This window comes from Roseovarius tolerans (genome assembly GCF_028885395.1).
Classification (GTDB): domain Bacteria; phylum Pseudomonadota; class Alphaproteobacteria; order Rhodobacterales; family Rhodobacteraceae; genus Roseovarius; species Roseovarius tolerans.
In genome coordinates this window covers 2,081,042-2,193,115 of the sequence record NZ_CP118494.1, presented here as the reverse complement: position 1 = coordinate 2,193,115, position 112,074 = coordinate 2,081,042, and the positions used below count along the sequence as shown (strand labels likewise).

Below are 112,074 nucleotides of genomic sequence, written 5' to 3'. Positions count from 1 at the left end.
CTGTTCTCCGACATAGGCGATGCTGTCGTATTTCAGCGGGTTGCCTTGGCCGTCCTTCAGCCCGTCACGCGGCAGCACCATGACCGCGCCATTCATGCCATGGGTCACGTGATAGGGGATCATCGCACCGCCGGGGGCGCAGTGATAGGTAAAGCAGCCCGGCTTGGTCGCCTTCCAGCGCAGCACGCATTCCTCGCCGGGATAGACATGGGTCAGGCCACCGCCGCCCAGGGCCCCCGTGGAGGCGTGAAAGTCGATATTGTGCTCCATCATGCTGTCGGCGGGGTTGCGCAGGGTCAGTTCCACCATGTCGCCCTCGTGGCAGATGATCAGCGGGCCGGGGACCGAGCCGTTATAGGTCAGCGCCCAGACCGAGGCACCGGTGTCCTCGTCCACCACCATCAGCCGTTCGGTGGTTTCCATGGTGATCTCGATGATCTTGGGGCCGCCGGTTGCGACCTGCTCGTGTGCGGGCGCAAAGGGCGGTGCGACCAGTTCCTGCCGCACGCGGGTATAGCCAGAAAGATCGGCCGGTTTGGCGGTGGTTTCGGCAACCTGTTTGGCGGCGGCTTTGTGCAGATGTGTGGATGCCGCGTTGGCCTTGGTCATTCGGGGCGCGCGCGAGGCGGCCATCGCACCTGCGCCTGCCATTGCCGCCGCACCGGCGAGCATGGAGCCGCGCAGCACGTTGCGGCGGCTGGTTGAAACGAGTCCGGGGTTGATGAATTTGGTCATGATATCCTCCATGACAATTGTGGTGGCGGGCGTCATGCCCGCGCACCGGGAAAGGGATCAGAGATTGCCGAGTTGCGCCTCGAAACGTTCCTTGGCCTTGCGGGGCACGCGACCCTCGAGGAAGGTATCCGGCACCTCGACGTCGCCCACGGCGATGGTCATCACCATGCCCATGGCAAAGTGCGGCTTGCAGATGACGCCGTAGACGCCTTCGACATCGAGCGTGACGTCGAATTCCTCGTTGATCTTGCCTGCAAAGCCTTCGGCCCCGTCGGGCAGCATGCCCTTGTTGATTTCGGCGTTGTGGCCCCTATCGGTAGCGACGAAGCGGATGGTGTCGCCGGGGGCTGCCTGAACAAAGGCGGGCTCGAACACCATGCGGTCACCGTCGGCGCCCTTGTTCAGCATCTTGACCTCGAAGGTCTCGGCGAAGGCCGCGGAGCCCATCAGGGCCGCGAGGGCGAGACCGGTTGTCAGCGTGCGGATCATGTCGTTGTTCCTTTCATGTCGCGTTATTGCTTGACCCTGAGAATAGTGATTCCCGCAGGCGCGATATTGCTCTGGCGCAAACTTCGGGACGATTGATCGGGTGGGAACGCGGCATCCGGTTGTGGCGTTGCCTGCGGTTCTGTGCGATGACGCGCGCCATGACCGAGCAACCCACCCGCAAGACCCTGCCACGGCTCGATGAGAGCCTGCTGACGCATCTGCCGCCGTTCTCCCGGCTGGAGAAGCGGCAGATTCGCACGATCCTGGATCAGGCGAGTTCGCGGCGGTATGAGGCCGGGGTCGCGGTGTTCAACGAGGGCGATTCCGCCGAGCGGTTCTACATGCTGCTCGATGGCTATGTGCGGGTGGTGCGCATCACGCCGACCGGCGAGCAGGTGACGGCGCTGCATATTCCGGCGGGGCAGCTTCTGGGCATCGCCAAGGCCATCGGGCGCGAGACCTATCCGGCGACGGCGATGACGGCGACGGAATCCATCGTGCTCAGCTGGCCGACCAGCCTGTGGGATACGTTCGTGGCCGAGTATGACGGCTTTGCCACCGAGACCTACAAGACCCTCGGGCACCGGGTGGGGGAAATGAACACCCGCATCGTCGAACTGGCGACGCAGCAGGTCGAGCAGCGGGTGGCCAATGCGATCCTGCGGCTGATCAATCAGACCGGGCGCAAGGTTGAGGGCGGCATCGAGATCGACTTTCCGATCACCCGGCAGGATCTCTCGGAACTGACCGCCACCACGCTGCACACGGTCAGCCGGTTGCTGAGTGGGTGGGAAAAGCGCGGGCTGGTGGAAAGCAAACGCAAGCGCATCAAGGTCTGTGACCCGCACGCGCTGGTGGTGCTGAGCCAGGGGTGAGGGGGGTGGTGTTGGGGTGTCGTTGTCGGGGGATTGGTGGAGGTGGGGCGTTTGCGGGACGCAAGCTGACCTTGGCTCCGGTGCTCGCAATAACCGCTCTCAGTCCAGAACGGACCCAAGACCTCACGCTTTAACTTGCGATAGCTGACGTTCACCGAGGTGCTCGCGAACTGGGAAGGCGCGGGACTTTGCGGGTCCTCGCGCTGATTCAAAGAGCAGCCGCTTCCGGCCCAAAGCCAAACTTGGCCGTTCCGCCAATCGCTGCGGCGCAGCTTCCCGGAAGCTGCCGTTCGACCCATTGCGCAGCATTTTCAACGGTCGCAAAGGGTCGCAGACATAGGTGATGATAGCAAGAAAGAACAGAACGCCTTGATCGAAAGGCTCATTCAAGGTACAAAACTGGTGTGACCTCGTGGGGAAAATCGGAAAATATTAGGAGTAAGTTAGTAACTCCCAAGCACCATGTTGAAACGCGAGAAACAGGGTGAGGATCTTCTCATCCGGTTTGTCGCGCGACACCCCTCCGATAATGAAGTGCAGGGTGCCTGCCGTCAGAGCCGGGCGATGATCTGAGATGGTGACAGGGTCAGGGTTTCCAGAATATTGAGCCCGTGTTTTCTGGCCGTTGAGATGACGGACCTGATGTCGGCGAATACCTGTGCACCCTCGAGTGTGCGGAAGGTGCCCGAGATTTTCATGCGCAGCTTCATCATGCGCAGGTCCTGTTCGGCCTGATTGTTGGTGAAGGGGACTGCGAAGTCGGCGATGAACCGCAAGACGTCATCGCGGTAGTCACGCAGACGGACGAGCAGGTTGTGGCCTGGTCGCCTGGCTTTTCGGCCGCGGGTGCCGGGGCTTCTGGCCAGCGGGGGCTGACATTCGTGGAAAGCGAGCCCCTTGGCGAGGATCGCCATGTATCTGGTGACGATACCCTGGCGAACCGGTTCCGGGAGTTCGGTCTCGCCTCGGTTCTGCGCCTCGCACCTGAGCTGATTGGCGCGGTTGAGCACCGCGCTCATCTCTGTCGCCCACGGCTCCTTGTCGATCTCTTCGATGGCCCTGAGTTCGCGCAAGTGATGCGCCCCGCAGAGGGCGTGGGCGTCCACCCCGCTCATATGGGCGTAGTAGGGTTTCCAGTGATCATGAACGATCGTCCCGCCGTTCAGGAAGGTTGGAACAGCACCGCGCTTGGCGCTGATGCGGTAATGCGTGAAGGCGGGATCGCAGATCGAGTGCAGCCAGTGCAGCTTGCCGGCGACCCGAAGTCCGGTCTCGTCCAGATGCCGAACGTCGCCTTCAGTGAGCCGGGCAAGAATGTGCTCGACCACGCCACCCAAGGTATGCGCCGCGCTGTTCACCCAGTTGGTCACGCTGGCCGCGCACAGGCTGGTGGCCCCAAACAGGTCGCGCAGGAGTTGGCAGACCCGATCCTCGGGTATCAGCTGCCCAACATTGCAATAGACCGCCGCCGCCCGCATGCGCGTGCCGTATTGCACATGAGCGTTCACGCCATCGGGAAAGCCAGCTGTCGTCATGGCTCGACAATGGCCGCAACAATAAACCGCCGCCTGATGCTCGGTGACCTCCAGTCGCGGCGCGGGCAAGTCGAACACCTGACGCCGCTCCATCCCCTTCGCCATCTCCGCCGTCAGGGCGCGTTGACACGCGCTGCAATGCGCCGCCTCATGCCGTTCCACGAAGTCGGGCGTTGGCGTCTGGCGCAGGGTGTTGCCCCGGTGGCCAACCTGGCCGCCGCTTTTCTTGCCGGACTTGCCACGCAGGCTGCGCGGTGCTGGCTTCTTCAGGCCATCACTCGAAGGGGGCTTGCTGCTATTGTTGCTGTTCTTGGCCAACTGCCGGCGCAGATCCGCATTCTCTTCCGCCATGGTCGCCAACGCGGCTTCAAGCTCAGCGATCCTGCGCAGAGCCGTGGCGAGGAGTTGTTCAAGGGTGGTAACCTGATCCATTCCACCACTGATTCAGAGAAATCAAAACGGCGCCACGGAATTCAGACCGGAACGAAAACTTCATGCGCCCAATGGCAATTTGGACTCACCCCAAAACTGACAACAACCTCCCACCTCAGGGGGGGTGCTTGGGAGTTACGTAAGTTAAATGATTAAGCACCTAAGCGTTGCTGCTTTTTGCGTTGTGGCCCTGGCTAGCGGTGCGAGCGCCGCAACTGTTGGCATTACAGAAGGAACGCGCGACACCGTTGATGGGACGTCCAAAATAGCAGGCCCGGATTCCAGCCCTTTGCCCGGCGGCGCATATGATCTCGATGCTTTGGGTAGCCTAGGAACCGATGACTTCGAGATCTACGGGCGAATTGTAGACTCGATTGATAATTTCGCATTTGGTTTCACAGCGACGTCGACTTTCAACATATCTTGGATTTTTGGCGGGTATACGACCAACAATGGTGCCAACCTCGTAACCGACTCTGGATTCGTGAAAGAAGGCGGAGCTGATAAGACTGCGACCTTTAGTCTTTTGAAAGACCTCGGTGGCGGCACCTTTAGCGCAGTCGGCGGCCCCATTGATTATGAAACCAACGTGACATCAGGCACCGCTTTGATATTCTCTGCCGGGCCAGGTGATTACGTGTTTCAGATCGACGGTTCAGGTCCCAACGCTTCAGGTTCGGGCGTAGGGCTTTATGACGTTCGTGTTTCTGCGGTGCCACTGCCTGCCGCAGGCTGGCTGCTGATTGCTGGCGTTGGAGGTTTGGCCGCAATGCGCCGTACAAAGAAAAAGTGAAATAGAAGAAGTATGAAGCACTTTTTCGGGGCCCTTCGGGGCCCTTTTCACTTTCGGCTACATGAAATTTGGTTTGAGCGATAGCATTCAATAAATATAACGAGGGCATGGCCTTAGGGCATCTTGGCAACGGGCGATGCCTTCATAGGCCCGGTCTTACCCCGGGTCCGCCGCCTGCATCAGTTCGGCGAGGAATGCCTCCTCGTCGAGATCGTATTCCGTGCAGGCGTCCATCACCGTGTGAAACGGGCTGACGAGGCATCCGACGCAGAGCATCCGGTGCCGGACGAAGACCGGGACGGTCTGGGGCCATCGTGTCATCAGATCCGCCAGTGGCAGATCGGGATCATCTGGTCGGGGGTGCCGCATCGTGCGCTCCTTTCACCGACCAGCCTAGCCGCGCAATCGCGCCAAACGTTGCGCTGGCACAAACTCCGTTGCCGGGCGCCCGCCTAGAACAGGTCATCCCGAATTCCAAGGAGGCCTGAACATGGCTGAAATCTTAACGAAATCGCGGGCGCGCAACATCTTCTACGGGGGCTCGATCTTCTTTGTCGTGATCTTCGTGGCGATGACCGTCCATAGCCACAAATACGTGGTTGAAACCTCGACGGCGGGCATGGCGCTCAGCGAAGAGGTGATCCACGGCAAGCATGTCTGGGAAGAGCATTCCTGCATCAACTGCCACAGCCTGCACGGGGAAGGTGCGTATTTCGCGCCCGAAGTGGGCAATGTGATGACCCGCTGGGGCGTGCAGGACAGCCCCGAGGGCTCCTTCGAGATGCTCAAAGGCTGGATGGAAAGCCAGCCGAGCGGCATCGAAGGCCGCCGCCAGATGCCGAATTTCAACCTCAGTGACGAAGATATCCGCGGCCTCGCGGAGTTTCTGCGCTGGGCCGATCAAACCGACACGCAGGGCTGGCCGCCCAATGATGCCGGGTAAGGAGTGAACCCCATGAAATACCAATCACAAAAAGTCGCGCTCTACTATTTCGTCGCGGCGATGGCCCTCTTCGGCATTCAGGTGCTGGGCGGGCTGCTGGCGGGCTGGGTCTATGTCTCGCCCAACTTTCTGGCAGAGATCCTGCCGTTCAACATCATCCGCATGATCCACACCAACGCCCTTATCGTCTGGCTGTTGCTGGGCTTTTTCGGGGCCGCCTATTTCCTGATCCCCGAGGAATCGGAGCGTGAAATCTGGTCGCCGAAGCTGGCCTATATCCAGCTTATCATTCTCGTTGTGGGCACGTTGGGGGCCGTGGGCTCGTACCTCGTGGGTATCCATGGCGGGCGCGAGTTTCTCGAACAGCCCTTGTGGGTCAAGTTCGGCATCCTCGTCGCGGCGCTGATCTTTCTGCTCAACATCTCGATGACGGTGCTGGCGGGCAAGAAGACGGCAATCACGAACGTGCTGCTGATGGGGTTGTGGCTGTTGTCGCTGCTCTGGGTCTTTGCCTTCATCAACCCCGACAACCTCAGCCTCGACAAGATGTACTGGTGGTTCGTGGTCCATCTCTGGGTCGAGGCGACCTGGGAGCTGGTGATGGCCGCGATCCTCGCCTTCCTGCTGCTCAAACTGACCGGGGTGGACCGCGAAGTCGTGGAGAAATGGCTCTATGTCATCGTCGCCACGGCGCTTTTCTCGGGCATCCTTGGCACCGGGCACCACTTCTACTGGATCGGCCTGCCGGGTTACTGGCAATGGGTTGGCTCGATCTTCTCGACCTTCGAGGTGATCCCGTTCTTCCTGATGATGTCGTTTGCCTTCGTCATGGTGTGGAAGGGGCGCAAGAACCATCCCAACAAGGCCGCGCTCTTGTGGTCGCTCGGGTCGAGCACGGTGGCATTCTTCGGGGCTGGTGTCTGGGGTTTTCTGCACACGTTGCACGGGGTGAACTTCTACAGCCACGGCACGCAGATCACCGCCGCCCACGGCCACCTTGCGTTTTACGGGGCCTATGTGGCGCTGAACCTCGCGATCTTCACCTATGCGATGCCGATGCTGCGCGAACGCGCGCCCTATAACCAGGTGCTGAACATGGCATCGTTCTGGCTGATGACCGGCGGCATGGCCTTCATGACCTTCGTGCTGACCTTCGCGGGCACCATCCAGACGCATATGCAGCGCGTGGTGGGCGACTATTACATGCAGGTGCAGGACAGTCTGTCGGTGTTCTACCTGATGCGGTTCGGTGCCGGTGCGGCTGTGGTGATCGGGGCCTTGCTGTTCCTCTATTCCATGCTGGTCGTGCGCAAATCCGAGGTGATCGCGCCCGGCCCTGCCAACCCTGTTCCGGGAGAATGAGCCATGAACATGGTCTACAAACCAACCCTGCCGTTCTATCAGGCAACCGGCCGCGAATGCGATCTCTTCGAGACGGCCCATGACAACGGTTTGCCCCTTCTTCTGAAGGGGCCGACCGGCTGCGGCAAGACCCGCTTTGTCGAGCATATGGCGGCCCGGCTGGGCAAGCCGCTCTATACGGTGGCCTGCCATGACGACCTTTCGGCCTCGGACCTGATCGGGCGCTACCTGCTCAAGGGTGGCGAGACGGTCTGGGTCGACGGGCCCCTGACCCGCGCGGTGCGCGAGGGCGGTATCTGCTATCTCGACGAGGTGGTCGAGGCACGCAAGGACGTGACGGTCGTGCTGCACCCGCTGACCGATACGCGCCGCACGCTGATGATCGACCGCACAGGCGAAGAGCTGGTGGCGCCGTCGGGCTTCATGCTGGTGGCCAGCTACAACCCTGGCTACCAGAACGTGCTCAAGCGGCTGAAGCCATCGACGCGGCAACGCTTCCTCTCGATCTCGTTCGACTTTCCGGGGGCGGAGACAGAGATCGCGGTGGTTTCGAGCGAAAGCCGTCTGGAGCCTGGGCGCGTCGCACCGCTGGTGCGGCTGGCCGGGCATATCCGGAACCTCTCGGGCATGGATCTTGAGGAAGGTGTGTCAACGCGCCTGTTGATCTATGCCGCCACGCTGATGGCGGGGGGCATGGGCGTCGATCAGGCGCTGGAGGCGGCGGTCATCGAGCCGCTGAGTGATGAGCCCGATGTGCAGCAGGCGCTGCGCGATCTGGTCGCCACGATCTACGGGTGAGCGCCATGCATCTTCTCGATCTCATGGAGCCCGAAGAGACGGTCGGCAATCTCTGGCATGACATGGCCAGCGGGATCGGGGCGGATATCGGTCATCCCGAGGCAGGTGTCGCTCTCGCCTCGGTCCGGCCCAGCCTTGCGGTGCTGTTTCGCGGTCTGGGCGGCGCACCCGGCGTGGAACTGAGCGAGGCGGCGGCGACGCTGATGCGCCATCGCCGCCCGCTGCGCCGCAAGCTGGGGGCGGAGCGCGACCGTGAGTGGGTCGCCGGGTTCGACGGTGAGCGGCTTACGCTGCCGCCGGTCATCGCGGCCTTTCCCGACCCGGCACTGAACCGGGCCGCGTATTTCTGGCTGACGGCGCTGGCGGCGGTTTGCGATCTGAACGGGATCGACCTGACCGGTGAAGGCCTGGCCCGCGATTGCGCGCAGGTGCGCGCCAATGCGGCGGCGGCGGATGCGGCCTATGCCGCCTGTCCCGGCCTGCGTCAGGCCCATGACCGGATGGCGCGGCTCTGCATGGCGGCGCGACCAGACGTTTTGCGACCGGCGCAGGAGGCGATCATCGAAACCGCCATTCGCAACCAGCTTTGCGGGGCCTCACCCGAGGTGACCGCGCACCCGGTGCCGGGGCGCTACATGCCCTTCGCACCGGTGCCGATCTGGCTGCGCTTTGCCAATGCGTCTTCTGGCGAGGCCGCGACGGATCAGGCGGCAGACCCTGCCGCACCGCCGCCCGCTGCCGCGCAGACCAGCCGAAAGCTGGGACGGCGCAAGGATCAGGACCAGCAGAACCGCAAGGACAGCTTTATCATTCACCGGTTCGAGTCGATCCTGTCATGGGTCGAGTCGATGAACATCAACCGCAGCGTCGATGACGACGATGACGAGAATGCCCAGAAGGCGGCGGATGATCAGGATGAAATCACCCTGTCGAAACAGGATCGCAAGGCCGCGACACGGCTGCGCCTGCATCTTGATCTTTCGCCCGCCGATGCCGATCACGAGGCGCTGGCGGGTACGCATAAATACCCCGAGTGGAACCACCGGTCGCGCAGCTACATGGCCGATCATTGCCGGGTTCTGGATGCGCCGGTGGCGGCGTCCGACACGCCTTTCGTGCCGAACGCGCGACGGATGCGCGAGGTGCGCCGCCAGTTCGAGGCGCTGCGCCCGCGCCGTATCCTGCAACCACGCCAGATCGACGGTGCCGAACTCGATCTTGACGCGCTGCTGACCTCGCGGGCCGATCTGATGGCGACCGGGCGCGGCTCTGACCGGATATGGCAATCGGCACGACAGACTGAGCGTGATTTGTCGGTGGCATTTCTGATCGACACGTCGCGCTCGACCGAGGCCGCGATCGGCGACACCTCGGTGATCGAGGTGGCGCGCGAGGCGATGGCGGCACTGGCTGCGGGCATCAACGCGGCGGGCGACCGGTTGGGCATCTGGGGGTTTTCCTCGCTGCGCCGCGACCGGCTGTTCCTGAGCCGCTGCAAGGCCTTCGAGGATGACATGTCACCCGCGATCACGGCCAATATAGGCGCGCTGAAGCCGGGGCATTACACGCGTCTCGGCACCGCCATCCGCCATGTCAGTGCGCAACTGGCCAAAGAGCCGAGCGCGCGCAAGCTGCTGATCGTGCTGACCGACGGCAAGCCTAACGATCTTGACCATTACGAGGGCCAGCACGGCATCGAGGACAGTCACATGGCGGTCCGCGAGGCCCGCATGGCGGGCCAAAGCCTGCATGGCATCATCATTGACGAGGACGGGCAGGACTGGTTCGCCCGCATCTTTGGGCGCGGCGGCTTTACCTTGCTGCCTGACCCCGTGCGCCTGACCCGCGCGCTTCCCGATATCTATCGCACGCTGACACAGGAGAATTGACATGCGCAGTTTGACAGTTTTGATCGCGACCCTTATCGCGGCACCGGCCTTTGCCAAGGGCTTTGACCGGCCAATCCCACAGGCTCAATCTGCCACGGCGGAATTGTGGTATGCGCTGGCCTGCCTTGCGCTCATCGCATCCATGATCGCCGTGCAGCGACTGGTCTCTCGCCGATGACACGCCAAGGCTGGTCCACCCAACAGATCGCGCTCGCCCTCTATCCCTTTGGCGCAGGGGCGGCGGCGGTCAACGTGTTCTTCGCCTCGCTGATCTTCAGCTGGATCGGCGGGCCCGTGGCCTCGACCGCTTGGTCGATCGGCCTCGGCTGCGTGATAGGTGCCCCCGCAACCTGGTATTTCGCCCGCCATATCCGGGAGCTGATGGACCGCGCCGATGCGCGCCCCGGCGCGGCGCGACCCTGATGATCTGCAGATGCCAATGGGGCATATGAGTGCGCACTTTGCAATTTCACCAGTCGAACCACTACTCATAAATAACGGATATTACATAACTTTATCAGGTGCTCTAAATTGAGCACACCATGAGCATGCACGTTGGGACGATATGCGTGCGCACCCAAAGATCAAGAAGTGAAAAGAAAAGGCCCGCCTAAGCGAGCCTTTGGCTTCAGATGATTTCTAAGAAGTCAGCGCGTCCGTTCTAGAATATCCATGAGCTTGTCTTGCTCAAAGTTACCGGCCGCGGTGTTGCATGGAGTCGCAGGCAAAAAAACTCGGCGATTGTCCCTGATCCGTCAACAGTTTCGCCTCCTTGGCTGGATAGTTTGGTGAGCGTCCCGCAAGGCTTGAGAAAAGGCGCTTGAATATGTCTGAAATGCGACAAAAATATGTATCACCTGTATGCACGACGACTTTCATCGTGTAAGTGTTAGGAGGAATGTAGATTGGAAGCCTAGGTAGGAATAACATGATGAAGTTTATGAGGAATAGTTTTAGCAGTCCCGGTGCCCGCGCACTTTGCTTCACCCTCTGTGCTCTCGCTCCGGCGGCGCACGCCTCGTCTGTCACGACGTATGCCGATCTGGCAACTTTCACGAGCGCCACCGGTTGGTCTGCCCCCACTGAGTGGTCCGTTTTAAATGTTAGTGCATGGTCGGCCTTTGGTCTATCGGAACGATGCTTTCGGGCGCTGGTGGGCGGTATCCCAGAGCGCTGTGCGGTCTGACTGTGTTGTAGTGGCGGCGCCACTTCTCGATCAGAATCTGGGCCTCGCGTAGCGAGTAGAAGACCTCACCGTTCAGAAGCTCATCCCGGAACCTGGCATTGAAGCTTTCGCAGTAGCCGTTCTCCCACGGAGATCCTGGCGCAATAAAGGCCGTCTTGGCGCCCACCGCGCCGATCCAAGCGCGTACCTTTTTGGCGATAAATTCCGCGCCATTGTCGGATCTTATGTATTCCGGCGGACCGCGCAGGATGAACAGGTCGGTCAAGGCGTCGACCACATCGACGGAATTGAGTTTGCGTTTGACGCGGATCACCAGGGCCTCCTTCGTGAACTCATCGATGATATTGAGCGTGCGATATACCCGTCCGTCGTGGGTCCGATCCTGGACGAAGTCGTAGGACCAGACATGGTTTGGGCGCTCAGGTCGGAGCCGGATGCATGAGCCATCGTTCAGCCAGAGCCGCCCCTTCTTTGGTTGTTTTTGCGGGACTTTCAGCCCTTCCTGCCGCCAAATGCGTTCGACGCGCTTGTGATTTACATGCCAGCCGCTGTTGTTCAGCATCCCGGTAATCATGCGATATCCATAGCGCCCAAACTCTCGCGTCAACTCAATGATGTCCTCAGTCAGCCGTTCTTCGTCCGGCAAACCGCAAGGAACCTTGCGTTGTGTCGAACGATACTGTCCGAGTGTACGGCAGGCCCGGCGCTCAGATACGCCAAGGGTCTGCTGCACATGATCAATGCACTGACGGCGACGGGAAGGGCTTAAAAGTTTCCCCGTGCAGCCTCGGCCAGGATCATCTTATCCAGCGTCAGATCTGAAACCGCACGCCTGAGCCGGGTATTCTCGGTCTCCAACTGCTTCAAACGTTTGAGCTGATCCCGGCTCATGCCACCATATTCTTTGCGCCATCGATAATAGGTCTGCTGCGTCACGCCAATCTGGCGCACGGCATCGGCAATCGAGCTGCCTTGCCCCTGCAACACTTCAACCTGCCGCAGCTTCAGCACGATCTCTTCGGGTTTGTCTCTCTTTCCAGCCATCTCTGCTCCTCCTGAAATGGGATAATACTATCCCAGTTGGTGGACCACTTCAGTGGGGGCACTCCATTTGCCCGCCGCACAATTATGATCAAGTTAATTTGGTTATTCTGCAGACAAACGTTTTCACCACACGCGAAAAATGTGGCTTAACCTTGTGAACTCAACCTTAAACAACCATTTCAAACCAACGGGGTTAGCTAAAATATGGGTTCAGATATGCTCGAGACGCTTGGTACGTTAGTTGCCAACCCAATCTTGGACTTGACGTTGAAAATCGTGGGTGTTGCTGGCCTTATCGTCGCTGTCCTCGCGTGGAAAGCAGCTACGGCTTCGGTAAAGGCGACCAAAGCAGCAAATATCACCAGCCTCAAAATGAAAGCGGTGGATAGTACGGCTGCCGCGGAGCGCAGCTTCGTATCGCTTCAATCCAATTATCAGTCAGTTAGCGCAGCGTGGCAGGAACATATCAACCAGCACCATGCTCCAATGTATAGTTTCAGAAACAAACCTGACGAACTCGAAAGAAACGCTCAGGTTGAGCGTGAGGGTGCAAACTTGATGCAAAAGTTGGAGCAAAACTTAGATTGCTTAGATCAGGACGGACTTGAGCGGTTCATAAAAGAGGCGCAGCGTACCGCTATAGATATTGAAAGACTTTCTTTTCGCTTGGAAAGGCCACAGAGTCTTCGCCACTAGCGGCCCAAAGGAGACATTAAGTTCTTGAACAGTCGCCGCGGCGCAGCCTCCACATATCGGACCTCCGTCGCCACCACCGCATCCGGACCACCAAGATTGCTACATTGCGTGAACAGAATTGATCCAAAGTTTGTGTACTCTATGGTCGTCGAGATTTGGCGAGTTGCGGCCTTATCGGTGGCCAATCGCCACTGGTCATTCAAAAACAATTGAGTAGTTTGATTGAGCTGTCATGGACAGCGGTCGCGTGCTGGAAAGATTGCTTGGGATAAACGACTATGACGATCTCTACTGTCTGGCGTCGCAATTTTGCTGGGGTTGACGAAATAGTCTTTGTTTCGGACAGTCGGCTTTCTGCAGGCTATCGCTGGGATTGTGCTCAGAAGATTTTCCCCATTGAGGGGCCAAATTTCTGCATCTCGTTTGCCGGGCATGCTGATTTTGCCTTCCCATGTGCGTATTCCACGGGTATGTGGCCATCGAATCCATGAACATGTGGCCACGGATTCCACGAGCATGTGGCCACCGGTTCCACGGCATGTGGCCACCCCTTTGAGATAGACCTGCGGGGCGATCTGACCCTGCCTATTCTGCGGCCCATTGAGGAAGCAGGAGGGCGAGATGGAAAGGTTGCCAATGCGCAAGATCAAGGATGTTCTACGACTGCGCGCGTCGGGGTATTCGACGCGCAGGATTTCGGAAAGTCTGAGGCTGGGGCGGACGTCGACGCGGAATTATCTTCAGCGCGCCTCTGCGGCGGGGCTGTCGTGGCCGGATGTTCAGGATATCGATGAGGTCGCTCTCGAGCGACAGCTTTTTCGACAGGTGGCCGGCGCGGAGGACCCTCTGTTCGTGGAACCGGACTGGGCAGAGGTCAATCGTGAGTTGAAGCGCTCCGGTGTGACCCTGCGCCTGCTTTGGGAGGAATATCGCGCGCGTCACCCTGATGACGGCTATGGATATTCCGCCTGGTGCCAGCATTACCGCGCGTGGGCAAAGCGGCTGTCCCCCTCGATGCGCCAGCGCCATGTCGCGGGCGAGAAGCTGTTCGTCGATTATTCCGGCGTGCGCATGGAAGTGACGGATCCCGCCACGGGCGCGCGCCACCCCGTCGAGCTGTTTGTCGCGGTGTTGGGCGCGTCGAATTACACTTATGCCGAGGCCAGCCGGAGCCAGACATTGCCGGACTGGATCGGCGCGCATGTCCGCGCGTTCGAGTTCTTCGGCGGCGCGCCGGCCTTGATCGTGTCGGACAATCTCAAATCTGCCGTGGTCCGGGCATGTTTCCATGAGCCGGGTGTCAATCGCAGCTACACCGATCTTGCGCGCCATTATCATACGGCCATCCTCCCGGCCCGTCCTTACAAACCACAGGATAAATCGAAAGCGGAAGGCGGGGTGCTTCTGGTTCAGCGCTGGATCGTTGCGCGGTTGCGCAATCGGGTCTTTTTCTCGCTGGAGGAGTTGAACGCGGCCATCCGCGAAGAACTCGTGCGCCTGAATGCCCGTGTCAGCCGTCACCTTGGTGCGTCGCGCCTGGAGCTTTTTGAACGGCTGGACAAACCCGCCCTGATCCCGCTGCCCCCGACACGCCATGCCCATGCCGATTGGAAGAATGTCACCGTCGGAGCCGATTACCACATCCGCATCGATGACCATTACTACTCGGTCCCCTACGACCTTGCGCGGGCGGCTCTTTGGGTGCGGATCACGGCCAGCACCATCGAGGCGTTTCAGGGCGGCAAACGTGTTGCCAGCCACATACGCGCGGGTCCCGAGGATGGGCGCGAGACGACGGTAACGGCGCACATGCCCGCCAAGCACCGCCATTATGCCGGTATGACCGCTTCGACAGTTCAGGCCGAGGCCCAAAAGGTCGGTCCGAACGTGGTCACGCTCGTCGAGGTCATCCTGCGCAACAAGCCAAGACCGGAACAGGGCATCCGCGCCTGTGTCGGCATTCTCAAGCTGAAGCGCGGCTCTGGTCCGGAAAGACTGGACACGGCCTGCGCACGCGCGCTGGCGCTCAACGCCTGCTCGCTCAAATCCGTCACCTCCATCCTGCAGAACCGCCTGGAGGACCAGCCCATCGAGGTCGCGCCAGACGCGCCCACGATCGCCCACGCCAATCTGCGTGGTGCGAAATATTTCCACTGAGCCAAAGGAGACACCGAATGCTCACACATCCCACCCACGAGGCGCTGCGCGCGCTCAAACTTGACGGCATGGCCGAGGTCTTCGCAGACCTTCTGGCACGCGAGGGCAGCCGGCAAATGGATCCGGTCGAATGGATCGGCCTGATGCTCGACCGCGAAAGCGCAACGCGTGACAGCCGGCGCTTTCAGACGCGTCTGCGGGCCGCGAAACTGCGCGAGAGCGGCGCCTGCATGGAAGACGTCGACTATCGCACCGCGCGCCAGCTGGACCGCGCGCTGTTCCGAAGCCTCCAGGATGGTGCCTGGATCACCAGACACCGCAGCATCCTGATCACCGGGCCATGCGGGGTCGGGAAGTCCTGGTTGGCCTGCGCCCTTGGTCATGAAGCCTGTCGGCAGGGCAAGACCACCCTCTACTTCCGCATGCCGCGCCTGTTCGGCGAATTGGCTGCCGCGCGCGGCGATGGCAGCTTCGAGCGGATCTTCCGCAAGATCGTGCGCGCCGATGTCCTGATCCTCGATGATTGGGGCCCGGAACAGATGACCGCCGGTCAGCGGCGCGACATGATGGAGATCGTGGATGATCGTCATGGCCGCAAGGCAACGGTCGTCACCAGTCAACTTCCGGTGGAAAAGTGGTATGACATCATCGGCGATCCGACCTTCGCGGATGCGATCCTCGACAGGCTTGTGCATCACGCTCACCGGATCGAACTCGATGGCCCCTCGATGCGAAAAAACCCGCCGCCCGACCCCGTGGTCGAAACCGACGAGGCCACACAATGACAACCATGTCCCGCTCAGGCTTTGCCCACAGGGCCCACCCACGCGCCCGTCGCCGCCAGCTATATGATAAGCGCTGCGCCGGGCGCGCGGGTCCCCCCATGGACAAACCCAGCCCAACCGTCGGCATTGACCCAGACGTGAAAATCACGTCATGAAGAAACTGCCTCGCAGATCACCTCACGGGTGTGGCCACATGTCATGGAATGACTGGCCACATGCGCGTGGAACAGGTGGCCACATGTCGTGGAATACGCACCCATGCATTTTTCAGTTTCAATGCATGGTCAAGAACTATCCTAGGTTCTCAACTGGCGCAGCTCCCATTTCGGTCGCCGCAAAGGACTTTTTAGCGATCGTTAATCAACTTCATGGATTGGTGGACGATCGCAAACTCGCACAGTTTCATCAAACAGAATTCTTGCTTGCTGGCTATGACTTTGCGACTGGTGAAATGTACGGAAAGTCGATTCGATATGACGAAGAATCGAACTTATACAAGCGCTTCGATCTTGGTGGGATCAAGAGCGGGCAAGTCCAGTCGACGGTTGGGTTCGCCGGTGACTGCTACCATGACTTCTTTGAAGGCCTAGGAAAAAAGATCGCCCTTCAGAAAACCGAGTTGAATTACCAACCCCTAGAGACGCTTAACGAAATAATCTCTAGGCAAGCCATAGGCTCCACTATCGGTGGAAATCCGCAAATTGTTAAGGTTTATCGGCACCGCAACTTTCTACCATACGCGGTCCGTCAAAACGGAAAGGCCGATGTGACTCTCTTTGGGAGGCCATTGCTAGAATACGAGAGAACTCTGTACCCGATAGTTACCTTGGACAGAGTCAACAAAGAAGATTTTGTGCACTACCCAATGGGCGCAAGCCCACGCAAGCATACTAAGCCTAATGATTTCTCTGAATGATGGATCGTCACATTATGCGCTCTGACCATCGTCTCCCGTAGCTATCAATAGCTATACGCCGAGATTTTCCTGTTGGGCGAGCAGAACTGATAGATGCGTCTTGGTAGGCCTCCTAATCTGGCCAAAGCTGCAATTGGACGCAAATCACGCAGGCACCACCCAAGTCACCGGAGCAGACTTTGCCAAGCTATGCAGGATGACCTTGAGTCGCTCGTTGCTTCCCACTCAACTGGTCTCTCAATGGTATGCAACAGAATGGGTTTATGAATTTTTTACATTGCTCTGCCGCTCGCTAACTTCCCTCAGCCATTTCTCTAGAGCATCCAATTCGCCCTCGATAGCCTCTGGTGTAGGTGCCTTTGGGTTGAGGGCATCGGAAGCCTTATGAAGCAGCTCGGAACATTGCCCGTAATGCTTGCGCATTGTTTTGGCATCTGTCTCGGTGATCGCTGAAAGTTTGGCGAAGCCTTTGGTATTCACCTTACTGGCAAAGGTACGGAGCACTGGAGAGATCGCGTCTTCTACGGCGGATTCCCAAGTCTGCCGAAGACTGTCTATCAAGCCTCTAGCGTTAATGAGCCAGTCCGTGCTGTCAGGATCGCGGTCGTAAAGATTGCGAATGTTGGTGAGATGCTTGCGCATCTGGGCAAGTCTGGTCGTAGCATCTTGAGCCTTGTCAGGAGCCTCGTTACGGCAATGGCCGGGGACGCTCTGCTTCTTCTGGATATGGCGCAGGGCGATGTTGGTCTTCAAGGCAGGATCATCGACCTGCGCGCAAGCGTTTCGCAGAAGAAACAAGAACGGAAGATCATGTGTGAAAACGATGACCTGACGCTTGCGTCCCTCTTCGGCCAGTCGCTTGGCAATCGCCTCGCGGTGCATGTGGTCGAGAGAAGACACCGGATCATCGAAAATGATGCCCGAGTCGCTGTTATTGGTCGCCAATTCCGCCATGAAACCGGCAAGTGCGACACACCGATACTCGCCCTCACTAAGGATGTCGCCCGCATTACGTGAGGTGCTTTGCATGAGGCTAACTTTGAAACGCGAGACACCGGCTTGCGACCCGGCCTGCGTCAGTTCGATAGCGAGGCCGGAGAGGTTAAGGTGACCGATCTCGCGCGCGAAGGTGCCGCGCAGCCTTTCGGTAATCAGAGCCTCAGAGAGCGTCGTGTTCTTGGACGTTATTGTGTTGGGGCGCGTGTCCTTAAGAGCCTTCTCGATAGAGGCGATGCTCTTGCGCCGTCCGATCTCCGCAATCACGTCGTCTTTGATCCCTGATAGCCATTGCCGGTCCTGTAACTCGGCCAGCTCGGCTTTCAACGCTTTGCGCTCATCACTGTTGTCGTCAGAGAGTAGCGCTGCAGCTCGCGTTTCGAGACCGGCTATGGCGTCTTCTAGGCTTTGAGCGATTAAAGGCGGCTGTCGGTTCGGCACTTCACTGTTCTCCCGCAGGAGTGCCCGCAGCCGTAATCTTGCGGCGATTAGATACTGCCTTGTCGCTTCGGACAGGGTTTGATTACCGAGTTCATCGGCGATGAATGAAAGTACCTTTCTAACTCCAGAATGCGGAATCCTTGCGCCGCGTATTGTATCGCGTTTGGCCGAAAGCGCTTCACGGGCAGAAGCGGCATCTTGCTGGGTGCGATCTTGAACGAAGTCCTCGAACCTGCGTAAGCGGGCAGCGGCGTCAGTATCAAGTTCCTGCTGACATAGAACGCAGCGCGAGTCTTGGTTGGTCGCCGGATAGGCCTTGTCGGTGTAAGCAATGTCGGTTGAATAGGCGCGTGCAGCTTCCCAGAGGCTGAGCCAGACCTCCGAACCTACCCCGTCCAGCGGCTCTTCTTTGAAAAGTTTCTGGGAGGCAAGCTGTGCCGCAGACTCTTTGGTTTTGAGATCAGCTGCGAGACGGGCAAGTTCGGCGGCGCTTGAAGCAGCAATTGCGTTGTGCAGTGAATTGACGTCAGCGAGTATGTTCTCCAGTCGTGCCTTTTCAGCGCGAAGCCGTCTTGCAGTTGCTTTAGGGTCCTGCGCAAAGTCGGCAGCCAGCTCGGCTAGACGCTTGTTTTCATCAGTGCTGAAGGTGGCGAGGTCGCGAACCGTTTCGGGCTTGGTATCTTTTCCGAGCGCAATGATGAGCTTGCCAACCAAGGTGTCGGGCGAACAATTCGGAGACTTGATGCTCTCCGCTGTCTGGGACTTGAGCGTTGAAATCTCAGCGTCGAGGTTGTCCTTGACGGCCTTGCAAGCATTCACAAGTCGCTCAAGGAGTTTCATCGGATACGGTGTGTAGGCCAAATCATTCGTTTCTTCGACATGAACATTGGCCGTGCGAGAGTCGAAGACACTCACCTCGGAGAGCAGGTCATCCGCCTTCTCGCCATTCTTCCATTGCGTCTTCTGCGATTGAGCGCCCGCGTGATATTCGATCTCAGCAATTTGCGGGCCAGGCTGTGTTTCATAGATGTTGTTCAGGATCGGTTCGTCTTTGCCGCGCGCGACACGCGCACGGCAGGCCTGTTTCAGAATGCGAACATAGCCGGATTTCCCGGCACCGTTGTCACCGTAAACAATGGTGACACCCTTCGGGATGAAGTTGAGGGTTTGCCCCTCGGCCAGCGCATTGACGTTCTGAACGTCGCGAATGTTGCGAAGCGCAACAGTGGGCGCTCCGGCGCGTTGCGCTCCGATATGCTTGGCCTCAAGGGGCTCGTTTGATTTAGTGCTGTCTTTGCAGAGTGCGGTCAGTTCGCCGATATCCGCCGCAGTCAGCTCGCCAGTGGCCACCAACCGCCGCAACGCATCCCGATGCCAGACAGCTCGATCTTTCGACCAAGATACTATTTCCCTGAGTGCATCGGCTTCGGTTTTGATGCTGTTCGTGCCAGCTGGCATGGCTGTCCCTAAGTATCTCGATGCGAAAATTCTTCCGCGTATCAACAGTTTCGCCCGAATCTCGCTAGGCGATCAAGCGCGAATAGCCGCTTTTTACCATTGTTCCGAAGTCGCCGCGCGCTTGAAGCGAAAGACCGCTTCCCGCCCAATACGCTAGAAAATCATCCAACGGCCTCGCCTAGTGCTTCATATCTGCAACAGCGTTTTCCTTTGATTTGGTGCTTCCGTATTGCTTCCGGCAACTTGATGTGGCGAAGCTGTGCAGCAGAGAGTTTTTATAAGTCATTGTTATATATCATAAAAATGGCGATCCCGCGAGGACTCGAACCCCGAACCTGCTGATTAGAAGTCAGCTGCTCTATCCAGTTGAGCTACGGGACCGCTGATGCGGCTCTTAGCGCGGGTGCGGTTCAAGATCAAAGCCTAATCTTGTGCGAACGGGTCCTCGGGATACACCACGCCCGCAAGGTAGAGCCCGTGTGGCGGGGCGACCGGGCCGCAGGCGGCGCGGTCGCGCGCGGCGAGGGCTGCGCGCACCTGATCGGGGTGCCATGCGCCTGCGCCGACGCGTTCCAGCGTGCCGATGAAGCTGCGCACCTGATTGTGCAGGAAGGACCGCGCGGCGAGGCGGAAATGCACCTCGCGCCCGGTGGGCGTGGCGATCTCTTCGATCTCCAGACGGTCGAGGGTCTTCACCGGGCTCGCCGCCTGGCAGATGGTGGAGCGGAAGGTGGTGAAATCGTGATGGCCCACGAGATGCGCCGCGCCCGCGCGCATCGCGTCGAGATCCAGATCACGCCGCACGTGCCAGACCCGGCCCGCCTCGATCGTGAGCGGCGCGCGCCGGGTGCTGACCCGAAAGAGATAGCGCCGCCCGGTGGCCGAGAACCGCGCGTGCCAGTCGTCGGCCACGCGCGCGCAGGCAGTGATCGCGACCGGCGCGGGCTTGAGGTGATAGTTCAGCGCCTCGGACAGGCGAAACGGCGACCAGTCCCGGGCCATATCGCAATGGGCGACCTGCGCCAGCGCATGCACGCCTGCATCGGTGCGCCCGGCGGCGGCGATGGTATGTGGCCCCGGTTCCAGCCGTGCCAGCGCCGCCTCGATCGCGCCCTGCACCGAAGGCTGATCGGTCTGCCGCTGCCAACCGACAAAGGGCGCGCCGTGATATTCGACCTGAAGGGCATAGCGGGGCATGGACATATCGCCTGGTTGCAGTGTGGTCCGGCCCTTTTGTCGCGGATCGGGGACAGGGGGCAAGCCCATTTCACCGCGCGCCTTTTCCTCGGTCCCGGCGCGGTGTAAGCCTGCCCGCGAACAGATCCCGGAGCGCGCGCATGGCCATCCCCTTTCCCGACACGACCCTTCTGCTGCAAATGCTGGCGATGCTGCTGGTGATCGGCGCTTTCGCCGGGGTTCTGGCGGGGTTGTTGGGCGTGGGTGGTGGTATCGTGCTGGTGCCGTCGTTTTTCTATGCGTTCCAGACGCTTGGCTATGACGGGCCGCAGCTGATGCAGATCTGCCTTGCCACCTCTTTGGCGACGATTATCGTCACTTCGGTGCGCTCGGTGCTGAGCCACAACAAGAAGGGCGCGGTTGATTGGGCGATCCTGCGGGGCTGGGCGCCGGGGATTGCGGTGGGGGCGGTGCTGGGCGTGCTGGTGGCGGCGAGCCTGCGCTCGACCACGTTGCAGGGGCTGTTTGGCGGGATCGGCGTGATGATCGGGCTTTACCTGGGCTTTGGTCGGTCGCATTGGCGGCTTGCCGAGGCGATGCCGGTGGGGGGTACCCGTGCCGCGCTCTCGCCCGTGCTGGGGTTCCTGTCGGTGCTGATGGGGATTGGTGGCGGCAGTTTCGGTGTGCCGCTGATGAGCCTTTACGGCGTGCCGATTCACCGCGCAGTCGCCACGGCGGCGGGGTTCGGCGTGACCATCGCGGCCCCTTCGGTGGCGGGATTCCTGTTTCTCGAGATCGCCGCCGAGAACCGCCCGCCGTTCACCATCGGGGCGGTCAATCTGGTGGCTTTTGCGGTGGTCATCGCGATGACGCTGGTCACAGCACCCTGGGGCGTGCGGCTGGCGCATGCGATGGACCCCAAGCCGCTCAAGCGGGTGTTTGCGGTCTTTCTCACGCTGGTGGCGCTCAACATGCTGCGCAAGTCCCTGGGATGGTAGAGGCGCTGCGCGACAAGGGCTGGGCCTGTTTCGCGCCGGAGCCTGCGGTGCGGGACTGGGCGGCGCATGCACATCTCGTGGCCCTTGCGCGCATCGCCGACCCGCAGGAACGCGCAGAGTGGCTGCAATGCGAGGGGACGTGGTTCGTGGGGGTGGATACGCTGCCCAATGATCCCGAGGGCCGACTGGACGCAGGCGAGCCGCTGACCGGTGTGGCGTTTGAGGCGGCCTCCACGCTCTATGGCGGGCTGCCGCTGCACCGGGGGCAGGTCTCGGTTGTCTATCCGGGTTATCCCCGGCCCCGCGCGGGCGAGGGCGAGGCGGCGTTCCGCTACCGGCAGAGACGCGATGCGGCGCATGTCGATGGGCTCTTGGCGGTGGGCGAGACGCGTCGCCGCATGCTGCGTGAACGCCATGCCTATATCCTCGGGCTGCCACTGAGCGAGGCGGGGCCTGGGGCCAGCCCGCTGGTCGTCTGGGAGGGCAGTCATCACCTCATGCGCCGCGCCTTTGAGGCGGCGCTTGGCGGGGTGGCGCCGCAGCATTGGGGGGAGGTTGACCTGACCGAGATTTACCAGGCGGCCCGTCGCGAGGCGTTCGAGACCTGTCGCCGCGTGCCGCTCCATGCGCCCCCGGGTGGGGCCTATCTGGTGCACCGCCTCGCCTTGCACGGCGTGGCCCCGTGGGAGCCGGGGGCCGAAGCCCCTGAGGAGGGTCGGATGGTGGCCTATTTCCGCCCGCAATTCGAGGACTGGTCCGATGATGCGTGGTTGCGGCTGCCTTGAGGTGTGGTGGAGGATGGTTTGGCGTTGAGCGGCGGTCTTCGACCGCGTATCGCGCAGGGTGCTTCAATCAGAAGTACGCGTCAGGCCATGCTCACCGTCTTGCCACATCCGCCCAGACCGGCAGGTGATCTGATGCCACGCGCGCGGGGCGCGTGCGGTGGACGCCTGTGGCCAGAGCCTCCAGATCGGGGCTGAGCGCCAGCCGGTCGAGCCGCGCCACCGGGCGCGGGGCCGGAAAGCTGGGGCCGGTGGCCACGAAGCCGACCCCTTTCGCGGCGGCATCGAGCGCCGCCCCGCCGCGCCAGTCGTTGAAATCGCCCGCCAGCACCGTGGGGCAGGGTGCCAGCCGCGCCAATGCCCGCATGATCGCGGCCACCTGCAACAGCCGGTGGCGCCGCACCAGTCCCAGATGCAGCCCGACCACGCGCAGCGGCCCCCGATCCGTCTCCAGATCGGCGCGCACCGCGCCGCGTGGCTCCAGCCCCGGCAACTCGATATGCTGGGTCTCGACCACCCGCAGCCCTGGCCGCAGCAACATCGCGTTGCCATGCCAACCGAGCGAGCCGCCGGGCTGGCCGAACTCCACCACATGCCAGCCCTCGGCCTCGGCCATCTCGTGGGGCAGGGCGGCCATGCGGGGCGCAAGGCGCTTGTCGGCCTCCTGCAAGACGACCACCTGCGCGGCGAGATCGGCGATCACGTTGAGGATGCGGTCCGGCCTGCGGCGCAGGTCGAGCCCGACACATTTCTGAAGGTTATAACTTGCAATCCGGATCATCGACGCCCTCATTATGCCCTGATAGCATCGAAGAATGACAGGAGGCAGCATGTTTTCCGGCCAGACCCTGCTGACCCGGCTGATCTGGATGGCGCTCGGGCTGATCGCGCTCGATGCGCTGGTCACGCGGGAATGGTCGCTGGCCTTCATCGCGCTGGCCACGCTGGCGCTGTCGATGGCCCCCGTGGTGGTGGCGAGATGGGCCGAGATCGACGTGCCGCCCAGTTTCCTGACCGCCATCGTGATATTTGTCGGGGCCACGCTTTTCGCCGGGGAAGTGCTCGATTTCTACGAGCGGTTCTGGTGGTGGGATATCGCGATGCATGCAGGCTCGGCCATCGGGTTCGGGCTGATCGGCTTTGTTCTGGTCTTCATGATGTTTCAGGGCGACCGCTACGCCGCGCCGCCCTGGGCGGTGGCGTTCTTTGCCTTTTGTTTCGGGCTGTCCATCGGCACGCTGTGGGAGATCTTCGAATTCGCCATGGATCAGAGTTTCGGCATGAACATGCAGAAATCCGGGCTGATGGACACGATGGGCGACCTGATCATCGACATGATCGGGGCGGGATTGGGGGCCGCGTCGGGCTTTGCCTATCTCAAGGGGCGCGCCTATGGCGGATTCACCGGCGTGATCGACGAATTCATCCGCCGCAATCCGCGCCTCTTCCGGCGGTTGCGCGACAAGTGATCAGGTGCCGCAGAACGTGGCGTGGACCACCTCTGCAGGGTCGGGGGGGCGCGTGAGATCTGCGGCGTCGGGCTGATCTTCAAATGGGTTTGCCAGCACCGACAAGAGCCGCTCGAAAGGCGCGTAATCGCCCGAGACCGCCGCGTCGATCATCTGCTCCACCCGATGGTTGCGCGGGATGACGGAGGGGTTGGCGGCGCGCATCACCGTCTCGGGGTCGTGTTCCCGTGCGATTCGCGCGTGCCAGGCTTCGGCCCATGTGTCGAAGGCGTCGCGATCAAGGAACTGATCGCGCGCGGTGCCGTCGAGAAGACCCCGGAACGTATTGGTGAAATCGGCGCGCCCTTCGGCCATGCGCGTCAGCAGGTCGGCGATAAGGGCGGCGTCCTCGGTGCTGGCATTCTCGATCCCGATTTTGCGGCCAAAGCTGCGCCGCCACTCGGTTTCGATCCGGTCGGGCATGGCATGGACAAGGGCGGTGAATTCCTCGATCGCGGCATCTTGGTCGGGCATCAAGGGCACGAGGGCGGTCGCAAACTGCGCCATGTTCCAGACGATCACATGCGGCTGGTTGTCATAGGCGTAACGCCCATGCGCGTCGATGGAACTGAATACCTGTTGCGGGTGATAGGTGTCCATAAAGGCGCAGGGGCCGTAGTCGATCGTCTCTCCGGAAATCGCGGTGTTGTCGGTGTTCATCACGCCGTGGATGAAGCCCACCGACAGCCAGCCCGCCACCAGCTTGGCCTGCCGCCGGATCACCTCGGCCAGCAGGTGGGCGGGGCCCTCGATCTGCGGGTAATGGCGGGTGACGGTGTAGTCATAGAGCGCGCGCAGCCCTTCGATATCGCGGCGCGCGGCGAAATACTGGAACGTGCCGACGCGCAGATGGCTGGCGGCGACGCGGGTCAGCACCGCGCCGGGCATGCCGCCGGTCTCGCGGTAGACCGGCTCTCCGGTCTCGACGGCGGCGAGGGCGCGGGTGGTGGGCAGGCCGAGGGCGTGCATCGCCTCGGACACCACGTATTCGCGCAGCACCGGCCCGAGCCAGGCGCGCCCGTCGCCCATCCGGCTGTAGGGCGTGGGGCCAGAGCCCTTGAGCTGAATGTCGCGGCGGTGGCCTGCACGGTCCACCACCTCGCCCAGCAGGAGCGCGCGACCGTCGCCCAGTTGCGGTGAGAACCCGCCGAACTGATGGCCCGCATAGACCTGCGCCAGCGGGTCCGAGCCGGGTGGCACTGCGTTGCCCGCGAAGACCTGTGCCAGCGTGGCCTCATCGGCCACGTCGATGCCCAGATCACCGGCAAGCGCTGCATTGAAGCGGATCAGGCGCGGTGCGCGCACGGGCACCGCCGTCTGCCGGGTGTAGAACCGCGCGGGCAGGGCGGCATAGCTGTTATCGAAAGGTATCTGCAGCGTCATACTGTCATACATAGTTGCGTCTGCGCCAAACGCAAACGTCGACGTGACCGGTTTTACAAGCGGCCGGGCCCCGCCGATGCGGAGCCCGGTCGTTTTTTAAACTTGTGCACCCATGGGCAGGCTGCGCCGCCGCGTGCCGGTGGCGGCGAAGAGCGCATTGGCAAGCGCAGGTGCCACCGGTGGCACGCCCGGCTCTCCGACGCCGGTGGCGTGGACCGAGAACGGATGTTCGACGATATGGGTGACGACGTTGCGCGGGTAGTTGTCAGAGCGCACCACGTCGTAATCGTAGAAATTCGACTGCACCACCGCGCCGTTTTCATAGGTGATGCGCGAATGCAGCGCCAGCGTCATGCCCATCACCGCAGCCCCCTGCATCTGGCTTTCGATACGCTCGGGATTGGCGGCAAAGCCGCAGTCGATCGCAAGGTGCATCTCGGGGACGGTGATGCGGCCGTCGACCAGTTTTACCCGTGCCGCACAGCCGACATAGGAGACGAAGCTGCGATGCACCGCGAGGCCGATGCCTTCGCCCTCGGGCAGGTCCTGACCATAGCCGATTCCGTCTGCCGCGCGGTTGAGAACCTCGGCCAGTCGCCCGGTTTCGATGGGGAACTCCTGCATCGGCTCGCCATAGTTCCAGAAGTCTTCCGGCAGGCCGTCGGCCTTGGGGTCCATTACGCGCGGTGCGCCGATCAGGTCCAGCCACATCTGCCGCTGATCTCTGCCCAGCTCATGCGCCAACTCGCCCACGAAAGAGCCCACGGCCCAGGCATGCGGCACGTTCGAGACAGAGCGGAACCAGCCGATCCGCGTATGCGCCATGGCCTTGCCGCTTTCACAGCGGATATTGGCGATGTCAAACGGCAGGTCGGTCATTCCCATGCCCTGTTCGAGCGGCATCGGCAGGCCGTCGTCGGGGGCAAAGGTGCTCTTGATCGACGGGGCGACCGAGCGGTGCCGCCAGCCGGTCACCTGACCCGCGTCATCGAGCGCCACCTCGATCCGTTCGGCGGAGGTGGTGTGGTAGAACGAGTGGCGCACGTCGTCCTCGCGGGTCCATTGCACCCGCACCGGCGCGCCGACTTCGCGCGACAGAAGGGCTGCCTCGGTGACGTAATCGGCCTTGGATTTGCGACCAAAGCCGCCGCCCAGAAGGGTGACGTTCAGCCTGACCTGTTCGGGGTCCAGCCCGAGGGCCTTGGCGGTGTCGAGCCGCGCGGTATAGGGGCTTTGCACCGGGGCCCAGATTTCGAGCGCGTCGCCGGTGTAATGCGCCACCGCCGCCGGCGGCTCCATCGGGATATGGGCCATGTGGGCCTGGGTATAGGTCTGCCCGAAGGTCCGGGCGGCCTTGGCAAAGGCATCCTCGATGTCGCCCTTGTCGCGGGCCACGCTGCCCGGCTTTTCGGCCGTCGCCTTCATCTCTTCCATGAACTGGGCCGAGCTGTAGTCGCCATGCGGCCCGGCCTCCCATTCGATCTCAAGTGCGTCGCGGCCCTTGGTGGCGGCCCAGGTGTTGTCGGCGACCACGGCGATGCCCCCGAGCGGCGCGAATTTCTGCGCCAGTCCGCCATAGGGCAGTTCATGCACGGCGACCACGCCGGGCACCTCGAGCGCCTTGGTGGCGTCAAAGGATTTTGCCTTGCCGCCGACCACGGGCGGGCGGGCGATGAGGGCGGTCTTCATCCCCTCAAGCATCACGTCGGCCCCGTAGATGGCGGCGCCGGTGGTGATGTCGCGCAGGTCGGTGATCTGGACCTCGCCCTTGCCCATGTAGCGAAATTCCGCATCGGTCTTGTAGGCGATCTCTTCATGGGAGGGCACGGGCTGCGCCATGGCCGTCTCGGCCAGCTCGCCAAAGCCGAGGGTCCGGCCATCGGGCGCTTTGACCTGATGCATCTCGACTGTCACATCGGCGGGGTCGATACCCCAGCCGTCGGCCGCGGCACGGGCCAGCATGGTGCGCACCGCGCCGCCCATCCGGCGCGCGGCCTGAATGTGATGGCGCATCGAGCGCGAGCCGTCGGTGTCCTGATTGCCGTATTTCGGCTCGTCGCCGGGGGCCTGAACGATGGTGACACGGGCCCAGTCGGCCTCCATCTCGTCGGCGATGACCATCGGGATCGAGCTGCGTATGCCGGTGCCCATTTCCGAGCGGTGCGCGACCAGAGTGACCGTGCCATCGCTGTCGATCGACACGAAGACCAGCGGGTCATTGACGATGCCGCGCGGCATCGCCGCCGCCCCGGTCTTGTAGGTCTCGAACGCCTCGGCGCGTCCGCCGTAAGCGGCCAGCGTGAAGGCCCCGGCAATGCCCAGAAAACCGCGGCGCGACAGCTTGCTGAGATGCACGTCTGTCGCGGTGTCATCGGTCGTGGTTTCAAGATATTTCAGCATGGTTCAGCTCCCCGTGCTTGCGAGACGAACGGCCGCGACGATCCGCTGGTAACAGCCGCAGCGGCAGACATTGTTCGACATCGCGCTCAGGATTTCGTCATCGGTGGGTTTCGGGTTCTCGGCCAGAAGCGACGCAGCCTGCATGATCTGACCGGCCTGGCAGAAGCCGCATTGCGGCACGTTCAACTCGCGCCAGGCGGCCTGAAGCCGGTGGTCCCCCGATGGATCAAGGCCCTCGATGCTGGTCACCTCGCGGCCCTCGGCATCGCCGACCGTGACCTGGCAGGAGCGTTCGGCCTTGCCGTCGACATGGACGGTGCAGGCACCGCAGAGGCCCACGCCGCAGCCGTATTTCGTGCCGGTCGCCCCGGCGAGATCCCGGATCGCCCACAGGAGCGGCATCGAGGGGTCGTCGCCGACCTCGGTTTCGGTTCCGTTGAGTATGATTTTTACCATGGTTGAAATCCCTTCGCTGAGTCACGTTCGGCTCTGGCTTTGAGGTGCCACCCGGGCAGGGGCTGCGGTCGTGCAGGTCCGGCCAGCGACCGATGCACGTCTTGAACTTAATAATGGCAGTGTGCGCCTTGTCGCTCAACGCGCAAGGGTTGTGCGGAAATCGGGTATTTGCGTCGGTGAAACAGGCAAGAACCCGCGCAGCTCATGCGCGTGCAGGACCGGTCGCGGTCAGTCGAAGATGCGGGTCATCAACATGTAGTCGTCGCGCGGCGCAAAGCGCAGACGTTCATAGAACGCCTGAGCGGAGGTGTTGTCGCGCCGCACTTCGAGATGCAGTGCCCGCAATCCCGCCCCGGCCAGCGCCTTGGGCAGGTTGCTGAGCACTTCCGAGCCGATGCCGCGCCCGCGCACCGCGCGACGGATGTAGATTTCATCGACGAAGCCGTCCATTCCGGCGAACTCCATCGACCAGCCAAAGCTGAGGATGACATAGCCGATGGGCGCGCGTGCTGGGCCGATCAGGTAGGCCACGCCATGCGGGCTGCCCGCAAGCAGCGGGTTCAGCGCGGCGCGGCGGGTGGTGTCGTCCTGCGCGATGCCGGTCTCGTCGTGAAAGGCTGCGACAAGGCCTGCCAGCCGCTCCAGGTCGTCAGGACGGGCCAGGGTGAGTGCGGTCATAGCGTGGCCAGCCTTTCTGTCAGCAGGTCGAAGAACCCGCCCGGGTCGATATCATGTAGCACCGTTGCGTTGGGTGTGCGACCGGTGACGCCCCACCAGTCCATCACGGTCATGCCAAGCGTCAGGTCCGATTGCGTCTCGACCGTCACGTTGACGGCGCGGGAGGCGAAAAGATCGGGGCGCAGGAGCCAGGCGATGGTGCAGGGATCGTGCAGGGGGCCGCCCTCGGCGCCGTAGCGGGCGGGGTTGTAACGCTCGAAAAAGCCGGTGAGATCGGCCACGGCGCGGCCCACGGGAGTGCCGAGGGCACGCAGTGCTTCGTTGCGGGAGGGCGTCACCAGCGCCTTGTGGGTGACGTCGAGGGGCGCCATCACCAAGGGCACGCCTGCGCGCAGCACGATATCGGCGGCGGTCGGGTCGACATGGATGTTGAACTCGGCCACCGGTGTCACGTTTCCAAGAGCCGAATGGGCGCCGCCCATCAGGACGATCTCTCGCACCCGCCCGACGACGTCGGGGGCCCGGGTGAAGGCGGTGGCGAGATTGGTGAGCGGCCCGAGGGCGACCAGCGTCACCGTGCCGGGCGCGGCGCTGCGCAGCGTGTCGATCAGGAAATCGACGGCATGGGCCGGGTGCAGGGGCATCCGGGGCGCGGGCAGATCGGGGCCGTCAAGGCCGCTCTGGCCGTGCACATGTTCGGCGGTGACCAGATCGCGGCCGATGGGGCGGTCACAGCCCGCGCAGACCGGCAGATCGGACCGCCCGGCCAGTTCGCAGATCATCCGGGCGTTGCGCGCGGTCAGCGCCAGCGGCACGTTGCCGGCGACACAAGTCAGGCCCAGCACCTCGATTTCGTCCGAGGCGGCCAGCGCCAGCAGGATCGCCACGGCGTCATCCTGTCCGGGATCGGTGTCGATGATGATCTGCCTGCGCGCCACGTGTCGTCCCTTTTGCGGTTGCGCGGACCATGCGTCCGGCGGGCGGCAATGTCCACCACTTCGCCGGTGCTGTCGGCATGGCCTTGCCAGCTGCGAATCATCTCAGGCGTGCCGCGCGGCAGCACCGTGCCGCGCTGCGGCACCGGGGCCGCAAAGCCGCATTCCGGTGCAAAACCTGTCGGGTACGGGAATTATTTCATAGTTATCCGGCTCTTGGCCCCGGCTTTCTGTTTGGGTTTCGCGTCATTCTGGATATAGTCGCCTGCAACTGCCAAGCACTCAAAAGAATGGCCGGGGGAGACCACCGATGATCCGATCGGAACTGATTCAGAAAATCGCCGACGAGAACCCGCATCTCTATCAGCGCGATGTCGAGCGTATCGTAAACACCATCTTCAGCGAGATCACCGATGCGCTGGCCAGCGGCAACCGGGTCGAGCTGCGCGGCTTTGGTGCGTTCTCGGTGAAAAAGCGCGACGCGCGGATCGGTCGCAATCCGCGCACCGGCGAAAGCGTGCATGTTGACGAGAAATTCGTGCCCTTCTTCAAGACCGGCAAGCTGTTGCGTGACCGGCTCAACGGAAAGTGACCCATGCGCTATATTCGCTACGCCTCCATCGCTGTTTTCGCGCTTGCCCTCGTGCTCATCGCACTGGCCAATCGCGGGATTGTCAGCCTGCGGGTGCTGCCCGATGAGCTGGCAGGCTTTGCCGCCCTCAACCCGACCTATGACATGCCGCTCTTCGTGGTGATCTTCGGCGGAATTCTGGCAGGGCTGATCGTGGGCTTCATCTGGGAATGGATCCGCGAGGCGGGGGAGCGTGCCGCCGCCGCAAGGCAGGCGCGTGAACTGGCCAGCCTGCGCGCCGAGGTCAAGCGTTTGAAGGGCGAGAAGCACAAGGACAAGGACGAGGTTCTGGCGCTTCTGGATCAGGCAAGCTAAACCCGCGCCCATGAGCACCGATATTCGCGTCAAGATCTGCGGTCTGACCGCTGCCGCCGACGTGGCCGCCGCCGTGGCGGCGGGTGCTGCCTATGTGGGATTCGTGTTCTTCGAGAAATCGCCGCGTCATGTGGCGGTGGATACGGCGCGTACGCTGGCGCTCGACGTGCCGCCGGGCGTGGCCAAGGTGGCGCTGACGGTCGATGCCGACAACGCGGCGCTCGATGCGCTGACGGGTCGCGTGCCGCTCGATTTCCTGCAATTGCATGGTGAGGAATCCCCCGCCCGGGTGGCCGAGATCAAGGCGCGCTACGGCCTGCCGGTGATGAAGGCCATCGGCGTGGCCGAGGCGGCGGACCTGGCGCAGATTGACGTCTATGCCGGGGTAGCAGATCAGTTGCTGATCGACGCCAAGCCGCCACCGGGGGCGACGCGCCCGGGCGGCAATGCGCTGGCCTTCGACTGGCGCCTGATCGAGGGGCGCGACTGGCCGCTACCGTGGCTGCTGGCGGGCGGGCTGACGCCCGGCAACGTGGCGCAGGCGGTGGCGCGCACCGGGGCGCGGCAACTGGATGTATCCTCGGGGGTGGAGCGTGCGCCCGGCGTCAAGGACGCCAAGCTGATCCGGACCTTCATAGATAACGCGCGCGGATTAACCGACGCTTAACCATGATCGGGTCTGATCATGGTCATGACATGGCCGCCCGATCACCTGAACCCCGAGACATGGCTCGCGCAGTTCCTCGACTCGCCCGAGGCGCGGCGCGGCGGCGTCGTGAAACGCCAGATCCGCGATGTCGAGCGCATCGCAGGGCGCGACCTGTTCCTGCATGAGGTCGAGCGGCGCGGATTTCAGGTGGTCGAGAACGGGCGGCACTTTGTCGTGTTCTGCAATTCCAGGCCCTTGCGCCGGGTGCAGGGGCCAAGGGATTTGCAAATCCCTTGGCCAAGCCGCTTGCAAGCGGCTTGGAAGGCGGTTTCGAAACCGCGTTGAAAGGCGTTTGCAAACGCCTTTCCCTTGCCCTCGCCGTGTGCTCGCACTAGGACGTGCGGAAGCAAACAAGGGGCGTATCTCATGGCCAACGATCTATTCAACTCCTTCATGACCGGCCCCGACGAGAAAGGCCGGTTCGGCGATTTCGGCGGGCGGTTCGTGTCGGAAACCCTCATGCCGCTCATCCTCGAGTTGGAAGAGCAGTACGAGCATGCCAAGACCGATCAGAGCTTCTGGGACGAGATGCATGATCTGTGGACCCATTACGTGGGGCGGCCGTCGCCGCTCTATTATGCCGACCGGCTGACGCAGCATCTCGGTGGCGCCAAGATTTACCTCAAGCGCGACGAACTCAATCACACGGGCGCGCATAAGATCAACAACGTGCTGGGCCAGATCATCCTGGCGCGCCGTATGGGCAAGAGCCGGATCATCGCCGAGACGGGGGCCGGTCAGCACGGCGTCGCCACCGCCACGGTCTGCGCCAAGTTCGGGTTGCAATGCGTGGTCTACATGGGCGCGCATGATGTCGAGCGGCAGGCGCCCAATGTGTTCCGCATGCGTCTGCTCGGGGCCGAGGTGATCCCCGTCACCTCCGGGCGTGGTACGCTCAAGGATGCGATGAACGACGCGCTGCGCGACTGGGTGACCAATGTGCGCGACACGTTCTATTGCATCGGCACGGTGGCGGGTCCGCATCCCTATCCGGCGATGGTGCGCGATTTTCAGTCGATCATCGGCAAGGAGACGCGCGAACAGATGCAGGCCGCCGAGGGCCGCCTGCCTGACACGCTGGTCGCTGCCATCGGTGGCGGATCGAATGCCATGGGGCTGTTCTATCCCTTCCTTGACGACAAGGAGGTCAACATTATCGGGGTCGAGGCCGGGGGCCACGGTGTCGATGACCGGATGGAGCATTGCGCCTCATTGACCGGCGGGCGGCCCGGCGTGCTGCATGGCAACCGGACCTATCTCTTGCAGGACGATGACGGGCAGATCCTGGAGGGGCATTCGATCTCGGCGGGTCTCGATTATCCCGGCATCGGCCCCGAGCATAGCTGGCTGCACGAGACCAAGCGCGCGCAATATGTCTCGATCACGGACAAGGAGGCGCTTGAGGCGTTCCAGTTGAGCTGTGCAATGGAAGGGATCATTCCGGCCCTGGAGCCGAGCCATGCGCTCGCCCATGTTATGAAGATCGCCCCCGATCTTCCGCGCGATCACCTGCTGGTGATGAACATGTGCGGGCGTGGCGACAAGGATATTTTCACTGTCGCCAAGCATCTCGGCTTTGATATCGAGACTGGTGGCTGATCGGGGGTAAGGGCGGCGTGGGCCGCCCCTTGCCCCGGTGACCATCTGATTATGCCGGCGCGTGTTGTCGCAGCACATCCAGTGGCACGATGTCGAGCGCGCGCTGGTGCGTCGCGTCGAGCCGGACTTGTGGCGCGCAGCCCTCGTCATGGGCCTGCAGGAAACGCGCGGCGCACAGGCACCACTGATCGCCGGGTTTGAGCCCGACAAAGCCGAATTCGGGGCGCGGGGTGCTCAGGTCGTTGCCGACATATTTCGAATAGGCGAGGAATTCGGCGGTCATCAGGGCACAGACCGTGTGACTGCCGTGATCCTGCGTGCAGGTGTTGCAATGCCCGTCGCGAAAGAACCCGGTGACCGGGTCGCTGGAGCAGGCGGACAGCGTTCCGCCCAGCACATTGATCGATTTCTCCATCTCCATCGCGCGTTTCTCCCGTCTGTCAGTGTTCTTCGAGAACCGTCTCGAAGCCCTCAAATTGTGGCGGTCCCATCAACGCATCGCGCGTCGTCCGGTTACCCGCGTCCTTGTGCGCCGCGCGAAACGCCTCGGACTTGGTCCAGGCGTCAAAGGCGTCGCGGCTCTCCCAGATCACGTGGCTGGAATAGAGCCGGTGCCCCTCGCCCTCGGGCCCCTTGAGCAGGCGGAACTCGCGAAAGCCCGGAACCTCGGCAAGATGGCTCTCGCGCTCGGCCCACATGCGCTCAAACTCGGCCTCGTGGCCGGGTTTCACCTGAAAGCGGTTCATCGCGATGAATGTCATGTCGTGCCCTTCTATTTCCAGTGTCGCGTGAAAGGCTGGCTCGGTCCTGCAGGACCTTTTGGCTTGCGTCCTGACTATAGCGCCGTGGGCCCGCGCGGCAAGCGGATCAGAGCGCGGCGGCGATGCGGCGAAGCATGGCGATATTGCCGGTCTTGACACCCGGTTCGCGAAAGCCGCGATCGGCGGAGGTCACCACGATCACCGCGTCGCGCGCCCGATCGATATAGATGTATTGCCCGTAGATACCGTGGCCAAAGACCTCGCCGTCGCGCGCATCCTGCGGCATCCACCACTGGTAGCCGTATTTCAGTGCGCCCTCAGGCGTGGGAGCGCTCGGGGTTGTGGAGGCCCTGATCCAGTCCTCGGGCACCACCTGACGCCCCTGGTAGCGGCCCATCTGCTCGACCATCAGGCCAAAGCGCGCATAGTCGCGGGTTGTCAGGTTCAGACCGCCAAGCGCAAAGGCGACGCCCTCGCCATCGCTGAGGTAGTAGGGTTCGGCCTGAAAGCCCAAAGGCTGGATGATGTGCTCGGACAAAAGCCCCGGCAGGTCGCGCCCGGTCGCCCCGCGCAGCACCATGGCGAGCGCATGGGTGTCGATGGAGACATATTTCCAGCGTGTGCCGGGGTCTGCCGCGCGGGCCGTCAGGCCGGCCGCGAACCCGTCCATCGTGCCGCCAAGCGCCAGCACCCGGCCCATGCGGTTGATGTCGGAGTCGTAGTTCAGATAATCCTCGTCGAATTCCAGCCCGCTGGTCATCTGCAAAAGCTGGCGAATGGTGGTGCCGTCATAGGCGCTGCCCTGCAATTGCGGGGCGTAGCGCGTGACCGGATCATCGAGCGAGGCGATCTGTCCCTCGGCTAGTGCGATGCCGAAGAGCGCCGACAGGAAACTTTTGGCGACCGACCAGCTGATCCGCCGGTCTTCGGCCTGCGTGCCGTGCAGGTAGCGTTCATGCACGATCCGGCCGTCGTGCAGCACCAGAAGCGAGGTGACATTTCGCGCTTCGATCCATGTCGCCACGCCCTCGGGCAGGGACATCTCGGAGCCTTGGGGCAGGGGCGATACCGGCCCGTCGCCGCGCGGCACCGGCAGGGTCAGGAAGGCGCGCTCCATGTTGGAGAAATTCGCGACGATCCGGGTGTCGTCGAAGAGCGTGTTGACCGCCCAGAGCCGCGTGATCTCTTCGCGTTTCCACAGGCCGACAACCACCAGCGCAAGCACCAGCGCCAGCATAATCCGGATCGTCCATTTCACGATTGCGCGCATGTCGGATTCCTCCACCTTGCGCGAGCAGAGCCGATCGGAGGCCTGAAATCAAGCGTGACGCGGGGGCGTGACCAGCCTTAAACTATGGCAGACAGCATGGAAAATGCGGCTTGCACCGGCAGGGTGGTGAAAATGCTGCGAATGTGGCGGAAAGAGGCCTTGTGGAGCACGACCGGGGCGGGCATTCTGCGCGACATCTGTTGAAACGGGGCCCGGTCTGCCCCAAGTAAGACCCAAGCGAAACGGAGAGGGCCGGGGCTGCCGCGAAGCCGGGGCCGGTGTCCTCTTGCCACAAACAGGAAAACGAGCATGCAAGACCCACTCAACGCATCCTATCCCGTGCTGCCGCTGCGAGATATCGTGGTGTTTCCGCACATGATCGTGCCGCTTTTCGTGGGGCGCGACAAGTCGGTGCGCGCGCTGGAAGAGGTGATGCAGGACGATAAGCAGATCCTGCTGTCGAGCCAGATCGACCCCGCCGATGACGACCCCGCAGAGGGCGATATTTACCGCGTCGGCGTGCTGGCCAACGTGCTGCAACTGCTGAAACTGCCCGACGGCACCGTCAAGGTGCTGGTCGAGGGTGTGGCGCGGGTGCGCATCACCGAGTATCTGGAGAACGACGATTTCTTTGAGGCGCGCGCCGAATACATGAGCGAGACGCCCGGTGACGCGACCACCATCGAGGCGCTGTTGCGCAGCGTCGGCGACGAGTTTGCGCGCTACGCCAAGGTCAAGAAGAACATTCCCGACGAGGCGTTGGCCGCTGTGACGGATTCCGACGAGGCGGCAAAACTGGCCGATCTGGTGGCCGGGCATCTGGGCATCGACGTGGAGCGCAAGCAGGAACTGCTGGAGACGCTGAGCGTGAGCGAGCGGCTGGAGAAGGTTTACGGCCTGATGCAGGGCGAAATGAGCGTCTTGCAGGTCGAGAAGAAGATCAAGACCCGCGTCAAGAGCCAGATGGAGCGGACGCAGCGCGAGTATTACCTGAATGAGCAGATGAAGGCCATTCAGAAGGAACTGGGCGATGGCGAGGACGGCGAAGGCGAGATTGCCGAGCTGGAAGAGCGTATCGCCAACACCAAGCTGAGCAAGGAGGCCAAGGACAAGGCCGAGGCCGAGCTCAAGAAGCTCAAGAACATGAGCCCGATGAGTGCCGAGGCCACCGTGGTGCGCAACTACCTCGACTGGATGCTGGGCATTCCGTGGGGCGTGAAGAGCCGCGTCAAGAAAGACCTGCACAAGGCGCAGGACATTCTCGACGCCGATCACTACGGGCTGGAAAAGGTCAAGGAGCGCATCGTCGAATATCTGGCGGTGCAGCAACGCAGCAAAAAGCTGAAAGGCCCCATCATGTGCCTTGTCGGCCCGCCGGGCGTGGGCAAGACGAGCCTTGGCAAGAGCGTGGCGCGGTCGACCGGGCGCGAGTTCATCCGCATCTCCTTGGGTGGCGTGCGCGACGAGAGCGAGATACGCGGTCACCGCCGGACCTATATCGGCTCGATGCCGGGCAAGATCATTCAGGCGTTGAAGAAGGCCAAGACCACCAATCCGCTCATCCTGCTCGATGAGATCGACAAGATGGGGCAGGATTTCCGGGGTGATCCGGCGAGCGCGATGCTGGAGGTTCTGGACCCGGAGCAGAACTCGACTTTCGTCGATCACTATCTGGAGGTGGAATACGACCTCTCGAACGTGATGTTCCTGACCACGGCCAACAGCTATAACATGCCCGGGCCGCTCCTTGACCGGATGGAGATCATTCCGCTGGCAGGCTATACCGAGGATGAAAAGCGCGAGATTGCCAAGCAGCACCTGCTGGACAAGCAGATCAAGAACAACGGCCTCAAGAAGGGCGAGTTCGAGCTGACCGACGCGGCGCTGACCGACATTGTCCGCTATTACACCCGCGAGGCGGGGGTGCGGAACCTCGAACGCGAGATCGCGAAGATCGCGCGCAAGGCGGTGACGCGCATCATCAAGGGCGAGGACAAGGCGATCACCGTGACGTCCGAGAACCTTGCCGATTTCCTGGGCGTGCGGAAATACAAGTTCGGCCTCGCCGAAGAGAGCGATCAGGTCGGTGTGGTGACCGGGCTGGCCTACACCTCGGTGGGGGGCGAACTCTTGAGTATCGAGGCGCTGCGCCTGCCGGGCAAGGGCCGTATGAAGACCACCGGCACGCTCGGCGACGTGATGAAGGAGTCGATTGATGCGGCGTCTTCCTATGTCCGCTCGGTCGCGCCCGAAATCGGGGTGAAACCGCCGAAATTCGAGAAGTGGGACATCCACGTGCACGTGCCCGAAGGGGCGACACCCAAGGACGGGCCCTCGGCCGGTCTGGCGATGGTGACCTCGATCGTGTCGGTGCTGACGGGCATCCCGGTGCGCAAGGATATCGCCATGACCGGCGAGGTCACGCTGCGCGGCAATGCGCTGCCCATCGGCGGGCTCAAGGAGAAACTGCTCGCGGCGCTGCGGGGCGGCATCAAGACGGTGCTTATCCCGCGCGACAACGAGAAGGACCTGACCGAGATACCCGACAATGTGAAGGAGGGGCTCGATATCATCCCCGTCGATCACGTGCGCGATGTGTTGAAGCTGGCGCTGATCCGCACGCCCGAGGCGGTGGACTGGGACGAGGAGGCCGAAGAGGCCGCCGCCGCCGAGGCCGCGCTCAAACCTGGCAACGAGGGCCGGGGGGCAGTTGCCCACTAAGAAAGTTGAAAATGCCCCGGAGATGATCCGGGGCATTTTTTTCATGGAGTATCGGTATGAGTGAAGAGCGGGTTTTTCCGGTACGGCGTCGGTTGGTGCTGTGGATAGCCTGGTTCTTTCTGGTGCTGACGCCGCTTTACATCGCGATCTCCATCGCTGAAGGGCCGCCCTTTGAGCGCAAGATCCTGTTTGTGTCCATCATTGGTCTGACGACCGGATTCCTCAATCTGAAAGCCGTTCGCAACGTGCGCGAAATCCGCATCGACGACGAGCGGATGCTGTTCCTGCCGGTCGGAGCGGAGTTGCGTTTTGCCGATATCGAGGGGATGGAGGTGCCAAGCTGGATGGACCGGCATGACACGCCGCCGCGGTCTCTGGGCGGACTGCGGCTGAGGATGGCCAGGAAAGAGCGCCGCATCGTTTTGGGGGCGTTCTCTCACTGGGACGAGGTGGGCAGTCTGTATCTCTATGGCTGCGACAGCGATGCGATCCTTGACATACTGGATCGCCGCGTGCCCCGGGTCTGAGCCACGTCTGTCGGTACCGGGTTCACGGTGCGGGTCAAACCCGCGCCGTGAGGGGATCAGTCGATCAGGGCCGGTGTCACGTCGATCAGACTGTAATCGACGGCGAGAAAGCCGCTTTCGTGGCGGCTTATGGCCTCCGGGCGCAGGCGGACGACATCCTGCGCCATGGCCCCGCGCATACGTTGGGGATGGCCCTTGTAGCGAAATTCATAGATGCCGAAGCCCTGCGCCGAGGTGCCGACGCGTTTTATGTCGGTCTTGGCCCGTTCATCGCTGACCGCTACAACCGGATACGCCCCGCCTCCATGCGAAATGGTCAACGCGGCGATGAACACGATCGCGAGCAGCGCGAACACGACGCCCTCTGGTCCGGCGCTGCTGCCGGGTCCGCCTTGGGTCGAGAGTGTGGCGGCGCGTATCTGCTTGGCGCTCATCTTGGCATTTTCGGTTGCGTGTGCCGTCCCGGTGAGGACAAGCGACGCGGCGAGTGTTGCCGCATAAATCTTCTTTCTCATGACATCCCCCGTTCTGAAATTACGCTCGTGCAGGTGGATTAGTGAATAAATGAGACGAAAACGAAAGTTGCGCAAACTGCACGAATGCCGACATATCGTAACACAACATGGCGTTTGAATAAAGTTTTAGCGAGTTGCAACCTAAGCGTGAAAGGCCGAGGCGAACCGGGATGCTACAAAAAGAAATCGCCGCGCCCTTTGCGGGCGCGGCGTTGTCCGAAGGACCGGGATAGTTGCGTGATCAGTTCAACGCGCCTGCGGCGGTCAGAATGACAAGAACCGCGTAAAGCGTGAAAAAGGCAATGTCCTGATTTTGCACCGACGACGATGTGGCCTCGGCTGCGACGATCTCGGGTGACACGACTGGATCTGACATACCGGCCGCTGTCGCAGGGGGCGCGAGCAGGGCAAGTGCGAATGCGTGTTTCATTGTTGACCCTTTACATTAGTAAACAGAAAGATACCAATCTTTGTATCTTAGTCAACTCAGGCTGGCAATGCGGGCGGCTTCACGCTAGCCTCTCGGGACAATGCAAGCAAAAATGCAACTGAGCAACCGAGGCATATCATGGCGACCACGACCACGACCACGTCCAAGACGAGCAGGAGCAAGACCAGCAGCAAGACGACGCGCGGCACGGCCAAGCCGACGACCCGCGCTGCCGCGACCGACACGGCCCCGAAAGCGGCCCCCGAGGAGCCGGTGCAGGGGGTGACGCCGGTGGTGGTGACGGACACCCCGATCGAGAGCGCCGGGCCGGAGATGAAAAAGCAGGAGTTGCTCGACAAGGTTGTGTCGCGATCCGACACCCGCAAGAAATTCGCCAAACCGGTGGTCGAGGCGATGCTGGAAATCTTGGGCGAGACGCTGGCCGAGGGGCGTGAGCTGAACCTGCCGCCACTTGGCAAGGTCAAGCTCAATCGCACCAAGGAAGGCGCGCGCGCCCGGGTGATCGTGGCCAAGATCCGGCAGTCGAAACAAGGCGGGAATATCCTGCCCGCAGATGACGACGCAGAGAATGGCAGCGACGTGAAAGATGAGGTTGCAGACCGCGCGGAGTGACGCTAAAAGCCGCCGCACGGGTGATTAGCTCAGTGGTAGAGCGCTTCGTTCACATCGAAGATGTCAGGAGTTCGAATCTCTTATCACCCACCATTTTTCCATCTTGCCGTGGCGTGACAGATGTGAAACGGGCGCTTCCCTCACGGGTTGAGCGCCCGGGTTTCGTTCAGGCCGATGGGGCCGGGGTGTGGCGCTGGCGCGGGTGGGGGCGGAAGCGGCGGAACCAGGCTTCGAGCGTGCGAAAGCTGATCTCGGCGATCAGGACCGACAGCAGGCTGTAGGCGGCGAGCGACACCCAGTCATGCGCGATCCCGGCAAGGCCAAGCGCGCGGTTGGTGATGTCGAGCGCGATCAGGTGATAAAGGTAGATGCCGTAGCTGACCGCGCCCACGCGGGCGATCAGGGGCTGGCGCAGGACGCTGAGCCCGGCATTGTCCTCGCGCAGGACGAGGGCGGCGAGGGTCGCGGTCATCAACGTGTGGATGAGCAGGTTGGGCCAGCCGCGGATCTCGAATGGGGTGAAGTGAATGGCGAGGGCGAGCAGGGCAAAGCCCGCCAGCGCCGTCCAGCGCCCGCCGAGCACGCGGGCGGCCAGCGCATGACCGCGCGGGTGGTCGAGTGCCAAGGCCAGCAGCGCCCCCATGATGATCGGAGCATAGGTCGCATTGGGCAGTTTCAGGGTGAGGGGGCCAATCTGTGGTGCGGTGAGGCCAAAAACCCCCATGCTGCCCAGCACGTTCGCCGCCACCACGATCAGCGCAAGCCAGACCAGCGGGCGGCGGTTGAGCAAGAGCATCAGCAGCGGCCAGATTACGTAATACTGTTCTTCGACCGAGAGCGACCATGTGATCGAAAGCGTGGGGATATGGTCGGTGAGGAAGTTCGACAGGAAGAGGTAGTAGAACGGCACGAGGTTGGCGAGGTCTGAGCGCCCTTTAATGCCGACATAGTAGACCGAGACCGCCGTGACCACGAACATGTAGACCGGCAGGATGCGCAGGGCGCGGCGGATATAGAAATCGCGGAGCGAGAATTGCCCGTAATCGCGCGCCTCGCGCAAGAGCAGCGTGGTGATAAGGAAGCCGCTGAGCACGAAGAAGAAATCGACGCCGAGAAAGCCGCGTGAGAGGATCTGTATCTGGTGCAGGTCGCCGGGGGTGGCGTGATGCCAGAGCACCATAGAGATGCAGACGAAGCGCAGCCCGTCGAGATTGGCGAAATGGCGACGCTCCTGGTATCCGCGAAATTCCAAATGACTCGTCCCGCGTCCCTGCGCCCCCGAGGCCAGACCCTACTGCGGCAGCGTGGACCGATCAAGCGCGGCAGCGGCCTTGCGCGGGAAACAATGCTGCAATGCGGCAGAAACAGGTTGGCTTTTGGCCCCGGTGCGGCTAAAGCCTGCGGCCAATCGACTGGACTGCGGGTGCAACTCCTGCGGTGGCTCTTCCGGCCGCTTATCCGCCGGATCATTGGAACCTGCACAGACGCGCAATCGGGCCGGGATCGGCTGGCCGGATGAGGGACGGATTTCACATGATTTCACTCGATGCCTATCGGGCACAATGGTTTGGCAATATCCGGGGCGATGTGCTCTCGGGTCTGGTGGTGGCGCTGGCGCTCATCCCCGAGGCGATTGCCTTTTCGATCATCGCGGGCGTGGACCCCAAGGTGGGGCTTTATGCCAGTTTCTCGATCGCGGTAATCACCGCGATCACCGGCGGGCGGCCCGGCATGATCTCGGCGGCCACCGCCGCGACGGCGGTGCTGATGGTGACGCTGGTGAAGGATCACGGGCTGGAATACCTGCTGGCGGCGACGGTGCTGGCGGGGCTTATCCAGATCGGCATGGGCGTGCTGCGGCTGGGGTTTGTGATGCGCTACGTGTCGAAATCGGTGATGACCGGGTTCGTCAACGCGCTCGCCATCCTGATCTTCATGGCGCAACTGCCGGAGCTTGATCCGCGCCACGTGCCATGGATTACCTATCTGCTGGTGGCGGCGGGGCTGGGGATCATCTATCTTTTCCCGCTGCTGACCAAGGCGGTGCCCTCGCCACTGGTGACGATCGTCGTGCTGACGGTGCTGGCGTTTGTGCTTGGCCTTGATGTGCGCACGGTTGGCGATATGGGCGATCTGCCCGACACGCTGCCGGTGTTTCTGATCCCCGACATTCCGCTGAGTTTCGAGACGCTGATGATCATCCTGCCCTATTCTGTGGCAGTGGCGGTCGTGGGCCTGCTCGAAAGCCTGATGACGCAGAACATCGTGGATGATCTGACCGACACCAAGTCGAACCGGTCTCAGGAGATGGTCGGGCAGGGGATTGCCAATACCGCGACCGGTTTCATCGGTGGTATGGCGGGCTGCGCGATGATCGGGCAGTCGATCATCAACGTCAAATCCGGCGGGCGCGGGCGGCTGTCGTCCTTTGTGGCGGGTCTGTTTCTGCTGATCCTCGTGGTGGGGCTGGGCGATGTGGTGAGCATGATCCCGATGGCGGCACTTGTGGCGATCATGATCATGGTGTCGGTCGGAACGTTTTCCTGGTCGTCGATCAAGAACCTGCGTGAGCATCCGCGCTCGTCCTCGATCGTGATGATCGCGACGGTGGTCACGGTGGTCTATACCCATAACCTCGCCATCGGGGTGCTGTTCGGGGTGCTGTTGTCGGGCATCTTCTTTGCCGGCAAGATCGCGCAGCTGTTCCGGGTCACGAGCGAGGCGTCGAAAGATGGCCGCGTGCGCACCTACCGGGTCGAGGGGCAATTGTTCTACGGATCGGTCGAGGACTTCATGAATGCATTTGATTTCAAGGAGGCGCTGGATAAGGTCGTGATCGACGTGAGCGGCGCGCATATCTGGGATATCTCCTCGGTGCAGGCGCTCGACATGGCGGTGCTGAAATTCCGCCGTGACGGCGCGGATGTGGAGATCAGGGGCATGAACGAGGCCTCGGAGACAATTGTCGACAAGCTGGCGATTCACGACAAGCCGGGTGCCATCGACACCCTGATGTCGCATTGATGGAGGGAATGAGCATGACGCAGAAGGTCATCGCACTGGTGGATGGGTCGGTTTATTCGGCCTCGGTCTGCGATCACGCCGCATGGATTGCGCAGCGCACCGACGCGCCGGTCGAGTTGCTACATGTGCTGGGGCGGCGCGAAGGGGCCGAACAGGCGGATTTGTCGGGCTCGATCAAGCTGGGCGCACGGTCGGCGCTGCTGGAGGAACTGGCAGCACTCGATGAGCAGCGCGCCAAACTGGTGGCGCATCGCGGGCGCGCGATCTTGGAGGATGCGCGCGCGATTCTGGAAAAGGCCGAGGTCAACGAGATCACCACGCGGCTGCGCCACGGCGACATCGTCGAGACGGTGGCCGAGGTCGAGAAAGACGCGCGTGTCATCCTGATCGGCAAGCGTGGCGAGGCCGCCGATTTCGCCAAGGGCCATCTGGGATCGAACCTGGAGCGGATCGTGCGCGCGAGCCACAAGCCCGTCTTCGTGGCCGCCCGCGCGTTCCGGCCCATCGAAAAGGTGCTGGTGGCCTATGACGGCGGCACCTCGGCGATGAAGGCGGTGGATCACATCGCGCGCAGCCCGCTTTTCGCCGGGCTCAAGGTGCATGTGGTGACGGTGGGCCATGCCACGCCCGAGGTGAAGAAGGCGCTGGAGGATGCGAGGGCGCTGTTGCAGGCGGCGGGCATCGAGGCCGAAACCGGGGTCATCGCGGGCCAGCCCGAGACGGCGCTTGGCAAGCTGGTCGAAGAGGCCGATTTTGACATGGTGGTGATGGGGGCCTATGGTCACAGCCGCATCCGCAGCCTGATCATCGGCTCGACCACAACCGAGATGGTGCGCTCGTGCAAGGTGCCGGTGGTGCTGATGCGCTGAGGGTGGGACGCAAGTACGCCTTGATTCCGCGCGGGGCGTGAAAGTCGACTGTCCGTTCCAAGCCCCCCCCAATCCGGCCTGACCGTCAGCGCCCCACTATTTCGAAATGCGCCTCGGTGGGCACGCAGGCCGCGCCGTTGATCGGCAGGATATCCTGCGGGCAGGCCGACATGGCGACGATGCAATCCATCACCGCGCGCAGCACGACATGATCACCCGGCTTGCTGAGCGGTTCGCCCCAGCTGGTGCGTCCGTCGGCATCCACGGGAATGTTCATCCACAGGTTCAGCGGGCTGGGGGTCTCGGGGGACGTCAGGCCAAGCTGGCGCAGGGCGGCGTGCAGGTTGTCGGTGCAGTTGTCGTGATACTCGGTGCAGCCCAGAAGGCCGTAGCGGTAATCGTCGCAGGCCGCGATCAGCGTGTCGTGGCGACCGGGCGAGGTGTCTTCCTCGAACATCAGGATCGGGCGGCGGCGATTGCTGACGAGCGCATCGCCCGCCGTGGGAAAGATGCGGCCAAGGGTGGGCCGGATATGCTCCATCGACATGAATTCACCCATGTCGTCGGCGCTGAACGCCCATGTGTCCACGACCTGCGCGCCATGCGTGTTGATGATGCGAATGGCCTCGCCCGCGCCGAGCCGCGTGGCGGTGCCGCGTCGGGCCGGGATGCTGTGCTGCGCGTGGGTCATGCGGATGGTCTCCGTGCAATGCGTGATGCGCGCAGGCTAGCAGGATCGCGGCTACAGCCAAGCGTGATTTGATCGGCGGCGCCGAAAGCCTCTTGCGCAGGAACGGAGCCTTGGCTATCACGCGCCGCACGGGTGATTAGCTCAGTTGGTAGAGCGCTTCGTTTACACCGAAGATGTCGGGAGTTCGAGTCTCTCATCACCCACCAGTCTTATCATCACGATTGCCTTGGGTCGGAGGCGGGTGTTTCCAGTGGCCTGACACGGAAAGCTGTCATATCCTGGCCCGGCAAGACCGTTGATTGCGGGTGCGGTATTCGCGTATCCAAGACATCTCAGCGCATGACCGACCCCGAAAGGCCGCCATCGTGACCATTCCCCAAATGCTGATTTTCTCGATCCTAGCGATCACCATGGGGCTGTTTCTGTGGGGCCGCCTTCGGCATGACGTCATAGCCCTCGCGGCATTGCTGGCGAGCGTGATCGCGGGGCTGGTGCCGACGGACGCGGCGTTTGCCGGGTTCGGCCATCCGGCGGTGATCACCGTGGCCTGCGTGCTGATCCTCAGTCAGGGGTTGCAGAACACCGGCGCTGTGGACTGGCTGGCGCGCAGCGTGCTGCCGCGCGAGGCGGGGCGGCTGACCGGCATGCTGGCACTGATGGGGCTGGGGGCCGTGCTGTCGGGATTCATGAACAACGTGGGCGCGATGGCGCTCTTGATGCCGGTGGCGGTGCAGCTGTCGAACCGGCTTGACCTGACGCCGGGACAGGTGCTGATGCCGCTGGCCTTCGGCACCATCCTGGGCGGCATGACGACGCTGATCGGGACGCCGCCGAACCTGATCGTCTCGGGCTTTCGGAACGAGGCCGGGCTGGGGCATTTCGCGATCTTCGATTTTGCCCCGGTCGGGGCGGCGGTCGCGGTGGTCGGCGTAATTTTCGTCGTGTTTGTCGGCTGGCGGCTGGTGCCTGCGCGGCAATCCGCGGCTGGTGAGAGTTTCGACACCGGTGCCTATTTCACGGAACTGCGTGTGCCGGAGAAAAGCAAGGCCGTCGGTCTGACCCTGCGTGCCTTTGAGCGTGAGATCGAGGACAGTGACGCGCAAATCGTGGGCCTGGTGCGCAACGAGGTGCGGATCACCGCGCCGCATGGCGGGCGGCGCATTCGCGCCAATGACATTCTGATTCTGGAGGCCGATGTCGATACGCTGGCGGAGGCGTTGTCGGTGTTCGGGATCGAACTGGAAGAACGGACGGCCTCGTCCGAGGATAAGGACGCGGCAGAAGAGAAGACCGCGCAGTCCGAAAGTCCCGACGACACGGATGAGGGCGAGGATGAGGGCCCGGCGCGCAATGATGAAATCGTGTTGCGCGAACTGGCGATCCTGCCGGGATCGACCATTGTCGGCCGGTCCGCGAATGACATGAAACTGCGCACGCGGTACGCGATCAACCTGCTGGCCGTGTCGCGTGCCGGACGCGCGCCGCGCACCCGATTGCGCACGCTGGAGCTAAAATCAGGTGACCTGTTGCTGGTTCAGGGGGCCTCGGATGCGGTGTCGGGGTTTGTCAATGACACCGGCTGCGTGCCGCTGGGCGCGCGTGATCTGCGCATCCCCGACACGCGCATGGCGATCATCGCAGGCGCGATCATGGTGGGGGCAATCGGCATCGTGACCTTGGGGTTGCTGCCTGCCGCGGTCGCCTTTGCGCTCGGGGTGCTGGCCTCGATGGTTCTGCGAACGGTGCCGCTCAGGCAGGTCTATACCGCCATCGACTGGCCAGTGATCGTGCTGCTGGCGGCCCTGATCCCGGTTGCTGGCGCGATGCAGAGCACCGGGGCCGCCGACCTGCTGGCGCGGTTTCTGGTCGATACCATTGCGCAGGGCAATGCGGTGGTCGCCCTCGGTGTGGTGCTGATCACGACGATGTTCCTGTCGGACGTCATGAACAACGCCGCCACCGCCGCCGTACTGTGCCCCATCGCTCTGGGGATATCCGATACTTTGGGTGTCAATCCCGACACATTCCTGATGGCGGTTGCAATCGGGGCGTCCTGTGCGTTCCTGACGCCCATCGGGCACCAGAACAATACCCTGATCCTCGGGCCGGGCGGGTTCCGCTTTGGCGATTACTGGCGATTGGGGCTGCCACTGGAAGTGCTGGTCGTGGTGGTCAGCCTGCCGTTGCTGCTGGTGGTCTGGCCGTTGTGACACCGTGTCTGGCTGGCGGCGCGCGCGGCTGCGAAGGGGCGCGCCTGTGTTTCCCTTCAGTTCGGTTTCGCGCTAGATCAGACCTATGGATATTGTTCTCATCACCACGGTGATCGCCTCGCTCTTCCTCGTGATCGGGGTGGCGGAGCCGTTGGCGGCGCGGTTGCGGCTGCCCTATAGCGTGATCCTTGCGACACTCGGTATCCTGATCGGCCTCGCGGCGGTGTTCTTTCTGCGCACGGAACTGACCGATGCGCTCAACCCGGTCGCGGAGGCGATCCTGGGCCTGCCGATCCGGTCCAACGTGTTTCTTTACGTGTTCCTGCCGACGCTGCTGTTTCAGGCCACGTTGGGCATGAACCTGCGGCGGATGTTGGATGACTGGGTGCCGATCCTCGTGCTGGCGGTGGTCGCGGTGATCGTGGCGACGCTGAGCGTGGGCTATGCGCTGTCCTGGGCCAGCACCTTGCCGCTGGCGGCCTGCCTGTTGATCGGGGCGATCGTATCGACCACCGATCCATCGGCGGTGGTGTCGATCTTTCGGTCGCTGTCGGCGCCGCGCAGGCTGGCGCGGATCATCGAGGGCGAGAGCCTGCTGAACGATGCCGCCGCGATTGCGCTTTTCGGCCTGTTCATGGGGTTCGTGATGCTGGGGGTGCCTAATCCGAGCCTTGGCGATGCGCTGTCGCGGTTTCCGGTGCTGATCGCCGGGGGCGCGCTGACCGGCTGGTTGGCGGCACGGGTCGCGGTTTGGGTCATGGCGCTGTTCAGCCGTCATGAGCTGGCGCAGATCTCGATCTCGGTGGCGCTGCCCTATCTCGCCTATATCGGGGCCGAGCAGAGTGTCGGTGCCTCGGGGGTGATCGCGGTGGTCGCAGCGGGGCTGACCCTGAACCTGAGCGGGCCGGGCCGTCTGCCGCCACAGGCCTGGACCAACCTGCGCGAGGTCTGGGACCTGCTGGCGCATTGGGCAGGGGCGCTGATCTTTATCCTTGCGGCGCTGTTGATCCCGCGTCTGCTGGAAGAGGTGAAGGCGAGTGATGTCGCGCTGGTCGGCGTGGTGATCCTCGCCGCGATCGCGGCGCGGGCGGTCATTCTGTTCGGGTTGTTGCCGCTGCTCACGGCGATGCGCGCCTCGCCGCCTGTCGAGCGCCCGTACCGCGCCGCGATCCTGTGGGGCGGCCTGCGCGGGGCGGTGACGCTGGCGCTGGCGCTGGCGGTGACCGAGAGTTTCCGGGTGCCGGTCGAGGTCAAGCGGGTGGTCGGCATTCTTGCAACCGGATTTACGCTGTTCACGCTGATCGTGCAGGGCACGACCTTGCGGATGGTCATTCGCTGGCTGGGGCTTGACCGGCTGTCGCCGCTTGATGAGGCGCTGTCGCGGCAGGTGGTGGCGGTGGCGCTGCAGACCGTGCGCGAGGATGTCGCGCGCACGGCGGAGAATTACGACCTGTCCCGCGATATCGTGCGATCCGAGGCCAAGCGGTTCGGCGAGCGTCTGGACGGGGCGGTGAAGCGCGCCGAGGCGAGCGCCGATATCCTTGACCGGGACCGGATCACGCTTGGCCTGATCGCGCTGGCGGGGCGTGAGCGCGACACCATTCTGGCGCGGGTGAGGGAGCGGACGATTTCGGCGCGCATGGCCGAGCAGGTGCTGTCGGATGCCGACCGGCTGATCGAGGGTGCGCGCAGCGACGGGCGCAGCGGCTACATGCGCGCGGCACGGCACATCGTCGCCTATGGCCGGGGCTTTCGCGTGGCGGTGGTGCTCAACCGCCGCCTCGGGCTGGCACGGCCGCTGGCGCGGCTGACCGCCGACCGGTTCGAATTGCTGTTGTCACAACGGCTGATCCTGCAGGATCTGGGCGAGTTCATTCGCGGCCGCATCCGACGCATTCATGGCCGCCGGGTGGCGGAGTTGCTCAACGAGTTGCTGGCGCGCCGGGTTGAGATGCTGGAGACCGCGCTGGAGGGGTTGCGGCTGCAATATCCCGGATATGCCGAAGAGTTGGAGCGTCGGTTCATCCGGCGCACTGCGCTGCGGCTGGAAGAGCGTGAATACGCGACCATGCGCGAGGACGGGCTGATCGGATCAGAGGTCTATACCGCCCTGATGCAGGATGTCGCCGCGCGCCGCGCGCGGGCGGAGGTGCGCCCGAGGCTCGATATCGCGCTGCGACGGGCCGAACTGATGAAGCAGTTTCCGCTGTTCGCCGAACTGGATGCGCGCGCGCAGAAGCGTCTCGCGCGGGTGCTGCACACCCGCTACGTGGATGCGGGCGATATTGTGATCCGCAAGGACAGTACGGCCAAGCGGGTGTTCTTCATCGCCTCGGGGGCCGTTGAACTGGAGAGCGCAGGCCAGACATGGCGGCTGGGCCGGGGCGAGATGTTCGGCCAACTGGCGCTTCTGATGAACAGGGTGCGCCGGGCCGAGGTGCGCGCGATTGCGCCTTCGACCTTCCTGGTGCTGGACGAGGACCGCTTTCGCCGCCTGTTGCGCCGCAGTGCTGCGCTGCGTGAGGCGGTGCGCGCCAGTGCCGAGAAACGCGGCATCGAGCCGGGCGACCTGCTGTCGACTCTCCCGGGGGATGGGGTCCGTGAAGCGTCCGGATAACGTTTTGTTTTTGTTTGGAAGTTCGGAAGTTTGCAGAGGGCGCCTGCGGTGCTGGAGCAAGGCTTTCAAGGGCGCGCGGTTGGGGCCGGGCCGCAGGGTCGAGAAAAATGAAATTTCGCGCATGGGGCGCTTGACGAGGGCCGGTCTGCCGCTTAGAAGCGCAACACGTCCGAGGGATCGGGCGGGCAGTGAGCGGTTGTAGCTCAGTTGGTTAGAGTACCGGCCTGTCACGCCGGGGGTCGCGGGTTCGAGCCCCGTCAACCGCGCCACCGCTGCCTTGAGACGATCCCGATGCGTGAGATGCGCGGTTGTAGCTCAGTTGGTTAGAGTACCGGCCTGTCACGCCGGGGGTCGCGGGTTCGAGCCCCGTCAACCGCGCCATTCTCATGACATTCCTAGTGCTTGCGATGGTTGTCAGACCACCAGCACCGGCACCTCCGACAGCCCCGTTACCTTGTGCGAGACGCTGCCCAGAAGGTAGCCTTCCATCGAGCCCATGCCGCGGCTGCCGATCACGATCAGGTCGTTGTCGTGCTCCTTGGCGAATTTGACGATGGTGCGCGAGGTGGGGCCGGATTTGACGAAGGCGCGCACCCGGCTGAAGCCTGCCTCGATGGCGTGTTTCTTGGCGTAGTCGGCGACTTCGGTGGCATGGGCCGACATGATGTCGTCGAGATTGCCGGGATCGTTTGGGCGCACCATCGACAGTGAGGCCTCGAGCATCGAATGGTGGCGATAGACCGTCAGGATAGTCAGCGCCGCCTCGGTGAGGCGGGCCACTTCCATAGCCTTGTCGAGCGCCTTTTCCGCATTGGGCGAGCCGTCGAAGGGCACAAGGATCGATTTGAACATGGTGTCCTCCTCGGGTTATTTCGCGAATGCGAGATCGCGCAGGAAGAGGGCGATCTGCGGGAAGTAGATCAGCGCCACGGCCACCGATAGCAGGATGCAGATGAACGGCGGCGTGCCGCGGATCACCTCCCAATAGGGCCGTTTGAAGACCGCGATGGCCGTGAAGATGTCACAGCCGAAGGGGGGCGTCGCCGAGCCGATGGCGACCTGAAGCGTGATGATCGTGCCGACAAGTACCGGGTCAAGGCCCACGGAGTCCACGACGGGTGCGAAGATCGGCACCATGACGAGGATCACCACGATGGGATCGACGAACATGCAGCCGACAAAGAACGCGATGGAGATCACGAAGAGCACGCCGACCTGTCCCATCTCGTCGATGCCGATGGAGCCGAGGATTTCCTGCGGGATCTGGGCGAAGGAAATCACCCAGGAAAACGCAGCTCCCACACCGACGAGGATGAACACCACCGCCGTGATCAGCCCGGTGGATTTCGCGGTGTCATAGACGCCCGAAAGATCGAGCGAGCGAAACACCAGCACTTCGAGGATGAGCGCGTAGAGCACGCAGGCCGCCGCCGCCTCGGTGGGCGAGAAGATGCCGCCATAGATGCCGCCGATGATGATCGCCGGAAAGCCCAGCGGCCAGAGCGCGTATTGGATGGCGCGGGCGCGGTCGGGCCAGCTTGTCTTGGGTTCTGTGGGGACGTTGTTGCGCACCGCGTAGATCCACGAATAGATCGAGAAGAGTAGCAGGATCAGCAGCCCCGGCCCGATGCCCGCGATGAAGAGTTCCGCAATCGAGGTGTTGGAGACGACGCCGTAGATGATCATGCCGATGGAGGGGGGGATCAGGAAGGCTATGTCGGAGGAGTTGACGATGAGGGCAAGAATGAAGCTGTCGTTGTAGCCGGCCTTTTGCATGCGCGGCCGCAGCGGCGAGCCGATGGCAACCACCGTGGCCTGAGTGGAGCCCGAAACCGCACCGAACATCGTGCAGGCCGCCGCCGTCGAGACCGCGAGCCCGCCCTTGAGGTGGCCGACGAAGGCCATCACGAGGTCGATGAGCCGCCCCGCCGATTGGCCGCGTGTCATGATATCGGCGGCGAAGATGAACATCGGCACCGCAATGAGCGAGGCGGGGCGGATGCCCGCCATGATCTGCTGGATCATCGTCTCAAGCTGACCGAAGCCACCGAAGAGCGTGTAGAACCCGACGAAGGCCCCGACGATGAGCGGGATCATCATCGGAAAGCCCAGAAGCAGCAGGACGATCATGATCGAGAAAATCGTTGCGGCCATGGCTCAGACCTCCATCTCGTTGTCGTCATATCCCTCAAGCACGGCGGTCGAGAGGTAGATATCCTTGGACAGGATGTTCTTGATGGCCGTGAGCAGATATTGCAGCCCGGTCATGAAGAAACCGACCGGCACCCAGACGAGGGTGACCCAGACCGGGATTTGCAGCGAGGGCAGGACACGTCCGCGGCCCGCCTGCGTCAGGATGTACTGGAATGAGTAATAGCAAAGGCCCAGCATGAACACGGCCGTCACCAGCGCGATCACGATCATCATGAGTTTGCGCACCTTGGGGGGCAGCGCGTCGTAGATCGCCGACATCCGGATGTGACGGCCCTGACGGGCGGCATAGCTGATGCCGGCGAAGGTGATCATTATGATCAGGATGCGGTTGAGTTCCTCCGAGAAGAACAGGCTGTTCTGAAAGACAAAGCGACCGACGACATTGGCGACGGTATTGGCGGCCATGAGCAGCACGCCGACGGCCAGCATGATCGCCTCGACGCGGGCGATCAGGGTGTCGATGGTGCCGAGAAAGCCGGGCAGCGTGGAGACATAGGCATCTGGCGGAGGCAAGCCCCGGGCGTTTCGTTCCGGCGGTGCCGCGCCGTCCGTATCAGGCTTGTCGTTCACGGCTGACCCTCCCCGCGAAAATCATTTGTCAATTGTGGGTGCGGGGGCGGCGCAATGCGGGCCGCCCCCGATGTGGTGCCGCTGTTATTCGGTCACGGCCTCGAGGTCGGCCTTCATCTGGTCGAGGATTGCCTTGCCGCTGTCCCCGGTCATCTCGACGAACCGGTCTTCGACCTTTTCACCCGCCTCGATGAACGGCTGACGCTGCTCTTCACTCAGCACGTTGATCTCGATCTCTGGCTTGGCTTCCTTGATCTTCTCGATGCTCTCTTCGTGCAGCCCTTGCTGGTAGTTGATGATATGATCGAACGCCACGTCGATGGCATCCTGCACGACCTGCTGTTCATCGCCGGAGAGGCCGTCATAGAACTCCTTGTTTGCCATCACGGCGGTGGTGAAGTTGCTGTGGCCCAAGCAGGTGATGACCTCGGACACCTCATACATGTTGGCGGACCAGTTCCAGAACATCGGGTTTTCCTGGCCCTGAATGATGCCGGTCTGGAGCGCGCCGTAAACCTCGCCCCAGGGCAGCGGCGTGGGGGTCGCACCAAACGCCTGATAGCTCTCGACAAGCAGCGGGTTGGTCATCACGCGCACCTTGACCTCGTTGAGGTCGGCGGGTTCGGTCACCGGCTCCTGCGTGGTCACGCAGACCTCGCCTTCGGGGAACATGGTCAGCAGTTCCAGCCCCTGTTCGGCATAAAGCTCGGGGAACATCTCGTTGACCGCCTTGGAGGTACGGAAAAACTCGCCGAGTGCCTCGGTGTCCTGCGGCAGCAGATAGGGTACGAAAAACACCTGCGCCTCGGGGATGAGCGAGCCGGTGAAGCCCGGGCTCTGGTCGACGAATTGCAAAATCCCGGCCTGCGCCTGTTCCATCGTGTCGGCGGATTCGCCGAGCGTGCCATAGGGGAACAGCTGCACCTGATGGTCGGAATTGGCCTCGACCTCTTCCTTGAATTTCTGGGCAAAGACGCCCTGCACGTCCTCGAGCGCCTCCTCGAAGGCGTAGCGCCAGGTATCAGCGGTCGCGGCGGTCGCGCTGAGGGCCAGAATACTGGTGGTGGCGAGCGCCGTGACTGTGCGTTTTACGACTGTGGTCATGATGTTCTCCCAACTGTTAACAAATCCCTTTGAGCCTGTCGCGAACTGACCTCCATGTCAAATGGGAGTCGTAAGCCGTTATAAATATTTGGAATATGCTGTTTCGAGAGGGAGTCGTGCGTGTCGCTTTTGGCGCATTTCCGACGTTTTCTACGCGCGCGCGTCCGCGCGAAACCGGCGCAGCGCGGCGATGGTGTCAGAGGCGTTGGTGTCGGGGAAAAAGTGCCCGCCGGGGATCGCCTGCGCCTGCATATGGCGGCATTTTGCGGCCCAGGTGGCGGCCACGTCGTAGTGCTCGGCCATGGCTCCGGAGGCTCCGAAGAGGACGAGCGTGGGGCAGGGGATTTGCGCCTCGTAGTCCGCCGCGTCGTCGGCGATGTCGTGGGCGAGCGTGGCGCGGTAATCGTTGCACATGCCGCGAATCGTTTCCGGGTCGCGCCAGGCGGCGCGATAGTGCGCCAGTTGATCCGCATCGAAGGCATCGAGTTGCGCGCCGCCCCAGCCGAGCAGGCAGGACTGGAAATAGCGGTCCGGGTCGGCGGCGATCATGCGGTCGGGGAAGGGTGCGGGCTGGGCGAGGAAGAACCAGTGGTAATAGGAATTGGCCACGGGCCAACGCAGGTCCGAGAGCAGCGTGTGGGTGGGGATGATGTCCATCAGCGTGAGCGTGGTCACGCGGTCGGGCGCGTCGAGCGTCAGGCGATGCGCCACCCGCGCGCCGCGATCATGGCCGACAACATCAAAGGTTGCGTGGCCGAGGCTGTCCATCAGTGCGAGCATCTCGTGCGCCATGGCGCGAAAGCTGTAGGCGGCGAGGTCTTGCGGCTTGTTCGAGGCGCCATAGCCCGGCAGGTCGGGGCAGATCACGGTATGGGTTTGCGCCAGCACGGGTGCGATATGGGCCCACATCGCGCGGGTCTGGGGAAAGCCGTGCAGGAGAAGGAGCGGTGGCCCCTCACCGCCGATGCTATAGGCGAGGGGACCGCTAGGATGATCGGTGAAACCGGGGATCATTTGGCCCCACTCTTATTTGGCCAGAGCGTCAAGCACCCGTGCCCATGACCTGATGCCCTTGTGAAAGCTCTCGACATTGTATTTCTCGTTGGGTGAGTGGATGGCGTCATCCTCCTGCGCGAAGCCGATGAGCATGGCATCGAGCCCGAGAACCTCCTTGAAAAACCCCGCGATGGGAATAGAGCCGCCCATGCCGGTCAGCACTGCTTCACGGTCCCATTCCGCGGTAAGCGCCTGACGCGCGGCCTCGAATTCGGGGCGGTCGGTGTTCATCACGGCGGCGGGGGATCCGTCGAGATCCTGATTCCACGTGATTTTCGCGTCGGGTGACAGCCGGTCCTCGACATGTTTGCGGATCTTGGCGCGCAACGTGTCGGGGTCCATGTCGCCGACGAGGCGGCAGGTCAGCTTGCAATGCGCCTCAGACGGGATGACGGTCTTGGTGCCCGCGCCCTGATAGCCGCCCCAGAGGCCGTTGATCTCCAGCGTCGGGCGCGCCCATTGCTGGACCAGCGTGGAGTAGCCTTGCTCGCCATGCGGGCGGGTCATGCCGACCGAAGAGAGGTACTCCTGCTCATCAAAACCGCAGGTGTCCCACTGGCGCATAAGATCTGCGGGCACCTCTCGAACCCCGTCATAAAATCCCTCTACGGTGACGCGTCCGGTCTCATCGTGAAACGAGGTGATCAGGCGGGAGATTTCGCGCAACGGGTTGAGGGCGGGGCCGCCGTAATGGCCCGAATGCAGGTCGATGCGCGGGCCGGTTATGGTGAATTCGTCCTTGAGCATGCCGCGCAGTTGCGAGGCGATGGAGGGCACGCCGGGGGCAACCATCGAGGTGTCGCAGATCAGCGCAAGATCGGCGGTGAGTTCGGCGGCATTCTCGCGCATGAAGGGGATGAGCGAGGGCGAGCCTGATTCTTCCTCGCCCTCGAAAAAGAAGGTGATGCGGCAGGGCAGGGTGCCGGTCACGTCGCGGTAGGCGCGGCAGGCCTCGACGAAGGTCATCAGTTGGCCCTTATCATCCGAGGCGCCGCGCGCGCGGATCACTTTTCCGTGGGGCGTGTCCTCGATTTCGGGGGTGAACGGGTCAGTATGCCACAGGTCCAATGGATCTACCGGCTGCACGTCGTAATGGCCGTAGAATAGCAGGTGCGGGCCGGTGGTGCCCTCGGGCCCGTCGATATGGCCCACGACCATCGGGCGGCCCGGTGTGGGGCGCTTTTCGGCTTTGACGCCAAGGCTTTGCAAGTCATTTACCAGCCAGTCCGCTGCCGCCTCGCAGTCTGCGTCATAGGCCGGATCAGTGGAGATGGAGGGAATGCGTAATAGCCCAGAGAGCCGGTCGAGGGCGGTGGGCAACTGGTCGTCGATGCGGGTGAGAACGGCGGAAAGGGACATGGCTGGCCTTTGGGTCTGGTCTATGTATTCTGGCGAGGGTAACAGGCCGCTCAGCACTGTCCAGCGAGTTGACACAGGTCAAGGAGGGCGGGGGCGGCAATTTGTAACCTGTTGTGTGAAAGGGATGTATAATATATGCATTCCAAATATTGAATAAGTGGCGCGACGTGCCATCAAAGACCCCGAGGGTGGCCGACCGCCACCTGAAGGTGCCGAAGGGAAGGACCTGCCAGTGGATTACGCGGCCAAGCTGGATCAAGCGATCGAACGTCTGCACGACGAAGGGCGCTATCGCACCTTCATCGATATCGAGCGGAAGAACGGCAATTTCCCGCATGCCACCTGGCGCAAGCCGGATGGAAATGAGCAGCCGATCACGGTCTGGTGTGGCAATGATTACCTGGGCATGGGGCAGCATCCGGTCGTGCTGGCGGCGATGCATGAGGCGATTGACGCCACCGGCGCGGGATCGGGCGGCACGCGCAACATTTCCGGCACCACGGTCTATCACAAGCGGTTGGAGGCGGAGCTTGCGGATCTGCATGGCAAGGAAGCGGCGCTGCTCTTTACCTCGGCCTATATCGCCAATGACGCGACGCTGAGCACGCTGCCCAAGCTGTTCCCCGGTCTGATCATCTATTCCGACGCGCTGAACCATGCCAGCATGATCGAGGGCGTGCGCCGCAATGGCGGGGCCAAGCGGATATTCCGGCACAATGATGTCGAGCATCTGCGCGAGTTGATGGCGGCGGACGATCCCGACGCGCCCAAGCTGATCGCGTTCGAGAGCGTCTATTCGATGGATGGCGATTTTGGCCCCATCGAGGCGATTTGCGATCTGGCGGATGAGTTCGGCGCGCTGACCTATATTGACGAGGTTCATGCGGTGGGCATGTATGGTCCGCGCGGGGCCGGTATCTGCGAGCGGGACCGGCTGATGCACCGTCTGGACATCATCAACGGCACGCTGGCCAAAGCCTATGGCGTGATGGGCGGCTATATCGCGGCATCTGCAAAAATGTGCGATGCGGTGCGCAGCTATGCGCCCGGCTTTATCTTTTCGACGTCGCTTGCCCCGGCGCTGGCTGCAGGCGCTACCGCGTCGGTTGCATTTCTGAAGACCTCGGAGGGGCAAAAGCTGCGCGAGCAACATCAGACGCAGGCGAAGATCCTCAAGACCCGGTTGAAGGGTATGGGCCTGCCGCTGATTGACCACGGCAGCCATATCGTGCCGGTGATCGTGGGCGACCCGGTGCATACCAAAAAGCTGTCGGATATGCTGCTTGAGGGCCATGGCATCTACGTTCAGCCGATCAACTTTCCGACCGTGCCGCGTGGCACCGAGCGGCTGCGCTTTACGCCGTCTCCGGTGCATGGGCCCGACGAGATGGACGCATTGGTGCACGCGATGGACGCGCTCTGGAGCCATTGTGCGCTGAATCGCGCCGAATTGGCGGGATGACGCAAGCGGACGTGCATTAAACCTTGCGCTGTGTTAATCTGATCTAAAGATAAGGCCTATGGTCGAATCGTAAGATTCGTATGGGGCCAAGGGACACGCAAGAGGCACAGAGCGCATGATCGGGCGGCGTTTTTCGCGCAATGTCGAAACGGACGAGGCCGATATGCGCGGCTTCGACGCCTTTGAGTTGCGTCTTGGTGACCTGATGCGCGGCGAACGCGCGACCCTCGGAAAATCCCTGTTGGATGTGGAACGCGAGTTGCGGATCAAGGCCAATTACGTGGCCGCGATCGAGAATGCCGACCCGTCCGCCTTTGACACCCCCGGTTTCATTCCCGGCTATGTTCGGTCCTATGCACGCTATCTGGGCATGGACCCGGATCAGGCGTTCACGACATTCTGCGCCGAGTCGGGTTTTTCCATCGCGCATGGCATGTCCGCCGAGGCCTCGTCCATTCGCAAGCCCGGTGCGATGCCGGTGCGCAAGACGAGGGCGCAGGACCCGCTGATCGCGCCGAACACGCCGTTCCTGCCGGCCTCCGAGAGCTTTCTGGCGCGGATCGAGCCGGGGGCGATCGGATCGGCTCTGGTGCTGGTCGCGCTGATCGGTGCCATCGGCTATGGCGGCTGGAGCGTGCTGCGACAGGTGCAGCAGGTTCAGCTTGCGCCGGTCGAGAATACGCCGGTCGTGCTTGCCGATCTTGATCCCCTGAGCGGGGCCGCGGTGACGCGTGACGAGGCGTTGGCCGATGCGGGCGATGCGGCGGGAGTGTTTCAGCCGCCGCGTGATGAGCGTCTGAGCCGTCTGTACCGCCCCAAGGCACTGGATGTGCCGGTGATGGTGGCGCGTGATGCACCGATTTCCACGCTCGACCCGCGCGAGGTGGGCACGCTGAGCCCGACCGCGCCCGAGGCGGACCGCGCAAGCGGGATCGAACTGGCGCTGCGTGAGGCGCAGGGGTTTGGCGCCGACGCGTTGGCCACCCCCAAGGTTGTCGCCGACGGCCCGCCCGATTTGCAGGTCGTGGCTGTGCGCCCGGCCTGGGTGCGGGTGCGCGGGGCCGATGGCAGCGTGATTTTCGAAGGCATTCTGAATGCGGGCGATACCTATGACGTGCCCGCAACCGAAGAACCGCCGACCCTGCGGGTGGGCGAATCGGGGGCCGTGTATTTTGCCGTGAACGGTCAGCATTACGGGCCTGCGGGGGCGCGCGGATCGGTGACATCCGACCTTGCACTGACGCCGGAGACACTGACCGAACGCTATGCCGTGGCGGATATCTCGGCCGATCAGGACCTGATGCAATATGTCGCCGAACTCACGACGGACCCTGCCGCTCAGGACTGAGCCGCAACGCATGATTGCCCCGAGGGCCCTGGCGTATTATCTGTATCGGTGACAGCCACTCTCAGACCGAACGGGGCCAAAGCGATGTCGCTCAACCATATCCGCCCGTGGCGCAATATCTATCGCCGCAAATGCCGTCAGATCATGGTGGGCAATGTCCCCGTGGGTGGGGACGCGCCGATTTCCGTGCAGACCATGACCAATACGCTGACCACGGATGTGGCGGGCACGGTGGCACAGATTCAGGCTGCTGCCGAGGCGGGGGCGGACATCGTGCGGGTATCGGTGCCGGATGAGCCGTCTGCCAAGGCGCTGAAGGAGATTGTGCGCGAAAGCCCGGTGCCGATCGTGGCCGACATTCATTTCCACTACAAACGCGGGATCGAGGCGGCGGAGGCGGGTGCGGCCTGTCTGCGGATCAACCCCGGCAATATCGGTGATGAGCGCCGTGTGCGCGAGGTGATCTCGGCGGCGCGTGATCATGGATGCTCGATGCGGATCGGGGTGAATGCCGGAAGCCTTGAGAAGCATCTGCTGGATAAATACGGCGAGCCGTGCCCCGATGCGATGGTCGAGAGCGGGCTGGAGCATATCCGCATCCTGCAGGACAACGATTTCCACGAATTCAAGATCAGTGTGAAGGCGTCCGACGTGTTCATGGCTGCCGCTGCCTATCAGCAACTGGCCGAGGCGACGGACGCGCCGATCCACCTCGGGATCACCGAGGCGGGGGGGCTGACCTCGGGCACGATCAAGAGTGCGATCGGTCTGGGCAACCTGCTGTGGATGGGCATCGGCGATACGGTGCGCGTGAGTCTGAGTGCGGACCCGGTGGAAGAGGTCAAGGTCGGCTACGAGATCCTGAAATCCCTCGGGCTGCGGCATCGCGGCGTGAACATCATCTCCTGCCCGTCCTGTGCGCGGCAGGGCTTTGACGTCATCAAGACCGTTGAAGCGCTGGAAGAGCGGTTGGAGCATATCAAGACGCCGATGAGCCTGTCGATCATCGGCTGCGTGGTGAACGGCCCCGGCGAGGCGCTGATGACGGATGTGGGCTTTACCGGCGGCGGTGCGGGCAACGGCATGGTCTATCTGGCGGGCAAGCAAAGCCACCGGATGGACAACGCGCAGATGATCGACCACATCGTCGAACAGGTCGAGAAACGCGCCGCCGAGATCGAGGCGGAAAACGCGGCGCAGGCGGCGGAATAGGGCCTCTGATGTCCTCGGCCTGCGCCGCTCTCCACGGCTGATAAGTTAACAAAACGTAATTATTGCGGGCGTTTACACGGCGGTCTTCATTGATCTTGCGTGCGGTGTCGCGTATAGGTTGTGCCATGCTGGACGAATTGGGCGAGCGGCCCCGGGTGATGCCCGGAGGCCGCTTTTTTGCGTCGGCACGGCGGAGGCGCTCAACAACGGCATCAGACAATCGCACGAGGCATGAGCACGCATGGTTTTGATCACCCCCGATGAGGGGCCTACGGGCCTGACCACCTCCATCAACGCGCTGGAGGGCCAATTGGCGGATATGCGTCAGGAACTGGAAGACCTGTATCACCGGATCAAGGCCGGGGATCTCGATGAACTGAAGAGCGCGACCAAGGCCACCGCCGAGATCCGGCAATGGCTGAAAATCGCGATAGAAGCGGAGGCGCAACTTGACAAACGCAAACGACACGAGCGTGGCATCGCCCACGGATACGCCATTGATTTCGACGCCGCCCGGGATGAGATCGGGTGCCGCATGGATCGTCTCAGAAGGGCAAGATGTTCAGGACCAGTTCCTCGATGCCCTGACTGAGGGGGAATTGCTGGCGCTGCCATTTATCTTCGAGTTCTGGGCGCTGGAGCATCAACTGCCCCCCGAGGGCGACTGGCGCACTTGGGTGATCATGGGGGGGCGCGGCGCGGGCAAGACGCGGGCCGGGGCGGAATGGGTGCGCGCCCAGGTCGAGGGGGCGCGGCCATTGGACGTGGGGCGGTGCAAGCGGTTGGCGCTGGTGGGCGAGACCATTGATCAGGTGCGCGAGGTGATGATTTTCGGCGAGAGCGGCATCCTCGCCTGTTCGCCGCCAGACCGGCGGCCAGAATGGCAGGCGACGCGCAAGCGGCTAATCTGGCCCAACGGCGCGATTGCGCAGGCGTTTTCGGCGCATGATCCCGAGGGTCTGCGCGGGCCGCAATTCGACGGGGCCTGGGTGGATGAGCTGGCCAAGTGGAAGAAGGCGCGCGAAACCTGGGACATGCTGCAATTCGGGTTGCGACTGGGGGAGGATCCACGCGTCTGCGTGACCACGACCCCGCGCAATGTCGGCGTGCTCAAGGATATTCTGGCGGCCTCCAGCACGGTGGTGACGAGCGCGCCGACCGAGGCCAATGCGGCCTATCTGGCCGAGGGCTTTCTGGAAGAGGTGCGCGCGCGCTATGCGGGCACACGGCTGGGGCGGCAGGAACTGGACGGGGTGCTGGTCGATGCGGCCGAGGATGCGCTCTGGACGCCCGCGATGCTCGAGGCGGGGCGGGTGGAGGCCGCGCCCGATCTGGACCGGATCGTGGTGGCGGTCGATCCGCCGGTGACCGGGCATGCGGGCTCGGACGAATGCGGCATCGTGGTCGTGGGGGCCGTCACGCGCGGCCCGGTGCAGGACTGGCGCGCCTATGTGCTGGCCGATGCGAGCGTGCGGGCGGCAAGCCCGGCAAGCTGGGCCAGTGCCGCCATTCGCGCGATGGAGCAGTGGGGGGGCGAACGGCTGGTGGCCGAGGTCAACCAGGGTGGTGATCTGGTCGAGCAGGTGGTCCGGCAGGTCGACCCGCTGGTGCCGTTCCGGTCGGTGCATGCCAGCCGGGGCAAGGTCGCGCGCGCCGAGCCGGTGGCGGCGCTTTACGAGCAGGGGCGGGTGCATCACCTGCGAGGGCTTGGGGCACTGGAAGACCAGATGTGCGCGATGACCACGCGCGGTTATGAGGGCAAGGGCAGCCCCGACCGGGTCGATGCGCTGGTCTGGGCGCTGACGGACCTGATCGTCGAGCCGGGGGCCAAGTGGCGACGGCCAAGCGTGCGGGCGATATGACCGGCTCCAGCGCCTTGTGCGGTAGCTTTTGCCGGTCCCGATGCCTGGCTGTGTGTCGGGAGCACATGCCGCGTCGTCCGGATATATGAGGGGTGGAGATTGGTTTGGTAGGCCCGGAGGGACTCGAACCCCCAACCAAAGCGTTATGAGCGCTCTGCTCTAACCAATTGAGCTACAGGCCCGACCTGTTGTTCCTCGTAAGTGCAGCCCGAAGGGAGGTCAAGGCTTTGACGTTGCGTGGCGCGCGCTGATGGGCTAACGGGAGGCGCATTCAGCCGATGAGGACTGCCATGACCGACAAGCGAAACGGGATTACCTATGCCGAGGCCGGTGTCGATATCGACGCGGGAAATGCCCTTGTGGAGCGGATCAAGCCTGCTGCCAAGCGCACCGTGCGTCCGGGTGTGATGGCCGGTCTGGGTGGGTTCGGCGGGCTCTTTGATCTCAAGGCGGCGGGCTATTCCGATCCGGTTCTGGTCGCGGCCACCGATGGCGTCGGCACCAAGCTGCGGATCGCGATCGACACCGGCCATGTGGATGGCGTGGGCGTCGATCTGGTGGCGATGTGCGTCAATGACCTGATTTGTCAGGGTGCGGAGCCGCTGTTTTTCCTGGATTATTTCGCGACCGGAAAGCTGGAGCTTGATCAGGCGACGCGGATCATAGAGGGCATTGCGAAGGGCTGTGAAGGCTCTGGTTGCGCGCTCATCGGGGGTGAGACGGCAGAGATGCCGGGCATGTATCCGGCGGGCGATTTTGATCTGGCGGGTTTTGCCGTGGGCGCGATGGAGCGTGGCCACGAGTTGCCCGCGGGCGTGGCCGAGGGCGATGTCCTGTTGGGGCTCGCGTCGGACGGGGTGCATTCCAACGGCTACAGTCTGGTGCGGCGGATCGTCGAGATGTCGGGGCTGGGCTGGGACGATGCCTGCCCCTGGGCCGAGGGCAGTCTGGGTGCGGCGCTGCTGACGCCGACACGGCTCTATGTGCGGCCCGTTCTGGAGGCGATCGCCAAGGGCGGCGTGCATGCGCTGGCGCATATCACCGGCGGCGGGCTGACCGAAAACCTGCCGCGCGTCCTGCCCGAGGGCACTGCGGCCGAGATCGACCTAGGCGCATGGGATTTGCCGGGCGTGTTCCGCTGGCTCGCCGAGACGGGCGGAATGGCGGAGGGCGAATTGCTCAAGACCTTCAATGCCGGGATCGGCATGGTCGTGGCGGTGGACCCCGCACAGGCCGACGCGGTCGAAGCTGTGCTGCAAGGCGCGGGCGAGACCGTGTGCCGGATCGGGCATGTGACGGCGGGCGAGGGGACGGTGCGCTACGCGGGCCGTCTGCTTTGACCAAGCGGGTTGCGATCTTTTTGTCGGGGGGCGGCTCGAATATGTGCGCCCTCGTTGAGGACATGGCGGGCGATCATCCGGCGCGGCCCGCGCTGGTCCTGTCGAACAATGTGGGCGCGGGTGGCATCAGTTGGGCAAAGGAGCGCGGGATTGCCACCGAGGTGGTGGATCACCGGCCGCATGGGCCTGATCGCGCGGCGTTCGAAGCCGAAATCACGGCGCGGATCGCCCCCCATGAGATCGACATCATTTGCCTTGCGGGCTTCATGCGGGTTCTGACGGCGGGGTTCGTGACGCCCTGGCAGAGGCGGATGATCAACATCCATCCGTCGCTCTTGCCGAAGTATCGCGGGTTGAACACCCATGCGCGCGCCATCGAGGCGGGCGAGCGCGAGGCGGGCTGTACCGTGCACGAGGTGACGGCGGAACTCGATGACGGTCCGATCCTGGGGCAGGCGCGCGTCGTGGTGCGCCCCGATGACACGTCCGAGCGGCTGGCGGCGCGGGTGCTGGAGCAGGAACATATCCTTTACCCGATGGTTCTGCGCCGCTTCGCGGCGGGCGACAAGAGCCCGGTTCATTTGCCCTGACGGGGCAGGTGGCAGGCGTTTGCAATCGTCGCAATCTCGTCTATAGCTGGGGTACGGGGGTGGCGCAGAGTAGACGAGACAAGAAGAGAGAAGACACCTTACCCCATGAAAACCATCACCAAGACTGACGATCTCGCGGCGTTCTGCGCCAAGGCGAAACAGCACCCTTACGTCACCGTGGACACGGAATTCCTGCGCGAGCGCACCTATTATTCCAAGCTGTGCCTGGTGCAGCTTGCGGTGCCGGGCAAGGAGGACGACTGCGCCGTTCTGGTTGATCCGCTGGCGGGCGAGGGCCTGTCGCTGGAGCCGCTTTACGCGTTGTTCCGCGATACCTCGGTGGTCAAGGTTTTCCACGCCGCGCGGCAGGATCTGGAGATTTTTCAGGTCGAGGCCGGGGTGATCCCCGCGCCGCTCTTCGATACTCAGGTGGCGGCGATGGTCTGCGGTTTCGGCGAGCAGGCGGGCTATGAGACGTTGGTCAAAAAGATCGCCAAGCAGTCGCTCGACAAGAGTTCTCGGTTCACCGACTGGTCGCGCCGCCCGCTGACCGATGCGCAAAAGACCTATGCCCTGGCCGATGTGACGCATTTGCGGGGGATCTACGAGTTTCTTGCCAAGAAGCTGGCCAGCACTGGCCGCGACAAGTGGGTCGAGGAGGAACTGAGCGTGCTCACCGATCCCGAGACCTATCGCACCGAACCCGGAGAGGCGTGGCGGCGGATCAAGACGCGCAACACCTCGCCGCGATTCCTCGCGATTCTGCGTGAGCTGGCGCGGTTCCGCGAGGAGTATGCGCAGAGCCGCAATATCCCGCGCAACCGGGTGTACAAGGATGACGCGTTGCTGGAATTGGCCGCAACCAAGCCACAGAATGTTCAGGATCTGGGGCGGTCCCGTCTGCTGTTGCGCGAGGCGCGCAAGGGTGATGTCGCCGATGGTATCCTGGCCGCAGTCAAGGCCGCGCTGGACTGCCCAACCGAAGATCTGCCCAAAGCCGACAAGATGGCGGATCGTCAGCAGATCAACCCGGCGCTCGCGGATTTGCTCCGGGTGCTGCTCAAGGCCAAGAGCGATACATATGGCGTGGCACCCAAGCTGATCGCCAGCGCCGCCGATCTTGATGCGATGGCGGGCGGCGATCGCGACGTGGCGGCGCTGCGGGGCTGGCGCAGGGATGTGTTTGGTCAGGACGCGCTCCGGCTCTGCGAAGGCGAGATCGGACTGGCAGTGAAGGGCAGCGCCGTGGAGCCGGTCGAGATCTGAGCGATCAGGGGCGAGGCTTGGCGAAAGGCTTTTGCAAAAGCCTTTCGCGATGAGGACGCAGTCAGCGGCTGCTGACCCGCTCGTTGCGCGCGCCGCGCACGCGGATTTCTGCGGCCCGTTCGATATTCTGCCGCGAGACGAAAACCGCTGCTTGCACGGCGCGCGCGCGTTCCGGGCCTTGCGGCATGTTCTCGGACTGGATCGCGCGTAGCTCGAAGTCGAGAACGCCGTTGATCGGTTTCTTGTCCTCGTTCTCGGGCACCAGCCGGACGTCGAAGGCCCCCTGTCGCAAGGGCAGGCCCGTCACCCGGATAATCGCCCCGTCTGAGGTGCGCTCGATCTCCATTGCGGTAATCTGGTCTACAAGCGTGCCTTCATAGACAACTTCGCGTTTGCGGCGAAAGATGCTGTCCTCGCGCTCGGGGATCAGGGGGTTGGTGTTTTCTGTCGCGGCCGCGGGCGCGGCCCGACGTCGCGATCTGCTGCGCCCGAACCAATTGCGCGGATTGACCCGCGACTCTCGCAATCCGCCGCACCCTGCCAGGGCGAGCGCCCCGGCCATTGAAAGAAATACCCGCCTGTGCATGCCATCCGCCTTTGTCTTACGCCCCTTCCGGTTATCGCATCCATTCCCGCTTGAAAAGGTGCAAGCTTGGACTGGACCTTTTTCGCTTGCCTCCCTAGGTCTTGGGCAGGATCAGAAGGAGCAGGCCATGACCGGTGCGGCATTTGAAGAGATTGTCGAAGATTTCGAGTTCCTCGACGATTGGGAGGACCGTTATCGGTATGTCATCGACTATGGCAAGGCGATGGACCCCCTGGACGATGCGCTCAAGGTGCCCGCGACCAAGGTCGATGGCTGCGCAAGTCAGGTCTGGTTGCATCCCAAGATCGAGGATGGCCGGTTCAGCTTTGACGGTGACAGCGATGCGATGATCGTGCGCGGGCTGATCGCGGTGCTGCGCGCGCTTTACAACGATCTGCCGGTGAAAGAGGTGCCGCAGGTCGATGCGCCGGAGCAATTGGGCCGCTTGGGCCTGAACGATCATCTTTCGGCGCAGCGCTCGAACGGATTGCGCGCGATGATCGAGCGAATCCGGTCGGTAGCTTCTGAGGCGGCGTGATCTCAGGTCTTTCCAGAGCGTTATTTGACCGCGGCGAAGCGGTGTATCAGCCGCCGGTATGGCTCATGTGGCGCGAGACGCGGCCATCGACCGACTGGCGCGAATAGTCGAAATCGTGGCCCTTTGGCTTGCGCGAGATGGCGTTGCGAATCTCCGCCTCGAGCGGCGCGTCATTGGCGGGATTGTTGCGCAAGGGCGCGCGCAGGTCGGCCATGTCTTCTTGGCCAAGGCACATGTAAAGCTCGCCAGTGCAGGTCAGACGCACGCGGTTGCAGCTTTCGCAGAAATTATGCGTGAGCGGCGTGATGAAACCGATCTTCTGCCCGGTTTCCTCGAGCCGCACATAGCGCGCCGGGCCGCCGGTGCGTTCGGGCAGGTCGGTGAGGGTATAGTTTTCGGCAAGCTGCGCGCGCAGGTCCGACAGTTTCCAGTATTGGCCAAGCCGGTCCTCGTTGCCGATATCGCCCATCGGCATGACCTCGATGAAAGTGAGGTCCATGTCGCGCGATTTGCACCATTCGACCAGCGTGAACAGCTCGTCCTCGTTGAAGCCCTTGAGAGCGACGGTGTTGATCTTGATCCGCAGCCCGGCCTTTTGTGCCGCGTCGATGCCCTTGATCACCTGGGGCAGGCGGCCCCAGCGGGTGATGTCGGCGAACTTCTGCTCGTCGAGCGTGTCGAGCGAGACGTTCACCCGGCGCACGCCTGCGGCATAGAGATCGTCTGCAAAACGCTCAAGCTGGCTGCCGTTGGTGGTGAGCGTCAATTCCTTGAGATCACCCGTCTCGAGATGCCGGGTCATGGCGTCGAAAAAGGTCATGATCCCCTTGCGCACCAGTGGCTCGCCACCGGTGATGCGCAGTTTTTCCACGCCCATGTGCACGAAGGTCGAGCACATCCGGTCGAGTTCCTCGAGCGTCAGCAGCTCTTTCTTGGGCAGGAATGTCATGTTTTCCGACATGCAATAGACGCAGCGAAAATCGCAGCGGTCGGTCACGGAGACGCGCAGGTAGGAGATGGCGCGCTGGAACGGGTCTATGAGAGGTGCTGTCATGGCAGAAACCTAAGCGGCAGCGGGGGGCGGGGCAAGGGTGATGTTGCGGATTGTCGGGCCTGCATCGGCGCGATAGGCTGGCGAGATGACACGTTACATTCCGATCATGGCCATTCTGACCTTACTGGGCGGTTGCGCGCAGGTGGAGAGGGTCTTTCCGTCCGACCCCGCCCCGGAGAAGGTCGCCCCGCCTGCCGAATCTGACGCGCCGGAGGAGGGGGGCGAGGCCGACACAGGCACAGAGACACCCCCGCCCGCAACGGGCGATCTGGGGCTGACGGTGGCGTCCCTGGGCACCGCGACGGAGCCGGGGCTATGGCTCAAGACGCCGCTGGTGGATGCGCGGGGGCGGGGGCGGGTCACCTATCCGGTGAACGGCAAGACGGTGGAGGTGGATCTTATCCCGCTCGATGCGCCGCGCGGCGCGGGCAGCCGCTTGTCGCTGGCCGGGTTTCAGGCCCTTGGCGCGCCGCTGACTGGGTTGCCGGAGGTGCGGGTCACCGGCCTCGGCGGGTGACGCGCGGCTTTCGCTTTGTCTTTCGCGACCTTGCGGGCTATCTGCTCAGAACATTATAGGGGCGGATGAGGGGACAGACGATGCGCACGGTGGTTTTCGATCTCGATGGAACGCTGGCCGATACGAGCGGCGATCTTGTCGCCGCCGCCAATGCCTGTTTCCGGGGGCTTGGGGTGGGCGACATGCTCGATCCCGTGGCCGATGCCGGGGTCGCGCTGCGCGGCGGGCGGGCGATGCTGAGCCTCGGGATGGAACGGTTGGGGCGCGGCGCGGATGTGGCCGAGATCGACCGGCAATATCCGATCCTGCTGGAGGCCTATGCCCAGGCGATCGACGTGCATACCACGCTCTATCCCGGGGCGATGGAGGCCGTCGCGGGGCTGAGCGATGCAGGCTACAAGGTGGCCATTTGCACCAACAAGCCAGAGCGGCTGGCGCGGCTGCTGATGGAGCGGCTGGGTGTTCTGGGGGCCTTTGCCGCGCTGACCGGGGCCGATACGCTGGCGGTGCGCAAGCCGGATCCCGAGCATCTGCGCGAGACGGTGCGGCGCGCGGGTGGCGATCCCATGCGCTCGCTTCTGGTGGGCGATACCGTGACCGATTTCGATACCGCGCGTGCAGCGGGCGTGCCCTCGGTGCTGGTGGGATTTGGCCCCAATGGCGCTGCGGTGGCGGATCTGGGGCCGGAGGCCGTGATCGGCCATTACGACGAATTGCCCGGCGTGGTCACGCGGCTTATCGGGTAAGGCGCAGGGCGGTTTCGGATTTTGCGAATATGCCGAGGCGGCGCGCAGGAAAGCATTGACGCGGGCCGGATCGGCACCCAAAACAAAGCCATGACCGAGGTATTCAAAGGCAATTTCACCCAGCAGGAGCCGATCCCCGATGAGGGGATCGAGGCGGCGATGAGCGTGCTGCGCTCGGGCCGGTTGCATCGCTACAACCTTGTCGGCGAGGAGCCGGGTGAGGTGGCGCTCTTGGAGCGGGAATTCGCGGAGTATACCGGGGCACGCTATGCGCTTGCCGTGGCCTCGGGCGGCTATGCGATGGCCACGGCGCTGCGCGCGCTTGGGGTCGGGCCGGGGGACCGGGTGCTGACCAATGCCTTCACGCTCGCCCCGGTGCCGGGTTCGATTGCCAGTGTCGGCGCGGTGCCGGTCTTTGTCGGCGTGACCGAGGCGCTGACCATCGACCTCGATGATCTCGCGGCCAAGACGCAGGAGGCCGATGTGCTGATGCTGAGCCACATGCGCGGGCATTTGGCGGATATGAATCGGCTTATGGAAATCTGCGACGCGGGCGGTGTTACCGTGGTCGAGGATTGCGCGCATACGATGGGCGCGGCGTGGCGCGGCGTGCCCTCGGGGCGGTGGGGCCGTGTGGGCTGTTATTCCACCCAGACCTACAAGCACATGAATTCCGGCGAGGGTGGGTTTCTGGTCACCGATGATGACGAGGTGATGGCCCGCGCGATCATGCTGTCGGGGTCCTACATGCTCTATGGTCGGCACGGGACGGTGCCGCCTGACGAGGTGTTCGAGCGGGTGAAGTACGACACGCCCAATGTCTCGGGGCGGATGGACCATCTGCGCGCCGCGCTCCTGCGACCGCAGTTGCGCGCGCTGGAGGGCCAGGTCGAGAAGTGGAACGCGCGGTATCGCGTGGTCGAGGAGGGCTTGCGTGGCACGCCGGGCCTGACCCTGCCGGAGCGCGGCGAGCAGGAGAGCTATGTCGGCTCGTCCATTCAGTTCTTGCTGCTCGACTGGGACGGGGCGCGCATTGGTGAAGTGCTGAAACGTTGTGTCGCGCGGGGGGTGGAGCTTAAATGGTTTGGCGCGGCGGAACCGGCGGGGTTCACCAGCCGCTATGACAGTTGGCGCTATGCGCCGTCCGCGCCGATGCCCGCGAGCGACCGCATTTTGCGCGGCATTGTCGACATGCGCCTGCCGCTGACCTTCAGCCTTGAGGATTGTGCGCAGATCGCGCGGATCATCCGGGCCGAGGTGGGGGCGGTCTATCAGGCGGCATCTTGACGGAGTGGCTCAAATGACCTATGTGAAAGGTTCAAATGAGCCATGCATCGGAGCCACCCCATGCCGTTCGATATCGCCAATCAGCAAGAGCTCGAACAATCCTGGAAATACCTGAGCCGCAACGGCCCGGTGCCCGAATCGCCCTATGACGTGCATGCGGCGATCGAGAAGGGGCTGCCTGCGGCGGCGCTGAAACGGTTTCGGGCGGCGGTCGAGGAATTGCCGGACAAGACTTGGGCCGAGATCCTCGCGATTAGTGTCTCGCAGCTCAAGCGGCTGCGCGGCGCGGACCGGCCGCTGTCGAGCGGGGTCAGCTCGCAACTGGTGCTGTTCGCGCTGTTGCTGACGCGGGCCGAGGACGTGTTCGGTGGGCGCGCGGCGGCGCTTGACTGGATGCGGGATGAGCAGATGGCGCTTGGCGGGAGGCGGCCCATCGACCTTCTGGATACCTTTATCGGGGCGGCCCTCGTGGACCGGGCGCTGCGGCAGATCGACTACGGCGTCTATCTGTGACGCCTTTGCCGGCAGCCCTGGGCGGTGGGGCGGTGGCCGCGCACCGTCTGGACCGGGCCCGGCACGCCGCGACCTGGAGCAGCGGCGAAGGCGCGTTTCAGGCCGGGGGGCGGTGGAATTCCGTCGGGACCCGGGCTGTTTACTGCGCGCTCGACCCGTCCACGGCGATTCTGGAGGTGGCCGTGCACAAGGGGTTTCGCGTGCTCGACACGCAACCGCATATGCTGACCTCCTTCACCGTGATTACCCCCGAGCGGGTGCGGGTAATCGGACCGGAGGAGATCCCCGACGCCCGCTGGCTCGATCCCAACAACGCCGTGGCGGACCGGCGGGCCTGGGGCGATCAGCAACTGCGCGCGCATGGCATGATCGTGATCCCCTCGGTGGTGTCCCGGCGTAGCTGGAACCTCGTTTTTCTGGCGCCCTTGCCCGATGGGCGGATCAGTGATGCGGTGCAGGAGAATTTCGTGCTCGACCCGCGCCTGAACGCGACCCGCTGAGCCGCGCGCACGGGATTGACGTGAACGAGGCCTTGTGTCTATAAATGAACAAGTGTTCAATAAATCCGTTCCGGAGGAGGAAGCGCGATGTTCAATGCCGTGATGCAGTTTGATCTGGGCGAGGATGTGAACGCCCTGCGCGAGATGGTGCATCGGTGGGCGCAGGAGCGCGTCAAGCCTATGGCGGCGGATGTGGACCGTGACAACGCCTTTCCGAATGAGCTGTGGCGCGAGATGGGCGATCTGGGCCTGCTGGGGATCACCGTGCCGGAGGAATACGGCGGCTCGGGGATGAATTACCTTGCCCATGTGATCGCGGTGGAAGAGATCGCGCGCGCCTCTGCCTCGGTGTCGCTCAGCTATGGCGCGCATTCCAATCTCTGCGTCAACCAGATCAAGCTGAACGGGACGAATGAGCAGAGGGCGAAATACCTGCCCGGTCTGGTCAGTGGCGAACATGTCGGTGCGCTCGCCATGTCCGAGGCGGGGGCGGGCAGTGATGTGGTCGCCATGAAGCTGCGCGCCGAGAAGCGCAACGATCACTACAAGCTGAATGGCAACAAGTACTGGATCACCAACGGGCCGGATGCCGACACGCTCGTGGTCTATGCCAAGACCGACCCTGAGGCGGGGGCCAAGGGCATCACCGCGTTCCTGATCGAGAAGACGATGACCGGGTTCAGCACGAGCCCGCATTTTGACAAGTTGGGAATGCGCGGCAGCAACACCGCCGAGTTGATCTTTGACGATGTCGAGGTGCCGTTCGAGAATGTGCTGGGCGAAGAAGGCAAGGGCGTGCGCGTGCTCATGTCGGGCCTCGATTACGAGCGCGTGGTGCTGGCGGGGATCGGCACCGGCATCATGGCGGCCTGTCTCGATGAGATCATGCCCTACATGGCCGAGCGCAAGCAGTTCGGGCAGCCCATCGGATCGTTCCAGCTGATGCAGGGCAAGATCGCGGACATGTACACAGCGATGAATTCGGCGCGCGCCTATGTCTATGAGGTGGCCAAGGCCTGTGATCGGGGGGATGTGACCCGGCAGGACGCCGCCGCCTGCTGTCTCTATGCGAGCGAGCAGGCGATGGTGCAGGCGCATCAGGCAGTGCAGGCGATGGGTGGGGCGGGCTTTCTCAGCGACGCGCCCGTCGCGCGGCTGTTCCGCGATGCCAAGCTGATGGAAATCGGGGCGGGCACGTCGGAGATCCGACGCATGCTGGTGGGCCGCGAGTTGATGGGGGCGATGACATGAAGGGGCTGATTGCGGCGCTGCTGCTGTTGCCTGTGCCGGGGATGGCACAGGATCTGGCCTTCGACATCGCCCCGGTCGAGGCCTGCATTCGCGCGGGTGGCGGTGAGACTTGTGCGGGCAAGGCGACCGAACGCTGTATCGAGGCGACGCCCGGTGGTTATACCACCATCGGCATGAGTGGCTGCACGGATCGCGAGCGGGCGCATTGGGATGGCTGGCTCAACACCGTCTATCAGCAGCTATATGCGACACTGGCGGCGCAGGACGCGCAGGCCCCGTCCTATGCGCCGAAACAGGCCGAGGCGCTGCGCGAGATGCAGCGCGCATGGATCGGGTATCGCGATACCAAATGCGGCTATGAGGCGTCGCAATGGGGCGGCGGCACGGGCGCGGGCCCGGCCACGGTGAATTGCCTTTTGCATGAGACCGCGCGGCAGATGCTTTACCTGCAATCGAGTCGGTTGGGGGAGTGACATGCCGCGCCGCCTGATCTTTCTGCCGGTTCTGGCTTTGATCGCCGTGGTGGCAGGCATCGGCCTGATGCTGGGCGGGCGCGCGGCGACGACCACCGAGACAGAGGTTATCGAACGCATGGCGGCACGCTATCTGGCCGATGCGGGTGCGGGGGCGGCCCGCTCGGATTGTGAGGCGCGTCCGGCGGTGAGCGACGACCTGTGGCTTGTGGTGGCCTGTGGCGATTATGAGTATTTTGTTGATGCCTATGGGCGGTTGGTTCATCGCAATGCACCCGGGGTAGCGTCATGAGTGGCATGCGACCTATGTTGCGCCCTGCGCCTTACGAGGTGCTTCGCGACGAGTTCCGGTGGGATATCCCGGCGCGGCTGAACATGGCCGCGCAGGTGTGTGACGACTGGGCCGGAGCGGCACCGGAGCGCGTGGCGATCATCGATCTGTCGGGCGATGGCCCGCGCGAGGTAAGCTATGGCGCGTTGCGGCGCATGGCGGATGGGCTGGCACATGCGCTTCTGGCGCGGGGTGTGATGCAGGGCGACCGGGTGGGCGTGTTGCGCAGCCAAGGCACATGGTGCGCGGCAGCGCATATCGCGATCTGGAAAATCGGTGCGATTTCAATCCCTTTGTTCAAACTCTTCAAGCATGATGCGCTGTCGAGCCGGGTGCGGGATGCGGGTGCGCGGGTGGTCGTGACAGACGCCGAGGGCGTGGGGATGCTGGCCGGTTTTGCCGAGGTGGAGCCGCTGATTCCCGAGCGCGAACCGCAGTCCGAGGCGCTGTTCGAGACGGTGGAAACCGAGACGGAGACGCCTGCCGTGCTGATCTACACGAGCGGCACCACGGGCAGCCCCAAGGGCGCGCTGCACGGCCACCGTGTGCTGACCGGGCATTTGCCGGGGGTGGAGATGAGCCACGATTTCCTCGGGCAACCCGGCGATTGCCTATGGACGCCGGCCGATTGGGCCTGGATTGGCGGGCTGTTCGATGTGCTGATGCCGGGGCTGGCAATCGGGGTGCCGGTGGTGGCGGCGCGGATGACCAAGTTCAGCGTTGCAGAGTGCGTGAGGATCGTTTCGGAAGGTTCTGTAAAAAATGTTTTTTTTCCGCCAACGGCCCTTCGGATGCTGAAAGCCGAAGATGCGCGAATCGAAGGTCTGCGCAGCGTGGCGAGCGGCGGTGAGCCGCTTGGGGGCGAGATGCTCGACTGGGGGCGGCGCGCCTTTGGCCTGACGATCAACGAGTTCTACGGGCAGACCGAGTGCAACATGGTGGGATCGTCCTGTGGCGCGCTCTTTGGTCCGCGCCCCGGTGCCTTGGGCCGCGCTGTGCCGGGGCACGAGGTGGCGGTGATCGACGGCGAGGGCGTTGAAACGAGGGGTGAGGGCGATATCGTGATAAGGCGAGGTTCGGCTTCCATGATGTTGGAATATTACGGAAAACCCCACGAGACGGCGGAGAAGTTCCGGGGCGATTGGTTGCTGACTGGCGACCGGGGTGTGATCGAGGGTGGGTTCATTCGCTTTGTCGGGCGCGAGGATGACGTGATCACCTCAGCTGGCTACCGGATCGGCCCGGCGGAGATCGAGGATTGTCTGTTGACCCATGACGCGGTCGCGACGGTGGGGGTGGTCGGCAAGCCTGACACTCTGCGCACCGAGATCATAAAGGCTTATGTGGTCCTGCGCGCGGGCTGGGACGCGTCCCCGACCTTGGCTGAAACGTTGCAGGCGCATGTCAAGGAACGCCTCGCAAGCTATTCATATCCCAGAGAAATAGAATTTCTGGATGCGCTGCCGATGACGGTGACGGGCAAGGTGATCCGCAAGGATCTCAAGGCGCGTGCGGCAGCGGAGGTGGTGCAATGAGCGCGGTGCAGGCAATGAAAAGGGCCGGTGCGATGCCCGGCCCTTTGATAGGTGAAGTCTGGGGAGGATCAGAACTTCATCACGTAGGCGATGTTGAAGACCCACGGGCTGATGTCGACATCACCGATATTGGTTCCGCCGACGGTGGCTTCGGTTTCGATGTCGATGTAGCGCACGTCGGCGCGCAAGGCGGATTTCTCGGACAGGGCAAAATCGGCACCGGCATGCAGTGCGAGACCCCAGGAGTCATCAAGGTCAAGCGATGCGCCACCCAGATTGTTGGTCTCTTCGTCGAAGAAGTAGGTGTAGTTGATACCTGCGCCGATGAAGGGCGTGATGCTGCTGCTGTTGGTGAAGTAGTACTGCAGCGACAGGGTGGGCGGCAGGTGCTTGGTTTCACCGATGTCACCGCCATTGAGGTTGAGATCATGCTTGAAGGGCCAGGCGGCCAGCAATTCGATTCCGACGCGGTCGGCGATGAAATATTCGAAAGTGATCGTCGGGCTCAGGGCCCCGTCAGCATCGACCTTGCCAACCAGGGTGTTCGAGCCGTTGCCGGGTTCGATCCAGCCAAGGCCGAGGCCGAGGAGGATGTCGCCTTGCTCCTGTGCGAGCGCTGGAGCGGCGGTCGAGGCCATCAGGGCCGCGAGGGTGAGGGCTGTGATATGTTTCATGGTCTTTCCACTCTTGTTCTGACAGCGGCGGGTATGCGCCTGAATCGCCTGTCCGACCTTGATGTGGGTCAAATTGCGCGGTCCGGCCCGTGCTGTGGTGAAATTGCAACAGGTGGGGCGCGCCTTGCCGATATGCGGGGGATTGCATCATGCAACTGAAATCGGCGGTGCTGCCGTCTTCGGAGGCGTTCCGGACCAATGAGGCGGGTCATCTCGAGGCTTTGCGCGTGGTCGAGGAGGCCGCACTGACAGCGGCGGCGGGCGGCGGCGACCGCGCCCGCGAGCGACATCTGTCGCGCGGCAAGATGTTGCCGCGCGACCGGGTAGCGGGTCTGCTCGATCCGGGCAGCCCGTTTCTGGAGGTGGGGGCGACGGCGGCGCATGGTCTCTATGACGGGGCCGCGCCGGGGGCGGGGGTGATCGCCGGGGTCGGCCGGGTGCAGGGGCGCGACGTGATGGTGGTGTGCAACGACGCCACGGTGAAGGGCGGCACCTATTATCCCATGACCGTCAAGAAGCATCTGCGCGCGCAGGAGATCGCCGAGGAATGCCATCTGCCCTGCATCTACCTTGTAGATTCGGGCGGCGCGAACCTGCCCAATCAGGATGAGGTGTTCCCGGATCGCGATCATTTCGGGCGGATTTTCTACAATCAGGCGCGGATGAGCGCGAAGGGCATCGCGCAGATCGCCGTGGTGATGGGAAGCTGCACGGCGGGAGGGGCGTATGTGCCCGCGATGTCGGATGTGACGATTATCGTCCGCGATCAGGGCACGATCTTTCTCGCCGGGCCGCCGCTCGTGAAGGCGGCGACGGGCGAGGTGGTCAGCGCCGAAGATCTGGGCGGCGGCGATGTGCACACGCGCCTCTCGGGCGTGGCAGATTATCTGGCCGAAGATGACGCGCATGCACTGGCGCTGGCGCGGCGGGCGGTGAGCAATCTGGGGGATGGGCTTGCCCCCGTTCGGGGCTGGCAGACATCCGAGGAGCCTGCCTATGATCCGGCGGAATTGCTCGGCGTGGTGCCCGCCGATCTGCGCACGCCCTACGATATTCGCGAGGTGATCGCGCGCCTGGTGGACGCAAGCCGCTTTGACGAATTCAAGGCGCGGTTCGGCGAGACGCTGGTTTGCGGCTTTGCCCATGTGAAGGGTTGCCCGGTGGGGATCATCGCCAATAACGGCGTGCTGTTCTCCGAGGCGGCCTCCAAGGGCGCGCATTTCGTGGAACTGTGCTCGCAGCGGCGCATCCCGTTGGTGTTCTTGCAGAATATCACCGGCTTCATGGTGGGTCGTAAATACGAGAATGAGGGCATCGCGCGGCACGGGGCCAAGTTGGTGACGGCGGTGGCGACGACGAGCGTGCCGAAGATCACCATGCTGGTGGGCGGTTCTTTTGGCGCGGGCAACTACGGCATGGCGGGGCGTGCCTATCAGCCGCGATTCCTGTGGACATGGCCCAATTCCCGGATTTCCGTGATGGGCGGTGCGCAGGCGGCGGGCGTGCTGGCCACGGTCAAGCGCGACGCGATGGAGAAACGCGGCGAGACGTGGTCAGCGGAAGACGAAGAGGCGTTCAAGCGCCCGACGGTGGAGATGTTCGAGCGGCAGGCGCATCCGCTCTATGCCTCGGCGCGGCTGTGGGACGATGGCTGCATCGACCCGCGCAAGAGCCGGGATGTGCTGGCGCTCTCCTTGCGCGCGGCGCTGAATGCGCCGGTGGAGGAGACGCGCTTTGGCGTCTTTCGGATGTGAGGGTGGTGATGTCGGGATTTGAGTATTTTCGGAAAGGTGAATCTGGGGGCGGGTGCCATGTTTGAGCGGATTCTGATCGCCAACCGGGGCGAGATCGCGTGCCGGGTGATGCGGACGGCGCGCAGCCTCGGGGTCGAGGTGGTGGCGGTCTATTCCGACGCCGACCGGGGCGCGGCGCATGTGGCGATGGCGGATGTCGCGGTGCATATCGGCGGGTCGGCGCCGTCGGACAGCTATCTGAAGGGCGAGGCGATCATCGCGGCGGCGCTGGAGACGGGGGCCGAGGCGATCCATCCCGGCTATGGGTTTCTGAGCGAGAACCCCGATTTCGTCGAGGCGGTGGAGGCGGCGGGGCTCGTGTTTATCGGCCCGTCGGCGTATGCGATCCGGGCGATGGGGCTCAAGGATGCTGCCAAGGCGTTGATGGAGGAGGCGGGCGTGCCGGTTGTGCCGGGCTATCATGGCAGCAATCAGGACCCCGAGCACCTGTCCGGGGCGGCTGACACCATTGGCTATCCGGTGCTGATCAAGGCCGTGGCGGGGGGCGGCGGCAAGGGCATGCGGCTGGTGGAGCGGCCGCAGGATTTTGCCGACGCTTTGGAGAGCGCGAGAGGAGAGGCGCGTACCGCCTTTGGCAACTCGGACGTGCTGATCGAGAAATTCGTCGAAAAGCCGCGCCATATCGAGGTGCAGGTGTTTGGTGACGGCACGCGCGCGGTGCATCTTTTCGAGCGCGATTGCTCCCTGCAGCGCCGTCATCAGAAGGTGATCGAGGAGGCCCCGGCACCGGGCATGACGCCCGCGATGCGCGCCGCCATGGGGCAGGCAGCGGTGCGGGCCGCCGAGGCGATCGGCTATAGCGGCGCGGGCACGGTGGAGTTTATCGTCGATGGCTCGGACGGGCTGCGCGCCGACCGGTTCTGGTTCATGGAGATGAACACGCGATTGCAGGTCGAGCATCCGGTGACGGAGGCGATCACCGGAGTCGATCTGGTGGAATGGCAGTTGCGCGTGGCCGCTGGGGAGGCGCTGCCCGCGCGTCAGGAGGACCTGACGATCAGCGGCCACGCCTTTGAGGCGCGGCTCTATGCCGAGGATGTGCCCAAGGGGTTTCTGCCCGCGACGGGGCGACTGTCGCATCTGGCCTTTCAGGCAGGTTGCCGCGCCGATAGCGGGGTGCGGGCGGGCGACGAGATCAGCCCGTTCTATGACCCGATGATCGCCAAGGTGGTCACCCATGGCCCGACGCGCGCCGTGGCGCTGCGGCGGCTGGTGCGGGCGCTGGAGGGCACGGAGGTGGCCGGGACGGTCACCAATCTCGGCTTTCTCGGTGCGCTCGCGCGGCATGACGGGTTTGCGCGCGGCGATGTCGATACCGGGCTGATTGCGCGGGATATCGAGACGCTGGTGGTGGCCCCGGTGGCGGGAGCGGGCGAGGCCGCGCTGGCGGCCCTGGCCGGGCTGGGGCTGCTCGAGGACGCGCCGGAGGCGGCGGGCTTTGTCCTGTGGCAGCCGCTGGAGCGTGACGTGGTATTGGTGTCGAACGGGGAAGAGGTGACGGTACGGCTGCGCACGCTGTCAGGCACCGCGCATGATCTGCGGGTGGGCGAGACATGGGTCGCGGCGCGGTGTGTGGACGGGCAATGGCGGCTCGATGGCGCGCCCGCGCCCGGGGTGGCGGTGGACGGCGCGCGGATCACGGTCTTTGCGCGATACGGGCTGGCCTTCGATCTGGTTGACCCGCTGGCGCGGGATAGTGCGGCGGGCGGTGATGCGGCGCTGATAGAGGCGCCGATGCCGGGGCTGGTCAAGGCGGTCTTTGCCAAGGCGGGGCAGGCGGTCTCGAAAGGCGACCGGCTGGCGGTGCTGGAGGCGATGAAGATGGAGCATAGCCTGCTGGCCGCGCGTGACGGGGTGGTGGCCGAGGTGCTGGTCGCGACAGGCGATCAGGTCAGCGCGGGGGCGGCGCTGGTTCGGTTAGAGGACGACTCATGATCATCCTGCACCATGTGCCGCTGGCGCGCTCGCTTCGGGTGCTGTGGCTGCTGGAGGAGTTGGGGCTGGACTATGAGCTGCGCTATTACTCGATCCGCGATGGCTCCATGCGTAGCCCGGAGTTTCTGGCGCTGTCGCCTGCGGGGCGCGTGCCGGTGCTGGAGCACGAGGGTGCGGTCTGGGTGGAGAGTGCGGCCATCGTGCAGATGCTGTGCGAGACCTACCCCGATGCCGGGCTGATGCCGCCGCCGGGTCACCCGGAGCGTGCGCGGTTTATGGAGATGCTGAGCCTGTCGGAGACGGTGGGGTGTCTGCTGGAAAATCTCAATCTCAATCAGGTGTTCCTGCGCCCGCCCGCGCGCCCGTCGCCCACGGTGGTGAAGCTGCTCAATGCCCGGCTGCGCGCGGTGCTGGCGGCTATGGAGGCGCGGTTGGAGGGCGACCATCTGCTGGCGTCAGGCTTTTCGGCGGCGGATATCATGTTTGTCTACGGGTTCGAGTTGGCGCGGTATTATGTAGATCTGGACGCCTATCCGCGTCTCATGGCCTATTGGGACCGGTTGCGCGCGCGGCCCGGATATCAAAGGGCCAAGGCGCGGGACGGGGAGCAGGATATCTATGCGCAGGCGTTCTATCCTGTGCCGGAGGAATGAGCATGGCAGAGCGCGTTGAAATCTTCGAGGTCGGGCCCCGCGACGGTTTGCAGAACGAGGCGGCGCGGATCGCCACGCGAGACAAGATTGCCCTCGTGAACCTGCTGAGCGAGGCAGGGTTCTCGCGCATCGAGGTTGCCAGTTTCGTCAGCCCGAAATGGGTGCCGCAGATGGCCGACTCGGGCGAGGTGTTGCGTGGGATCTGGCGCGCGCCGGGGGTGCGCTATGCTGCGCTGACGCCCAACATGCGCGGGCTCAATGACGCGCTGGAGGCCGAGGCGGATGAGGTGGCGATTTTCGGGTCGGCCTCGGAGGGGTTCTCGAAGGCCAATATCAACGCCACGATCGACGAGAGCCTCGCGCGGTTTGCCCCGGTGCTGGAGGCGGCGGGTGCCGAGGGGCTGCGGGTGCGCGGCTACGTGTCCTGCGTGGTGGAGTGCCCTTATGACGGGCCGGTCGATCCAGGGCAGGTGGTGCGCGTGGCCGAGGCGCTGTGGCAGATGGGATGCTACGAGATCAGTCTTGGAGACACCATTGGCCGTGGCACGCCCGAGGCGGTCGATGCGATGCTGGCGGCGGTCTGCGATGCGCTGCCGGCGGAGCGGCTGGCAGGACATTTCCACGACACGTCGGGCCGCGCGCTCGACAATATCGAAGCGTCGCTGGCGCGCGGGTTGCGGGTGTTCGATGCTGCGGTCGGTGGTCTTGGGGGCTGTCCCTATGCGCCGGGTGCTGCGGGCAATGTGGCGACGGAGAAGGTGCATGAGCGTCTGGCGACGCTTGGATACGAGACCGGTCTGGATGCGGACGTGCTGGCGCGCGCGGCGGAGATGGCGCGGGCGATGCGGGGTGACGGGTAAAATTCTTGAAAAGATTTTTGACAAATTTCTTTTGAAGAAATTTGGTGCGAAGAGGAGAGGGCATGACCGAGACGATCAGCATCGAGCAAGACGCGCGGGGGGTGGTGACGCTGTGGCTGGACCGGGCGGAGAAGCATAACGCCATGTCGGCGCAGATGATTGCGGAGTTGCACCAGGCGGTGATGGAGCTTGGCGCGGATGACTCTGTGCGTGTTGTTGTGCTGGCGGCGAAGGGAAAGACATTCTGCGCCGGTGGCGATCTGGGCTGGATGCGGGATCAATTCGAGGCGGACCCGGAGGCGCGTGGACGCGAGGCCGCCAAGCTGGCGCATATGCTGCAGGCACTCAATACGCTGCCGAAGCCGCTGATCGGCCGGGTGCATGGCAATGCCTTTGGCGGGGGTGTCGGGCTGATGAGCGTGTGCGATGTGGTGATCGGCGCGGAGGCAGCGCAGTTTGCGCTGACCGAGACGCGGTTGGGGCTGATCCCTGCCACGATCGGGCCTTACGTGGCGGCACGCATGGGCGAGGCACGGGCGCGGCGCGTCTTCATGTCGGGGCGGCGGTTCGATGCGGGTGAGGCGAAAGATCTGGGCTTGCTGGCGCGGGCGGTGCCCGAGGGTGAACTTGATGCGGCGGTCGAGGCCGAGGTCGCGCCCTATCTTGATTGCGCGCCGGGGGCGGTGGCGCGGGCCAAGGTGCTGTTGCGCGATCTGGGGCCGCGGATCGACGAGGCGGTGATCGGGCAGACCGTCGAGGCGCTGGCCGAGTGCTGGGCCGGGGACGAGGCGCCGGAGGGCATCGGCGCGTTCTTCGACAAGCGCGCGCCTCGCTGGCGGGGCTGAGTCGCGCGGATTTGCCGCGATGCGGCGACAGGCGGTCAGGTTTTCGGTCCAATTCGCTCCATTTGCGGCATACTATCGCATACATAAATGCAGATTCAGGCCTGCCGGGCAATCAAACCCGCGCACGCTTGGTTGACCCCATCAAGGGGCGGGTTTAAACCCGGCATAGTCATGCAGCCATCTTGATGCGCCCGCGCCCGCGCATGAAAGGAGCCACCTCGTGGAAGAGATGCTGAGGGAATACCTCCCCATCCTGATTTTGCTGGCCATTGCCATAGGTCTCGGGCTGGTCCTGATCCTGGCTGCCGTGGTGCTGGCGGTTCGCAACCCCGACCCGGAAAAGCTGAGCGCCTATGAGTGCGGCTTTAACGCCTTTGATGACGCGCGGATGAAGTTCGATGTTCGGTTTTATCTGGTGTCGATCCTCTTCATCATCTTTGACCTTGAGATTGCCATGCTATTTCCATGGGCAGTCGCCTTTCAGGATCTGAGCATGGCGGCATTTTGGTCGATGATGGTGTTTCTGGCCGTTCTGACCGCCGGATTCGCCTATGAATGGCGCAAGGGAGCGATGGAATGGGAGTGAACGATCAAGACGACGCGGTCGTGACAGAAACGCAGGGGCAGGGCCAGGGCAACCAGAGCCCGCGCGTGAAATCCGCGCCGTCGAGCCTCGCTCCGGTTGAGGCTTACGAGCCGGGTGAGACCCGCGAACCTGCGATGCAGGCGCTGAATGCCGAGTTGCAAGACAAGGGGTTTCTGGTGACCTCGACCGAGGACATCATCAATTGGGCACGCACCGGCAGCCTGCATTGGATGACCTTTGGCCTGGCGTGTTGCGCGGTCGAGATGATGCACACCGCGATGCCGCGTTACGACGTGGAGCGGTTCGGTTTTGCACCGCGCGCCAGCCCGCGCCAGTCTGACGTGATGATCGTGGCGGGCACGCTGACCAACAAGATGGCCCCGGCGCTGCGCAAGGTCTATGACCAGATGCCGGAGCCGCGCTACGTGATTTCGATGGGGTCCTGCGCCAATGGCGGCGGCTATTACCACTATAGCTATTCGGTGGTGCGCGGCTGTGACCGGATCGTGCCGGTCGACATCTATGTGCCGGGCTGCCCGCCGACCGCCGAGGCGCTGGTTTATGGCATCCTCCAGTTGCAGCGCAAAATCCGCCGGACAGGGACGATCGTGAGATGAGCAAGGCACTCAATGAACTGGGCGCATATATCGAGTTGAAGCGCGGCGATTGCGTGCTGGGCTGGGATGTGACGCATGGCGAGCTCAATGTCGATGTGGCGCTGCCGAACATCAGCGGGCTGGTGGAGTTTCTCAAGACTGATCAGACCTGCGCGTTCTCGACGCTGGTCGATATCACGGCGGTGGATTATCCCGAGCGGCCAAAGCGGTTCGACGTGGTTTATCACCTGTTGAGCATGTATCAAAACCACCGTGTCCGCCTACGCGTCGCTGTGCGCGAAGAGGACATGGTGCCCTCGATCACCGAGATTTTCCCCTCGGCCAACTGGTTCGAGCGCGAGGTGTTCGACATGTTCGGCATCCTTTTCTCGGGCCATTCCGACCTGCGGCGCATCCTGACCGATTACGGCTTTCGCGGCCATCCGCTGCGCAAGGATTTCCCGACCACGGGTTATACCGAGGTGCGCTATGACGAGGTGCAGAAGCGCGTTGTCTATGAACCGGTGAAACTGGTGCAGGAATACCGGCAGTTCGATTTCATGTCGCCCTGGGAAGGGGCTGATTACATCCTTCCGGGTGATGAAAAGGAAGAGGGCGCGAAATGATGAGCGGCGGCTATGGCATGGGTGGCGGTGGCGTGATCTTCATGCTGCTTTTCGCGGTATTGATCATCATCCCGTTCTGGAAGTTGTTGCCGAAATTCGGCATTCCCAGTTGGGTGAGCCTCGTGTCGATCATCCCGCTTGGGGCGCTGGTCCTGCTTTGGGTCATGGCGTTCCGCGACAAGCTTGACGGAGGACGCAGATAATGGACGGCTCCAAATTCGAAGACACCCTTACGGGTGAGCAGAAAATTCGCAACTTCAACCTTAACTTCGGACCACAACACCCTGCTGCGCATGGGGTTTTGCGTCTGGTGCTTGAGTTGGACGGCGAGTTGGTCGAGCGGTGCGACCCGCATATTGGCCTGCTCCATCGCGGCACCGAAAAGCTGATGGAAAGCCGCACCTACCTGCAGAACCTGCCCTATCTGGACCGTCTGGATTACGTGGCCCCGATGAACCAGGAACATGCCTGGTGCCTGGCGATCGAAAAACTGACCGGCGTCGAGGTGCCGCGCCGCGCGAGCCTGATCCGGGTGCTTTATTCCGAGATTGGTCGTGTGCTGAACCACCTGCTGAACGTCACCACCCAGGCCATGGATGTGGGCGCTCTGACCCCGCCGCTCTGGGGTTTTGAAGAGCGCGAAAAGCTGATGGTGTTCTATGAACGGGCCTGTGGTGCGCGGCTGCACGCGGCGTATTTCCGGCCCGGCGGCGTGCACCAGGATCTGCCGCCTGAATTGCTCGACGATATCGAGGAATGGGCCAAGGACTTTCCGCGCGTGCTCGATGATATCGACGGTATGCTGACGGAAAACCGCATCTTCAAGCAGCGCAATGCCGATATCGGCGTTGTGAGCCAGCAAGAGGCACTTGATTGGGGCTTTAGCGGCGTGATGGTGCGCGGCTCTGGCATGGCGTGGGATCTGCGTCGCGCGCAGCCCTATGAATGCTATGACGAGTTCGATTTCCTTGTTCCGGTGGGCAAGAATGGCGACTGCTATGACCGCTATCTCGTGCGGATGGAAGAAATGCGCCAGAGTCTGCGGATCATCCATCAGGCCATCGAGAAGCTGCGCGCGCCCGAGGGTCAGGGCGATATCCTCTCGCGCGGCAAGGTGACGCCGCCCAAGCGCGGCGAGATGAAGCGCTCGATGGAGGCGCTCATCCATCACTTCAAGCTCTATACCGAGGGGTTCCGCGTGCCCGAGGGCGAGGTCTATTGCGCGGTCGAGGCGCCCAAGGGCGAGTTTGGCGTTTATCTGGTGGCTGATGGCACCAACCGGCCATACCGCGCCAAGCTGCGCGCGCCGGGGTTCCTGCACCTGCAGGCGATGGACCATATCTCCAAGGGGCACCAACTGGCCGATATCGCGGCGATCATCGGCACGATGGATGTCGTCTTTGGGGAGATCGACAGGTAATGAGCGCGAATTGGCTTGGCAGTGCGGCCCGAGGGGCGGGGCGAACGGCGGTGGGGTGCCTCACCGTGGGTTTGCTTTCCGGTGCCGCACAGGCGCAAGCCGTACCGTCAGAGCGGATCGAGGCCTTTGTCGCCGTGATGGCCGAGCATGGTTGTCGCATGTCACCGTTTCACGCCGACGAGGTGATGCCGGGCGCGGGCTTTGACGCCAAGGCCGAGACCAAGGCGATCACCGAACAGTTGGTCAACGAGGAGCGTGCGCGCATTCTCGATGGTCAACTGGTGGTCTTTGGCGGGGCCTGTGGCGGCAAGCTCGATTATTCGGGGCGCGAGCGGTTCTTTGCGGCGATTGCCGACAACAACTGCGTGATGACTATCGACGAGGCCAAGCTGCTCTTGCCGGGCGTGGGCGTCGAGATGACCGAAGTGCAGCTCTTGATGGACAAGATGCTGCGCATGTCTGAAATCCGGCTCTCTTCGGACGAGAAGGCTGTGTTTCTCGAAGAAAGCCTGTGTGACAAGTTCAAGGGCCTCTCGCCGCAGATGATGGCGAGTGCGCCCGAGGCGGCGGTCGAGCCGCGCAGCGCGGATGCGCTGCGGGCCGATTTCATCGCCTATATGCAGGGGGTGGGCTGTTCGCTTGGCCGGTCCGAGGCCGACCGGCAGTTGCCCGCCGCCGGGTTTACCACGAAGGAGCTGCGACCGGTGATCGGCGCGATGCTGCAAGCGGGGGAGGCCGAGATGAACGTCGCCGATGACAGCCTGACGATCTCAGAGGAGCTCTGCCCGCGATGAGCCGGATATGTCTTGCCCTTGGCCTGATTGGCCTGACCGCTGCCTGCGCGCTGCCGCCCGATGGGGTGAGCGAGGCCGATCTGGCGCGCTACGATTCCGCCGTGACCAGCCTTGGCTGCACGTTGGTGACCGAACCGGATTACCTGGCCGCTGGTATCCAGACCGGCCTCACACGCGAGCAACTGCTCGAGGTGACCGCTTATAAACTTTCCTCCGGAGGCGCTGAACGGCTGCCCGAGGGAGGTATCAAATTGACCACAGGAGCCTGTGCCTGAGAATGCTACGTCGTCTCTATCATGACCAGCCCGAGAGCTTTGCCTTCAGCCCCGCCAACCAGGCCTGGGCCGAGGGGCAGATCAGCAAGTATCCCGAGGGGCGGCAGGCAAGCGCGATAATTCCGCTCTTGTGGCGCGCGCAGGAGCAGGAGGGCTGGCTAAGCCGCCCGGCGATCGAGCATGTCGCCGACATGCTCGATATGGATTATATCCGCGCGCTTGAGGTCGCGACCTTCTACTTCATGTTCCAGCTGCAACCGGTTGGCAGCGTGGCACATTTCCAGATTTGCGGCACGACAAGCTGCATGATCTGCGGGGCTGAGGATCTGATCGGCGTGTGCAAGGAAAAGATTGCCGCCAACCCGTATGAGCTGTCGGCGGATGGCAAGTTTTCATGGGAAGAGGTGGAATGCCTCGGGGCCTGCGCGAATGCGCCGATGGCGCAGATCGGCAAGGATTACTACGAGGATCTGACCGCTGCGCGGTTTGCCGAGATCATCGAGGAACTGGCGGCTGGCAAGGTGCCGACACCCGGGCCGCAGAACGGGCGCTATGCGTCGGAGCCAAAGGGCGGCCTGACCAGCCTCACCGATTTCGAGAGCGGGCGCGCGCAGTATAACGGCAGCGTGCAGCGTGCGGTCGATCTGGGCGACACGATCAAGCGCATTGACGGGTCGGAGGTGCCGCTGCTGACACCGTGGCGCGACAAGGGCGCGATGCATCAGCCTGCGGCCCCGTCGGTCAAGGTGAACGAGGAACCGGTCGAGATCACGCGCAAGGTGGCCCCGGCAACCCCGGTGGACAAAACCGGCGCGACCAAGGGCGAGGCTCAGGCCAAGACCAAGGCCAAGCCCGAGGCCTCCGCTGCCGCGAAGCCGGTTCAGGATCCGAAAGAGCCGGAAGCCGAGGCCGGGCAGGGCACCAAGCCTGCAACGCTGGACGGCCCGCGCAAGGGCAAGGCGGACGATTTGAAAATGATCAAGGGGGTTGGACCCAAGCTGGAGGCATTGCTGCACACGCTTGGGTTCTACCACTTCGATCAGGTGGCGAACTGGACACGAGATGAGGTCAGTTGGGTCGACCAGAACCTTGAGGGTTTCAAGGGGCGGGTCAGCCGCGACAACTGGGTTGAGCAGGCGAAACTGCTGGCTGAGGGCAAAGAGACGGAGTTCTCTGCCCGGGCCAAGAAAGGCGGGGTCTATTGAACGCGCCTGCTTGATCAACAGAGGGGGTAATTGTCATGTCTGATACGTCGAAACTGAGCACCTGCCAGATTGTCTGCTGGTGTCTGGCGGGATTGACCGGAATTTTAGTGCTGTGGTCCGCGAGCGGAGCAGTCGGCTTCTTCGCGGCGCTGCTTTTGGGGGCGGCTTTCGCGGCCTTTGTGGGGCTTGCCATCACGCGGCTGGTTTGCACGGGCTACGGTGACGGGGACGCGGGGATAAAGACCAGCGACCTGAAAGAGACGGTGCGTCAGGTCACCGGGATCACCGGCTACAAGGCCCCGTTCGACGAGGATGAGGACCATGTGCCCGCAGCCCCCAAGGCGGCCCCGGCAAAATCGGCGGCCAAGACCGAAACGGCCGATGCGCCGGTAAAATCGGGAACGGTGCTGGACGGCGAAAAGGAACTCGCCGCGCGCAAGGGCGACTGGAAATACGGCGATGAGGCGCAAACGGCGGCTCCCGCTGCGACAGATGAGGACGATGTCGGCACCCGCCCCGAGGCGCTGAGCGCGCCCAAGGGTGGACAGGCCGACGATCTGAAACAGATCAAGGGTGTGGGGCCGAAGCTTGAGAAACTGTGCAACGAGTTGGGCTTTTACCACTTCGACCAGATCGCGGGCTGTGGCCCGGATGAAGTGGCCTGGGTCGATGCCAATATCAAGGGGTTCAAGGGCCGGGTGAGCCGCGATAACTGGGTGGCACAGGCCAAGACCCTTGCTGCGGGCGGAGAGACGGAATTCTCCAAACGCGTCGAGGGTGGCAACGTATACTGACGAAGATGGATGATGTCGGAGAAGGAAGCAGAAACAGCCCGCAAGGGCCGCTTTACCGCGATGGTGATCGCGGGCACTGGTGTGTTCTGGGTTCTGGCGACATTCATCGGCGACGCAATAGGGCTCAGCCAGCGCGTGCGCGCGCTGTTTGACCTGATGGCATTGGCGGGGTTCATCTGGGCCTTCGTCTTGATCTACCAAATCTGGCGTGCGCGTCAGGACAAGCAGGGGTAACGGGATGCTGAAAGACGAAGACCGTATCTTTACCAATCTCTACGGGATGCATGACCGCAGCCTCAAGGGTGCGCAGGCGCGTGGTCATTGGGATGGCACGGCGAAAATCCTGCAGAACGGTCGCGCCTGGATCGTCGATCAGATGAAGGCGAGCGGGCTGCGTGGACGTGGCGGCGCGGGTTTTCCGACCGGCCTCAAGTGGTCCTTCATGCCAAAGGAAAGCGACGGGCGGCCCGCCTATCTGGTGGTGAATGCGGACGAGTCGGAGCCCGGCACCTGCAAGGACCGCGAGATCATGCGCCATGATCCGCACACGCTGGTCGAGGGCTGTCTGATCGCCAGTTTCGCGATGAATGCGCATGCCTGCTACATCTACATTCGCGGTGAATACATCCGGGAGAAAGAGGCGCTTCAGGCCGCCATCGACGAGGCCTATGACGCCGGTCTGGTGGGCCGCAATGCCTGCAAATCCGGTTGGGATTTCGACATCTACCTCGTGCACGGTGCTGGGGCCTATATCTGTGGCGAGGAAACCGCCCTGCTCGAAAGCCTTGAGGGCAAGAAGGGCATGCCGCGGATGAAGCCGCCGTTTCCGGCTGGGGCGGGGCTTTATGGCTGCCCCACAACCGTGAACAACGTCGAATCCATCGCCGTGGTGCCGACCATCCTGCGGCGCGGGCCGGAATGGTTCTCGTCCTTTGGTCGGGCCAACAACGCGGGCACCAAGATCTTTGCGGTCTCGGGCCATGTGAACAATCCCTGCGTTGTCGAAGAGACGATGTCGATCTCCTTCGAGGAGCTGATCGAGCGGCATTGCGGCGGCATCCGTGGCGGCTGGGACAATCTCAAGGCGGTCATTCCCGGCGGCTCTTCGGTGCCCTGCGTACGCGGCGAGAACATCAAGGACGCGATCATGGATTTCGACGCGCTCAAGGAGGTGGGGTCGAGCCTCGGCACCGCAGCCGTGATCGTGATGGACAAGGATACCGACATCATCAAGGCGATCTGGCGGCTGTCTAAATTCTACAAGCATGAGAGCTGTGGTCAGTGCACGCCCTGTCGCGAGGGCACCGGCTGGATGATGCGGGTGATGGACCGTCTCGTGCGCGGCGAGGCCGAGGTCGAGGAGATTGACATGCTGTTCCAGGTAACCAAGCAGGTCGAGGGCCACACGATCTGTGCCTTGGGCGATGCGGCCGCCTGGCCGATTCAGGGCCTGATCCGCAACTTCCGCGACGAGATCGAGGACCGTATCAAGGCCAAGCGGGCCGGGCGCATGAGCGCCGTGGCGGCGGAGTGACTGGTTTGAAGATATACGGTAACATAACAGGCATGCTGCGGGGCGCGGGGATCGTCGCTCTTTCTCTCGTGTTGCTGGCAGGCTGTGCCGAGCGCAACGAGCGCGTTATTTTCAACGGCAACTACTATCCTGCCAAAAGCAAAGGCGAGAAGGCGGAACGTCGTGACTTTACCGCCTCGGTGAAGCGTGTGTCGCGGGGGCCTGAGGGGGCGCGAAAAGCTGTTCTGCACGAGGCTACGCGCTATTGCCTGCTGAATTTCGGCACTTCCGAGATCGAATGGGCCGGTGTGCCTGCGGGTGGTGAGGGGCCGGTCTATGCCCGCGCGGGCGACCGCCTGTCGGTGAGCGGACGCTGCATCATATGGTGAAACCACGCATCATATCAGGGGCTTCTCCTGCTTGTTATTGCATGACAGGTGCCTGCATATCCATCTCTGGCGGAAAGGGGGTGCCGATCTGCGTGCGCCCCGACATCCGCGTGAAAGGAGATCTGTGATGCGTGTGATTGTTGCTGGCGCCCTCGTCCTTGTACTTGGTGCAGGTTCGGTTCAGTCCAAACCCGGTCTGGCGAGTGAAACGGATATCAATGCGGGCCTTCTGGCCGTCGGGATTGCCGACGAGATCCGCAAGAATTGCGACAGTATCGGCGGTCGTGTCATCAAGGCGCTGTTTTACATGAACAGTCTCAAGCAGCGCGCGCGCGAACGAGGCTACAGCGAGGCCGAGATCGACGCCTATGTGGACAACAAGGCTGAGAAACGGAAGATGCGCCACAAGGGCGAAGCTTATATGGCCGCCAAGGGCGTCGATCCCGAAAAACCCGAAACGTTCTGCGATCTGGGGCGGGCGGAAATTGCCGCAGAGTCCTCGATCGGGAAGTTCCTGACAAAAGAGTAGACGGATATGGCTGACCTACGAAAGATCATCATCGACGATCAGGAGATCGAGGTCGAGGGCGCGATGACCCTCATTCAGGCCTGTGAAGAGGCCGGCGTCGAAATTCCGCGTTTCTGCTATCATGAGCGGCTTTCCATCGCGGGCAACTGCCGGATGTGTCTGGTCGAGGTCGTGGGCGGCCCGCCGAAGCCGGCGGCAAGCTGTGCCATGCAGGTCAAGGATCTGCGGCCCGGGCCCGAAGGGCAACCGCCGGTGGTCAAGACCAACAGCCCGATGGTCAAGAAGGCGCGCGAGGGGGTGATGGAGTTCCTGCTCATCAATCACCCGCTCGATTGCCCGATCTGCGATCAGGGCGGCGAGTGCGACCTGCAGGATCAAGCGATGGCCTATGGTGTGGATTTCAGCCGCTACCGCGAGCCCAAGCGCGCGACCGAGGATCTCGATCTCGGCCCGCTGGTCGAGACGCATATGACGCGCTGCATTTCCTGCACCCGCTGCGTGCGCTTCACCACCGAGGTGGCAGGCGTGCACGTGATGGGGCAAACGGGCCGCGGCGAGGATGCCGAGATCACCACCTATCTGGGCGAGATCATCGACAGCAACCTGCAGGGCAACATCATCGACCTGTGTCCGGTGGGGGCGCTGGTGTCGAAGCCCTACGCCTTTACCGCCCGCCCGTGGGAGCTGACCAAGACCGAAACCATCGACGTGATGGACGCGCTCGGGTCGTCCATCCGCGTGGATTGCAAAGGCCGCGAAGTGATGCGCATCCTGCCGCGCAACCATGACGGCACCAACGAGGAATGGATTTCCGACAAGACGCGCTTTGTCTGGGACGGGCTGCGCCGTCAGCGTCTGGACCGGCCTTATATCCGCGAGAACGGCAAGCTTCGTGTGGCGACATGGGGTGAGGCTTTGGGCAAGGTGGCCGAGGCGATCAAGGGCGCGAAAAAGCTGACCGGTCTGGTCGGCGATCTGGCCCCGGTCGAGGCGGTCTATGCCCTCAATGGTGTGATCGAAGGGCAGGGCGGCACGGTTGAGTGCCGCACCGACAAGGCGCGGCTGCCAGCAGGCAATCGCAGCGCCTATGTCGGTAATGTCGCCGTGGAAGACCTTGATACGGCGAAGAATTTCATCCTGATCGGCACCGACCCGAGCCTCGAGGCCCCGGTGCTCAACGCGCGCATCCGCAAGGCCTGGATCAACGGCGCGGATGTCACCGTGGTCGGCCCGAAGGTGGATCTGACCTATGACTATACCCATGCAGGCACGGACCGGGCCGCGTTGGATAGTTTGAAGGTTTCCGAAGATGCGATTGTGATCGTCGGACAAGGTGCCCTGCAAGAGGCCGATGGCGAGGCGGTGCTGGGTGCTGCGCAGGCGCTGACCGGTCGGATGCTGGTGCTGCACACCGCCGCTGCCCGGGTGGGGGCGCTGGATGTAGGGGCCGTGACCGAGGGCGGTTTGGATGCCGCCATCGACGGCGCGGACGTGATCTACAATCTCGGCGCCGACGAGGTCGAGATCGCAGACGGCCCCTTCGTGATCTATCAGGGCAGTCATGGCGACCGGGGCGCGCATCGCGCCGATGTGATCCTGCCCGGCGCGGCCTATACCGAGGAGCAGGGGCTGTTCGTCAACACCGAAGGCCGCCCGCAACTGGCGCTGCGCGCAGGCTTTGCGCCCGGTGAGGCCAAGGAAAACTGGGCGATCCTGCGCGCGCTCTCGGGCGAGTTGGGGGCGACACTGCCCTATGACAGCATGGCGCAGCTGCGTCAGGCGCTGGTCAAGGATGTTCCGCATCTCAAGAAAATCGACCGCGTGCCCGAGAACGACTGGCAGCCGCTGCCCAAGGCCAAGCTGGGCAAGGCCGATTTCCGACTGGCGATCAAGGATTTCTACCTGACCAATCCGATCGCACGGTCGAGCGAATTGATGGCGGAACTGAGCGCCAATGCCAAGGCGCGCGCCAATCAGCCGCTGGCGGCAGAGTGAAAATGGCGGTCGCGATCATAACGCCTCTGGCGCTGGCCGTTTCGGGCTGCGCCGAGCCGGGCGCGCCATCGGCGTTTCAGCCCGACTATCAGGGCGTGGAGACGCGGCTGCTGGCCGGTGACCTGGTGAATTTCCACGTCACCATGCGCGGCGCGCGGGGGGCTGAAGACGTTGATCGCTATGCCGAATGTGCCGCCGCGCAATACACGCTGATCCGGGGTTACGGTTTTGCGCGTCATGTGCGCACGAATGTGAGTGAAGAGGGTGGCATCTGGCAGGGCGATGCGGTTTATACGGTCTCGGCGGCGCTGCCGCGTGGCCTGAAGACGATCGACGCCGAAGTCACGGCCGCGAATTGCGCGGAAAACGGAATACCGATGGTGTGAGGACCTGATGGCTGAATTCTTGACTACCCCGCTCGGGACCCTGGTGATCATCGTTGCACAATGCCTTGCGGTGGTGGGCTTCGTGATGGTGTCGCTGCTGTTTCTCGTCTACGGCGACCGCAAGATCTGGGCCGCCGTGCAGATGCGGCGCGGCCCCAATGTCGTGGGTGTCTGGGGCCTGCTGCAGACCGTCGCCGACGCGTTGAAATACGTGGTCAAAGAGATCGTCGTGCCGGCGGGGGCCGACAAGGCGGTGTTCATGCTGGCCCCGATGACGAGTTTCGTGCTGGCGATTCTTGCCTGGGCGGTCATCCCGCTCAACGAAGGCTGGGTGCTGTCGGATATCAACGTGGCCGTGCTCTTCGTCTTCGCCGTCTCCTCGCTGGAGGTCTATGGCGTGATTATGGGGGGCTGGGCGTCGAACTCCAAATATCCGTTCCTCGGCAGCCTGCGCTCTGCCGCGCAGATGATCTCCTATGAGGTCTCGATCGGCCTCATTATCATCGGGGTGATCATCTCCACCGGCTCGCTCAATTTCGGGGCCATCGTGGCGGCACAGGATACGGCATACGGGTTTTTCGGCTGGTACTGGCTGCCGCATCTGCCGATGGTGTTCCTGTTCTTCATCTCTGCGCTGGCTGAGACCAACCGCCCGCCCTTCGACCTGCCCGAGGCCGAATCGGAACTGGTGGCGGGCTATCAGGTGGAATATTCCTCGACGCCCTTCCTGCTGTTCATGGCCGGGGAATATATCGCCATCTTCCTGATGTGCGCGCTCACCTCGCTGTTGTTCTTCGGCGGCTGGCTGTCGCCCATTCCGGGCCTGCCCGATGGCGTGGTTTGGATGGTCGGCAAGATGGCGTTCTTCTTCTTCATCTTCGCCATGGTCAAGGCGATTACCCCGCGGTATCGCTACGACCAGTTGATGCGCATCGGCTGGAAAGTGTTCCTGCCCATGTCGATCGGCTGGGTCGTGATCGTGGCGTTCCTTGCGAAATTCGAAGTGTTCGGCGGGTTCTGGGCCCGTTGGGCGATTGGAGGCTGATCCATGACGCAGATCGATTACGGACGCGCGGCGGGATATTTCCTGCTGACCGATGTTTTCAAAGGGTTCAGGCTGGGGCTGAAATACTTCTTCGCGCCCAAGGCGACGCTGAACTATCCGCATGAAAAAGGCCCGCTTTCCCCGCGGTTTCGCGGCGAGCATGCGCTACGCCGTTATCCCAATGGCGAGGAACGCTGCATCGCCTGCAAGCTGTGCGAGGCGATCTGCCCGGCGCAGGCGATCACCATCGACGCCGAACCGCGCGATGACGGCAGCAGGCGCACCACGCGCTATGACATCGACATGACGAAATGCATCTATTGCGGCTTTTGCCAGGAGGCGTGTCCGGTCGATGCCATCGTCGAGGGGCCGAATTTCGAGTTTGCTGCCGAGACCCGTGAAGAACTGTTCTACGACAAGGCCAAGTTGTTGGAGAACGGCGACCGGTGGGAGGCGGAGATCGCCCATAACCTCGAACTGGATGCACCCTACAGATGAACGATCCAACCAACCCCTTCGAGATGATGATGCGTCAGGCGCAGGAAATGGCCAAGGCGATGAATCCCGCGCTTGAGAGCTTTTCGCCCAAGGGGTTTGAATCGCTCTGGCCGACGATGCCCAAGGAGTTCATGGAAATGAGCTTTGGCAAGGGCATCAACAAGGAGGGGCTGGACGCCAAGACGCGGCTTTTGATCACGCTTGCGGGGTTGACGATGCTGGGTGCCCAGAGCGATACGCAGATCCGCATGACCGTGCGCCACGCACTAGAAGCGGGTGCGACCAAGGATGAGATTGCCGAAACCATTGCACAGATGGCGATGTTTGCCGGTATCCCCTCGATGACCCGCGCGATGGAGTTTGCGCGCGAGGTGATGGACGGTGAAGACGAGAAAGGATCAGAGAAATGACGATTGCGGCGATGTCCTTTTACCTCTTTGCCGTCGCCCTGCTGACCGGAGGGCTGTTCACAGTGATCAGCCGCAACCCGGTGCATTCGGTGCTCTGGCTGATCCTGTCCTTCATCAGCGCGGCGGGGCTCTTCGTCCTGCTGGGTGCTGAATTCGTGGCGATGCTGCTGATCATCGTCTACGTGGGCGCCGTCGCGGTTCTGTTTCTCTTCGTGGTGATGATGCTCGACGTTGATTTCGCCGAGTTGAAAGCGGAGATGGCCAAGTACATGCCATTGGCACTGCTGATCGGTGTGATCCTTCTGATGCAGTTCGGCCTCGCCTTCGGCAACTGGACCATGGCCGACGGGGCCGAGGCGGCGCGCCGCTCGGTGACGCCTGAGGGGGTCGAGAATACCGCGGCCCTCGGGATGCTGCTTTATGACAAATACTTCATCCTGTTCCAGCTTTCGGGGCTGATCCTGTTGGTGGCGATGATCGGGGCCATTGTGCTCACGCTGCGGCACCGCACGGATGTCAAGCGGCAGGACGTGCTGGCGCAGATGTATCGCGACCCCGCCAAGGCGATGGAATTGCGGGATGTGAAACCGGGGCAGGGGCTCTAACGGGGCCTCTCCCGCCCCGGGCGCGACCCGGGGTGACGATGGGAAAAGTGTTCCGGCAACGCCCGGAGCTACGCGTAAAGACGACAATCGGGCACGGCCCGGAGGGACAGACATGATCGGACTTGAACATTATCTCACGGTGGCGGCGGCCTTGTTCGTGATAGGCATCTTCGGCCTGTTTCTGAACCGCAAGAACGTGATCATCCTGCTGATGTCGATCGAGCTGATGCTCTTGTCGGTGAATATCAACCTCGTCGCGTTTTCGTCGTATCTGGGTGATCTGGTGGGGCAGGTGTTCACGCTCTTCGTGCTGACCGTCGCCGCCGCCGAGGCCGCCATCGGCCTTGCCATCCTCGTCTGTTTCTTCCGCAATCGCGGCACCATCGCCGTCGAAGACGTCAACGTGATGAAAGGCTGAAGTCATGGAAACCATCCTTCTCTTCTCGCCTCTCGTCGGGGCGCTCATCGCGGGTTTCGGCTGGCGCATCATTGGCGATCAGGGCGCGCAATGGGTCACTACGGGGCTCTTGTTCCTCTCGGCTCTGCTGAGCTGGATCCTGTTTCTGGGCCATGACGGTGTAACCGAGCAGATCCATATTCTGGATTGGGTGCAGTCGGGTACGCTCGACACGGCATGGGCCATTCGGATGGATCGGCTGACGGCGATCATGCTGATCGTGATCACCACCGTCTCGGCGCTCGTGCATCTCTATTCTGTCGGCTACATGGCGCATGACGAGAATTTCCGCGACAATGAGAGCTACCGGCCGCGCTTTTTCGCGTATCTGTCGTTCTTCACCTTCGCGATGCTGATGCTGGTGACCTCGGACAACCTGTTGCAGATGTTCTTTGGCTGGGAGGGCGTGGGCGTTGCATCGTACCTGTTGATCGGTTTCTACTATCGCAAGCCAAGCGCCAATGCCGCCGCGATCAAGGCCTTCGTGGTCAACCGCGTGGGCGATTTCGGCTTCGCGCTCGGCATCATGGCGCTCTATTTCCTCGTCGACTCGATCAAGCTCGACGATGTGTTCGCCGCCGCACCTGAATTGGCCGAGACGCAGCTTACCTTTCTCTGGACCGAGTGGAACGCGGCCAACCTGATCGCCTTCCTGCTGTTTGTGGGCGCGATGGGCAAATCGGCGCAGCTCTTCCTGCACACATGGCTGCCGGATGCGATGGAAGGCCCGACCCCGGTGTCGGCGCTTATCCACGCGGCGACCATGGTGACGGCGGGTGTGTTCCTTGTCTGCCGCATGTCGCCGCTGATGGAATACGCGCCCGAGGCGATGAATTTCGTGGTGTTCCTCGGGGCCACAACGGCGTTTTTCGCGGCGACCGTGGGCCTCGTACAGAACGACATCAAGCGGGTGATCGCGTATTCGACCTGTTCGCAGCTTGGCTACATGTTCGTGGCCGCCGGTGTCGGTGTCTACTCGGTGGCGATGTTCCACCTCTTCACGCACGCGTTCTTCAAGGCGATGCTGTTTCTCGGTGCCGGTTCGGTCATCCACGGGATGCATCACGAGCAGGACATGCGAAACTATGGTGGGTTGCGCAAGAAGATGCCCTACACGTTCTGGGCGATGATGATCGGCACGCTGGCGATCACCGGGGTGGGCATTCCGCTGACCCATATCGGCTTTGCCGGGTTCCTGTCTAAGGACGCCGTGATCGAGAGCGCATGGGCCGGCACCGAAGGAGGTTATGCGTTCTGGATGCTGGTGATCGCGGCGCTGTTCACCTCGTTCTACAGCTGGCGGCTGATGTTCCTCACCTTCTTTGGTGAGGCGCGCGGCGACAAGCACACCCATGAGCACGCGCATGAAAGCCCCATGGTGATGGTCGCGCCGCTTGGTGTGCTGGCGCTTGGCGCGGTCTTCGCGGGCATGATCTGGTACGGCAGCTTTTTCGGCAGCCATGCACAGGTCAACAGTTTCTTCGGGATGCCGGAGCATCACGCCGAGGCAACTGAAACGCCCGAGGCGGTGGCGCATGGCGAAGAGGGCCACGACCACGAAACGATGCACGAGGAGACTGGCACCGCCGCCCATTCCGGCCCGCCGCAGGGTGCGATTTTCATGCATCCCGACAGTACCGTGCTTGATGATGCGCATCATGCACCGACATGGGTCAAGGTCAGCCCATTCATCGCCATGCTGATCGGCCTGATCACGGCGCTGTGGTTCTACGTCTGGGATCCGGCGATGCCGGGTCGCGTCGCCGCAACGAACCGTCCGCTTTACCTCTTCCTGCTCAACAAGTGGTATTTCGACGAGATCTACGATTTCCTCTTTGTCCGCCCCGCCAAGGCGCTCGGGCAGCTACTGTGGAAGCGCGGCGACGGTGACGTGATCGACGGCTCGCTCAACGGTGTGGCCATGGGGCTTATCCCGCGGCTCACGCGGCTCGCTGGCCGGGCGCAGTCGGGCTACATCTTCACCTATGCCTTTGCCATGGTGATCGGGATCGCGATCCTGGTCACCTGGATGACGATCTTCGGGGGGGCCAACTGATGGACAACCTGCTTTCCATTGTGACCTTCATCCCGGCGGTGGCGGCCGCGATCCTCGCGATCTTCCTGCGCGGTGAGGATGAGGCGGCGCAGAAGAACGCCAAATGGGTGGCGATGATCGCGACCACGCTGACATTCCTTGTGTCGCTTTTCATCCTGTTCGATTTCGACCCGTCAAATACCGGGTTTCAGTTCGTCGAGGAGCAGGACTGGCTCTTGGGTCTGAAATACAAGATGGGTGTCGACGGGATCAGTGTACTGTTCGTGATGCTCACCACTTTCATGATGCCGCTGACCATCGCGGCCTCTTGGAACGTGAAAAGCCGCGTCAAGGAATACATGATCGCGTTCCTGATCCTTGAGACGCTGATGCTGGGCGTGTTCATGGCGCTCGATCTGGTGCTCTTTTACCTCTTCTTCGAGGCCGGGCTCATTCCGATGTTCCTGATCATCGGGATCTGGGGCGGTGCGGCACGCATTTATGCCTCGTTCAAGTTCTTCCTCTACACCTTCCTCGGGTCGGTGCTGATGCTGGTGGCGATGGTGGCGATGTTCTCGGATGCGGGGACCACCGATATTCCGTCGCTCTTGCGGCATGAATTTGCCTCGGACAGTTTCTCCCTGTTGGGCATCCACGTCGTCGGTGGCATGCAGACGCTGATGTTCCTGGCGTTCTTTGCGAGCTTCGCGGTGAAAATGCCGATGTGGCCGGTGCATACCTGGCTACCCGATGCGCACGTGCAGGCCCCCACGGCAGGCTCGGTCGTGCTGGCGGCGATCCTGTTGAAGATGGGCGGCTATGGCTTCCTGCGCTTCTCATTGCCGATGTTCCCGGTGGGGTCCGAGGTGCTGACGCCCTTGGTGCTGTGGATGAGCGCCATCGCGATTGTCTACACGTCGCTGGTGGCTCTCGCGCAGGAAGACATGAAAAAGCTGATCGCCTATTCGTCGGTCGCGCACATGGGCTATGTCACGATGGGGATTTTCGCGGCCAATCAGCAGGGGCTCGATGGGGCGATCTTCCAGATGATCAGCCACGGGTTCATCTCGGGCGCGCTCTTTCTCTGCGTCGGCGTGATCTATGACCGGATGCACACCCGCGAGATCGACGCCTATGGCGGCCTCGTGAACCGGATGCCGGCCTATGCGCTGATCTTCATGTTCTTCACCATGGCCAATGTCGGCCTGCCGGGCACATCCGGGTTCATCGGCGAATTCCTGACGCTCGTGGGTGTGTTCCAGGTCAACACATGGGTGGCGGCCGTGGCGACCACGGGCGTGATCCTGTCGGCGGCCTATGCGCTCTGGCTCTATCGCCGGGTGGTGTTTGGCGATCTCATCAAGGAGAGCCTGCGCACGATCACCGATATGACCAAGCGCGAGCGGGCAATCTTTGCGCCGCTGGTGGTGATGACACTACTGCTCGGGGTCTATCCCCGGCTCGTGACCGACATCACCGGCCCCTCGGTCGAGGCGCTGATTTCCAACGTAGAGACGGCACAGGCGGTGGCACAGGCCAGCAGCCAGGTTGCCGTCGCGGACCACTGAACCGGAGGCCCTGAGACATGCAGGCTGATCTGAACGTAATCCTGCCGGAAATCGTGATTTCCGTCTATGCCATCGCGGCGCTTTTGTTCGGCGCCTATACCGGCAAGGACAAGATGGCAGGGATGCTGGTCTGGCTCACGGCGGCGCTCTTCGCGGTCATGGCGCTGTGGATTGGAGCCTCGTCCGGTGGCGGCACGCGCACCGCCTTTGACGGCATGTTCAACGACGATGGCTTTGCCCGCTTTGCCAAGGTGACGATCCTGCTCTCGGCGGGGGCGGTGCTGGTGCTGGGGCAGGAATACATGGCGCGCCGGGATATCCTGCGCTTCGAGTATCCGCTGTTGGTCGCGCTTGCCGTCGTGGGCATGATGGTGATGGTCAGTGCGGGCGATCTGATGGCGCTTTATATGGGGTTGGAGCTGCAATCTCTGGCGCTTTATGTCGTCGCCTCTCTGCGCCGCGACAGTGCCAAATCGACTGAGGCGGGGCTCAAGTATTTCGTGCTCGGCGCGTTGTCGTCGGGCCTGTTGCTCTACGGCGCGTCGCTGACTTATGGCTACGCGGGCACGACGCTTTTCTCAGGGATCATCGACGCGGCGGAGGGGCAGGCGCCGATTGGTCTCCTGCTCGGTCTGGTCTTCGTGCTGGCCGGTCTGGCTTTCAAGATTTCCGCCGTGCCGTTCCACATGTGGACGCCCGACGTCTACGAGGGCGCGCCGACGCCGATCACCGCATTCTTCGCCACGGCCCCCAAGGTGGCGGCCATGGCGCTGGTCGCGCGGGTGGTGCATGACGCCTTTGGCGAGGTGGTGGGGGACTGGCAACAGGTGCTCGCGGTGCTGAGCCTGCTGTCGATGTTCCTTGGCGGCATCGCAGCGATCGGTCAGACAGATATCAAGCGGCTGATGGCCTATTCCTCGATTGCGCATATGGGCTACGCGCTGATGGGGCTGGCGGCGGGCACGGTGTTCGGCGTGCAGGCGATGCTCATTTACATGGCGATCTATGTCACGATGAACGTGGGCACCTTCGCCTTCATCCTGTCGATGGAGCGCGACGGGCAGCCGGTCACGGATATCCGCGCGCTCAACATGTATTCCAAGGCGCAGCCGGGGCGCGCGCTTGCAATGTTGATCCTCTTGTTCAGCCTCGCCGGTGTGCCGCCGCTTCTGGGCTTTTTCGGCAAGCTCTACGTGCTGCGCGCGGCCTATGAGGGCGGGCTTGCCTGGCTGGCGGTGGCCGGGGTGATCGCCTCTGTGATCGGGGCGTTCTACTACTTGCGCATCGTGTTCTACATGTATTTTGGCGAAGAGGGCGAGACGCTGGAAACTGGCCGCTCGCCGGTGCAATGGGCGTTCCTGATGGCCTCGGCGGCGGTGATGCTTCTGGGCATCGTCAACATGTTCGGGGTCGAGACGATGGCACAGGCCGCCGCCGCAACGCTGGTCAACTGACATAAGACCGATCACGGTCTGAGAAAAAGGTGACGCGCCCCTGCCGGGCGCTTCGCTTTGGTTTAGGCGACCGCACGCCTCCTGCGGGAGTATTGTCAAGACCCCCTCATATAGATCAATGCCTTGTCTGTTGCGCGAACTGTAAAATCCACGATCCTATCAACGTAGTCATGTCGATCCGAGTGAGTACTGTGCACTTCTAGGTCAGTCAGTTTCGAAAACCTTCAGGTCGTAGATTCAAACCCTACTCCCGCAACAAAGAATACTTATCTAGCCTAATAAGGTAATCAGCATCCACGGACGGCTATCCGCATTCGCAAGCCAACCGTGGAAGCAACAGAAACGTGTTGAAAAATCTAGCAATGGCGCAACGCTAACGGCGGACCTCAAAACGGATCATGATGATCCAGCCCCCGTTTCACAGGACACCTAAGCGGATTCGGTTTTGGCCTGAATTCCTTCTTTCGCGCAGCAGCGCTTGATCTGATCCGAGTCGATCAGCGGCTGTCTCTCTCGTCGCGCCTCGTCGAGCGCAACCATACAGGCAACGTTAAGTATGAGTGGGTTGCCCTGGCTGACCTGAAAAAGCTCTTTCAGAGCTTTCGGGGTGAACGGCATCGCCTTGAAGCCAGCCACTGCACAGCGGTGATGCACATAACTTGAAGTGTCCTCTTCTGACATGGGACCAAGTTCTATTGTAGGGCAGTAAAACGACTTTATTTGCTGATGTGTAATACATTCATCAAAGTCTTCCCGCCCAACCAGAACAAGTTTGACGAGGAGCCCCTCCTGCGTTGTTGCACAGATATCAAACAGCCGCTGTAGAGTAGACGATTGGATCTCGTCCGCGTCGTCGATCATAAGGGTAGGCAGTCCATGTTGCATGTTGGCGCGTATCATGGTTGCGTCGAAAGTCGCCTTGTCCAGATCCGTGTTGTTTCGAGGGGCAGACGCGCCGAGCGCTCGGAAAATGGCTGCGCGTGGCGTCGATTCAAGAACGGAGTAGTGCGAAAGAGTCCCTATAAGCCGCTTTGAATTTGTCTCGCTCGCAACTTTGCGTACCACCGTCGTTTTGCCAGAACCTTCGGGCCCAATGAACAGCGTCAAAGGCGCAGCGCTATTGAGCGCGAAATCCAACTGCTCGGCGGCAAGGCAATGCGCGTCACTCCAGAAATCGTACCTTTTCTCGGACGAAAAAAAGGGATTGTCTGCGTCCCTTGTCTGGCCTTTGTCAAATCTACCCAAAATGATCGCCTATTACGCTAGCCGTGAGAATTGCGTGACACGTGGCAACAAAGCCGGAGAGTGAACTTTATACAGGATAACCGAACTCTGCTATTCGCGCCCAATACTCGGCGTTGAGATCCGCAATTTCTTCCAGCGAGGTCTCGATCGCCTTGTTGGTTTCGGAATCGAGCGCGGACATCTGTCCGACTTTGACAGCGTTCTTCCGATCTGCAATGCGCATCTGGATCGTCGCCAGGTCTCCGCTGTCGTTGTCAAAAGAATAGATGCAGTGGCTATAGAGATTGCGCAGTCCTGCGAGACGCTGCGTCTTGCCCGTTAACGCCAGAAGCGCATTTCGCTCGTTCTTGTCCACGTCATCGAGCTTCGCAAGCCGTTCCACCAGGTCGATCCGCGCTCGTGTCGTGTTCAAGGTCAGGTAAATTATCACCGCCTTTTCCTTTGAGGTGCCAGTCAGCCCTGCGATCAGGTGAATCAACAGGCTTTCGGTATTCGTCCAGCTATATGTAAGTCGGCCGAGATTACCCAGGAACCGGTCAAATTCTCGAAGCGCAAACTGCGGCATCGCATCGTTCTCAATTGATGCTGTATCGACCATTTTACTCGATCTCCAACTGAGCATTCTTCGATAGGTACCATCGCGCCGCACTCGTTCTGTTGTCCACGCCGATCTTTCCAAAAATATTATGAACGTGGAGTTTGATGGTATGCTCGCTCAATCCGAGCAATCTCGCTATAGTCTTGTTTCTTTCTCCTTTCGCTATGAAATCCATGATTTGGAATTCACGCGCGGTGAGTTTCGCAATAACAGCCGCGTTATGTGCTTTTAGTTTACTTGGTTTGGACTGACATGCGTTCGCTATGTCGTTGGCCTCGGATGGCTCCGGGTCGGGCAGCATATGCTGCTCCTGCGCCGTTGCCAGTATTTCACAAGGGACGAATTGTTGCCCAAGCAGCATTAAGTGCAAAGCCGCGAGCCATGCGTCGATCGGAGCCTGCATGGGAAGACATCGCATTCCGACGATGGGACCCGCCGGACCTGCAAGAATTTGCTTCGCGCTGTTTGCAGAAAGATATGCAAGACCAATGGTTGTGCTCGAAAAGGTTCTGGCTGTGACAGCCAATTCTTCATTTGCGTTATGGGCAATCGCCTCATCAACAATGATCAACCGCACCATCGCATGCCGTTCTTCAGGCAGCCCGTTAAGTTGGCGCAACCCGTCAAGTCGCAATACACTTACGCCCTGAAACTCGGCTTCCACCAGCTGCATCAGGCGGTTAGTGAATATTACACAATTCCCTATGAACACTATGACCGGGTTTATCGCTGGAGACGCAAGGCCCTGACTGCAGTCATGTGAGAATGGATCGGTTCGCGGATGAATAGCATCGGAAAATTCACGCAAAGTCATAAAAATCCCCCCAGAAATATGACTACTTGAACACAGCCTCGAGACGACTGCTTTAGTGATAGGCCTGCTCGATGCCTCTCTAAGTTCTAATAAAAATTATCATAGCCCGCTTATACGGCTTTGCTGGCTTGCTGTCTTATATAACACATTTATAACACATTAGCACCAAAGAGTAACAAAATTACAAATTTCTGTCAATTATTGACATATTTATAACTTAAAACGTGAACTTGGCCGCTCCAACTCTCCCCCAAATTGTTTAAAATGCCCGAATAGATCGAAGTGTTAGGTAGAATCGCGAAACCATACGCTTTTAGATGCCTTCCAGCCTGCCCAAATAAGTGCGCACCAAGAGGAAAACCCAAAAAGGTGCACAAATTCAATTGCTTAACTTTTATTAATCTTTTGGGCAATTTTGCTTTGTACCTGCGCAGCGCAGACTGTGAGACGTCTTGGTTCTTATTAGCCTTGGCAAATTGATTTTATCGTCTGTGATGGCTCTTTTTTACAAAGAAACGGATGGCTGCCCACAGGCACCTCCACCTTCACAGAAATTTTTTTTGGGAGGGGGTGAAGCTTAGAGCGAAGTCATCAACCACAGCAAAGGCGCTGCGACCGTCTGCACTGACAGGCCAGAGCACGCGTAAATCTCACAATATCATGCAATCCAGACCCAAGCTTAGCCACTTTGGATAGACTCGTGGCAACTATGGGTCCTTTACGAGGACAAAACCATGGATAGACGCTCAAATCAGAACAACAACTTCCTGATTGATGACGTTGAAATCGAAAATCTGGACGTTGATCTCGACGCGAATGTAACTGTTGAAGAGGCGGACGTCGAAATCGACGCGCAGCAACAGCAACAAAGCGCTGATGTCGACAACACCGACACCAACAGCAACGATCAAGGTCAGGGACAAGGTCAGGACCAGGGACAAGGTCAGGACCAGGGACAAGGTCAGGACCAGGGACAACAGCAGCAGTCAAATTCGAGTGCGCGTCAAACCAATGGCGGTGATGACAGCAACGACAACTCAAACTCGGTATCAATCGACTTCGGTGGTGGTGAGTGGATCCCGCGCGATGACGATCAGGTCGATATCGACAGCGAAGGTGGAAACGTCGAAAACGTGATCACCTCGGACGAGGGTGACATTGACGTCAGCCCCGGTCACGATGTGGATGTCACGGACATTCTGGGTGAGGCCCTGAATGGCGAAGGAAATGACACCGGGATTGTCAACATTCAGAACGCTGTTTTGGAAGACAACGACTCGCTTGGAGATGCGTCGGTCTATAACGACGGGCATTTCTCGCAGTCAGGTAGCGCGAATGGAGGCACCGCGACGGCCGAAGACGGTATTGATGCCGATCCGACTGGCGGCGCCGGAGGAAGCGGCGCGACTTCACTGGGAGGTGCGGCCATTGGCGGCACTGCGCTTGGCGGGTTGTCCCATGCTGCGGGAGGCTCATCCGGAAGCACCGGCGCAGCAACCTCGACTTCGGGTGATGGCGGCGCAAGTGGGTCGTCAGACTCTGCCGGTCTTGGCATTGGTGTCGGCCTCTCAGGCAACCATGGCAGCTCGGATGGCGGTGAAAGCGGCTCTGCAGCGTCGACGTCAAACTCGACTGGGAACGCCAATAGCACCAATAACAGCACTGGCACTGGCGGTGCGGCTGGTGAGACAGAGGCTGAAAGCGACGCCAATGATGGCTCGATCAGTTCAACTGGTAACAGCACTGGCATCGGCGGTGCTGGGGCCGAAGGCACTGGTGGTGCCGGATCCGGCGGTACTGGTGGTACTGGCGGGGCAGCCACGGGTGGTGCGGCCACTGGCGGCGCTGGCGGTGACGGCGGCAAAGGCTTTGCCGGTTATGCCGGCGGTGGTGACGGCGGTGCTGGTGGAGACGGTACTGGCGGCGACAGCACGACCGGTGACGGTGGTGTAGGCGGCGCAGCAATTGGCGGCGCTGGTGGCGCGGCTGGTGCTGGCGGTGGTGGCACTGGTGGCAATGGCACCGGTGGCACGGGAGGCGACAGCACGACCGGCGACGGCGGTTCCGGCGGTGCAGCAACCGGCGGAAGCGGCTCAGGCGGCAACGGTGGCGGTGGCACTGGTGGCAATGGCGCAGCTGGTACGGGTGGCGACAGCACGACCGGTGACGGTGGCACAGGTGGCGCAGCAACCGGCGGTGCTGGTGCAGGCGGTATCGGCGGTTTCGCGGCCGGTGGATCGGGCGCGGCTGGCTCCGGCGGGGCTTCGACCGGCGGATCTGGTGGCACAGGCGCTGGTGGTGCTGGTGCAACTGGCACAGGCGGTGCTGGTGGTGCAGGCTCAGGTGCCGAGGGCTCTGGCGGCGATAACGCCAGCAGTGCATCCGCGTCCAACAACGGAAGTGCAAACAGCACGCCTAGTACCGACAATGACTCCACAAGCGGCGGCAACTCCGCAACTGGTGCTGGCGGAGACGCCGGGACCGGTTCAGCTGCAGGTGCAGTTGCTGGCGGAATGCTAGGAGGTGGTCTTGATGTCGCGGTTGCGGTTTCCGACAATGAGGACTCCGACGCCACATCCGGCAACGGTCCAGCCGACGCGGCAGGAGGCGCTGCTGATACAAGCGGTGGCGCGGCAACAGCTGACGCTGATGGCAGAACCAACGGAGATTCCGACTCCAGCGGCAACGGTGGTACTGGCACCGGCGGCACAGGCACCGGTGGTGCCGGCCAAAGTGGATCCGGCGGCGCAGGCGGAAGCGGCGATGCTGGTCAGGCCGGCGACGGAACCGGAGCCAACGGGACCGGTGGATCCGGTGCGCAAGCCACGGCTGGTAATGGCAGCGGCGGCGATGGTGCATCCGGCAATGCCGGAAACGGCGCCGGTGCCAATGGCGCGGGCGGAGGCACAGGCCTCGGCGGTGCGGGCGCGGTCGGTCAGGCAGCTGCCGGTGGCAGTGGCGATGGTGCATCCGGCAATGCTGGAAACGGCGCCGGTGCCAATGGTGCTGGCGGTGGTGCGGGCCTCGGTGGCGCAGGTGCTGTCGGTCAGGCAGCTGCCGGTGGTAGCAGCACAGGTGCCGCGGGCAACGCTGGTGACGGCGCGGCGGCCAACGGCGAAAGCGGTGGCCAAGGCCCAGGTGGCGATGGTGCAGCGGGCGCGGGCGGTATCGCGACTGGGACCGGTGCCGCAGGAGCGGTCGGTGCAGCTGGAAACGGCGGTGCTGGCAATGCCGGTGACGGTGCGGTTGGTCAGGCCGGTGATGGTGCCGAAGGCACCGGTGGTGCCGGCGGAGCCGGGGCTGCAACCGCCGACTCGATGAACGATGTCGATGGGACTGCAACCTCAAATGCGACCGGCGGTGATGGAGGTCTTGCCGATCTCTTTACCGACTCCGACACCGACGGCTCGTCCGAGAGCATGGCAGAAGCCATTTCCGGCTTCGGCGGTGCGGCCGATACCACGCAGGACTCTGCGGCCAACAATAACGGTGGAAACGATGGTGGCAGCAATACGTCCACCAGCGGTGATACCGGGATGGGTGGTGAGTCTACGGCCATCGGTGGAACGACCGGTCTGGCAAGTGGTGGAACCTCCACAGGAGGTGCGGCCGATGTCGGAGGCGCCAATGGAGGTGCCGGAGGCACCGCCACCAATGGCGCCGGTGGCGCGGTTGATAATGGCAGCTGGGGGTCGAACAACGGGGACGACGGTTATGTAACCGGCGAATCCTACGCATCGGCCGCAGCCGTGGTTGATACGTCCGCGTTCAACCAGAACATCGTGATGGGCGCGAACGTTCTCGGCAACACGGTCGATATGACCGTAGTTGGCGGGAACATGAGCTCCAACTACGTCGGCGACGACAGCGATACCGGCGTATAAGCCACACTCTTGTCCGGGGCCGAGTTTCGGCCCCGGACACTCCATACGACTGCAGCAACGGACGCCCCACTATCATTTATTAAACTTTTGGGAAAACAGCCGTGAGCCTCGACAGAACCACAGAGTCCATCGCGCATTTTGTCGGCCTCTTCCACATGGCTGTAGAAGATAATCGGCTACGTGATCAATACATTGAATTCAAGCGCGACAAAGACGACCCCACTGAAGAGGCGAGCCTCGAATTTAAGCCCGTGCGCATCGCTACAGATCTCAAACTTGATGGATATTCGGGGAAAGTGGTGCATGCCGATACGTCGGAGGTGCAGCAGCCCGGCCTGGGCCAGGGTTTACTGTCCCTTCCCGCGATCCTGCAGAATTACGCTGCTGGCCCATTCAAACCAACCGAACAACCGCCTGAACCACTGATTGGCGGCTCAAATGGCGGCGGGGGCGGATACAAGATCCTGCCCTATGTGCCAATCCCACCGCAAATGATTACCATCACGCTGCAATCAATCACCCTGATCGACAATGATACTCTTGGTGATCCTGCGGCCGCAGATTTCATTTCGCGGGACGTGTTTCTTTCTGAATTGGAAACGTTGGTAGAGTTTTCTGAGGTTCTGCAGCCTTGGACTCTGCAAGGCCTTGCGACCGCAGTTCTGGACGATCCTACGGCAGCTATAGAATACACTCAAACCCTGCAAGAGGTGGATGCGCCGGAGCTTCTGGATCTATCTGCCTATGTCCTGCGCGATGCCGATACAACCGGGACAGTGATGAATGGCACCCCAGTCGAGGAACGGCCAGAGATAGATGATTTTCTGCCCACATTCATAAGCCTGAAACGCGATGAAGACGTAGAAGAACAAGACGCAGATGCGGATACCCCGCCTGACCGCCCTCTTTCAGGCGCATCCAAAGACCCGGCCTTGTTGCACGAAACAGACGATGGCTTTCCTCAATACGATGGCATTGACCACAACGTGGTCACCGGCGCCAATGAAAGCCACAACGCGACATGGATCTACACCAACTGGATTGATGCCGCCGTATTTGCTGTCGGCGGGAACGCAATCGAGTTGAACGCGATTTCCCAAACAAACATCCTGGTCGACCAGGACACCAAGCCAGCCGGATTGACACAGGTCGGTCCCGTCTCATCGCAGACCAAGAATATCGCTTCCATTGATTACGAAAAAACCACCACGGAAACTGACGAGACTACAGAAGACGAAAAGGAGATCAGTGCAAATACGGACAACGATCCCACCCTCACCGAGGACGATAGTTCTACCGCGAAGACAGAACCCAAAGATCCCATCGAAAAGAATGTCGAGGAACCTGGGGGACAATTAGGACTTCCTGCCGTCTGGAATTTGGAGACGGTCGAAGGTGATGTGACATTCACCAATATCGTCCAGCAACATACCTTTATGTCCGATGCCGATCAGTTGAACCTGACCTTCACAGCCAATTCCACAACTGTATCAACGGGTGAGAACCAGACGTTCAATCAGTTTCAGGCCAACGAATTCGGCTTTGGTTACGACCTCGTCCTTGTCGGCGGCTCTATGATCACGATGAATATCATCAATCAGACAAACATACTGCTGGACAACGATTACTTCTCAGGCGCGGGGTTGGGCACAGCTGCTGTCTCAAGCAACGACAATTCACTCGTAAACAATGCTTCAATCAAAAAGCATGGTGTGGATGAACAGAAGGCCATGCTGGACGACTTCAAGACAGCCCTCGACGATCTCTCTGCAGGGGCGAAGCAGTTGGCTGACTATGTCGCGAAGAATAGTCTATTCGAAGGTCTTGAGGCTCTTCGCGCGCTTTATATCAGTGGGGATCTCACTCAGTTGAATATCGTCGATCAGATCAACACGATCGGCGATCAAGACCAGGTTCACATGGCCGCACAGGCAGTGATGTCTACGCTAGAGAACAGTTCGGTCGCGATCACGACTGGGTCGAATTATCTGACAAATACCGCGTCCATTGATCAAGACGGGATCGACTCGACCATTATGGCAGCTGGAGAGCAATATAGCGATGCGATGCTGTACCAGGCAGAATTGATCGATACCGAAGCCAACCCCCTGGGAGTCAACATTAGCCAGCTTGCAAACGAGGCTGTCGCGATCCTCGTGGACGGTCTGACCAAGGACATTGCGCAAACAGTCCTTGAGCAAGAAGCGGGAATTTTTGATCTGCATACCGGCGGGACAAGCTTTGACGTCATGCAAACAATGACTGGGTAACGGGTCACCGGAGTGAGGCTTAAGACATGAAAGACACAACAGACACCTCAGACTTTTCCGAAGAGGGTGTACGAAATAAACGTCTCGTCCTTGAACCGGTTGATCGCTTCGATTCAGAGGAAGCACCACGCTTCACGACGAAAGCACCCAGATTTCAGACCACGATTGAGGGCGTTGCAAACGAGCCAATCCCGGCTGCAGGCGAGCCGCCAGCAGGCGGCGGCGGAAGTGGCAATGGTGGTGGGCCGAACTTTCACAAACGGGTCGGCCCCGACGACTTTTCCGCCAGCCTAAAGAAGGGGATGGCGATGATGCGCAGGAACCTCGGGTTCGTTATGCTCATCACGTTGGCGACCAACCTTCTGATCCTCGCGATCCCGATTTATCTTTTCCAGATTTCCGACCGAGTGCTGACCAGCCGCTCTACCGATACGCTGATCATGCTGACTATCGTGATTGCCGGGGCCGTGATCCTTCAAGCCGTATTCGATGCGGTTCGCCGTTTCGTGCTAATGCGTTCTGCGGTTGAAGTGGCTACCCAACTCGGCGCTCCCATCCTGTCGGCCGCCGCAGCGGCATCGCTCAACGGCAACGGTCGCGAGTACCAGACGTTGGGTGACCTTCAGCAATTACGGGGTTTTCTTGTTTCAGGTACGCTTCTTGCATTTCTTGACGTGCCTTTCGCGCCAATCTTCATTTTTGCGATCTACTTGGTACACCCGCATTTGGGGTCGATTGTTGTGGTGACGTCCCTCGTGCTGCTTGTCATTGCCCTAATAAACCAACGCGCCACGGCCCAGCCCTTTGCAGACGCTAATCTTGCGCAGTCCAAGGCCAATACTCATCTCGATTCGATGGCGCGCAACAGCCAGATCATCAACGCACTCGCGATGATCCCGGAAGCGGTAACCATGTGGGGCAAGGATACCGCCGAGTCCCTCACGCACCAAGTCAAAGCGCAAGATCGCAATATCATTTCAGCGGCCTTCTCAAGGGCAGTACGATTGCTGACCCAGATCGCAATGCTCGGCTGGGGGGCATTTCTCGCAATCCAGGGTGAAATTACCGGCGGGATGGTGATTGCGGCATCCATTATCGCCGGTCGAGCCTTGGCACCGATCGAAGGCGCAATCGAGGGCTGGAACGGGTATGTAATTACACGCGGTGCATTCAACCGCATTTCTGCGCTTCTCAGGAGTTCAAAACTGCAATTCGAGAAGCTACGCTTACCAAAGCCCGTCGGTCGTCTGGATGTTGAGCGACTTCTCTACGTTCCCTCAGGTACCAAACAGGTCGTACTCAACGGTCTGAACTTCCACCTCAATCCCGGCGAGACGCTGGCCGTGATCGGAAATTCCGGTGCCGGGAAAACCACTTTGGGCAAAATGCTTGTGGGTTCGATCCTTCCAACATCGGGCAATGTGCGGCTGGACTTGATGGACCTGCGAAACTGGGACCCACGACAATTTGGCGAAAACATCGGATACCTGCCGCAGGACGTTCAACTCTTTCCCGGGACGATCAAAGACAATATCGGCCGAATGCGGCGTGATGCGACCGATGAACAAGTCTTTGAAGCCGCGACACTCGCCGATGTACATCAAATGGTCGCGACATTACCACAAGGCTACGAGACGGTCGTCGCAGCAGACGGCGCGCCGCTATCCGGTGGACAAAAGCAGCGTATAGCCCTTGCAAGAGCATTCTTTGGCAACCCCCGTTTCGTGGTTCTTGATGAACCCAACTCAAATCTCGATACAGCCGGTGACAAGGCTCTGGCACGCGCGATCGAACACGCAAAGCAGAACAAAATCACCGTGGTAGTCATTACACAGAAACCAGCTCTGCTCGACGTCGTGGACAAGGTTATGCTTCTAAACGACGGTTCCATTTCTCTGTTTGGAAGCCGCGACGTCGTGCTTGAGAGAATTCGTGCAGACCACCGCGCCCGCCGCGAGGGACAAAGTAAACTGCAGGGGCAGGGGCAATGAAATCCAGCAGCACTGAAGTCGTTGAAACCAAGGACGAATGGCATCGTGATGTTCCACGGTCAATCACCAAGCACGTGATCTTCGGCCTATGCCTTTTCGTATTCGCCTTTGGCGGCTTTGGTCTCTGGGCTTTTCGAGCGCCTTTGGCAGCCGCTGTTATCACGCCTGGCAGTTTTGTCGCGACAGGACGCAACAAGATCGTCCAGCACCTCGAAGGTGGGTTTATACATGAAATCCTCGTTCAAGAGGGTGATCACGTCAAAGCAGGCGACATTCTCGTGCGTCTTGATCACACGGCCGCAGAGGCCAACAAGCGTGAACTCACAATTCGCCGCGCACGCCTCGAAGCAACCAGCGCACGGCTGTTGGCAGAGTATCGCAAGCTTGATGAAATCGTCTTTCCGACAGAATTGCTTGAGATGGCACAGGATGATTTCGAGGTTGCTGGCATCCTTGACGGGCAGAGGCTTGCCTTCGAAGTTGCACGATCCTCTCTCGATAATGATCTGGAATTGCTCTCACGCAATATCGCGGCACTTGATGTGCGTGCGACCGGCTATACGACACAGCTAGATTCCTATCATCGCCTCGTGTCTCTGCTGATCGAAGAACATGAAGATAAGAAGAACCTTTTCAAAGAGGGGCTTGTCCGAAAATCTGAAGTAAACGCACTACACCGGGCGCTCATTCAAGCAGAGGGGCAAACGGGGCGGATTCAGGCTGAGGTTCACGAGACGCAGGAGCACAAGACGAAGCACCTGAAACAAAAGGATAAGGCGGTCAGCTTGTACCGGGAGACTGCCCTTGATGAATTGCAGATCATCCAGTCAGAATTGGAGAGTGTCCGCGAGAAATCCCGAAAAGCCGAAAACATTCTAATTCGGTCTGAAATACGAGCACCCGTGTCCGGCACTGTAATCCGCCTGCATTACGTCACGTCCGGCGGTGTGATCGAACCGGGCAAACCAATTGCAGAGATTTTACCAACGGATGCGCCCCTGATCATCGAAACCCTAATCCCCCGCACTGATATCGATAGCGTGCAGCTCGGACAAAAGGCCATAGTGCGGCTTACAGCACTCAATATCCGTACGACACCTGTCCTTAACGGCACAGTCGATTATATCTCAGGTGACGCGGTGACAGAGTCTACCGATGGCATCCCGCAAGAGGTCTACGTCGCGCGGATATCGTTATCAGCAGAAGAGTTGAGCCGGGTTGGCGACTTT

114 protein-coding genes, 6 tRNA genes and 1 other annotated feature (2 of these 121 only partly in view) are annotated in these 112,074 nt (G+C 62.1%); of the genes, 84 read left to right on the top strand and 36 right to left on the bottom strand.

Going from position 1 to position 112,074, the window contains the following annotated elements; translation table 11 throughout:
- Together nirK and PVU19_RS10820 are read right to left on the bottom strand one after the other, a co-directional pair.
- A protein-coding gene (nirK, locus tag PVU19_RS10825) for a copper-containing nitrite reductase (RefSeq protein ID WP_050662738.1) crosses the window boundary here: on the bottom strand, positions 1 to 735 show its 5' portion. 483 nt of this gene lie to the left of the window's left edge; the window shows 735 of its 1,218 coding nt (coding positions 1-735); it begins with the start codon at positions 733 to 735; its stop codon lies off the left edge, out of view.
- A 57-nt stretch (positions 736 to 792) separates the two neighbouring features.
- Complete coding sequence (locus PVU19_RS10820; protein WP_050662690.1) at positions 793 to 1,224, bottom strand: pseudoazurin; 432 nt, start codon at positions 1,222 to 1,224, stop codon at positions 793 to 795.
- Positions 1,225 to 1,382: 158 nt separating this feature from the next.
- Here PVU19_RS10820 and PVU19_RS10815 point away from each other — a divergent pair, with 158 nt between their 5' ends.
- A complete protein-coding gene (locus tag PVU19_RS10815) occupies positions 1,383 to 2,099 on the top strand; it encodes a Crp/Fnr family transcriptional regulator (RefSeq protein ID WP_152911634.1) in 717 nt (238 codons plus the stop codon).
- Between the two features lie 551 nt (positions 2,100 to 2,650).
- On the opposite strand, the gene tnpC is transcribed toward PVU19_RS10815, so the two are convergent.
- Positions 2,651 to 4,066, bottom strand: coding sequence for an IS66 family transposase (gene tnpC, locus PVU19_RS10810; protein ID WP_274789759.1), 1,416 nt, complete (start codon positions 4,064 to 4,066; stop codon positions 2,651 to 2,653).
- A gap of 148 nt (positions 4,067 to 4,214) precedes the next feature.
- Between tnpC and PVU19_RS10805 the strand changes: the two genes are divergently transcribed.
- Positions 4,215 to 4,859 (top strand): VPLPA-CTERM sorting domain-containing protein, encoded by a 645-nt coding sequence (locus tag PVU19_RS10805; RefSeq protein ID WP_082238029.1) that lies wholly within the window; start codon positions 4,215 to 4,217, stop codon positions 4,857 to 4,859.
- Between the two features lie 156 nt (positions 4,860 to 5,015).
- On the opposite strand, the gene PVU19_RS10800 is transcribed toward PVU19_RS10805, so the two are convergent.
- A complete protein-coding gene (locus tag PVU19_RS10800) occupies positions 5,016 to 5,228 on the bottom strand; it encodes a DUF1858 domain-containing protein (RefSeq protein WP_050664416.1) in 213 nt (70 codons plus the stop codon).
- Between the two features lie 121 nt (positions 5,229 to 5,349).
- Between PVU19_RS10800 and PVU19_RS10795 the strand changes: the two genes are divergently transcribed.
- The 6 genes from PVU19_RS10795 to PVU19_RS10770 are packed head-to-tail and all read left to right on the top strand — an operon-like array spanning position 5,350 to position 10,274.
- Positions 5,350 to 5,802: a c-type cytochrome gene (locus PVU19_RS10795; protein ID WP_050664415.1), complete on the top strand. Its 453-nt coding sequence runs from the start codon at positions 5,350 to 5,352 to the stop codon at positions 5,800 to 5,802.
- A gap of 12 nt (positions 5,803 to 5,814) precedes the next feature.
- Positions 5,815 to 7,164 (top strand): cbb3-type cytochrome c oxidase subunit I, encoded by a 1,350-nt coding sequence (locus PVU19_RS10790; protein WP_050664414.1) that lies wholly within the window; start codon positions 5,815 to 5,817, stop codon positions 7,162 to 7,164.
- A 3-nt stretch (positions 7,165 to 7,167) separates the two neighbouring features.
- Positions 7,168 to 7,962 carry a CbbQ/NirQ/NorQ/GpvN family protein gene (locus tag PVU19_RS10785; protein ID WP_050664413.1) on the top strand — a complete coding sequence of 265 codons (795 nt, stop codon included), beginning with the start codon at positions 7,168 to 7,170 and terminating at the stop codon, positions 7,960 to 7,962.
- 5 nt (positions 7,963 to 7,967) lie between these two features.
- Positions 7,968 to 9,851: a nitric oxide reductase activation protein NorD gene (locus PVU19_RS10780; RefSeq protein WP_050664412.1), complete on the top strand. Its 1,884-nt coding sequence runs from the start codon at positions 7,968 to 7,970 to the stop codon at positions 9,849 to 9,851.
- A 1-nt stretch (position 9,852) separates the two neighbouring features.
- Positions 9,853 to 10,029, top strand: a complete 177-nt coding sequence (locus PVU19_RS10775) for a hypothetical protein (RefSeq protein ID WP_050664411.1) — start codon at positions 9,853 to 9,855, stop codon at positions 10,027 to 10,029.
- A complete protein-coding gene (locus tag PVU19_RS10770; protein WP_050664410.1) occupies positions 10,026 to 10,274 on the top strand; it encodes a hypothetical protein in 249 nt (82 codons plus the stop codon). The genes PVU19_RS10775 and PVU19_RS10770 overlap by 4 nt, the downstream gene beginning before the upstream one ends.
- 680 nt (positions 10,275 to 10,954) lie before the next feature.
- On the opposite strand, the gene PVU19_RS10765 is transcribed toward PVU19_RS10770, so the two are convergent.
- Positions 10,955 to 12,081 (bottom strand): IS3 family transposase gene (locus PVU19_RS10765; protein WP_274789758.1). Its coding sequence is split into 2 segments (ribosomal slippage): positions 10,955 to 11,817 and positions 11,817 to 12,081, totalling 1,128 coding nucleotides; the frame shifts between segments, so codons are not numbered across the junction.
- A 216-nt stretch (positions 12,082 to 12,297) separates the two neighbouring features.
- Between PVU19_RS10765 and PVU19_RS10760 the strand changes: the two genes are divergently transcribed.
- The 4 genes from PVU19_RS10760 to PVU19_RS10745 all read left to right on the top strand — a co-directional run bounded on the left by PVU19_RS10760 (position 12,298) and on the right by PVU19_RS10745 (position 16,635).
- Positions 12,298 to 12,777: a hypothetical protein gene (locus PVU19_RS10760; protein ID WP_274789757.1), complete on the top strand. Its 480-nt coding sequence runs from the start codon at positions 12,298 to 12,300 to the stop codon at positions 12,775 to 12,777.
- Between the two features lie 621 nt (positions 12,778 to 13,398).
- Positions 13,399 to 14,934, top strand: coding sequence for an IS21 family transposase (gene istA, locus PVU19_RS10755; protein ID WP_274789756.1), 1,536 nt, complete (start codon positions 13,399 to 13,401; stop codon positions 14,932 to 14,934).
- 17 nt (positions 14,935 to 14,951) lie between these two features.
- Positions 14,952 to 15,719 (top strand): IS21-like element helper ATPase IstB, encoded by a 768-nt coding sequence (istB, locus tag PVU19_RS10750; protein WP_274789755.1) that lies wholly within the window; start codon positions 14,952 to 14,954, stop codon positions 15,717 to 15,719.
- Positions 15,720 to 15,999: 280 nt separating this feature from the next.
- Positions 16,000 to 16,635 (top strand): hypothetical protein, encoded by a 636-nt coding sequence (locus tag PVU19_RS10745; protein WP_050662568.1) that lies wholly within the window; start codon positions 16,000 to 16,002, stop codon positions 16,633 to 16,635.
- A gap of 261 nt (positions 16,636 to 16,896) precedes the next feature.
- Here PVU19_RS10745 and PVU19_RS10740 read toward each other — a convergent pair whose 3' ends face one another.
- The 3 genes from PVU19_RS10740 to truA all read right to left on the bottom strand — a co-directional run bounded on the left by PVU19_RS10740 (position 16,897) and on the right by truA (position 20,727).
- On the bottom strand, positions 16,897 to 19,530 hold the full coding sequence (locus PVU19_RS10740; RefSeq protein WP_050662567.1) for an AAA family ATPase: 2,634 nt from the start codon (positions 19,528 to 19,530) through the stop codon (positions 16,897 to 16,899).
- A 304-nt stretch (positions 19,531 to 19,834) separates the two neighbouring features.
- Positions 19,835 to 19,911, bottom strand: a tRNA-Arg gene (locus PVU19_RS10735).
- A gap of 42 nt (positions 19,912 to 19,953) precedes the next feature.
- Entirely contained in the window at positions 19,954 to 20,727 is a 774-nt protein-coding gene (truA, locus tag PVU19_RS10730) for a tRNA pseudouridine(38-40) synthase TruA (protein WP_050662566.1), read from the bottom strand.
- 140 nt (positions 20,728 to 20,867) lie between these two features.
- On the opposite strand from truA, the gene PVU19_RS10725 reads away from it, so the two are divergent.
- Together PVU19_RS10725 and PVU19_RS10720 are read left to right on the top strand one after the other, a co-directional pair.
- The gene (locus PVU19_RS10725; RefSeq protein ID WP_050662565.1) at positions 20,868 to 21,704 is read left to right on the top strand and encodes a sulfite exporter TauE/SafE family protein; all 837 of its coding nucleotides are present in this window, start codon (positions 20,868 to 20,870) and stop codon (positions 21,702 to 21,704) included.
- Positions 21,698 to 22,489 carry a hypothetical protein gene (locus PVU19_RS10720; protein ID WP_050662564.1) on the top strand — a complete coding sequence of 264 codons (792 nt, stop codon included), beginning with the start codon at positions 21,698 to 21,700 and terminating at the stop codon, positions 22,487 to 22,489. The genes PVU19_RS10725 and PVU19_RS10720 overlap by 7 nt, the downstream gene beginning before the upstream one ends.
- A gap of 91 nt (positions 22,490 to 22,580) precedes the next feature.
- Here PVU19_RS10720 and PVU19_RS10715 read toward each other — a convergent pair whose 3' ends face one another.
- Positions 22,581 to 23,267 (bottom strand): endonuclease/exonuclease/phosphatase family protein, encoded by a 687-nt coding sequence (locus tag PVU19_RS10715; protein WP_235575783.1) that lies wholly within the window; start codon positions 23,265 to 23,267, stop codon positions 22,581 to 22,583.
- Between the two features lie 34 nt (positions 23,268 to 23,301).
- Between PVU19_RS10715 and PVU19_RS10710 the strand changes: the two genes are divergently transcribed.
- Entirely contained in the window at positions 23,302 to 23,955 is a 654-nt protein-coding gene (locus tag PVU19_RS10710; protein ID WP_235575777.1) for a DUF2238 domain-containing protein, read from the top strand.
- Here the strand turns inward: PVU19_RS10710 and PVU19_RS10705 are convergent, their stop codons facing one another.
- The 5 genes from PVU19_RS10705 to PVU19_RS10685 all read right to left on the bottom strand — a co-directional run bounded on the left by PVU19_RS10705 (position 23,956) and on the right by PVU19_RS10685 (position 29,849).
- Entirely contained in the window at positions 23,956 to 25,377 is a 1,422-nt protein-coding gene (locus PVU19_RS10705) for a protein adenylyltransferase SelO (RefSeq protein ID WP_050662561.1), read from the bottom strand.
- 96 nt (positions 25,378 to 25,473) lie between these two features.
- A complete protein-coding gene (locus PVU19_RS10700) occupies positions 25,474 to 27,777 on the bottom strand; it encodes a xanthine dehydrogenase family protein molybdopterin-binding subunit (protein WP_050662560.1) in 2,304 nt (767 codons plus the stop codon).
- 3 nt (positions 27,778 to 27,780) lie between these two features.
- Positions 27,781 to 28,233: a (2Fe-2S)-binding protein gene (locus PVU19_RS10695; protein WP_050662559.1), complete on the bottom strand. Its 453-nt coding sequence runs from the start codon at positions 28,231 to 28,233 to the stop codon at positions 27,781 to 27,783.
- 228 nt (positions 28,234 to 28,461) lie between these two features.
- Positions 28,462 to 28,911 carry a GNAT family N-acetyltransferase gene (locus PVU19_RS10690; protein WP_050662558.1) on the bottom strand — a complete coding sequence of 150 codons (450 nt, stop codon included), beginning with the start codon at positions 28,909 to 28,911 and terminating at the stop codon, positions 28,462 to 28,464.
- Positions 28,908 to 29,849: a nucleoside hydrolase gene (locus PVU19_RS10685; protein ID WP_050662557.1), complete on the bottom strand. Its 942-nt coding sequence runs from the start codon at positions 29,847 to 29,849 to the stop codon at positions 28,908 to 28,910. Before PVU19_RS10685 ends, PVU19_RS10690 begins: the two co-directional genes overlap by 4 nt.
- Positions 29,850 to 30,156: 307 nt before the next feature.
- Here PVU19_RS10685 and ihfB point away from each other — a divergent pair, with 307 nt between their 5' ends.
- From ihfB to trpB, 5 genes are all read left to right on the top strand, one after another.
- Positions 30,157 to 30,438 (top strand): integration host factor subunit beta, encoded by a 282-nt coding sequence (ihfB, locus tag PVU19_RS10680; protein ID WP_050662556.1) that lies wholly within the window; start codon positions 30,157 to 30,159, stop codon positions 30,436 to 30,438.
- Positions 30,439 to 30,441: 3 nt separating this feature from the next.
- Complete coding sequence (locus PVU19_RS10675) at positions 30,442 to 30,792, top strand: lipopolysaccharide assembly protein LapA domain-containing protein (protein WP_050662555.1); 351 nt, start codon at positions 30,442 to 30,444, stop codon at positions 30,790 to 30,792.
- A gap of 10 nt (positions 30,793 to 30,802) precedes the next feature.
- Positions 30,803 to 31,459 (top strand): phosphoribosylanthranilate isomerase, encoded by a 657-nt coding sequence (locus PVU19_RS10670; protein WP_050662554.1) that lies wholly within the window; start codon positions 30,803 to 30,805, stop codon positions 31,457 to 31,459.
- 24 nt (positions 31,460 to 31,483) lie between these two features.
- Positions 31,484 to 31,786 (top strand): N-(5'-phosphoribosyl)anthranilate isomerase, encoded by a 303-nt coding sequence (locus PVU19_RS10665; protein WP_235575775.1) that lies wholly within the window; start codon positions 31,484 to 31,486, stop codon positions 31,784 to 31,786.
- 81 nt (positions 31,787 to 31,867) lie between these two features.
- Positions 31,868 to 33,100, top strand: a complete 1,233-nt coding sequence (trpB, locus tag PVU19_RS10660; RefSeq protein ID WP_050662553.1) for a tryptophan synthase subunit beta — start codon at positions 31,868 to 31,870, stop codon at positions 33,098 to 33,100.
- 49 nt (positions 33,101 to 33,149) lie between these two features.
- Here trpB and PVU19_RS10655 read toward each other — a convergent pair whose 3' ends face one another.
- From PVU19_RS10655 to PVU19_RS10645, 3 genes are all read right to left on the bottom strand, one after another.
- Complete coding sequence (locus PVU19_RS10655) at positions 33,150 to 33,521, bottom strand: DUF2237 family protein (protein WP_050662552.1); 372 nt, start codon at positions 33,519 to 33,521, stop codon at positions 33,150 to 33,152.
- Between the two features lie 19 nt (positions 33,522 to 33,540).
- A complete protein-coding gene (gene hmuQ / locus PVU19_RS10650) occupies positions 33,541 to 33,861 on the bottom strand; it encodes a heme-degrading protein HmuQ (protein WP_050662551.1) in 321 nt (106 codons plus the stop codon).
- A 106-nt stretch (positions 33,862 to 33,967) separates the two neighbouring features.
- Complete coding sequence (locus tag PVU19_RS10645; RefSeq protein WP_050662573.1) at positions 33,968 to 35,131, bottom strand: serine hydrolase domain-containing protein; 1,164 nt, start codon at positions 35,129 to 35,131, stop codon at positions 33,968 to 33,970.
- A 309-nt stretch (positions 35,132 to 35,440) separates the two neighbouring features.
- Here PVU19_RS10645 and lon point away from each other — a divergent pair, with 309 nt between their 5' ends.
- Positions 35,441 to 37,852, top strand: coding sequence for an endopeptidase La (gene lon, locus PVU19_RS10640; protein ID WP_050662549.1), 2,412 nt, complete (start codon positions 35,441 to 35,443; stop codon positions 37,850 to 37,852).
- Between the two features lie 95 nt (positions 37,853 to 37,947).
- On the top strand, positions 37,948 to 38,379 hold the full coding sequence (locus PVU19_RS10635; protein WP_274789754.1) for a hypothetical protein: 432 nt from the start codon (positions 37,948 to 37,950) through the stop codon (positions 38,377 to 38,379).
- A gap of 56 nt (positions 38,380 to 38,435) precedes the next feature.
- Here PVU19_RS10635 and PVU19_RS10630 read toward each other — a convergent pair whose 3' ends face one another.
- On the bottom strand, positions 38,436 to 38,894 hold the full coding sequence (locus tag PVU19_RS10630; protein WP_050662547.1) for a tail fiber domain-containing protein: 459 nt from the start codon (positions 38,892 to 38,894) through the stop codon (positions 38,436 to 38,438).
- Positions 38,895 to 39,135: 241 nt separating this feature from the next.
- Positions 39,136 to 39,270: a hypothetical protein gene (locus PVU19_RS10625; protein ID WP_268784943.1), complete on the bottom strand. Its 135-nt coding sequence runs from the start codon at positions 39,268 to 39,270 to the stop codon at positions 39,136 to 39,138.
- A gap of 192 nt (positions 39,271 to 39,462) precedes the next feature.
- On the opposite strand from PVU19_RS10625, the gene PVU19_RS10620 reads away from it, so the two are divergent.
- Together PVU19_RS10620 and PVU19_RS10615 are read left to right on the top strand one after the other, a co-directional pair.
- Positions 39,463 to 39,957, top strand: a complete 495-nt coding sequence (locus PVU19_RS10620) for an HU family DNA-binding protein (RefSeq protein WP_050662546.1) — start codon at positions 39,463 to 39,465, stop codon at positions 39,955 to 39,957.
- 18 nt (positions 39,958 to 39,975) lie between these two features.
- Positions 39,976 to 40,050 (top strand) — tRNA-Val (locus PVU19_RS10615).
- A gap of 73 nt (positions 40,051 to 40,123) precedes the next feature.
- Here PVU19_RS10615 and PVU19_RS10610 read toward each other — a convergent pair.
- Entirely contained in the window at positions 40,124 to 41,209 is a 1,086-nt protein-coding gene (locus tag PVU19_RS10610) for an acyltransferase family protein (protein ID WP_050662545.1), read from the bottom strand.
- 159 nt (positions 41,210 to 41,368) lie between these two features.
- Positions 41,369 to 41,428 (top strand) — a sequence feature (sul1 is cis-regulatory element that is thought to sense ions involved in sulfur or methionine metabolism; They are found in Alphaproteobacteria).
- Positions 41,429 to 41,490: 62 nt separating this feature from the next.
- On the opposite strand from PVU19_RS10610, the gene PVU19_RS10605 reads away from it, so the two are divergent.
- The gene (locus PVU19_RS10605; protein WP_050662544.1) at positions 41,491 to 42,981 is read left to right on the top strand and encodes a SulP family inorganic anion transporter; all 1,491 of its coding nucleotides are present in this window, start codon (positions 41,491 to 41,493) and stop codon (positions 42,979 to 42,981) included.
- A 14-nt stretch (positions 42,982 to 42,995) separates the two neighbouring features.
- The gene (locus PVU19_RS10600; RefSeq protein ID WP_200901856.1) at positions 42,996 to 43,850 is read left to right on the top strand and encodes a universal stress protein; all 855 of its coding nucleotides are present in this window, start codon (positions 42,996 to 42,998) and stop codon (positions 43,848 to 43,850) included.
- An 85-nt stretch (positions 43,851 to 43,935) separates the two neighbouring features.
- On the opposite strand, the gene PVU19_RS10595 is transcribed toward PVU19_RS10600, so the two are convergent.
- A complete protein-coding gene (locus PVU19_RS10595) occupies positions 43,936 to 44,541 on the bottom strand; it encodes a DUF1989 domain-containing protein (RefSeq protein ID WP_050662543.1) in 606 nt (201 codons plus the stop codon).
- Positions 44,542 to 44,671: 130 nt separating this feature from the next.
- On the opposite strand from PVU19_RS10595, the gene PVU19_RS10590 reads away from it, so the two are divergent.
- From PVU19_RS10590 to PVU19_RS10570, 5 genes are all read left to right on the top strand, one after another.
- A tRNA-Val gene (locus PVU19_RS10590) sits at positions 44,672 to 44,747 on the top strand.
- Positions 44,748 to 44,906: 159 nt separating this feature from the next.
- A complete protein-coding gene (locus PVU19_RS10585; RefSeq protein WP_050662542.1) occupies positions 44,907 to 46,751 on the top strand; it encodes an SLC13 family permease in 1,845 nt (614 codons plus the stop codon).
- Positions 46,752 to 46,836: 85 nt separating this feature from the next.
- Entirely contained in the window at positions 46,837 to 49,368 is a 2,532-nt protein-coding gene (locus PVU19_RS10580) for a cation:proton antiporter (protein ID WP_050662541.1), read from the top strand.
- A gap of 192 nt (positions 49,369 to 49,560) precedes the next feature.
- A tRNA-Asp gene (locus tag PVU19_RS10575) sits at positions 49,561 to 49,637 on the top strand.
- Positions 49,638 to 49,672: 35 nt separating this feature from the next.
- A tRNA-Asp gene (locus PVU19_RS10570) sits at positions 49,673 to 49,749 on the top strand.
- A 33-nt stretch (positions 49,750 to 49,782) separates the two neighbouring features.
- Here PVU19_RS10570 and PVU19_RS10565 read toward each other — a convergent pair.
- The 6 genes from PVU19_RS10565 to PVU19_RS10540 all read right to left on the bottom strand — a co-directional run bounded on the left by PVU19_RS10565 (position 49,783) and on the right by PVU19_RS10540 (position 55,671).
- The gene (locus tag PVU19_RS10565; protein WP_050662540.1) at positions 49,783 to 50,220 is read right to left on the bottom strand and encodes a universal stress protein; all 438 of its coding nucleotides are present in this window, start codon (positions 50,218 to 50,220) and stop codon (positions 49,783 to 49,785) included.
- A gap of 15 nt (positions 50,221 to 50,235) precedes the next feature.
- Positions 50,236 to 51,522 carry a TRAP transporter large permease gene (locus PVU19_RS10560; protein ID WP_050662539.1) on the bottom strand — a complete coding sequence of 429 codons (1,287 nt, stop codon included), beginning with the start codon at positions 51,520 to 51,522 and terminating at the stop codon, positions 50,236 to 50,238.
- 3 nt (positions 51,523 to 51,525) lie between these two features.
- Positions 51,526 to 52,095 (bottom strand): TRAP transporter small permease, encoded by a 570-nt coding sequence (locus PVU19_RS10555; protein ID WP_050662571.1) that lies wholly within the window; start codon positions 52,093 to 52,095, stop codon positions 51,526 to 51,528.
- A gap of 141 nt (positions 52,096 to 52,236) precedes the next feature.
- Positions 52,237 to 53,256, bottom strand: a complete 1,020-nt coding sequence (locus PVU19_RS10550; RefSeq protein WP_050662538.1) for a TRAP transporter substrate-binding protein — start codon at positions 53,254 to 53,256, stop codon at positions 52,237 to 52,239.
- A 150-nt stretch (positions 53,257 to 53,406) separates the two neighbouring features.
- A complete protein-coding gene (locus PVU19_RS10545; protein ID WP_050662537.1) occupies positions 53,407 to 54,270 on the bottom strand; it encodes an alpha/beta fold hydrolase in 864 nt (287 codons plus the stop codon).
- A 12-nt stretch (positions 54,271 to 54,282) separates the two neighbouring features.
- On the bottom strand, positions 54,283 to 55,671 hold the full coding sequence (locus tag PVU19_RS10540) for a dipeptidase (RefSeq protein WP_050662536.1): 1,389 nt from the start codon (positions 55,669 to 55,671) through the stop codon (positions 54,283 to 54,285).
- Positions 55,672 to 55,903: 232 nt separating this feature from the next.
- Here PVU19_RS10540 and hemA point away from each other — a divergent pair, with 232 nt between their 5' ends.
- The 5 genes from hemA to PVU19_RS10515 all read left to right on the top strand — a co-directional run bounded on the left by hemA (position 55,904) and on the right by PVU19_RS10515 (position 61,555).
- The gene (gene hemA / locus PVU19_RS10535) at positions 55,904 to 57,133 is read left to right on the top strand and encodes a 5-aminolevulinate synthase (protein WP_050662535.1); all 1,230 of its coding nucleotides are present in this window, start codon (positions 55,904 to 55,906) and stop codon (positions 57,131 to 57,133) included.
- Positions 57,134 to 57,248: 115 nt separating this feature from the next.
- Positions 57,249 to 58,481, top strand: coding sequence for a helix-turn-helix domain-containing protein (locus PVU19_RS10530; RefSeq protein ID WP_050662534.1), 1,233 nt, complete (start codon positions 57,249 to 57,251; stop codon positions 58,479 to 58,481).
- A gap of 84 nt (positions 58,482 to 58,565) precedes the next feature.
- Entirely contained in the window at positions 58,566 to 59,693 is a 1,128-nt protein-coding gene (gene ispG / locus PVU19_RS10525) for a flavodoxin-dependent (E)-4-hydroxy-3-methylbut-2-enyl-diphosphate synthase (protein WP_050662533.1), read from the top strand.
- 241 nt (positions 59,694 to 59,934) lie between these two features.
- Positions 59,935 to 60,285 (top strand): hypothetical protein, encoded by a 351-nt coding sequence (locus PVU19_RS10520; RefSeq protein WP_050662532.1) that lies wholly within the window; start codon positions 59,935 to 59,937, stop codon positions 60,283 to 60,285.
- Positions 60,212 to 61,555, top strand: a complete 1,344-nt coding sequence (locus PVU19_RS10515) for a DNA-packaging protein (RefSeq protein WP_082237546.1) — start codon at positions 60,212 to 60,214, stop codon at positions 61,553 to 61,555. The genes PVU19_RS10520 and PVU19_RS10515 overlap by 74 nt, the downstream gene beginning before the upstream one ends.
- Before the next feature lie 105 nt (positions 61,556 to 61,660).
- Here the strand turns inward: PVU19_RS10515 and PVU19_RS10510 are convergent.
- Positions 61,661 to 61,737: transfer RNA gene (locus tag PVU19_RS10510), tRNA-Ile, on the bottom strand.
- Positions 61,738 to 61,845: 108 nt separating this feature from the next.
- Here PVU19_RS10510 and purM point away from each other — a divergent pair.
- The 3 genes from purM to rnd all read left to right on the top strand — a co-directional run bounded on the left by purM (position 61,846) and on the right by rnd (position 64,751).
- On the top strand, positions 61,846 to 62,895 hold the full coding sequence (gene purM, locus PVU19_RS10505; protein ID WP_050662531.1) for a phosphoribosylformylglycinamidine cyclo-ligase: 1,050 nt from the start codon (positions 61,846 to 61,848) through the stop codon (positions 62,893 to 62,895).
- Positions 62,892 to 63,485 (top strand): phosphoribosylglycinamide formyltransferase, encoded by a 594-nt coding sequence (purN, locus tag PVU19_RS10500; protein WP_050662530.1) that lies wholly within the window; start codon positions 62,892 to 62,894, stop codon positions 63,483 to 63,485. Before purM ends, purN begins: the two co-directional genes overlap by 4 nt.
- Before the next feature lie 105 nt (positions 63,486 to 63,590).
- Positions 63,591 to 64,751 (top strand): ribonuclease D, encoded by a 1,161-nt coding sequence (rnd, locus tag PVU19_RS10495; protein WP_050662529.1) that lies wholly within the window; start codon positions 63,591 to 63,593, stop codon positions 64,749 to 64,751.
- Between the two features lie 61 nt (positions 64,752 to 64,812).
- On the opposite strand, the gene PVU19_RS10490 is transcribed toward rnd, so the two are convergent.
- On the bottom strand, positions 64,813 to 65,277 hold the full coding sequence (locus tag PVU19_RS10490; RefSeq protein ID WP_235575774.1) for a hypothetical protein: 465 nt from the start codon (positions 65,275 to 65,277) through the stop codon (positions 64,813 to 64,815).
- 187 nt (positions 65,278 to 65,464) lie between these two features.
- Between PVU19_RS10490 and PVU19_RS10485 the strand changes: the two genes are divergently transcribed.
- On the top strand, positions 65,465 to 65,875 hold the full coding sequence (locus tag PVU19_RS10485) for a SufE family protein (protein ID WP_050662527.1): 411 nt from the start codon (positions 65,465 to 65,467) through the stop codon (positions 65,873 to 65,875).
- 46 nt (positions 65,876 to 65,921) lie between these two features.
- On the opposite strand, the gene moaA is transcribed toward PVU19_RS10485, so the two are convergent.
- Positions 65,922 to 66,929, bottom strand: coding sequence for a GTP 3',8-cyclase MoaA (gene moaA, locus PVU19_RS10480; protein ID WP_050662526.1), 1,008 nt, complete (start codon positions 66,927 to 66,929; stop codon positions 65,922 to 65,924).
- An 85-nt stretch (positions 66,930 to 67,014) separates the two neighbouring features.
- Between moaA and PVU19_RS10475 the strand changes: the two genes are divergently transcribed.
- The 9 genes from PVU19_RS10475 (at position 67,015) to PVU19_RS10435 (ending at position 74,082) form a co-directional block, all read left to right on the top strand.
- Complete coding sequence (locus PVU19_RS10475; protein WP_050662525.1) at positions 67,015 to 67,446, top strand: hypothetical protein; 432 nt, start codon at positions 67,015 to 67,017, stop codon at positions 67,444 to 67,446.
- Between the two features lie 80 nt (positions 67,447 to 67,526).
- Entirely contained in the window at positions 67,527 to 68,192 is a 666-nt protein-coding gene (locus tag PVU19_RS10470) for an HAD-IA family hydrolase (RefSeq protein WP_050662524.1), read from the top strand.
- 90 nt (positions 68,193 to 68,282) lie between these two features.
- Positions 68,283 to 69,479 (top strand): DegT/DnrJ/EryC1/StrS family aminotransferase, encoded by a 1,197-nt coding sequence (locus PVU19_RS10465; protein ID WP_050662523.1) that lies wholly within the window; start codon positions 68,283 to 68,285, stop codon positions 69,477 to 69,479.
- A gap of 60 nt (positions 69,480 to 69,539) precedes the next feature.
- On the top strand, positions 69,540 to 69,992 hold the full coding sequence (parS, locus tag PVU19_RS10460) for a type II RES/Xre toxin-antitoxin system antitoxin (protein WP_050662522.1): 453 nt from the start codon (positions 69,540 to 69,542) through the stop codon (positions 69,990 to 69,992).
- 32 nt (positions 69,993 to 70,024) lie between these two features.
- Positions 70,025 to 70,492, top strand: coding sequence for an RES family NAD+ phosphorylase (locus PVU19_RS10455; RefSeq protein ID WP_235575773.1), 468 nt, complete (start codon positions 70,025 to 70,027; stop codon positions 70,490 to 70,492).
- 87 nt (positions 70,493 to 70,579) lie between these two features.
- The gene (locus PVU19_RS10450; protein ID WP_050662520.1) at positions 70,580 to 71,743 is read left to right on the top strand and encodes an isovaleryl-CoA dehydrogenase; all 1,164 of its coding nucleotides are present in this window, start codon (positions 70,580 to 70,582) and stop codon (positions 71,741 to 71,743) included.
- Positions 71,740 to 72,216 carry a lysozyme inhibitor LprI family protein gene (locus PVU19_RS10445; RefSeq protein WP_050662519.1) on the top strand — a complete coding sequence of 159 codons (477 nt, stop codon included), beginning with the start codon at positions 71,740 to 71,742 and terminating at the stop codon, positions 72,214 to 72,216. Before PVU19_RS10450 ends, PVU19_RS10445 begins: the two co-directional genes overlap by 4 nt.
- Before the next feature lies 1 nt (position 72,217).
- A complete protein-coding gene (locus PVU19_RS10440) occupies positions 72,218 to 72,508 on the top strand; it encodes a hypothetical protein (RefSeq protein WP_050662518.1) in 291 nt (96 codons plus the stop codon).
- A gap of 14 nt (positions 72,509 to 72,522) precedes the next feature.
- Positions 72,523 to 74,082 carry an AMP-binding protein gene (locus PVU19_RS10435; protein WP_235575771.1) on the top strand — a complete coding sequence of 520 codons (1,560 nt, stop codon included), beginning with the start codon at positions 72,523 to 72,525 and terminating at the stop codon, positions 74,080 to 74,082.
- A 68-nt stretch (positions 74,083 to 74,150) separates the two neighbouring features.
- On the opposite strand, the gene PVU19_RS10430 is transcribed toward PVU19_RS10435, so the two are convergent.
- The gene (locus PVU19_RS10430; protein ID WP_050662569.1) at positions 74,151 to 74,756 is read right to left on the bottom strand and encodes an OmpW/AlkL family protein; all 606 of its coding nucleotides are present in this window, start codon (positions 74,754 to 74,756) and stop codon (positions 74,151 to 74,153) included.
- Between the two features lie 149 nt (positions 74,757 to 74,905).
- Between PVU19_RS10430 and PVU19_RS10425 the strand changes: the two genes are divergently transcribed.
- From PVU19_RS10425 to nuoN, 28 genes are all read left to right on the top strand, one after another.
- Complete coding sequence (locus PVU19_RS10425) at positions 74,906 to 76,510, top strand: carboxyl transferase domain-containing protein (protein WP_274789753.1); 1,605 nt, start codon at positions 74,906 to 74,908, stop codon at positions 76,508 to 76,510.
- 57 nt (positions 76,511 to 76,567) lie between these two features.
- Positions 76,568 to 78,505 (top strand): acetyl/propionyl/methylcrotonyl-CoA carboxylase subunit alpha, encoded by a 1,938-nt coding sequence (locus PVU19_RS10420; RefSeq protein WP_050663920.1) that lies wholly within the window; start codon positions 76,568 to 76,570, stop codon positions 78,503 to 78,505.
- The gene (locus PVU19_RS10415; RefSeq protein ID WP_050663921.1) at positions 78,502 to 79,158 is read left to right on the top strand and encodes a glutathione S-transferase family protein; all 657 of its coding nucleotides are present in this window, start codon (positions 78,502 to 78,504) and stop codon (positions 79,156 to 79,158) included. The genes PVU19_RS10420 and PVU19_RS10415 overlap by 4 nt, the downstream gene beginning before the upstream one ends.
- Positions 79,159 to 79,160: 2 nt before the next feature.
- Positions 79,161 to 80,018 (top strand): hydroxymethylglutaryl-CoA lyase, encoded by an 858-nt coding sequence (locus PVU19_RS10410; RefSeq protein WP_050663922.1) that lies wholly within the window; start codon positions 79,161 to 79,163, stop codon positions 80,016 to 80,018.
- Between the two features lie 62 nt (positions 80,019 to 80,080).
- Entirely contained in the window at positions 80,081 to 80,863 is a 783-nt protein-coding gene (locus tag PVU19_RS10405) for a crotonase/enoyl-CoA hydratase family protein (RefSeq protein WP_050663923.1), read from the top strand.
- Positions 80,864 to 81,083: 220 nt separating this feature from the next.
- Positions 81,084 to 81,449 (top strand): NADH-quinone oxidoreductase subunit A, encoded by a 366-nt coding sequence (locus tag PVU19_RS10400; RefSeq protein ID WP_175477310.1) that lies wholly within the window; start codon positions 81,084 to 81,086, stop codon positions 81,447 to 81,449.
- 134 nt (positions 81,450 to 81,583) lie between these two features.
- Positions 81,584 to 82,066: a NuoB/complex I 20 kDa subunit family protein gene (locus tag PVU19_RS10395; protein ID WP_050663944.1), complete on the top strand. Its 483-nt coding sequence runs from the start codon at positions 81,584 to 81,586 to the stop codon at positions 82,064 to 82,066.
- Entirely contained in the window at positions 82,063 to 82,671 is a 609-nt protein-coding gene (locus PVU19_RS10390) for an NADH-quinone oxidoreductase subunit C (protein WP_050663925.1), read from the top strand. Before PVU19_RS10395 ends, PVU19_RS10390 begins: the two co-directional genes overlap by 4 nt.
- Positions 82,671 to 82,874, top strand: coding sequence for a hypothetical protein (locus PVU19_RS10385; protein ID WP_235575872.1), 204 nt, complete (start codon positions 82,671 to 82,673; stop codon positions 82,872 to 82,874). The genes PVU19_RS10390 and PVU19_RS10385 overlap by 1 nt, the downstream gene beginning before the upstream one ends.
- Positions 82,874 to 84,091: an NADH-quinone oxidoreductase subunit D gene (locus PVU19_RS10380; protein ID WP_050663926.1), complete on the top strand. Its 1,218-nt coding sequence runs from the start codon at positions 82,874 to 82,876 to the stop codon at positions 84,089 to 84,091. Before PVU19_RS10385 ends, PVU19_RS10380 begins: the two co-directional genes overlap by 1 nt.
- Positions 84,091 to 84,885: a hypothetical protein gene (locus tag PVU19_RS10375; RefSeq protein WP_050663927.1), complete on the top strand. Its 795-nt coding sequence runs from the start codon at positions 84,091 to 84,093 to the stop codon at positions 84,883 to 84,885. The genes PVU19_RS10380 and PVU19_RS10375 overlap by 1 nt, the downstream gene beginning before the upstream one ends.
- Positions 84,882 to 85,160, top strand: coding sequence for a hypothetical protein (locus PVU19_RS10370; RefSeq protein ID WP_050663928.1), 279 nt, complete (start codon positions 84,882 to 84,884; stop codon positions 85,158 to 85,160). Before PVU19_RS10375 ends, PVU19_RS10370 begins: the two co-directional genes overlap by 4 nt.
- 2 nt (positions 85,161 to 85,162) lie before the next feature.
- Positions 85,163 to 86,365, top strand: a complete 1,203-nt coding sequence (locus tag PVU19_RS10365; protein WP_050663929.1) for an NADH-quinone oxidoreductase subunit E — start codon at positions 85,163 to 85,165, stop codon at positions 86,363 to 86,365.
- A 35-nt stretch (positions 86,366 to 86,400) separates the two neighbouring features.
- Positions 86,401 to 87,159, top strand: coding sequence for an NADH:ubiquinone oxidoreductase (locus PVU19_RS10360; RefSeq protein WP_050663930.1), 759 nt, complete (start codon positions 86,401 to 86,403; stop codon positions 87,157 to 87,159).
- Positions 87,160 to 87,171: 12 nt separating this feature from the next.
- Positions 87,172 to 87,393: a DUF5337 domain-containing protein gene (locus PVU19_RS10355; RefSeq protein WP_152911684.1), complete on the top strand. Its 222-nt coding sequence runs from the start codon at positions 87,172 to 87,174 to the stop codon at positions 87,391 to 87,393.
- A gap of 4 nt (positions 87,394 to 87,397) precedes the next feature.
- A complete protein-coding gene (nuoF, locus tag PVU19_RS10350) occupies positions 87,398 to 88,693 on the top strand; it encodes an NADH-quinone oxidoreductase subunit NuoF (protein ID WP_050663932.1) in 1,296 nt (431 codons plus the stop codon).
- 32 nt (positions 88,694 to 88,725) lie between these two features.
- Positions 88,726 to 89,061 (top strand): hypothetical protein, encoded by a 336-nt coding sequence (locus PVU19_RS10345; protein ID WP_050663933.1) that lies wholly within the window; start codon positions 88,726 to 88,728, stop codon positions 89,059 to 89,061.
- A 127-nt stretch (positions 89,062 to 89,188) separates the two neighbouring features.
- Positions 89,189 to 89,590, top strand: coding sequence for a DUF5333 domain-containing protein (locus PVU19_RS10340; protein ID WP_050663934.1), 402 nt, complete (start codon positions 89,189 to 89,191; stop codon positions 89,588 to 89,590).
- A 6-nt stretch (positions 89,591 to 89,596) separates the two neighbouring features.
- The gene (nuoG, locus tag PVU19_RS10335) at positions 89,597 to 91,585 is read left to right on the top strand and encodes an NADH-quinone oxidoreductase subunit NuoG (RefSeq protein ID WP_050663935.1); all 1,989 of its coding nucleotides are present in this window, start codon (positions 89,597 to 89,599) and stop codon (positions 91,583 to 91,585) included.
- A 2-nt stretch (positions 91,586 to 91,587) separates the two neighbouring features.
- Entirely contained in the window at positions 91,588 to 91,971 is a 384-nt protein-coding gene (locus tag PVU19_RS10330) for a hypothetical protein (protein WP_050663946.1), read from the top strand.
- 7 nt (positions 91,972 to 91,978) lie between these two features.
- On the top strand, positions 91,979 to 93,016 hold the full coding sequence (nuoH, locus tag PVU19_RS10325) for an NADH-quinone oxidoreductase subunit NuoH (protein WP_050663936.1): 1,038 nt from the start codon (positions 91,979 to 91,981) through the stop codon (positions 93,014 to 93,016).
- 3 nt (positions 93,017 to 93,019) lie between these two features.
- A complete protein-coding gene (nuoI, locus tag PVU19_RS10320; RefSeq protein ID WP_050663937.1) occupies positions 93,020 to 93,514 on the top strand; it encodes an NADH-quinone oxidoreductase subunit NuoI in 495 nt (164 codons plus the stop codon).
- Entirely contained in the window at positions 93,511 to 93,924 is a 414-nt protein-coding gene (locus tag PVU19_RS10315) for a carboxymuconolactone decarboxylase family protein (protein ID WP_050663938.1), read from the top strand. Before nuoI ends, PVU19_RS10315 begins: the two co-directional genes overlap by 4 nt.
- Positions 93,921 to 94,529, top strand: a complete 609-nt coding sequence (locus PVU19_RS10310; RefSeq protein ID WP_050663939.1) for an NADH-quinone oxidoreductase subunit J — start codon at positions 93,921 to 93,923, stop codon at positions 94,527 to 94,529. The genes PVU19_RS10315 and PVU19_RS10310 overlap by 4 nt, the downstream gene beginning before the upstream one ends.
- Positions 94,530 to 94,641: 112 nt before the next feature.
- Entirely contained in the window at positions 94,642 to 94,947 is a 306-nt protein-coding gene (gene nuoK, locus PVU19_RS10305; protein WP_050663940.1) for an NADH-quinone oxidoreductase subunit NuoK, read from the top strand.
- A gap of 4 nt (positions 94,948 to 94,951) precedes the next feature.
- A complete protein-coding gene (nuoL, locus tag PVU19_RS10300; RefSeq protein ID WP_050663941.1) occupies positions 94,952 to 97,042 on the top strand; it encodes an NADH-quinone oxidoreductase subunit L in 2,091 nt (696 codons plus the stop codon).
- Positions 97,042 to 98,589, top strand: a complete 1,548-nt coding sequence (locus PVU19_RS10295) for an NADH-quinone oxidoreductase subunit M (protein ID WP_050663942.1) — start codon at positions 97,042 to 97,044, stop codon at positions 98,587 to 98,589. Before nuoL ends, PVU19_RS10295 begins: the two co-directional genes overlap by 1 nt.
- 17 nt (positions 98,590 to 98,606) lie before the next feature.
- Positions 98,607 to 100,043 (top strand): NADH-quinone oxidoreductase subunit NuoN, encoded by a 1,437-nt coding sequence (gene nuoN, locus PVU19_RS10290; RefSeq protein ID WP_050663943.1) that lies wholly within the window; start codon positions 98,607 to 98,609, stop codon positions 100,041 to 100,043.
- A 429-nt stretch (positions 100,044 to 100,472) separates the two neighbouring features.
- Here nuoN and PVU19_RS10285 read toward each other — a convergent pair whose 3' ends face one another.
- From PVU19_RS10285 to PVU19_RS10265, 5 genes are all read right to left on the bottom strand, one after another.
- A complete protein-coding gene (locus tag PVU19_RS10285) occupies positions 100,473 to 101,180 on the bottom strand; it encodes an AAA family ATPase (protein ID WP_274789751.1) in 708 nt (235 codons plus the stop codon).
- Between the two features lie 175 nt (positions 101,181 to 101,355).
- A complete protein-coding gene (locus tag PVU19_RS10280) occupies positions 101,356 to 101,886 on the bottom strand; it encodes a hypothetical protein (protein ID WP_235575890.1) in 531 nt (176 codons plus the stop codon).
- 1 nt (position 101,887) lies between these two features.
- Positions 101,888 to 102,559, bottom strand: coding sequence for a response regulator transcription factor (locus PVU19_RS10275; protein ID WP_160316389.1), 672 nt, complete (start codon positions 102,557 to 102,559; stop codon positions 101,888 to 101,890).
- 887 nt (positions 102,560 to 103,446) lie between these two features.
- Positions 103,447 to 103,677 carry a hypothetical protein gene (locus tag PVU19_RS10270; RefSeq protein WP_050664184.1) on the bottom strand — a complete coding sequence of 77 codons (231 nt, stop codon included), beginning with the start codon at positions 103,675 to 103,677 and terminating at the stop codon, positions 103,447 to 103,449.
- 72 nt (positions 103,678 to 103,749) lie between these two features.
- Entirely contained in the window at positions 103,750 to 104,013 is a 264-nt protein-coding gene (locus tag PVU19_RS10265; protein WP_050664185.1) for a hypothetical protein, read from the bottom strand.
- 400 nt (positions 104,014 to 104,413) lie between these two features.
- Between PVU19_RS10265 and PVU19_RS10260 the strand changes: the two genes are divergently transcribed.
- From PVU19_RS10260 to PVU19_RS10230, 7 genes are all read left to right on the top strand, one after another.
- The gene (locus PVU19_RS10260; protein WP_160316390.1) at positions 104,414 to 104,653 is read left to right on the top strand and encodes a hypothetical protein; all 240 of its coding nucleotides are present in this window, start codon (positions 104,414 to 104,416) and stop codon (positions 104,651 to 104,653) included.
- 12 nt (positions 104,654 to 104,665) lie between these two features.
- Positions 104,666 to 105,220 (top strand): hypothetical protein, encoded by a 555-nt coding sequence (locus tag PVU19_RS10255; protein ID WP_050664187.1) that lies wholly within the window; start codon positions 104,666 to 104,668, stop codon positions 105,218 to 105,220.
- A 243-nt stretch (positions 105,221 to 105,463) separates the two neighbouring features.
- Complete coding sequence (locus tag PVU19_RS10250) at positions 105,464 to 106,021, top strand: hypothetical protein (protein ID WP_152911704.1); 558 nt, start codon at positions 105,464 to 105,466, stop codon at positions 106,019 to 106,021.
- Positions 106,018 to 106,584 (top strand): hypothetical protein, encoded by a 567-nt coding sequence (locus PVU19_RS10245; protein ID WP_050664189.1) that lies wholly within the window; start codon positions 106,018 to 106,020, stop codon positions 106,582 to 106,584. Before PVU19_RS10250 ends, PVU19_RS10245 begins: the two co-directional genes overlap by 4 nt.
- A 101-nt stretch (positions 106,585 to 106,685) precedes the next feature.
- Positions 106,686 to 108,854: a hypothetical protein gene (locus PVU19_RS10240; protein WP_152911705.1), complete on the top strand. Its 2,169-nt coding sequence runs from the start codon at positions 106,686 to 106,688 to the stop codon at positions 108,852 to 108,854.
- A 26-nt stretch (positions 108,855 to 108,880) separates the two neighbouring features.
- Positions 108,881 to 110,845: a type I secretion system permease/ATPase gene (locus PVU19_RS10235; protein ID WP_082237946.1), complete on the top strand. Its 1,965-nt coding sequence runs from the start codon at positions 108,881 to 108,883 to the stop codon at positions 110,843 to 110,845.
- Positions 110,842 to 112,074: the 5' portion of an HlyD family type I secretion periplasmic adaptor subunit gene (locus PVU19_RS10230; RefSeq protein WP_050664191.1), read on the top strand. It continues 117 nt past the right edge of the window; only the first 1,233 of its 1,350 coding nucleotides appear in the window; the start codon lies at positions 110,842 to 110,844; the stop codon falls past the right edge of the window. Before PVU19_RS10235 ends, PVU19_RS10230 begins: the two co-directional genes overlap by 4 nt.

Coding starts and splice junctions, on each gene's coding strand:
- PVU19_RS10550 (WP_050662538.1), bottom strand. CDS start 53,256: ATGACCACAGTCGTAAAACGCACAGTCACGGCGCTCGCCACCACCAGT.
- PVU19_RS10815 (WP_152911634.1), top strand. CDS start 1,383: ATGACCGAGCAACCCACCCGCAAGACCCTGCCACGGCTCGATGAGAGC.
- PVU19_RS10655 (WP_050662552.1), bottom strand. CDS start 33,521: ATGGAGATGGAGAAATCGATCAATGTGCTGGGCGGAACGCTGTCCGCC.
- PVU19_RS10360 (WP_050663930.1), top strand. CDS start 86,401: ATGTCTGATACGTCGAAACTGAGCACCTGCCAGATTGTCTGCTGGTGT.
- PVU19_RS10790 (WP_050664414.1), top strand. CDS start 5,815: ATGAAATACCAATCACAAAAAGTCGCGCTCTACTATTTCGTCGCGGCG.
- PVU19_RS10440 (WP_050662518.1), top strand. CDS start 72,218: ATGCCGCGCCGCCTGATCTTTCTGCCGGTTCTGGCTTTGATCGCCGTG.
- PVU19_RS10435 (WP_235575771.1), top strand. CDS start 72,523: ATGTTGCGCCCTGCGCCTTACGAGGTGCTTCGCGACGAGTTCCGGTGG.
- PVU19_RS10720 (WP_050662564.1), top strand. CDS start 21,698: ATGGTAGAGGCGCTGCGCGACAAGGGCTGGGCCTGTTTCGCGCCGGAG.
- PVU19_RS10235 (WP_082237946.1), top strand. CDS start 108,881: ATGAAAGACACAACAGACACCTCAGACTTTTCCGAAGAGGGTGTACGA.
- PVU19_RS10565 (WP_050662540.1), bottom strand. CDS start 50,220: ATGTTCAAATCGATCCTTGTGCCCTTCGACGGCTCGCCCAATGCGGAA.
- PVU19_RS10420 (WP_050663920.1), top strand. CDS start 76,568: ATGTTTGAGCGGATTCTGATCGCCAACCGGGGCGAGATCGCGTGCCGG.
- PVU19_RS10545 (WP_050662537.1), bottom strand. CDS start 54,270: ATGATCCCCGGTTTCACCGATCATCCTAGCGGTCCCCTCGCCTATAGC.
- PVU19_RS10725 (WP_050662565.1), top strand. CDS start 20,868: ATGGCCATCCCCTTTCCCGACACGACCCTTCTGCTGCAAATGCTGGCG.
- PVU19_RS10580 (WP_050662541.1), top strand. CDS start 46,837: ATGGATATTGTTCTCATCACCACGGTGATCGCCTCGCTCTTCCTCGTG.
- tnpC (WP_274789759.1), bottom strand. CDS start 4,066: ATGGATCAGGTTACCACCCTTGAACAACTCCTCGCCACGGCTCTGCGC.
- PVU19_RS10770 (WP_050664410.1), top strand. CDS start 10,026: ATGACACGCCAAGGCTGGTCCACCCAACAGATCGCGCTCGCCCTCTAT.
- PVU19_RS10425 (WP_274789753.1), top strand. CDS start 74,906: ATGCAACTGAAATCGGCGGTGCTGCCGTCTTCGGAGGCGTTCCGGACC.
- ihfB (WP_050662556.1), top strand. CDS start 30,157: ATGATCCGATCGGAACTGATTCAGAAAATCGCCGACGAGAACCCGCAT.
- PVU19_RS10665 (WP_235575775.1), top strand. CDS start 31,484: ATGACATGGCCGCCCGATCACCTGAACCCCGAGACATGGCTCGCGCAG.
- nuoG (WP_050663935.1), top strand. CDS start 89,597: ATGGCTGACCTACGAAAGATCATCATCGACGATCAGGAGATCGAGGTC.
- PVU19_RS10410 (WP_050663922.1), top strand. CDS start 79,161: ATGGCAGAGCGCGTTGAAATCTTCGAGGTCGGGCCCCGCGACGGTTTG.
- PVU19_RS10515 (WP_082237546.1), top strand. CDS start 60,212: ATGAGATCGGGTGCCGCATGGATCGTCTCAGAAGGGCAAGATGTTCAG.
- PVU19_RS10800 (WP_050664416.1), bottom strand. CDS start 5,228: ATGCGGCACCCCCGACCAGATGATCCCGATCTGCCACTGGCGGATCTG.
- PVU19_RS10700 (WP_050662560.1), bottom strand. CDS start 27,777: ATGCTGAAATATCTTGAAACCACGACCGATGACACCGCGACAGACGTG.
- ispG (WP_050662533.1), top strand. CDS start 58,566: ATGTCGCTCAACCATATCCGCCCGTGGCGCAATATCTATCGCCGCAAA.
- PVU19_RS10600 (WP_200901856.1), top strand. CDS start 42,996: ATGACGCAGAAGGTCATCGCACTGGTGGATGGGTCGGTTTATTCGGCC.
- PVU19_RS10345 (WP_050663933.1), top strand. CDS start 88,726: ATGCTGCGGGGCGCGGGGATCGTCGCTCTTTCTCTCGTGTTGCTGGCA.
- PVU19_RS10395 (WP_050663944.1), top strand. CDS start 81,584: ATGCAGGCGCTGAATGCCGAGTTGCAAGACAAGGGGTTTCTGGTGACC.
- PVU19_RS10465 (WP_050662523.1), top strand. CDS start 68,283: ATGACCGAGGTATTCAAAGGCAATTTCACCCAGCAGGAGCCGATCCCC.
- PVU19_RS10630 (WP_050662547.1), bottom strand. CDS start 38,894: ATGAGAAAGAAGATTTATGCGGCAACACTCGCCGCGTCGCTTGTCCTC.
- PVU19_RS10330 (WP_050663946.1), top strand. CDS start 91,588: ATGGCGGTCGCGATCATAACGCCTCTGGCGCTGGCCGTTTCGGGCTGC.
- PVU19_RS10560 (WP_050662539.1), bottom strand. CDS start 51,522: ATGGCCGCAACGATTTTCTCGATCATGATCGTCCTGCTGCTTCTGGGC.
- PVU19_RS10245 (WP_050664189.1), top strand. CDS start 106,018: ATGAACGATGTCGATGGGACTGCAACCTCAAATGCGACCGGCGGTGAT.
- PVU19_RS10370 (WP_050663928.1), top strand. CDS start 84,882: ATGAGCCGGATATGTCTTGCCCTTGGCCTGATTGGCCTGACCGCTGCC.
- PVU19_RS10785 (WP_050664413.1), top strand. CDS start 7,168: ATGAACATGGTCTACAAACCAACCCTGCCGTTCTATCAGGCAACCGGC.
- parS (WP_050662522.1), top strand. CDS start 69,540: ATGCCGTTCGATATCGCCAATCAGCAAGAGCTCGAACAATCCTGGAAA.
- PVU19_RS10355 (WP_152911684.1), top strand. CDS start 87,172: ATGTCGGAGAAGGAAGCAGAAACAGCCCGCAAGGGCCGCTTTACCGCG.
- nuoL (WP_050663941.1), top strand. CDS start 94,952: ATGGAAACCATCCTTCTCTTCTCGCCTCTCGTCGGGGCGCTCATCGCG.
- PVU19_RS10380 (WP_050663926.1), top strand. CDS start 82,874: ATGGACGGCTCCAAATTCGAAGACACCCTTACGGGTGAGCAGAAAATT.
- PVU19_RS10625 (WP_268784943.1), bottom strand. CDS start 39,270: ATGTCAGATCCAGTCGTGTCACCCGAGATCGTCGCAGCCGAGGCCACA.
- nuoF (WP_050663932.1), top strand. CDS start 87,398: ATGCTGAAAGACGAAGACCGTATCTTTACCAATCTCTACGGGATGCAT.
- PVU19_RS10805 (WP_082238029.1), top strand. CDS start 4,215: ATGATTAAGCACCTAAGCGTTGCTGCTTTTTGCGTTGTGGCCCTGGCT.
- istB (WP_274789755.1), top strand. CDS start 14,952: ATGCTCACACATCCCACCCACGAGGCGCTGCGCGCGCTCAAACTTGAC.
- PVU19_RS10250 (WP_152911704.1), top strand. CDS start 105,464: ATGCTGGTCAGGCCGGCGACGGAACCGGAGCCAACGGGACCGGTGGAT.
- PVU19_RS10745 (WP_050662568.1), top strand. CDS start 16,000: ATGGTCAAGAACTATCCTAGGTTCTCAACTGGCGCAGCTCCCATTTCG.
- truA (WP_050662566.1), bottom strand. CDS start 20,727: ATGCCCCGCTATGCCCTTCAGGTCGAATATCACGGCGCGCCCTTTGTC.
- PVU19_RS10780 (WP_050664412.1), top strand. CDS start 7,968: ATGCATCTTCTCGATCTCATGGAGCCCGAAGAGACGGTCGGCAATCTC.
- PVU19_RS10475 (WP_050662525.1), top strand. CDS start 67,015: ATGACACGTTACATTCCGATCATGGCCATTCTGACCTTACTGGGCGGT.
- PVU19_RS10820 (WP_050662690.1), bottom strand. CDS start 1,224: ATGATCCGCACGCTGACAACCGGTCTCGCCCTCGCGGCCCTGATGGGC.
- PVU19_RS10485 (WP_050662527.1), top strand. CDS start 65,465: ATGACCGGTGCGGCATTTGAAGAGATTGTCGAAGATTTCGAGTTCCTC.
- PVU19_RS10275 (WP_160316389.1), bottom strand. CDS start 102,559: ATGCAGCTGGTGGAAGCCGAGTTTCAGGGCGTAAGTGTATTGCGACTT.
- PVU19_RS10705 (WP_050662561.1), bottom strand. CDS start 25,377: ATGACGCTGCAGATACCTTTCGATAACAGCTATGCCGCCCTGCCCGCG.
- PVU19_RS10740 (WP_050662567.1), bottom strand. CDS start 19,530: ATGCCAGCTGGCACGAACAGCATCAAAACCGAAGCCGATGCACTCAGG.
- PVU19_RS10365 (WP_050663929.1), top strand. CDS start 85,163: ATGCTACGTCGTCTCTATCATGACCAGCCCGAGAGCTTTGCCTTCAGC.
- PVU19_RS10415 (WP_050663921.1), top strand. CDS start 78,502: ATGATCATCCTGCACCATGTGCCGCTGGCGCGCTCGCTTCGGGTGCTG.
- PVU19_RS10605 (WP_050662544.1), top strand. CDS start 41,491: ATGATTTCACTCGATGCCTATCGGGCACAATGGTTTGGCAATATCCGG.
- PVU19_RS10375 (WP_050663927.1), top strand. CDS start 84,091: ATGAGCGCGAATTGGCTTGGCAGTGCGGCCCGAGGGGCGGGGCGAACG.
- PVU19_RS10595 (WP_050662543.1), bottom strand. CDS start 44,541: ATGACCCACGCGCAGCACAGCATCCCGGCCCGACGCGGCACCGCCACG.
- PVU19_RS10645 (WP_050662573.1), bottom strand. CDS start 35,131: ATGCGCGCAATCGTGAAATGGACGATCCGGATTATGCTGGCGCTGGTG.
- nuoK (WP_050663940.1), top strand. CDS start 94,642: ATGATCGGACTTGAACATTATCTCACGGTGGCGGCGGCCTTGTTCGTG.
- PVU19_RS10470 (WP_050662524.1), top strand. CDS start 67,527: ATGCGCACGGTGGTTTTCGATCTCGATGGAACGCTGGCCGATACGAGC.
- PVU19_RS10265 (WP_050664185.1), bottom strand. CDS start 104,013: ATGCCCGTCGTTATAGACCGACGCATCTCCAAGCGAGTCGTTGTCTTC.
- PVU19_RS10340 (WP_050663934.1), top strand. CDS start 89,189: ATGCGTGTGATTGTTGCTGGCGCCCTCGTCCTTGTACTTGGTGCAGGT.
- trpB (WP_050662553.1), top strand. CDS start 31,868: ATGGCCAACGATCTATTCAACTCCTTCATGACCGGCCCCGACGAGAAA.
- purM (WP_050662531.1), top strand. CDS start 61,846: ATGACCGACAAGCGAAACGGGATTACCTATGCCGAGGCCGGTGTCGAT.
- moaA (WP_050662526.1), bottom strand. CDS start 66,929: ATGACAGCACCTCTCATAGACCCGTTCCAGCGCGCCATCTCCTACCTG.
- PVU19_RS10405 (WP_050663923.1), top strand. CDS start 80,081: ATGACCGAGACGATCAGCATCGAGCAAGACGCGCGGGGGGTGGTGACG.
- PVU19_RS10520 (WP_050662532.1), top strand. CDS start 59,935: ATGGTTTTGATCACCCCCGATGAGGGGCCTACGGGCCTGACCACCTCC.
- PVU19_RS10315 (WP_050663938.1), top strand. CDS start 93,511: ATGAACGATCCAACCAACCCCTTCGAGATGATGATGCGTCAGGCGCAG.
- nuoI (WP_050663937.1), top strand. CDS start 93,020: ATGACGCAGATCGATTACGGACGCGCGGCGGGATATTTCCTGCTGACC.
- lon (WP_050662549.1), top strand. CDS start 35,441: ATGCAAGACCCACTCAACGCATCCTATCCCGTGCTGCCGCTGCGAGAT.
- PVU19_RS10450 (WP_050662520.1), top strand. CDS start 70,580: ATGTTCAATGCCGTGATGCAGTTTGATCTGGGCGAGGATGTGAACGCC.
- PVU19_RS10620 (WP_050662546.1), top strand. CDS start 39,463: ATGGCGACCACGACCACGACCACGTCCAAGACGAGCAGGAGCAAGACC.
- PVU19_RS10775 (WP_050664411.1), top strand. CDS start 9,853: ATGCGCAGTTTGACAGTTTTGATCGCGACCCTTATCGCGGCACCGGCC.
- PVU19_RS10670 (WP_050662554.1), top strand. CDS start 30,803: ATGAGCACCGATATTCGCGTCAAGATCTGCGGTCTGACCGCTGCCGCC.
- PVU19_RS10385 (WP_235575872.1), top strand. CDS start 82,671: ATGAGCGGCGGCTATGGCATGGGTGGCGGTGGCGTGATCTTCATGCTG.
- PVU19_RS10540 (WP_050662536.1), bottom strand. CDS start 55,671: ATGTCCCTTTCCGCCGTTCTCACCCGCATCGACGACCAGTTGCCCACC.
- PVU19_RS10795 (WP_050664415.1), top strand. CDS start 5,350: ATGGCTGAAATCTTAACGAAATCGCGGGCGCGCAACATCTTCTACGGG.
- istA (WP_274789756.1), top strand. CDS start 13,399: ATGGAAAGGTTGCCAATGCGCAAGATCAAGGATGTTCTACGACTGCGC.
- PVU19_RS10260 (WP_160316390.1), top strand. CDS start 104,414: ATGGCTCGATCAGTTCAACTGGTAACAGCACTGGCATCGGCGGTGCTG.
- PVU19_RS10530 (WP_050662534.1), top strand. CDS start 57,249: ATGATCGGGCGGCGTTTTTCGCGCAATGTCGAAACGGACGAGGCCGAT.
- nuoN (WP_050663943.1), top strand. CDS start 98,607: ATGCAGGCTGATCTGAACGTAATCCTGCCGGAAATCGTGATTTCCGTC.
- PVU19_RS10760 (WP_274789757.1), top strand. CDS start 12,298: ATGCTCGAGACGCTTGGTACGTTAGTTGCCAACCCAATCTTGGACTTG.
- PVU19_RS10310 (WP_050663939.1), top strand. CDS start 93,921: ATGACGATTGCGGCGATGTCCTTTTACCTCTTTGCCGTCGCCCTGCTG.
- PVU19_RS10675 (WP_050662555.1), top strand. CDS start 30,442: ATGCGCTATATTCGCTACGCCTCCATCGCTGTTTTCGCGCTTGCCCTC.
- PVU19_RS10695 (WP_050662559.1), bottom strand. CDS start 28,233: ATGGTAAAAATCATACTCAACGGAACCGAAACCGAGGTCGGCGACGAC.
- PVU19_RS10280 (WP_235575890.1), bottom strand. CDS start 101,886: ATGGTCGATACAGCATCAATTGAGAACGATGCGATGCCGCAGTTTGCG.
- PVU19_RS10445 (WP_050662519.1), top strand. CDS start 71,740: ATGAAGGGGCTGATTGCGGCGCTGCTGCTGTTGCCTGTGCCGGGGATG.
- nuoH (WP_050663936.1), top strand. CDS start 91,979: ATGGCTGAATTCTTGACTACCCCGCTCGGGACCCTGGTGATCATCGTT.
- PVU19_RS10430 (WP_050662569.1), bottom strand. CDS start 74,756: ATGAAACATATCACAGCCCTCACCCTCGCGGCCCTGATGGCCTCGACC.
- PVU19_RS10295 (WP_050663942.1), top strand. CDS start 97,042: ATGGACAACCTGCTTTCCATTGTGACCTTCATCCCGGCGGTGGCGGCC.
- PVU19_RS10390 (WP_050663925.1), top strand. CDS start 82,063: ATGAGCAAGGCACTCAATGAACTGGGCGCATATATCGAGTTGAAGCGC.
- PVU19_RS10690 (WP_050662558.1), bottom strand. CDS start 28,911: ATGACCGCACTCACCCTGGCCCGTCCTGACGACCTGGAGCGGCTGGCA.
- PVU19_RS10710 (WP_235575777.1), top strand. CDS start 23,302: ATGACAGGAGGCAGCATGTTTTCCGGCCAGACCCTGCTGACCCGGCTG.
- PVU19_RS10715 (WP_235575783.1), bottom strand. CDS start 23,267: ATGATCCGGATTGCAAGTTATAACCTTCAGAAATGTGTCGGGCTCGAC.
- hmuQ (WP_050662551.1), bottom strand. CDS start 33,861: ATGACATTCATCGCGATGAACCGCTTTCAGGTGAAACCCGGCCACGAG.
- rnd (WP_050662529.1), top strand. CDS start 63,591: ATGAAAACCATCACCAAGACTGACGATCTCGCGGCGTTCTGCGCCAAG.